Consider the following 114,032-nt stretch of genomic DNA (forward strand, 5'->3'; position numbering starts at 1 on the left):
CACGCGCGCGTGGTGGGGGACGCCGGGTCCACGCTGTTCGGCCCGTCCTGCCGTGTCGCGGTCCTCGAAGGGGCCACCGGGAAGGACCCGTCCGTCTTCGTCGCCCTCGCCTCCCTCACCGCGCAGCAGCACCCGGGGCCGCTGTCCGCCCTGGTCACGCGGGTCCGCGTCGAGGGCCGCACGGTCCGGGTGAGCTGGCGGGACGGGACCACCGCCGCTCTCGTCCTCGACGGCGATCCCGCCTCCGGCCCAGCGGCGACGGACGGCACGGGCCTCACTGCGGGCCGTACTTGCGGCCCGTCCGCGAGGTGACCCCGCCCAGCAGGCCGCGCGGGGCCAGCTTCACCACACCCATCAGCGCCTTGTAGCGCGGGTCGGGGATCGACAGCGTCTTCCCGCGCGCGAGGTCGGAGAGCGCCGTCGCCACCAGCTTGTCGGCATCCAGCCACATCCAGCCGGGGATGTTGTCCGTGCCCATCCCGGCCCGCTGGTGGAACTCCGTCCGTACGAAGCCGGGGCACAGCGCCATCAGCCGCACGCCCGACCCGGCCAGGTCGCGCGCCGCGCCCTGGGTGAACTGCACGACCCACGCCTTGGACGCGCCATAGGTGCCGCGCGGCACGAACGCGGCGACCGAGGCGACGTTGACGACCCCGCCGCGCCCGCGCTCGCGCATGCCCTCGGTCGCGGCCGACGTCAGCCGCAGCACCGCCTCGATGTGCACCTTCAGCATCTTGAGCTCATCGCCCATGGACACGTCCAGGTAACGGCCCTTGTTGCCGAACCCGGCGTTGTTCACCAGCAGGTCGACCGGCTTGCGGCGCTCGGCGAGCCGGGCCTCGACGGACGCGATGCCGTCCTCCGTGGACAGGTCGGCGGCCAGCACCTCGACCTCCACGCCGTGCCGGTCGTGCAGCTCGGTGGCCTGCTCGCGCAGCCGCTTGTCGTCGCGGGCCACCACGACCAGGTCGTGCCCGTCCCTGGCCAGCCGCCGCGCGAACGCGGCCCCGATCCCCGCCGTGGCTCCCGTAATCAGTGCAGTCGTCATAGGCGCACGGTAACGCCCCGCACGTGTCGGCCGTGTGACGGCCCGTGCGCTCAGGAGACCGGCCGGACGGCCTGCCGCTCCAGGTACTTGCGTACGGTCTCGTGGGCCTCCTCGGGCATCGCCCCGCCTGCCGCCAGCGTGCGCGGCAGCAGCTCCCGCTCGGTGGTGAACGCCCGGAACCAGAACGCCACCGACACCTCGTGTCCGGGCCGGTGGACGACCTCGATCGCGTCGCCCGCGCGTATCTCGCCCTCCTCGACCACCCGCAGATACGCGCCGGGGACGCCCGCCCGCGTGAACCGCCTGACCCAGCCCTGCTCACCCAGGGTGCCCGCGAACGTACGGCAGGGGATGCGCGCGCCGGCGACCTCCAGGACCACGTCCGGCCCTATCCGCCAGCGCTCGCCGATCCGGGCACCGCTGACGTCCAGGCCGCTGGTGGTGAGGTTCTCGCCGAAGGTCCCGCCGGGCAGCTCGCGGCCCAGCTCCTTCTCCCAGGCGTCGAGATCCTCGCGCGCGTAGGCGTAGACCGCCTGGTGCTCACCCCCGTGGTGGCGCTTGTCGCACACGTCGTCGCCCACGACCCCGCTGGCGCCCACGCCCTTCGGTCCCGGCCGGAAGATCCCCACGGCGCCCTCCACCGGACGCTTGCCGATGCCCGTGAGGCCGCCCTCGGCATCGGTGTACTCCACGACCGTGGCACGGCCCGCGTTGACAGACAGAAGCTTCATGGCGCGCACGCTAACCCGAGCTGTCTCAAAGCAGCCACTCGATATCCAGCACGCTCCCCAAGCACCCCTTATGCTCAAGGAGTGATCGAGGCCCGCCATCTCCGCGTCCTGCGCGCCGTCGCCGCCACCGGCTCCTTCTCGGCCGCCGCGCGCGAGCTCGGCTGCACCCAGCCCGCCGTCAGTCAGCAGATGAAGGCCCTCGAGGCGTCCGCCGGTACCCCGCTGCTGATCCGCACCGGCCGGGAGACCCGGCTGACCCAGGCCGGCGCGGTCCTGGTGCGCCACGCCGCCGGCATCCTCGCGGGCCTGACCGCCGCCGAGGAAGAGGTCGCGGCCATCGCGGGGCTGCGCGCGGGCCGGGTCCGGCTCGTCTCCTTCCCCAGCGGTTCCTCCACCCTGGTGCCCAGCGCCCTGGCCGCACTGCGCGCCGCCCACCCCGGCACCCGTGTCTCCCTGGTCGAGGCCGAGCCGCCGCGCTCGGTGGAGATGCTGCGCGAGGGGGACTGCGATGTCGCCCTGGCCTTCCGGTACGGGGCGGCCATCGCGGAGGAGTGGGACGACCTGGTCGTACGGCCGCTGTTGATCGACCGCCTGGTCGGACTGGTCCCCGAAGGCCACCGCCTGGCGGGCAGCGGCACGGTCGACATCCGCGACCTCGCCGACGAGCCGTGGATCGCGGGCTGCCCGCGCTGCCGGCGTCAGCTGGTCGAGGTCTGCGAGGAGTCCGGCTTCACCCCCCGCATCGACTTCGCCACGGACGACTACCCGGCGGTGATCGGCCTGGTCGGGGCGGGTCTCGGGGTCGCGGTCCTGCCGGAGCTGGCCATTGCCTCGGTACGCCCCAAGGGCGCCCGTACGGTCACGGTGGAGCCCGCCGTCGAGCGCGAGATCGTCGCGCTCACCCTGCCCGACCTCGCCCGGGTCCCGGCCGTCGCCGCCACCCTGGACCAGCTGGCCGGAGCCGCCGCCCGCGCGTGAGTTTCCCGGCGCCCGAGGCACGGCAGCACAGCAGGAACGTTTCTGCGCAATCCGTTGGCGGCCCGGCGCTAGCCGTGTCCCCGGTCGCCCGCCGCTCCCGCGCCCGCCGCCGTCACCAGCCGGTTGCGCGCCCTGCCCATCAGCTCCTCGCGCTCGTCCTCGGTGAGTCCGCCCCACACCCCGTAGGGCTCGCGGACCGCCAGCGCGTGCGCCGCGCACTGGGCGCGTACCGGGCAGCGCATGCACACCTCTTTCGCCGAGTTCTCGCGCGCGCTCCGGGCCGCGCCGCGTTCGCCCTCCGGGTGGAAGAAGAGGGAGCTGTCGACCCCGCGGCATGCGGCGAGGAGCTGCCAGTCCCACAGATCGGCGTTCGGTCCGGGAAGGCGGGAGAAATCTGCCATTGCTCATGTCCCCTTGAAGCCGTGCCTGAGGTGGATGGGCCGGGTACCCCGCATCACTGGGGTGTACCGACGAACGTACATCTACGGTGTTAGTAGATGTAAATATGACTCATTGCGAATCTAGCCACAGACACCAGAAAAAGGGAAGAAAAGCCGCTAAATGGGGCATACCTCCAAGCGAACGGCGGGTGACCCGCGATGCGCGCCCGGCGCACACGGTTCCTCACGTAGAGTGCCGAAGGCGCCCGTCCGACCCGTAACTCTTTCGAGTGACCATCGTTGAGAGTGCGGAGCGGTTGAGAGAACAAGCGCTCGGGCAGGTGTCCGAGAGCGTCAATCGCACAGGTGACGATACGTAACCAGCCTGGAGGCTCAAGGTGACGCGCATCAGCTGCGGAGGGCGGCCATGACATCCGTCCTCGTCTGCGACGACTCCCCGCTTGCCCGAGAGGCGCTTCGCCGCGCGGTGGCCACCGTGCCCGGCGTCGAGCGCGTGACGACGGCGGCCAACGGCGAGGAAGTCCTCCGCCGCTGGGGCGCCGACCGCTCGGACCTCATTCTGATGGACGTACGCATGCCCGGTCTGGGCGGCGTGGAGACGGTCCGGCGGCTGCTGTCGGCGGACCCCGGCGCCCGGATCATCATGCTGACGGTCGCCGAGGACCTCGACGGCGTGGCGCTCGCCGTCGCCGCCGGCGCCCGCGGCTATCTGCACAAGGACGCCTCGCGCGCGGAGCTGCGCGCGACCGTCACCCAGGCGCTCGCCGACCCGACCTGGCGGCTGGCGCCGCGCAGACTGCGTTCGGCCGAGATGGGCGCGGCGCCCACGCTCACCGCGCGTGAGATCCAGGTGCTCGAAGGCATGAGCCACGGCCGGTCCAACGCCGAGATCGGGCGCGAGCTCTTCCTCTCGGAGGACACGGTGAAGACGCACGCCAGGCGGCTGTTCAAGAAGCTCGGCGCCTCGGACCGGGCGCACGCGGTGGCGCTCGGTTTCCGCTGGGGCCTGGTGCGCTGACCGGCCCACGGCGTGGTCGGCCGGATCCCCGTCCGTCGTCGGCGGGCGGGTCCGTCCCCCCACTCCGTGGAGCGGCGTGTGACGCTTCGCGCGCGATGCCGCATCCTTGAAGGTGTGGAGTTCCTCGGGGACGAGTCGGTCGAGCGGGAGGGGAGGGCGCAGGAGATGACTTCCGGCGCACCTGCTCATAACGCTTCAGTGCACAACTACGGGCGCGGTGCCACGGATTCTGCGACGCCGGGGCACCATGGACCGATGCGCGACGACGAGCCAACGGTGATCGGTGCACTCGTTCACCGTGCCGTCGACGGCGACGAACAGGCCACGCATGATCTTCTGGCCCGTGTTCACCCGCTCGCCCTGCGCTACTGCCGCACCCGGCTGAACCGCCTGCCGGGTGATGCTCGCCACTTCGTGGAAGACCTCGCGCAGGAGGTCTGCGTCGCCGTTCTCATGGCGCTCCCGCGCTACCGGGACACCGGGCGGCCCTTCGAGGCCTTCGTGTTCGCCATCGCCTCCCACAAGGTCGCCGACCTCCAGCGGGCGGCGATGCGCCACCCCGGCTCCACGGCGGTGCCCTCCGACGAGATGCCCGAGCGGCCCGACGACTCCCTGGGCCCCGAGGAGCGCGCGCTGCTCAGCAGTGACGCGGAGTGGGCCAAGAAGCTCCTCGCCAACCTGCCGGAGAACCAGCGCGAGCTGCTGGTGCTGCGGGTCGCCGTCGGCCTGACCGCCGAGGAGACCGGCCAGATGCTCGGGATGTCCCCGGGCGCCGTCCGGGTCGCCCAGCACCGCGCGCTCAGCCGCCTGCGGGCGCTTGCCGAGCAGTAGTCCGCCGTTCCCCTCACCCGCACGGCCGTACGGGCGGCCACGCGCGCGTCTGACGTCGAGTCGCTCCCCGCGCGCGTAGCCGCAGCCTTCTGTACGTGTGAACGTACAAAGAATGGGGTTGATCTTGTTCATGGAATGAGACACCGCGCCAGCCCGTTAGCATGGACATCCGCACCGATCAAGGCCATGGGGAAGGTGTCATGACTGCAAACGTCGACGGAGTGCCCGAGAAGTTCGCGATGCTCGGGCTGACATACGACGACGTGCTGCTGCTGCCGGGCGCGTCCGACATGGCGCCCGACCAGATCGACACCTCCTCGTACCTCTCGAAGAACGTGAAGGTGAACGTCCCGCTGCTGTCGGCGGCGATGGACAAGGTCACCGAGGCGCGCATGGCCATCGCGATGGCCCGCCAGGGCGGCGCCGGTGTTCTGCACCGCAACCTCTCGATCGAGGACCAGGCCAACCAGGTCGACCTGGTCAAGCGCTCCGAGTCCGGCATGGTGACCGACCCGATCACGGTCCACCCGGACGCGACGCTGCGCGAGGCCGACGAGCTGTGCGCCAAGTTCCGCATCAGCGGCGTCCCGGTCACCGACGCGGCCGGCAAGCTGCTCGGCATCGTCACCAACCGCGACATGGCCTTCGAGTCCGACCGCTCGCGCCAGGTGCGCGAGGTCATGACCCCGATGCCGCTGGTCACCGGCAAGGTCGGCATCTCCGGTGTGGACGCGATGGAGCTGCTGCGCCGCCACAAGATCGAGAAGCTGCCGCTGGTCGACGACGCCGGCATCCTCAAGGGCCTGATCACGGTCAAGGACTTCGTGAAGGCCGAGAAGTACCCGAACGCGGCCAAGGACAAGGACGGCCGGCTGATCGTCGGCGCCGCGGTCGGTGTGGCGGGCGACGCCTACGAGCGCGCCCAGGCGCTGATCGAGGTGGGCGTCGACTTCATCGTCGTCGACACCGCCCACGGCCACTCCCGGCTGGTCGGCGACATGGTCGCCAAGATCAAGTCGAACGCGGGAGGCGCCGACGTCATCGGCGGCAACGTCGCCACCCGCGACGGCGCCCAGGCGCTGATCGACGCGGGCGTCGACGGCATCAAGGTCGGCGTCGGCCCCGGCTCCATCTGCACCACCCGCGTCGTCGCCGGCATCGGCGTCCCGCAGGTCACCGCGATCTACGAGGCCTCGCTCGCCGCCAAGGCCGCGGGCGTCCCGGTCATCGGCGACGGCGGCCTGCAGTACTCGGGCGACATCGCCAAGGCCCTGGTCGCGGGCGCCGACACGGTGATGCTGGGCTCGCTCCTCGCGGGCTGCGAGGAGTCCCCGGGCGAGCTGCTGTTCATCAACGGCAAGCAGTTCAAGTCGTACCGCGGCATGGGTTCGCTCGGTGCGATGCAGTCCCGCGGCGACCGCAAGTCCTTCTCCAAGGACCGCTACTTCCAGGAGGGCGTCGCCTCCGACGAGAAGCTGGTCCCCGAGGGCATCGAGGGCCAGGTGCCCTACCGCGGCCCGCTCTCCGCGGTCGTCCACCAGCTGGTCGGCGGCCTGCGCCAGTCGATGTTCTACGTCGGCGGCCGGACCGTCCCCGAGCTCCAGACGAACGGCCGGTTCGTCCGGATCACCTCGGCGGGCCTCAAGGAGAGCCACCCGCACGACATCCAGATGACGGTCGAGGCACCGAACTACACCAAGCGCTGACCACGCCCGCGCGCGCGTGGACCGAGTGAGGGGCGGCCCCGGATTTCCCGGGTCCGCCCCTCGCCCGTATGTCGGTGACACACATGTCGGGGATACTGGTCCGGCAGACGTAGAGGGAAAGGCCCACACAACGTGACTGAGATCGAGATCGGGCGCGGCAAGCGCGGCCGCAGGGCGTACGCGTTCGACGACATCGCCATCGTCCCGAGCCGGCGCACCCGGGACCCGAAGGAGGTCTCGATCGCCTGGCAGATCGACGCCTACCGGTTCGAGCTGCCCTTCCTGGCCGCCCCGATGGACTCCGTCGTGTCGCCGCAGACCGCGATCCGCATCGGTGAGCTCGGCGGTCTGGGCGTGCTGAACCTCGAGGGCCTGTGGACCCGGTACGAGGACCCGCAGCCGCTGCTCGACGAGATCGACCAGATGGACGAGGACGCCGCCACCCGCCGCCTCCAGGAGATCTACGCGGCCCCGATCAAGGAAGAGCTGATCGGGCAGCGCATCAAGGAGGTGCGCGACTCCGGTGTGGTCACCGCGGCCGCCCTCTCGCCGCAGCGCACGGCCCAGTTCTCCAAGGCCGTGGTGGACGCGGGTGTCGACATCTTCGTCATCCGCGGCACGACCGTCTCGGCGGAGCACGTCTCGGGCGCGGCCGAGCCGCTCAACCTCAAGCAGTTCATCTACGAGCTGGACGTCCCGGTGATCGTCGGCGGTTGCGCCACGTACACCGCGGCCCTGCACCTGATGCGCACCGGCGCGGCCGGCGTCCTGGTGGGCTTCGGCGGCGGCGCCGCGCACACCACGCGCAACGTGCTGGGCATCCAGGTCCCGATGGCCACCGCCGTCGCCGACGTGGCCGCGGCCCGCCGCGACTACATGGACGAGTCCGGCGGCCGGTACGTGCACGTGATCGCGGACGGCGGCGTCGGCTGGTCCGGCGACCTGCCCAAGGCGATCGCCTGCGGCGCGGACGCGGTGATGATCGGCTCCCCGCTGGCCCGCGCCACGGACGCGCCCGGCAAGGGCCACCACTGGGGCATGGAGGCCGTCCACGAGGACGTGCCGCGCGGCAAGCTGGTCGACCTGGGCATCGTGGGCACCACCGAGGAGATCCTCACCGGCCCCTCGCACATCCCGGACGGCTCGATGAACTTCTTCGGTGCCCTGCGCCGCTCGATGGCCACCACCGGCTACAGCGAGCTCAAGGAGTTCCAGCGCGTCGAGGTGACGGTCGCGGACGCGCAGCACAAGCGCTGACATCCGCCACGCGCGCGTGGGCCCCGGCCCCGCGTACGTCCTACGGATGCGTGAGGGCCCGGACCGTTCGACGGTCCGGGCCCTCACCCGTGTGCGCGTCTTACGCGCCGGCCTTCTTGGAGCCGGAGAACGCGGCGAAGGCGGCGATCGCGAAGAACAGGAATGTCATCGGGTCGGCGTCGGCCTTCCAGGCGTCGTTCACCAGGCCGAGGTGCTGGAACAGCAGCTCCGAGGTGCTGACCGGCAGCTGCTTGGAGCCGAGGACGGCCTCGCCGACCAGCTGGCCCGCGTAGACCGCGCCGAGGGCGAGGACCGCGCTGAGCACCGGCAGGGCGGGGTTGCGTCCGCCGACCTTGCCCGAGGCCCAGCCGATGAGGAAGCCGACACCGACGGCCGCGTAGCCGATCTCGTGCTCGGTGGCGCCGATCAGCGCGCCGTAGACGCCCGCGGCGACGACGGCGACGACGACCGCCGTGACGAGGCCCCCGGCGAGGTTGTCGCGGACCGGGGCGGGCGGCGGGGCCGGGACGAAGCCCGGGAACTCCGGCTGGGGCTGCTGCGGCGGTGGAAAGGACTGACTCATCTTCGGATCCCCCCGAGGTAAGTGAAGGCACGAGCCCGGGAATGCGCACGGCTGTGCGATCGGGCGACCCGAAGAGTAGCAATGGCCCGGGACCGCGGGGATCACATTTCAGAGTCGGTGGGCGGCGCCCCCGGGAGTGACACCGCGCGTGTCGAGCAGCAGCTGCGCCTTGACCGAGAGCCCTTGCAGGTCGTACGTGCGGTGGTGCTGGAGCAGCACGGTGAGGTCGGCGTTGGCCGCCGCTTCGTAGAGGGAGTCGGCGCGCGGCACGGGCTGGTCGCGCACCCGCCAGTCCGGGACGTACGGGTCGTGGTAGCTCACCGCCGCGCCGAGGTCGATGAGCCGCCCCGCGATCTCGGCGGCCGGGGAGCCCTCCAGGTCGGCGAGATCGGGCTTGTACGTGACGCCGAGCAGCAGCACGCGCGCGCCGCGGGCGGACTTGCCGTGCTCGTTCAGGAGCTTGGTGGAGCGCTGGATGACGTATTGCGGCATATGGGCGTTGATCTCCCGGGCCAGCCCCACCATCCGCAGGCCTGTGTACGGCGGCGGGGTCGGGTCCAGCGGCACGCCGTGGCCGCCGACGCCGGGGCCGGGGCGGAACGGCTGGAAGCCGAACGGCTTGGTCTCGGCGCACCGGATCACGTCCCACAGGTCCACGCCCATGTCGTGGCAGAGCACGGCCATCTCGTTGACGAGCGCGATGTTGACCTGGCGGTAGTTGGTCTCCAGGAGCTTGGCCATCTCGGCCTCGCGGGTGCCGCGCGCCCGCACGACCTTGTCGGTCAGTCGGCCGTAGAACGCGGCGGCGGACTCGGTGCAGGCGGGGGTGAGACCGCCGATGACCTTGGGGGTGGTGGCGAAGGTGTGGGTGCGGTTGCCGGGGTCGAGGCGGCTGGGGGAGTAGGCGAGGTGGAAGTCGCGCCCGGCCCGCAGCCCCGAGCCCTCTTCGAGCAGCGGGCGCAGGAAGTCCTCGGTGGTGCCGGGGTAGGCGGCGGACTCCAGGATCACGGTGGTGTGCGGGCGCAGCCGGGCCGCCAGTGTGCGGGCCGCGTCGGCGACGGCGCCGAGGTCCGGGGTGCGGTCGGCGCCGGGCGGGGTGGGGGCGCAGATCACGGCGGTACGGACCCGGCCGAGCTCGGCCGGATCGCCGGCGGCCCGGAAGCCCCCCGAGAGCATCCGGCGCAGCTCGGCGGCAGTCAGGGAGCCGTCGACCGGAGGGCGCCCGGCGCGGAGCTCGGCGAGCACATGGGGGTCGGTGTCATGGCCGACGGTCTCGATGCCCGCGGCGGCGGCGGCCTGGGCGAGGGGCAGGCCGAGGTGGCCGAGTCCGATGACGGCGAGGTCTGCGGGCATGCGGGTGACCGTCCTTCCCATAACCGGAGGGGACATGGCGCGCAAGCCCTGTGGACAGAATGAGCGTTACGCAATGTCAGACTAAGAGTAAATATGACCGTTATGCCGTATTGCCGGGCCCGGTTCGTCCGAGTGTTGTCCACAGGCGGTGGCCGATGTCGGTGGTCGCGTCCAGAATCGGGTGTGTGAGCCAGACCACCCCGATCAACGGGAGGCATCCGTGAAGACAGCGACACTGGGACCGGTGCAGCGCGCCGAGGCGCTCGCCGCCATGGCCGAGCGCGAGCTCGACGTGCTGGTCGTCGGCGGCGGGGTGGTCGGCGCGGGCACCGCGCTGGACGCCGTGACCCGAGGGCTCTCGACCGGCCTCGTCGAGGCGCGGGACTGGGCCTCGGGCACCTCCAGCCGGTCGAGCAAGCTGATCCACGGCGGGCTGCGCTATCTGGAGATGCTGGACTTCACGCTGGTGCGTGAGGCGCTGAAGGAGCGCGGGCTGCTCCTGGGGCGCCTCGCCCCGCACCTGGTGAAACCGGTGCCGTTCCTCTACCCCCTCCAGCACAAGGGCTGGGAGCGGTGGTACGCGGGCTCGGGCGTGGCGTTGTACGACGCGATGTCGGTGTCGTCCGGCCACGGCCGGGGCCTGCCGGTCCACCGCCACCTCTCCCGCCGCAGCGCCCTGCGGGTCGCGCCCTGCCTGAAGCGGGAAGCGCTGGTCGGTGCCCTTCAGTACTACGACGCGCAGATGGACGACGCGCGCTTCGTGGCCACCCTGGTGCGCACCGCGGCGAGCTACGGGGCGCACACCGCCAACCGGGCGCGGGTGACCGGGTTCCTGCGCGAGGGCGAGCGGGTGGTCGGGGCACGCGTGCGCGACGTGGAGGGCGGCGGGGAGTACGAGGTCCGCGCCAAACAGATCGTGAACGCCACGGGGGTGTGGACGGACGACACCCAGGCGATGGTCGGCGAGCGCGGGCAGTTCCACGTCCGGGCCTCCAAGGGCATCCATCTGGTGGTGCCCAAGGACCGCATCCACTCCACGACCGGCCTCATCCTGCGGACCGAGAAGTCGGTGCTCTTCGTGATCCCCTGGGGGCGCCACTGGATCGTGGGCACCACCGACACCGACTGGGACCTGGACAAGGCCCACCCCGCGGCCTCCAGCGCGGACATCGACTACCTCCTGGAACACGTCAACTCCGTCCTCGCGGTGCCCCTGACCCGGGACGACGTCCAGGGGGTCTACGCGGGCCTGCGCCCCCTGCTCGCCGGGGAGTCGGACGCCACCAGCAAGCTCTCCCGCGAGCACACGGTGGCGCACCCGGTGCCGGGGCTGGTGGTCATCGCCGGCGGCAAGTACACGACGTACCGGGTGATGGCGAAGGACGCCGTCGACGAGGCGGTGCACGGCCTGGACCAGCGGGTCGCGGCCTGCGTCACCGAGGACGTGCCCCTGCTCGGCGCTGAGGGCTACCAGGCGCTGTGGAACGCCCGCGCGAGGACCGCCGCGCGCACCGGCCTGCACGTGGTCCGCGTGGAGCACCTGCTGAACCGGTACGGATCACTGGCCGAGGACCTCATCGAGCTGATCGTCGCCGACCCGTCGCTGGGCGAGCCGCTCGCCGCGGCGGAGGACTATCTGCGCGCCGAGATCGTCTACGCCGCGTCCCACGAGGGCGCCCGCCATCTCGACGACGTACTGACCCGGCGCACCCGGATCTCCATCGAGACCTTCGACCGGGGTACGCGGTCGGCCCGGGAGTGCGCGGAGCTGATGGCGCCGGTCCTCGGCTGGGACAGCAAGCAGATCGACAAGGAGGTGGAGCACTACGAGAAGCGGGTGGAGGCGGAGCGCGAGTCGCAGCGCCAGCCGGACGACCTGACGGCGGACGCGGCACGGCTGGGCGCGCCGGAGATCGTGCCGCTCTAGGGCGGGCCCGCCGGGCAGAACTCGGAGTCGAGCAGGGACAGTTCGAGGGAGGGGCTGAGAGTGGTGTCCGTATTGATACGGAAAACGGCGGTGTGGCGGCCGTCGGCGGTGGCCGCCGCGCGGACCGAACTGCCGGATATATGCCCGTTGTGGCCCCAGACGGTCAGGCCACAGGAGAGCCGCTCGGGGTAGACGCCGAGGCCGTAGACGCCGTGGGTGGCGGTGGTGTCGAGCAGTTCGCGCTGCTGGGGCGCGGGCAGCAGGGCACCGCCGAGCAGGGCCGCGTAGAAGCGGCTCAGATCGGCGAGCGTCGATATGAGTTCACCGGCGGCCCCGGCCGGGCGCGGGTCGAGATCGGTGACGTCGTGGCCGCCGGGGGAGTACGCGCGGCTGTGCGGAGAGGGGAGCGTGGTGCGGGCGCCCGGGAACGAGGTGCCGGTGAGACGGAGGGGGGTGATGATGCGGCGCTCGGCCTCGGCGGCGTAGGTACGGCCGGTGACCTGCTGAACGACCATGCCGAGAACGACGTAGTTGGTGTTGGAGTAGGCGTAAATGCCCAGCGGGCCGGGGAAGTGCGTGAGCGCGATGTGAACGGCTTGTGAGGGGGTGAGGGGAACCGGAGCGGCGCCATCGGCCGTGTAGGGGAACAGACCGCTGGTGTGGGAGAGCAAGGAGCGCAGGGTGAGGTGGCGGCCGTCGTTTCCATGGCCGCGTATCAGGCCCGGCAGATGCTGTTCCACCGTGTCGTCGAGGCGCAGCCTGCCCTCGGCGGCCAGCTGGAGCACCACCGTGGCCACGAAGGACTTGGTGACGCTGCCCGCCCGGAAGCGGTCGTCGCGGCCGAGTCCGGAGCCGGCCGTGGTGAACCGGGAGCGGTCGCCGTCGTCGGTGAGGAGGGCCGCCGCCGGGGTACCCGTTTCGGCGACCAGCCGTGCCAGCGCCGCGGCCTGCGGGTCTTTCAGACCGGTACGGTCCGGTTCGGCCGGTCGGTCGGTCATGCCCAGGCCACAGAGCACCATGGCCAGGGGCATGGCGAGCAGCGCCCGGAGTCTTGGCACGGTGGTGGTCCCCCTTCCCCGGACATCTTGGCGGACGGCGGACCCGGGACAATCATTGGTCCCGACGTGAGAGACAATGGACGCTCTGCCAGGGCGGGTGCCGCTCCCCCGGGGGCCAACCCCCGGACCCCCGGCAGCAGAAGCAGGTCGGAGCGGTGAACCGGGCCGCCTCACGAGGCAAGTTGCGGGGAGCCGTCGGCCGGGACGCGGTCGGTGCGGGCGCGGATCAGGGATCGCAGAGGGGACGCATGTCGGAGGCGGAGCAGTCGCGGGAGCCCCAGCGGGACGGGCGGAAGGAGTCCGGCGCCAAAGCCGAGGGCGGCCGGCTCCTGGCCGAGCGGTACCGGCTCGGGGATGTGCTCGGCCGTGGCGGCATGGGCACGGTCTGGCGGGCCGTCGACGAGACGCTCGGCCGTACCGTCGCCGTCAAGGAGCTGCGCTTTCCCAGCAGCATCGACGAGGAGGAGAAGCGCCGGCTGATCACGCGCACCCTGCGTGAGGCCAAGGCGATCGCCCGGATCCGCAACACCAGCGCGGTGACGGTCTACGACGTCGTGGACGAGGACGACCGGCCGTGGATCGTCATGGAGCTCGTCGAGGGCAAGTCGCTCGCCGAAGCGGTGCGCGAGGACGGGGTGCTGACGCCCCGCCGGGCCGCCGAGGTGGGGCTCGCCATCCTCGACGTGCTGCGCTCCGCGCACCGCCAGGGCATCCTGCACCGCGACGTGAAGCCGTCCAACGTGCTGATCGCCGAGGACGGCCGGGTCGTGCTCACCGACTTCGGCATCGCCCAGGTCGAGGGCGACCCGTCCATCACCTCGACGGGCATGCTCGTCGGCGCGCCCTCGTACATCTCGCCGGAGCGCGCCCGCGGCCACAAGCCCGGCCCGGCCGCCGACCTGTGGTCGCTGGGCGGCCTGCTCTACGCGTGCGTGGAGGGCGTCCCGCCGTACGACAAGGGCTCAGCCATCGCCACGCTGACCGCGGTGATGACCGAGCCGGTGGACCCGCCGGTGAACGCCGGGCCGCTCCTGGAGAAGGTCATCTACGGCCTGCTCGCCAAGGATCCCGAGCAGCGGCTCGACAACGAGGCGGCGCGCGCGCTGCTCACCGAGGTGCTGCACGCGCCCGAGCAGGCAGCGCGGGCGCCGGAACCGGTCTCGTCCGAGGTGACCCGGGTCGTCGCGCTGCCCCCCGTGCCCGGCGAGCCCAAGGGCGACGCGGGCGCCAAGGCAAAGGAGGTGGCCGACGCGGCCGCCGACCGGATGCGCGGCGCCTTCAAGTCCGTACGGAACGCGGCGGTGGCGGCGCAGACCACGGCCAAGGAGAAGGCGAAGGACCGGGCGGCGGCCAGGCCGGCCGCCCAGCCGGTCGCGGCCGGGTCGGTGCCGGTGGCTCCGGCCGGGCCGCCCGCGCCGGTGCGGGCCCCGCTCACCGACGTCGTCCCGCGCCGCACCCTGGTGATCATCGCGGTGGTCGCGGCGCTGGCCGTCCTCGGCACGGTGCTGGCGATCGCGCTCAGCGGCGGCGGTGACGACAAGGACAGCGGCAAGAGCGGCAACAAGGCTTCCAGCGGGGCCACCGCGGGAAGCGGTGGCAGCGGCAAGACCGGCGACGCCCAGGGCACCGGCCAGGGCAGCGGCCAGCAGGGGCAGGGCCAGACCCAGACGCAGGGACAGACCCAAGGCCAGACACAGGGCCAGGGGCAGGGGCAGAGCGGCGGCAAGTCGCCCGCGGCCTCGCAGTCCCCCGGTTCCGGCGGCAACGGCAGCGGCGCGGGCGCCGGGCTGCCCAGCGGCTACACCATGGTCACCGACGCCGACTTCCACTTCTCCATGGCCATGCCCGCCGGGTTCCACCGCGTCGGCATAGCCGGGGACAACTCCGGCGGGATATATGCGGCGGGCGGCGGCTTCCCGCGCGTCCAGGTCGACTTCAACGCGAAGCCGACCGACGACGCCCGCCGGGCCTGGCTGGAGCTCGCCGGCGCGGTCGCCGGGAGCAGCAGCAACTACCACCTGCTCGGCATCCAGAAGGTTGACTACAAGGGATATCCGACGGTCGCCGACTGGCAGTTCGAGCGGGACCAGAGCGGCGAGCGGGTACGGATACTCAACCGCGGCTTCAAGGTCGACGGGTCGCACGGCTACGCGATCATGGTGACCTGCAAGTCGGCCGAGTGGGACGGCGACGCGTGCGTGACGCTGCGGAAGACGGCGTTCGAGACGTTCAGCCCCAAGGACTGAGCAGGCCACGTATCGTGAGAGCCCGCGAACCGTACGCAGCCACAATGGGCCGGTAAACGACCGGAATTGACGGGTTCCGGGGGAGCAGCACGCTGTGGGGAGGCGATGTGGACGACTACGCGGGTCGGGTGCTCGCCGACCGCTATCGGCTGCCGCTGCCCTCCTCCGACGCGTACGAGCCGGTGGAGACCCGGGCGTTCGACACCTACAGCGGGCAGGAAGTGCTGGTGCGGCAGGTGCCGTTGCCGGAGGTCGTGGACGTCGAGGTGCAGGGCGCGGACGGCCGGTACGGGGACGGGTACGGCGCCGGAGCGGCGCGGCGGCCCGCCAACCCCGCGCTGCGGCGGGCGATCGAGGCGGCCCAGGCGGCCGCGCAGATCCCCGACCACCCCCGGCTCGACCAGGTCTTCGACGTCTTCGCGGAGGACGGCTCGCTGTGGATCGTCAGTGAGTTCGTCACGGCCCGGCCGCTGGCCGCGCTCCTCGCCGAGCAGCCGATGGCGCCGTACCGGGCCGCGGAGGTCGCCTCCGATGTGCTGACGGCGCTGCGTGTGCTGCACGCGCACGGCTGGACGCACCGCAACATCACCGAGCGCACCGTGCTGATATGCGACGACGGCCGCGTGATGCTGACCGGGCTTGCGGTCGGCGCGGCGGAGGAAGCGCTGTGCGGCTATGTGGTGGTGCCGCCGCCGCTCGGTGAGGAGAGCGACGGTTTCGGCATGCCGGGGGCGTCCGAATCGGCGGACGCGGTGTGGGGGGACGCGCAGGGCTCTCCGGACGACGGGGACCAGCGGGACGACCCGCACTCCCCGTACCCCGTGGACACTTCGAGTCCCCGGCACTACGCGAGCACCCCGGGCTCCCCGCACCCCGCAGGCGCCACCCACTCCTCGTACCCCGCGACCGAGACGGACTTCGGCGGGTCCGACGCGTCCGGGGAGACCGACCCCTACGGCGATCCCTACAGCGATCCTTACGGCGACCCCTACGGCGACCTGGACCCCGAGTCCCCCCTGCCTCCCCGGACAGCCCGGGAGGTCCCCCCGGCGCCCCACCCCGCCCCCCTGCCCTCCACCCGGGCCCCGGCGCTTCCCGCCGGGTGGTCCCCGGCAGGGGCCGACGGGGACGAGGACGGCCGGAGCCAGGGCGGGCGGCCGGGGCGGGACGAGGGGGCCGCGCCCCGTTCCGGCGGGGGTTCCGGGAGTGCGCGGGCCGGGGCCGTGGCGGCGTACCGGGCCGGGGCGCGGGCCACCGCGCGCGTGGGCGACGACGGTGCCGCGCTGCCGGTGCCGCGCTCCGAGCCGACCCGGGCCGAGCTCACCCACTCCGAGCTCACCGGCTCCGAGCGCAGCACCTCCGAGCGCACCGGCTCCGGGCCCAGCCGGGCCGACCTCACCCGTGCCGAACCGGACGGCGCGTGGCGCGACACCGCGGACCAGGGTGTGTACGACCCGGTGAGCGGGATGCGGGTGCCGCGTACGTCCGCGTCGGGAGCGTCGTCGGCCGCCAGCCCGTACGCCGCGGAGGAGGGCCCGGACTCGGGGCGCACCCGGCGGGCGTACGACCCGGTGACCGGGCGCTGGGTCCCGCGCCCCGCGCAGCCCGGCACGGCGGACGCGCCCCCCGAAGCCTCCGGGCGCCCCACCCCGCCCCACGCCCCCGCCCGCCCCACGGACCCGCACGCCGAGACCCCGCACGCCGAGACCCCGCACACCGACACCCCGCACCCCCAGCTCCCACGCCTGGAAGTCCCGCACGCCCAGACCGGCGAGTCCCACCGCCCCGGGGCGCCCCGGAGCGCCGAGCCCCAGCGTCCCGCCCGCCCCGGCGCGTCCCGGACCGGCGCCCCGCCCCAGCCCCAGTCCGGGCCTCCCGCCACCACCGGCCCCCGGCCCTCCACCGGCCCCCTCCCCGCGCTGCCGCACGCCGTCGGGGCCGGGGCCGAGGCGCTGCGGGCCGATGCCCAGCGGCAGACGCACATCAGCGCGTCCGTGCCGGCCCGGCAGGGCGGCGGCTGGGAGACGGCCGTCCCGCAGCGCCACGGCCCCGGTTACCGGGGCCCCGCCACCCGGCTCGACGCCGAGCGGGCGCGGCAGACGCGGATCGCCCTCGTCGGGGCCGTCACCGAGCGGTGGGCGCCCGAGCAGGCCGGACCCGTGCACGAGAACTGGCGCCTCGCCCCGCCGATCGGCCCCGCCACCGACCTGTGGGCCCTGGGCGCGCTGCTCTTCCGGGCCGTGCAGGGGCACGCGCCGTATCCGGAGGAGAGCGCAGTCGAGCTGGTGCAGATGGTGTGCGGCGAGCCACCCGCGTTCGCGGAGGAGTGCGGCCCACTGCGGCCGGTCGTGGAGTCGCTGCTGCGCCAGGACCCCACCGAGCGGCCCGACTTCGAAGAGCTGCGCGGCTGGATGCGCTCGATCGTGCGGTCGGCGCCCGAGCCGGACGCGGGCACCCAGGTCGTCCCGCTGCCCCCGGCCGACGCGACCCGGCTGCCGATCGTGCGCCGCCGCGGCGAGCTCGTCCGGCGCCGCCGGGGGGCCTTCGGCGAGCACGGCCGCCACCGTCAGCAGCCCCGCAGGGCCGAGCGGCGCCTCGCCGCGGAGGTCCTGGAGGAGCAGCGCCCGCCCCGGTCCCGTACGCCCAAGTCGCGCCCCGACGCGTCCCGTACGCGCGCGCCCCGTTCGCTCGGCCGGACCCTCGTCCTGCTCATCCTGCTGCTCCTGGCGGCGGCACTCGCGTACGCCGTGTTCTTCATGCCCGAGTCCGGGGCGAAGGGCGAGACCGACAACACCGGCGCCCCGCCCGCCCGTACGGGCACGAGCGCGTCCCCGGGCACCCCCGCGCCCAGCGACCCTCCCCGCAGCGGTACGCCCTCCACGCCGAGGACGCAGACCACCGAGCCCGGTGGACAGCCGCCCGCCAAGGGCTATGTGCTGCGCACCGACCCCGAGGGGTTCCGCACGGCCGTCGATCCCTCCTTCCAGCGACGGCCCATCAACGACGCCGGACAAGTCCGGTATGTCGGAGGCGACTTCACGCTGCTCGTCGTGCCGGGCCGGGACGCGGTCAAGGACGCGGGCTCGGATCCGCTGGCGTACCAGCGCGACAAGGAGCGCGAACTCCAGCCGTTCCGGGACTCCGCCTGGGCCACCGCCACGGGACTGCGCCGGGTGGACATCGGTCAGAAGGTCACCGCGGAGGGGCAGTTCACCTGGCGCGACAGCACGGGCCGTACGGTTTACGTCCGCAACCAAGTGATGATCATCAATGGCCGGTATCACCTGGTCGTGGTCGTCGGCCCGGAGCCGCAGCGGGACAAGGTGAGCGAGATCTACACGCAGGCCACGGCCGCCTACAGCGCCACTCGTTGAGGCTTCACCAGTTGCCTCAGACACATACCCCCTGGTAGGTCGCTCACAAGGTGCCCCCGAGGTTCCCTGGCCGGAATCCGCTCCGTATCCTGGCCCCTTAGGAACCGGCCGGGCGGGGGACGTGGAACAGAACCAGAGCAAGAGCGGCAAGGGCGCGGAAGCGGTGGCGAAAGGGCTGCTGCTGGCCGGGCGCTACCGCCTGGGCGACACCATCGGCCGCGGCGGCATGGGCAAGGTCTGGCGCGCCCACGACGAGGTCCTGCACCGCACGGTGGCCGTCAAGGAGCTGACCGCCGCGCTGTATGTGGCGGAGGCGGACCGTGTCGTGCTGCACGCGCGTACGCAGAAGGAGGCGCGGGCCGCCGCCCGGATCACCCACCCCGGCGTGGTCACCGTCCACGACGTGCTCGACCACGACAACCGCCCCTGGATCGTGATGCAGTACGTCGACGGGCCCTCGCTCGCCGACGCGGTCAAGGCGTCCGAGACCGGGCGGATCGAGGCGCGCGAGGCCGCCCGCATCGGACTGCACGTCCTGGGCGCCCTGCGCGCCGCGCACGCCGCGGGCGTGCTGCACCGCGACGTCAAGCCCGGCAACGTCCTGCTCGCCCGCGACTCGCGGGTCCTGCTCACCGACTTCGGCATCGCCGCCATCGAAGGCGACTCCACGATCACCCGGACCGGTGAACTGGTCGGCTCCATCGACTATCTGGCGCCCGAACGGGTACGAGGAGGGCAGCCCGGCCCCGCCTCCGACCTGTGGTCCCTCGGCGCCACGCTCTACGCGGCGGTCCAGGGCGGCTCGCCCTTCCGCCGCTCCTCGCCCATCTCCACCATGCAGGCGGTGGTGAACGAGGAGCCGGAGCCCGCCACCCACGCCGGCGCGCTCGCACCGGTGATCACGGCCCTGCTGCGCAAGGACCCCGACGACCGCCCCTCGGCCGAGGAGGCCGAGCGGATGTTCCTGGAGGCGATGGAGGGCCGCGAGCCCAAGGCCGCGCACGAGTACGTGCCGACCCGTCAGGTGTCCGAGTCGGAGCTGCGGGCGGCCACCGCCCCGGCGGGCACCTCCGGCACGGTCCGCGCGCCCGTCCCCGAGGCGATCGCGCCCCTGCCCGCGCCCGTCCGCCCCGCCCGCAGGCGTGGACGGACGGTCGCCCTGGTGGTCGTCCTCGCGGCCGTCCTCGGTGGCGCGGCGGGGCTCGCCGCCCTGAAGTACCGCGACGGCGGGGACGATTCGGCGACCACCACCAGCGAGCCGTCCGGCACCAAGCCGGGCCGGGCCGGCAAGGCCGACGCGTCCGTGCCGGAGGGCTGGAAGCGGGTGAAGGACCCGGCCGGGTTCGCCCTGTTCGTGCCCGAGGGCTGGCGGCGCCGGATGGACGGCAAGGAAGTCGACTACACGCCGGACAACGGCCGTCATTACATACGCGTCAGCGTCGGCAAGCCCGACTTCGAGAACCCGTACATGCACCAGTTGAACCTGGAGAAGGCGCTGGAGAAGCGGCTGCCCAAGTACCAGCGGGTGACGCTGCACTCCAACACCTTCCGGGACCAGGTGAACTCCTCGCTCTGGGAGTTCACGTACGTGGAGAAGAAGGGCTTCCCCGGCAAGCGGCACGCCATCGACCAGATGTACTTCGCCGAGGGCGGCGCCGCCGAGTACGCCATCTACATGTCGGGCCCGGAGTCCGACTGGGCGACCACCCGCGAGCAGTTCGACACGGTGCTGCGCGGCTGGCAGCCGCCGCCGCTGAACTGAGGCGCTGGACCTAGCCGCTGGGCTGGGCCGTTGCGCTGGGCCGCTGGGCCGAGGTGCCGCGCGCTCTCGCGCGCGCCCCCGCACACCCCGTCTCGCGCCCGGTCGATCCCGTCTCGTGACCTCGCGCCCCACGTCGGCGCGGCCCCGTGCGGCATGATGGCCACAGGACCAGGGGAACGAGGGGAAGCGGTGCCCGCACCAGCCAGTGAACCGCGTGGCGGCGCGGCCGAGGACCGCCTCATCGCCGGACGCTACCGGCCGACGGCCCGGCTCGGCCGGGGCGGCATGGGCACCGTCTGGCGCGCCACCGACGAGCTCCTGGGCCGCCAGGTCGCCGTCAAGGAACTGCACCCCGACGGCGGCGCCCCCGCGACCGCCGCGCTGCGCGAGGCGCGCGCCGTGGCGCAGTTCAAGCATCCGCACGTCATCGGCGTCCACGACGTCGTCGAGCAGGACGGCCGCTCGTACATCGTGATGGAGCTGGTCGAGGGCGGCTCGCTCGCCGACCGGCTGCGCGGCAGCGGTCCCGTCGACGCCCCCGAGGCGGCCCGGATCGGCATCGCGCTGCTCGGCGCGCTGAGCGCCGCGCACCGCCAGGGCGTGCTCCATCGCGATCTCAAGCCCGCCAACGTCCTGTTGGAGGAGGGCACCGGCCGGGTCGTGCTCACCGACTTCGGCATCGCGCAGCTGCCGGGCTCCACCACGATCAGTGAGGACGGGGCCTTCGTCGGCTCGCCCGAGTACACCTCGCCGGAGCGGATGCAGGGCGCCGCCGCCGGACCCGAGTCCGACCTGTGGTCGCTGGGCGCACTGCTGTGCGCCGCCCTGAGCGGCGCCTCCCCCTTCCACCGCGACTCCCTGGGCGGGGTGCTGCACGCGGTGGTCACCGACGAGATCCGGCCGCCCCTGGCCGCCGGCCCGCTCCTGCCGGTCGTGCGCGGCCTCCTGGAGCGCGACCCGGCGCGCAGGCTCACGGCCGACGAGGCGCACGGGATGCTGCGCGCGTACGTGTCGAGCGGCGCCACCCCCGTCGCGCCCCGGCAGTACACGCCGACCGAGCGGGTCGCCCTGGTGAAGCCGGCGGGCCGGTCCCGGACCAGGGCCGCGCTGATCGCGGCGGCCGCGGTCGTGGTGCTCGGCGGCGCGGGCGCGGGCGCCGCCGCGCTGATGAGCGGCGGCGACGAGGGCGGCGCGCGGGCCGGGGCGGCGGCGGGCGGAACGGCGACGGGCGGGCCCTCGGCGGTCACCGCGCCCGCCTCCGCCCCGGTCGAACCCCGCCCGCCAGGCCCCACGGTGACGGTCACGCGCGTGGGGAGGCCGTCCCCGCTCGGGACCGCGCCTCCTGGCTACCGCCACGTCCGCGACCCGGACGGCTTCGCCCTGACGGTCCCGGCGGGGTACGTCCGTACCACCGACGACCGGCGCGTCTTCTACGTGTCGCCGGACGGGGCCTTCCGGCTGGGCGTCCGCCTCCAGCAGTCCGTCTCCGGCGGCCCTCTCGGCGTGATGCGCCACGCCCACGCCGGCGGACCGGACACCAACCCCGGTTACCGGGGCGGCAAGGTCGTCTCCACCACCCACCAGGGCCATGACGCGGCGCTGTGGGAGTTCAGCTGGAACGGCTTCAGCGCGGCCGAGGGGCCCCGGCACACCTACGACGAGTGCTGGGACGAGAACGGGACGATGTACGACGTGTGGGTCTCGGCCCCCGTCGCCCGCCTCGACGAGGCCAAGCGGCACTTCGACACGGCGCTCGACTCCTTCACGCCCTCGGCCTGAGCGTCCGTCCGGCGGACCCGCCGACGCCGCAAAAGGCCGGGGCGGAGCGGCCTTTGGAAGGCGGCCATACGGACACAACGCGCTGATCAGCGCTTATGTCGCCAGTGGTCGCTGGCGCGGTGGTGGGGGCTTGCGAAAACTGTTACCGGCGGGTACCCAAACCGCCGTGCCCGGCATACGCTCCCCCCATGACGGACTCGCAGGCCACGCCCACCAGCACCCGTACGAACCCGGTCGCCGCCGCCCCGGCGGGCGCCCGCACCGCCGCCGATGTGGTCACCCCGGAGGTGGTCGCCAAGCTCGTCCGGGGAGTGGCCGGCTCCGGCCGGACGGCCAACCACACGCCGTTCACCGGCGAGAAACTGGCGGATCTGCCCGAGTCCACACCGGACGACGTGGCCGGAGCCTTCGCCCGGGCCCGCGCCGCCCAGCCCGCCTGGGCCGCGACCCCGGCCCGGGAGCGCGCCGCCGTCCTGCTGCGCTTCCACGACCTGGTCCTCGCCCGCCAGGCCGAGGTCCTCGACCTCATCCAGCTGGAGACCGGCAAGGCCCGCCTCCACGCGCACGAGGAGGTGCAGGCCGTCGCCGTGGCCGCGCGCCACTACGGCCGCAAGGCGCCCGCGTATCTGCGTCCCCGGCGCCACACCGGTGTGGTGCCGACCCTCACCAAGGTCACCGAACTGCGCCAGCCGCGCGGGGTGGTGGGGCAGATAGCGCCCTGGAACTACCCGTTCGAGCTGTCCGTCGGTGACGCGCTGCCCGCCTTCGTCTCCGGTAACGCCGTGGTGATGAAGCCCGACACCGAGACCGCGCTCACCGCCCTGTGGGCCCGTGACCTGCTGATCGAGGCGGGGCTTCCCGCCGAGGTGTTCCAGGTGGTCCTCGGCGAGGGCCCGGTCGTCGGCCCCGAGGTCGTCCGCCACGCCGACTACGTCTCCTTCACCGGCTCCACCCGCACCGGCCGCGAGGTCGCCCAGGGCGCCGCGGCCCGGCTGGTGGGCGTCTCCCTGGAGCTGGGCGGCAAGAACGCGATGCTGGTGCTGCGCGACGCCGATGTGGAGAAGGCGGCGGCGGGCGCCGTCCGCGCCTGCTTCTCCTCCGCGGGCCAGCTCTGCATCTCCATCGAGCGCCTGTACGTCCACGAGTCGGTCGCGGACGCCTTCGTCGAGCGGTTCGCCGCCCGGACCAGGGCGATGCGGCTCGGCAACTCCCTGGCGTACGGCGCCGACATGGGCTCCCTCGTCGGCGAGCGCCAGCTGGAGACGGTGACCCGGCACGTGGAGGAGGCCGTCGCCAAGGGCGCGCGAATCGTCGCGGGTGGCGTCGCCCGCCCCGACATCGGCCCGCTCTTCTACGAGCCGACCATCCTCGAAGGCGTCGAGGCCCCGATGGCGGTCTGCACCGAGGAGACCTTCGGCCCGGTCGTCTCCGTCTACCGGTTCACCGACGAGGACGAGGTGATCGAGACCGCGAACGCGACCCCGTACGGCCTCAACTCCTCGGTCTGGACGAAGGACTCCCGGCGCGGCCACGCGGTCGCCGCCCGGCTGCGCACCGGCACGGTCAACATCAACGAGGGCTATGCCCCGGCCTACGGCAGCGTCCAGGCCCCGATGGGCGGCATGAAGGACTCCGGCCTCGGGCGGCGCCACGGCTCCGAGGGCATCCTCAAGTACACCGAGGCCCAGACCGTCGCCCAGCAGCGCCTCCTGCCGCTCGCGCCGTCCTTCGGGATGGACGACGAGAAGTACGCCGCGTTCATGACCCGCAGCCTGAAGGCGATGAAGGCCCTGCGCCTGCGCTGACCCGCCGCCCCGCCCGCCCCCGCCCTTTCTGTTTCGTACGAGGAGAGCCGATGCCCCAGGAGACGCGCGCCCGGAACCAGGAACTGCCGCCGGAGGGGGAGGGGGCGTACGACTACGACGTCCTGGTCGTCGGCTCCGGCTTCGGCGGCTCGGTGACGGCCCTGCGGCTGACCGAGAAGGGCTACCGGGTGGGCGTCCTGGAGGCGGGACGCCGGTTCACGCCCGGCACGCTCCCCAAGAACTCCTGGGACATCAAGAACTACCTGTGGGCGCCGAAGCTCGGGATGTACGGCATCCAGCGCATCCATCTGCTCGGCAACGTGATGGTGCTGGCCGGCGCGGGCGTCGGCGGCGGGTCGCTCAACTACGCCAACACCCTCTACGTACCGCCGAAGCAGTTCTTCGACGACCCGCAGTGGAAGGACATCACCGACTGGCAGGAGGAGCTGACCCCGTACTACGAGCAGGCCAAGCGGATGCTGGGGGTCCGGCTCAACCCGACGATGACCCCCTCGGACGTCCACCTCAAGGCGGCGGCGCAGCGGATGGGGGTGGGCGACACCTTCCACATGGCGCCGGTCGGGGTCTTCTTCGGCGACGGGCAGGACGCGGAAGGCGCCGCCAAGGCGCGGCCGGGGGAGCAGGTCGCCGACCCGTACTTCGGCGGGGCGGGCCCGGCGCGCAGGGCCTGCGTCGAGTGCGGCGAGTGCATGACGGGCTGCCGCCACGGCGCCAAGAACACCCTCAACGAGAACTACCTCCACCTCGCCGAGAAGGCGGGCGCGGTCGTCCACCCCATGACGACGGTCGTCTCGGTCACCGACGACTCGCAGGGCGGCTACGCGGTCGCCACGCTGCCCACGGACGACCGCAGGAAGGGGCGGGGCCGCCTCTTCACGGCGCGGCGCGTGGTGATCGCGGCGGGCACCTACGGCACCCAGACCCTGCTGCACCGCATGCGCGCGGGCGGCCAGCTGCCGTACCTCTCCCGGCGGCTCGGCGAGCTGACCCGTACCAACTCCGAGGCGCTGGTCGGGGCGCAGACGGACAACCGCCGCTACCGCAAGGCGCACGGCGCCGCCCGCGCCGACTTCACCCGAGGCGTCGCCATCACCTCCTCCATCCACCCCGACGAGAACACCCACATCGAGCCGGTCCGCTACGGCCGGGGCTCGAACGCGATGGGCGGGATGTCCATCCTCCAGGTGCCGTACGCGGAGGGTTCCTCGCGTGCGCTGGGCTGGCTGGCGAACGCGGTGAAGCACCCCACGCTCCTCGCCCGCTCGCTGAGCAACCGCCGCTGGTCGGAGCGGACCATCATCGGCCTCGTCATGCAGTCCCTGGACAACTCGCTCACCACGTATCTGAAGCCGGACGGGGTCGGCAAGGGCCTGCTCACGGCCCGCCAGGGGCACGGCGCGCCGAACCCCAAGCAGATCAGGGCGGCCTCCGAGGCGGCCGACGCGATCGCCGCCGAGATCAACGGCTTCGCCGGCTCGAACGTCGGGGAGCTGATGGGCACCCCCCTGACCGCGCACTTCCTGGGCGGCTGCCCGATCGGGGCGTCGGCCGAGGAGGGCGTGATCGACCCGTACCACCGGCTCTACGGGCACCCGGGCATCTCGGTGGTGGACGGCGCCGCGGTCTCGGCGAACCTGGGCGTCAACCCGTCGCTGACGATCACGGCGCAGGCCGAGCGGGCGATGTCGCTGTGGCCGAACAAGGGCGAGGCCGATCCGCGCCCGGCGCAGGGGCGGCCGTACGTACGGGTCGCGCCGGTGGCGCCCAGGGATCCGGCGGTCCCGCAGGACGCGTTCGGCGCGCTGCGGCTGCCGTTCCTGGGGATGCCGACGGTCCCGGCGAAGGCGGAATCCGCGGCGGACCGGGGGGTCTGAGCGACGGGGCGGAGTCCTGCGAAAAAACGAGGAGCGCTGCACCCCCCTCCGAGTGCAGCGCTCCCCGCTCGTCCGTGGGCCGCTCGCCGGGCAAGCAGGCGGGGCCGTTGGTTCCGCATGAATGACCCGCCAATCCCGTCAATGGTTGTCCCAGGACTCACAGAATTCTTATGTGCTCCCTGTCACACCGCCGTCACAGGCGTCGCAGTCGTCCGCCGGCCGTCGCAAGGGCGGGGAGCCGGGTACAGCGCGCCGGGCAGAGCGAAGGGCCCCGCACCGGGCCGTCCGTCCTGGGGATGGCTGCGCGGGGCCCTCGTCCGTCGGCACCGGCGTCAGGGCAGCGTCGGTACCGCGGGGACGGCGCCGGGGGGCAGCGCCGCTGGGGGACGTGATCTGGGAGCGTGCGGGAGGGGCTGCGGGCCGCCGCAACCGTTCGGACCGGATGCGGCCGGCCCCGGGCGTCCCCGGAGCCGACCGCTTTTGAAGGGGTGACCGGGCTGCTGTCCCCTGCCGACCGGTCACGCGCGCTGGGGCGAGGTCCCACGACGTGCCGACGGCACGTCACACGCCCCAGCGGAGCCACGCGTGGTTTCTTCGGGCCCGCCCCTGGCTGGCACGGACACCCTGACCAACGAAGCGGGGCACCGGCCGGTCACGGCGCCGGACGGGTGAGGCTGCGCCGGCCCCGGACCCCGACCGACAGAGAGACGGACAGAGGGCCGGGCCCGGATACGTACCGGCCTCAGATACGGCCCCGGCACAGCTCCAGCATCGTCATCGCCAGCGCGGTGCCGGGCCTGCCCAGGGCGTCGCGGTAGTGGGCGAGGACCTCCATCTCGCGGTTCAGGTTCACCCGGCGGCCGCCCGAGGCGATCCGGGACTCCTGGATGACGGCCGAGACCGCCATGCGTTCCTGGATCAGACCGATGATGCGGTCGTCGAGCGCGTCGATGCGCTCACGGGCGCCGGTGATCACGGTGGCGGCCTCGTCGGTGCGGGCGCCTGTCTTCTCGGCGGGGGTGACGGACACGGGGGCTCCTCGGTGGGTTCGGGTGCCCCGGGGCGACACGGCCCGCGAACGCCAGAGCGCCCCGGGCCTTGTCGGCCCGGGGCGCTCTGGGAAGTGTCTGGTCGGTTGCTCAAGCAGCAGAACCGACGAACCCACAGCAGCCGGACGGGCCGGTGCCATAGGTAAAGACGAAGGTCTGGTGCTCGCGCATGGCGACAGTATGGACCGACGGTCCCGGGCCGGGCCAATCCCGGTTCGGATGGTGAGACGAAAGGTCCCGCGCCGCTGCCCGGTAGAATCGAATACAGACCCCCTCCCACCGCCGGAAGGCCGCCAGTGTCATCAGCGTCCCCAGCTGCCGCGCCCGCATCCAACCCGGACGTAGTCCTCGTTGTCGACTTCGGCGCCCAGTACGCCCAGCTCATCGCCCGCCGCGTCCGTGAGGCCCGGGTCTACAGCGAGATCGTGCCCAGCACGATGCCCGTCGCCGAGATGCTGGCCAAGAACCCGAAGGCGATCATCCTCTCGGGCGGCCCGTCCTCCGTCTACGCGGAAGGCGCCCCCGTCCTGGAGCGCGAGATCTTCGAGGCCGGGATCCCGGTCTTCGGCATGTGCTACGGCTTCCAGCTGATGGCGACGACGCTCGGCGGCACGGTCGACGACAACGGCGCGCGCGAGTACGGCCGCACGCCCCTGCACGTCACCCAGGCCGGCTCGACGCTCTTCGAGGGCACGCCCACGGAGCAGCCGGTGTGGATGTCGCACGGCGACGCCTGCTCGGCCGCGCCCGAGGGCTTCACCGTCACCGCGTCCACGGACGTCGTGCCGGTCGCCGCCTTCGAGAACGACGAGAAGAAGCTGTACGGCGTGCAGTACCACCCCGAGGTGATGCACTCCACGTACGGCCAGCAGGTCCTGGAGCACTTCCTCTACCGGGGCGCGGGCATCGAGCCCACCTGGACCACGCACAACGTCGTGGAGGAGCAGGTCGCTCTCATCCGCGAGCAGGTCGGCACCAAGCGCGCCATCTGCGGCCTGTCCGGCGGCGTGGACTCCGCGGTCGCCGCGGCTCTCGTCCAGAAGGCCATCGGCTCCCAGCTGACCTGCGTGTACGTCGACCACGGCCTGATGCGCAAGGGCGAGACCGAGCAGGTCGAGAAGGACTTCGTGGCCGCCACCGGCGTCCAGCTGAAGGTCGTCGACGCGCAGGAGCGGTTCCTCACCGCACTGGCCGGAGTCTCCGACCCGGAGACCAAGCGGAAGATCATCGGCCGCGAGTTCATCCGCGTCTTCGAGCAGGCCCAGGCCGAGATCGTGGCCGAGGGCGCGGCCGACGGCGAAGAGGTCGCCTTCCTCGTGCAGGGCACCCTCTACCCGGACGTGGTCGAGTCCGGCGGCGGCACCGGCACCGCCAACATCAAGTCGCACCACAACGTGGGCGGGCTCCCGGAGGACCTGGAGTTCCAGCTCGTCGAGCCGCTGCGCAAGCTGTTCAAGGACGAGGTCCGGATGGTCGGCCAGGAGCTCGGCCTGCCGGAGGAGATCGTCCAGCGCCAGCCCTTCCCGGGCCCGGGCCTGGGCATCCGCATCGTCGGCGAGGTCACCAAGGACCGCCTCGACCTGCTGCGCGAGGCCGACGCCATCGCCCGCGAGGAGCTGACGGCGGCCGGTCTCGACCGCGAGATCTGGCAGTGCCCGGTCGTGCTGCTCGCGGACGTCCGCAGCGTCGGCGTCCAGGGCGACGGCCGCACCTACGGCCACCCGATCGTGCTGCGCCCGGTCTCCTCCGAGGACGCCATGACGGCGGATTGGACGCGGATGCCGTACGACGTGCTGGCGAAGATCTCGACGCGTATCACCAACGAGGTGGCCGACGTCAACCGCGTCGTCCTCGATGTGACGAGCAAGCCGCCGGGCACGATCGAGTGGGAGTGAGTCCAGCGGGTGCCCCGTCTCCGCCGTCGCGGAGGTGAAGCCCCGCCGGACACCCTCGCGGGGGAGCAGGACTCCTCGCAGTCGTACGCCGCCGTCCCGGATCCCGGGGCGGCGGCGCCGTCGTATCCGGTCCCGCGCGGCTCTGTTCACCTGCGAGAACGCGCGGTAACTTCCGGCCATGACCGACTACCCGCGGCGGCCCGCCCCCGCCCCCGTGCCCGTGGACCGGCTCCACTTCACCCTCCCGGCCGCCCACCCCACCGCCGCCGAGGAACGCCGGCACCGCAAGGAGCGGCTCGCCGGGGCCCTGCGGGTCCTTGGCCGGGCCGGCTGCGAGGAGGGCGTCTCGGGGCACATATCGGCACGCGACCCGGAGTTCGAGGACTGCTACTGGGTGAACCCCTTCGGAGTGCCGTTCGCCCGGGTCACCGCGGGTGAGCTGGTGCTGGTCAACGGGGAGGGCCAGGTCGTCGAGGGAGGCCACCACGTCAACCAGGCGGCCTTCGCGGTCCACGCCCAGGTGCACCGGGCCCGGCCCGACGTGGTGGCGGTGGCCCACACCCATTCGGTGCACGGGCGCGCGCTGGCGGCGCTGGGCGAGCTGATCGAGCCCTACACCCAGGAGGCGTGCGCCTTCTTCGAGGACCACGCGCTCTTCGACGCCTGTACGGGAGTGGTCGTCGACGCCGAGGAGGGGCGCCGGATCGCGGCGGCGCTCGGCGCGTACAAGGCGGTGATCCTGCGCAACCACGGGCTGCTGACCGTGGGGGATTCGGTCGACGCGGCGGCCTGGTGGTTCCTTTCGATGGAGCGGTGCGCCCAGGTGCAGCTGGTGGCGCGGGCGGCCGGCAAGCCCGTGCCCATCGCGCGCCGGGACGCCGTCGCCACCCGCGACCAGCTGGGCAGCGACCTGGTCGCGTGGATCAACTACCAGCCGCTGTGGCGCCAGATCAGTGAGTCGGAGCCCGAACTGCTGTCGTAGTCCGTCAATTTGATGGTGCGTCAATCACTCCCCCTATGTGCCTCCGCCGCCCGGAGGATGGTTTTCGTACGGCACAATTCCCTGACAGTCGGCAGCACTTGAGGGAAGGGCGAGATTTCCGTGGCGGTGCAGGAGGCTCGGCAATGCGGTGGTGACTGCGGTCCCGGAGCGCGGGACGGCCACCGGCGCGCGGTGGCGGCGTTCCTGGCCAAGCGCGACGGCCTCGCCGCCGGGGAAGGGCTGCCCGCCGCCGTCGCGCACTCCGCCGGGGCGTCCCGCCAGTGGGTGTCGGACGAGCTCACCCAGTCCGCCCGGGTGCTCGCCGAACGGGGCCGGGAGGCGGGGCAGGCCTGGCCGGCCGCGGTCTGGCGGGCCACGCTGGCACTGGTGTGGGCGGGCGTCGCCGTGCTGGCCCTGGTGGAGGCGTTCACCGCGATCGGCGCGGGCTGGAACCACGCCAGGACCGCCGGTCTGGTCGCCGCCCTGGTGGCGGCGGTGGTGCTGAGCGGGGCCGGGTGGCTGCACCGGGCGCGCGGCGGAGTGCTCGCGCCGGTCGTCGGCGAGGACAACCGGCTCTCCACCTCGCGCGCGGTGGCCGCCGCCTGGGTGCTGCTCGTGGCCTTCGCGGTGCTGCTCCTCGCCGTACGGCTGGCGGGGGCGTCGGGCGCGAAGGAGCGCGAGGCGCTGATCCACGGCCTCGGACTCTCCCGTGGCGCGGGCCTGCTGGCGGTGGTCGCGCTGGTCAGCGCGGTGAGCGTGGTGGTGCGCCGGGTGGTGGCCGTCCGTATCGCGGGGCAGCGGCTGCAGAAGGTGCGCGCGGAGCGGCCGCGCGCCGCCGATCTGCTCACCGACGACGCCGGGCGCGGCAGCTTCGCGGACGTCCAGTACGTCCTGGTCTCCGCGGTCGCCCTGCTGTTCGCCGCCGTGCACCTGGCCCGGCGTCCCGACCAGCTGCCCGATCTGCCGTGGGCGCCGGCCGTCCTGGTGGCCGTGTCCGCGCTGACGTACTTCGCGGGGAAGTACGCCGAAGGCGGTCGTCCCGTCGTGCTCTCGGTGGTCCGGGCGCGCGAGGCGGGCGATCTGGACGCGCCGATCCGTACCGGAGACGACATCGAGATCCGCGGCGTCGGATTCGTACCGCCCGGAGCGGGCACCCCCGACCGCCTCGCCCGGATGGTCGTGCGGATCGGCGCCGTCCATGTCCATGTGCCGCTGGTCCCGGTCGCGGGCGGCTTCGCCAACCCCAGCGACACCGTGCTGACCGTGCCGGTCCCGGTGGACGTCGAGCCGGGGCGGGTGGAGGTACGGGTGATCACGGCCGCGGGGCTGGAGACGAACCGGGTGACGATCGACGTCACCGACTGAGCCGGCGCCGCCACCGGGGGAAACCGGTTGAGAGGTGAACCGGTTGAGCCGGCCGCCGCTTCCGTACGTATGGTCAGGTGACAGGGGTTACGGAAGGCGGGAACGGCGATGGCACACGGAAACCTCCCCCGGAGACGCGGCGGGACGGCCACCGGCGGGGGCCTGCGGGGGCTGAAGGAGACGGCCGGCGGATACGCGCTGCTGCCGCTGCGCGTCTTCCTCGGTGTCACGTTCGTCTACGCCGGGTTCGACAAGATGACCGGCGGCACCACCACCCTCAAGGCGAGCGGCAGCGGCTCGATCGGGGAGCTGATGCACTCGGTGCGCGACAGCTCCGCGATCCCCGCCCTCGTCGACCTCGCCCTCAAGAGCCCGGTCGGCTTCGGATACGCCATCGCCATCGGCGAGGTGGCCGTGGGCGTGGGCATCCTGATCGGTCTGTTCGGGCGGCTCGCGGCCCTCGGCGGCGCGCTGATCTCGCTGAGCCTGTGGCTGACCGTGAGCTGGGCGACCACGCCCTACTACTACGGCAACGACCTGGCCTATCTGATGGCCTGGCTGCCGCTGGTGCTCGCCGGGACACCGCTGCTGTCCGCCGACGCCTGGCTGGCGTCGCGGCGCCGTCTGCGCACCGAGTAGCCCGCCCAGCTGGCGAGCCCGGCGAGGCTGAGCCCGCCGCAGACCACCGGGATCACCTCGTACCAGGGAACCTGCCACGCGTCGGCCGCGTCGCCCCCGAACAGGGCGGCGGTGGCCAGCATCACCACTCCCGCGACCAGCCGGCCCGGCCGGAACTCATGACGCGGCACGGTCCACCTCCGCCTGGCCGATGGAGACGTGCAGATCGAGCTCCAGGGTCCCGGCCGGCTTCGCCCCGGCGGGCGGCGGCAGGGTCACGGTCTTCTTCTGGTCGGGCTGGATGTCGACGTCCTCCGGCTTCTCGGTGGGCAGCTGGACGTCGCCGACGCCCACCACGATGTGCGCCTTCACGGTCGCGCCCAGGGGCACGACGACCTTCAGCCGTCCGGCGCCGACCTCCGCGCGCGTCCTCACGCTCTGCCCGGCCGGCACCACGACCCTGCTCAGGTCGAGGGTGCCCTCGCCCGATCCCAGCGCGTACGACGGCTGTACGTCGGCTGCGGCGGCCGGGGTCCAGTCGGTCCTGGTCCACTGGGTGGTGATGGTCTTCGGCAGCGCCGAGGCACCGGCCAGCAGGGCGGCCGTGAGGACCGCCAGGAAGAGCGTGCCGAACCCGGTGCGCCCCACGAACGCGCTGATCACCAGGCCGAGGCCGAAGACCACGAGAGCCGCCGCCAGCCCGATCTGGAGGGCGGTGCCCAGCGGCTGGTGGCTCCACGCGCCCGCGGTGCCGGCGCCCGCCGCGAGCAGGGCGAGCAGGAAGACGAACCCGCCGATGGCACGCGGGCCGCGGGTGGCCCGGTCGGCCGCCTTCCCGGCCCGGTCCGCCTTCGTGGCGCGCGCCCCGGCACCCGCGAGGCCGACGGCGGGGTCGGCGTCGTCGGCGCCCCACAGATAGCCCGTGCCGACCGGGCCCGTGGTGCCGTCCTTGACGATCGGGTCGCGCCACCAGGAGGGCGAGGCGGGGGTGGGCGGCGCCTTGGTCTCGGGCGGGGCCGCGCCGGGGCCGAAGGCGGGGGAGGCGGCCCCGGGCGCCACCGGGGCGCCCACTGCCGCGTCCGGCGGGGCCTCCGTGGGCGTGAGCGAGCGTCGCTGGGACCAGACGCCGACGCCCGCGACGGCCAGCGTCAGCAGCCACGCGAAGCTCATCACCGAGCCGTTGTTGAGCATGGACAGGAAGATCCCGCAGCCCGCCAGCGCCATCAGCACGGCGGCCAGCGCCTGGCCCTCCACCCGGCCGGACAGCAGCCGTCGCGCCTCGTTCTCCTCCTCGTCGTCCTGCGGGAGCAGCAGCCAGCCGAACCCGTAGAAGAGCAGGCCGAGGCCGCCGGTGACGGTGAGCACGCCCAGCGCGACCCGGAAGATCACCGGGTCGATGTCGCAGTACCGCCCGAGGCCGCCGCAGACGCCGCCGATCACCTTGTTGTGACCGCTGCGGCGCAGATGCGGCGCGGCGGGCGCCGGGCCCGGTTCCGGGTCCGGCGGCGCGACGGGGGTATCGGTCGGCTGCGTCATGGCTCCATGGTGACGGGCCGTAGGAGCCTCCGGCACCCGCCCCGACCCTGGCCTCTCCCTGAGATTGCCCCTGATGCGGAGCCGGGGCCTCCCCCCGGCGGGGGAGAACGGCTCCCCCGGACGGGGCCTTCTTGCTCCCCCGGACGGGGAACCCGGCTCCCTCCCACGGGGAACGGGGATCAGGGGCGTTCTGGGGGCCAACCCTGATGCCCGCACCCGCGCGGACGTGTGACGATCGGTCCATGCCAGTCGCCGCTCCCCGAACCGCGCCCCCCGAGGCCGCCGAACCCCCCGTGCGCAAGCTCTACCGCTCGGCCGAGGGCCGGATGCTCGGTGGGGTGGCGCGGGGTCTCGCCGGTCATCTGGGGCTGCCGGTCGTGTGGGTGCGGATCGTCTTCCTCGGCCTGTTCATGATCGACGGCCTGGGGGCGCTGCTGTACGCGGTGTTCTGGTTCGTGGTGCCGCTGGGCCTGGGAGGCACGGCCGAGCCGCGCTCGGCGTTCGAGGTGAGCCCCGACGGCCGCCGACGGCTGCGCAAGCCCGACAAGGGTCAGGTGGTCGCCCTGATCGCGCTCTGCGTCGGCGCGGTGATCTTCGCGGGCAATGTGAACGTGGGCGGCTGGGCGAGCCCCTACATCTGGCCCACGCTCCTGGTCGGCGCCGGTGTGATCCTGGTGTGGCGCCAGGCGGACAACGCCCGGCGGGCGCGCTGGACCGAGGGCGCCCGGCGCAGTCGGCTGCTGCCGCTGGCCCGGGGGCTGGCCGGGGTGGCGCTGGTCGGCGCGGGGTTCACCGGGTTCGTGGTGGTGCGCGGCTCGGCCGCCCAGCTCGGCAACGTCCTGACGGCCGCGCTCGCGGTCATCGCGGGCATAGCGCTCCTGGCGGGCCCCTATCTCGTCCGGATGACCCAGGACCTCTCCGAGGAGCGCCTGATGCGCATCCGCGCCCAGGAGCGCGCCGAAGTCGCCGCCCACGTGCACGACTCGGTGCTGCACACCCTCACCCTGATCCAGCGCAACGCGGAGAACGTGGGGGAGGTGCGGCGCCTGGCACGCGCCCAGGAGCGGGAGCTGCGGGCCTGGCTCTACCGGCCGGAGGGCACCGGCAAGGACGAGTCGGAGGAGCCGGAGACCCTGGCCGAGGCGGTGAAGAAGGCCGCCGCCGAGGTCGAGGACAAGCACGGGGTGCCGCTGGAGGTCGTGGTCGTGGGCGACTGCCCGCTCGACGAACGGCTGTCCGCGCAGATGCAGGCCGCGCGCGAGGCGATGGTGAACGCCGCCAAGTACGGTGGCGAGGGCGGCGCCGTCCAGGTCTTCGCGGAGGTCGAGGGCCGCACGGTCTTCGTGTCCGTACGGGACCGCGGCCCCGGCTTCGACCTGGACGCGGTCCCCGACGACCGCATGGGCGTACGAGAATCGATCATCGGCCGGATGCAGCGCAACGGCGGAACGGCACGGCTGCGGGCGGTGCCCGGCGGGGGCACCGAGGTCGAGCTGGAGATGGAGAGGGCGGACGGATGACGACGGAGCAGTCCCAGCAGGGCCAGGGCGGTGCCGAGCGGCGGGTGCGGGTCGTCCTGGTCGACGACCACCGTATGTTCCGCACGGGAGTCCAGGCGGAGATCGGCCGGACCGAGGAGACGGGCGTCGAGGTCGTCGGGGAGGCGGCCGACGTGGACCAGGCGGTCACCGTGATCACGGCGACCCGGCCGGAGGTCGTGCTGCTCGACGTCCATCTGCCGGGCGGCGGCGGTGTGGAAGTCCTGCGCCGTTCGGCCCCGTTGATGGCGGACCCGGAGAATCCGGTGCGCTTCCTGGCGCTGTCGGTCTCGGACGCGGCGGAGGACGTGATCGGGGTGATCCGGGGCGGCGCCCGTGGCTACGTCACCAAGACGATCACGGGGACGGACCTGATCGACTCGATCTTCCGCGTCCAGGAGGGCGACGCGGTGTTCTCGCCGCGCCTGGCGGGCTTCGTCCTGGACGCCTTCGCGTCGACGGACGCGCCGCCGGTCGACGAGGACCTGGACCGCCTCACCCAGCGCGAGCGGGAGGTGCTGCGGCTGATCGCGCGGGGTTACGCGTACAAGGAGATCGCCAAGCAGCTGTTCATCTCGGTGAAGACGGTCGAGTCCCACGTCTCGGCGGTCCTGCGCAAGCTCCAGCTGTCCAACCGCCACGAGCTGACGCGGTGGGCCACGGCGCGACGGCTGGTCTGAGGGGCCGGGCAGGGGGCGGGGCCGGCGCGCTGCCAGGGCTGAGCCGGCGGGACGCGGGGCGGCGGACCGGGGGCCGGCTCGGCGGGGACGTCGCGGGACCGGCGGACCCCGAGGCGGGCGCCGGAAGAGTAAAGGACTCGCAAAGCGGGGCAACTCCCGCCAGGTCGAGCGGCTCTTCCCGTCCGTGATGAGCCTGACCGGTACCCCCTTCCTGCTGACCGCCGTCCTCGTGGCGGTGGCGGCCCTGCTGCTGCCCCTGTTCCTGTGGAGCAGGATCGGCGGCCCGGCCGTGGTGCGAGGGGCCTCGCGGCTGCTCATGCTGGTGTTCGCCCAGTTCACCGCCGTCCTCGTGGTCTTCGTGATGGTCAACAACGCCAACGGGCTCTACGACAACTGGGACGACCTGCTCGGCACCGGCAACCACGTCAACGCGGCCCCCGACCTCGGCCCCGACGGCACCGGCGGCCAGAAGGCGGCGGCCGCGCCCAAGGTCAAGCAGGTCTTCAAGGAGTACAAGGGCAAGGTCGGCAACGGGGTCATGAAGACCACCCTCAAGGGCGCGATCTCCGGCGTCGAGGGCGATGTGGCGGTCTGGCTGCCGCCGCAGTACAACGACCCCGCGTACAAGGACAGGACGTTCCCCGTCGTCGAGCTGCTGCCCGGCTACCCGGGCTCCATCGGCGCCTGGTTCGGCTCGCTGCACACCCAGCGCCAGCTCACGCCGATGATGCGGCGCGGCGAGGTCGCGCCCTTCATCCTCGTCTCGCCGCGCACCACGCTCCTGGATGGACGCGACACCGGCTGCGCCAATGTGCCCGGCACCGTCAACGCCGACACCTGGATCAGCGTGGACGTACGGAAGATGATCACCGACAACTTCCGGGCGGCCACCGGACCCGAGGGCTGGGCCGTGGCGGGGTACTCGGCGGGCGGCCACTGCGCCGCCAGGCTCGCGCTCGCGCACCCGGACCGTTACCGCGCCGGCGTCGACCTCTCCGGCTACAACGACCCGGCCGCCGAGGGCGCCTCGATCACCGCGCGCGACCCGAAGCTGCGCCGCGAGTCCAACCCGCTGTGGATCCTCAAGAACGCCAAGACCCCGCCGCACACCTCGCTGTTCGTCTCCGGCGACCTCGGCGACGGCTACGACGACGGGCTGGCCCTGAAGAAGGCCGCCAAGGCGCCCACCACCGTCCACGTCGTCCGCCTCAACGGCGGCGGCCACCGCAGCAGCGTGTGGGAGCGCCAAGTGCCCGACGTCTTCCGCTGGCTGACCCGGGAGCTCGGTCAGGCCGGCCGGGTCGCCCCCGCGAACGGCATCTGATCGATCGGCGCGAGCCGCACCGGTGCCCCCGGGTGCGGCGCGTGGATCATCTGGCCGCCGCCGACGTAGAGCCCGACGTGGCTGATACCCGAGTAGAAGAAGACCAGGTCACCGGGGGCGAGGCTGGAACGGGAGACCCGGGCGCCCGAGCTGATCTGGGTGTACGTGGTCCGGGGCAGCGAGACACCCGCCGCGCTCCAGGCCGCCTGGGTCAGCCCCGAGCAGTCGAACGCGGACGGCCCGGTCGCGCCCCACACATAGGGCTTGCCGAGCGCGGTGTAGGCGTACGCGACGGCCGCCGCCGCCCGGCCGCTGGGCGCCGGAAGCCCGCCGGGGGCCGCGACGGGCGCGCCGGAGGTCGAGGAGCGGCTCGCGCGGCCGGGGGCGCCCGCGCCGGTCCGGGCGCCGTCCTCGCTCTCGTACGCCTGGCGCTCCTCGGCGGTGAGTCGCGCGAGCAGCGCCCGCGCCGAGTCGATCTTCGACCTGATGGTCTCCTTCTGGCGCCTGAGCTCGGCCTGCCGGCCACGCAGTTCGGCGAGGCGGCCGTCGGCGGCGGTGTGCAGCCGCTTCAGCTCGGCGAGCTGCCTGCGGACCCCGGCGACGGCGTTCGCCGTCCGGTCCCCGGCCCGCTCCTGGAGGGCCGCGTCGTCGAGGTAGCGCCGAGGGTCGGAGGAGAGCATCAGCTGGAGCGCGGGGGCGACGCCGCCGGTGCGGTACTGGGCGGTGGCGAGCGAGCCCAGCGCGTTGCGCGCGCTGCTAAGCTTCCCGGCCTTGCGGGCGGCCTCGTCCTGGAGCGCGGTGACGGCCCGCTGGGCCTCGTCCGCCTTCTCCTTGGCGCCGTTGTACGCCTCGGTGGCGACCTCGGCCTCCTGGTAGAGCTTGTCGACCTTGGCCTTGACCTGGGCCGGGGTCAGGCGGGGCTCGGCGTGTCCGGAGCCCTCGAAAGCGGTGGCGGTGGCGGCCCCGGCCAGGGCGAGGGTTGCCGCGGTGCGGGCGGCGGGGCCGGTGAGCGGATGCTGCCGGGGCTTTCGATGTGCAGCCACTAGGTGCCTTCACGTCCTTCCGTGCGCACCCGGCGACGGACCGCACAGGGGGAACGGCCCGCCGCCGGATCTCTCGGCCGGCGACCGCCGGCCGCCCCCCGAGGGAGCGGCGATGGGGAGTCGGTCGCCTGGGGGAGGACGCTAAACCTGGGCCACACTGGGGAGTGACGCAAAGCGGCGAAGTGTTCTCTTCCGGCGCTCATCCGACCGGATATGACCGGTACATCATCGGATGGGCCCGCTTCCCGGTGCCGCTGTGACCGAGGAGCCGGAGGGGGCCCACCTGCCCGCAACACCGTGCTACGGGCTGGCTAGGCTCGCGAACCATGGACGTACTCATCAATGTCTTCGTCGCCCTGCACATCATCGGCATCGCCTCCCTCCTGGGCGGTTTCCTGACCCAGATGAAGGCGATGGGCGTCGGGACCGCGCGCTTCGTGCCCGCGATGCTGCACGGCGCGCTGACGATGCTGGTCACGGGCGTGGCGCTGGTGGGCCTCAACCAGGCCGACGACAACTCCGTGAACACCGCCAAGATCGGCCTGAAGCTGGCGGTCCTGGTGGTGATCCTCGGCCTGGTCTATGTGAAGCGCGACGACGAGAAGGTGGAGAAGGCCCTGTTCGGCGCGGTGGGCGGGCTGACCGTGGCCAACATCTTCATCGCGACGCTCTGGACGTGAGCGCGGGCGTGCGCGAGGTGGCGCACCACGTCGCCCCCTACGCGGGGCGCACGCTCCCGTAGATCGGCATGTAGTAGATCGACTCCTCGCGCACGTACGCCCCCGGCTTCGGCGCGTGGATCATCATCCCGTTGCCGATGTACATCCCGACATGGCTGATGTCGTCGTAGAAGAAGACCAGGTCACCGGGGCGCAGATCGTCCGTGGCCACCCGGGTGCCGGTCTTGGCCTGGTCCCAGGTGGTGCGTGGCAGAGCCACCCCGGCGGCCTTCCAGGCGGCCTGGGTGAGCCCGGAGCAGTCGTACGAGGACGGCCCGGTCGCACCCCACACATACGGCTTGCCGATCTGGTCGCGGGCGAACGCGAGCGCCTGGGCGGCCTTGGTGGTCGTGGGGGAGGAGGGCGGCGGAGTACTGGACCCCGAACCCGACCCGGAACCCGCCGCCGAACCCGATCCCGTCCCCGTGCCGGAGCCCGTGCCCGGCGCCGTCGGCGGCTTCTTCGCGGCCTCGGCCGCTTCCGCCGCCTCCGCCGCCTTCCTGGCCGCCGCCTGGCGCGCGGCCAGCTCCGCCGCCTTCTTCCGCGCCTCCTCCCGCTTCTCCGCCTCCAGCTCCGCCAGCCGCGCCTTCTCCCGCGCGGTCAGCGTGCCCAGCAGGGTGCGCGCGGCGGCCAGCTTGGACTGCACGTCCTTCTTGCCCGCCCGCAGCGCCTCCTGCGAGGCGGTCAGCCGCTCCAGGCCACGGGCCGCCTCCGCGCGCCGGGCCGCGACGCCCGCCCGCTGGGTCTCGAAGTCCCGCAGCGCCCGCTCCTCGCGGCCGGTCAGCTGCTTCATCAGGTGGCTGCGGTCGAAGAAGGCCTGCGGGTCGTCCGCGAGCATCAGGGTCGCGGTCGAGGCCATGCCGCCGGTGCGGTACTGCTCGGCGGCGTAGGCGCCCAGGACCCGGCGGGTGTCGTTCAGCCGGGCGGTGCCCCGGGCGACCTGGTCGAGCATGCCGTCGACCTTGGCGCGCTGGACCTCGGTGGCCTCCTTGGCCCGGTTGTACGTCTCCGTGGCCGTGCCCGCCTGCCGGTAGAGGTCGTCGACCTTGCGCTGGACCTCCTCGACCGTCGGGCCCGGGCGGCCGGGCGCCGCGCCCGCGCTCTGGGCCAGCAGGCCCACCGAGGCGAGCGCGGCCGTGGTGATGCCGACGGCGGGTGCGGCCGGACGTACGCGGGTGCGCGGCTTGCGGTGGGAGGGCAAGGCCGACACCTCCTTACGGATCGTGCCGAGCGGGTGCGGTCCCCGGACGGGGGCGTTCCCGGTTGAGGCGGCACGCTAGCCAACTCGTGCGGCCGCTGGGAAGGTTGATGTCCGACAGGCCCGATACATTCCCGTGACCTTTACCCTCCGTAGTCGTTGGTTCGTCTCTGCGGAAGGCGGCAGCGGGGTGTCAGAGCGGGGTCCTAGACTCAAGAGACGATGAGCAGCCTCTTTGACGACAGCTTCCTGGCGGACCTCCACCCCTCCGAGGAGGAGCACCCGCCGCCGCCCGAGGACGGCCCGGTCCGCGAGGAGGTGCCGGACGACCTCTTCCAGGGCCGTTTCGACGCACCCCCGAGCCACGACGCGTACTACCGGGACGGCGCCCCGCGCCCGGTGGTCGACCCGGCGACCCTCCTGGAGGGGCTGAACGAGAACCAGCGCGCGGCCGTGGTCCACGCGGGCTCCCCGCTGCTCATCGTGGCCGGCGCGGGCTCCGGCAAGACCCGGGTGCTCACCCACCGCATCGCCCACCTGCTGGCCACCCGAGGCGTCCACCCCGGCCAGATCCTCGCGATCACCTTCACCAACAAGGCCGCGGGCGAGATGAAGGAGCGCGTCGAGCAGCTCGTCGGCCCGCGGGCGCACGCGATGTGGGTGATGACCTTCCACAGCGCCTGTGTGCGGATCCTGCGCCGCGAGTCCAAGAAGCTCGGCTTCACCTCGTCGTTCTCGATCTACGACGCGGCCGACTCCAAGCGGCTGATGGCGCTGGTCTGCCGCGACCTGGACCTCGATCCCAAGAAGTTCCCGCCGAAGTCCTTCAGCGCCAAGATCTCCAACCTGAAGAACGAGCTGATCGACGAGGAGACCTTCGCCGGCCAGGCCGTCGACGGCTTCGAGAAGACCCTGGCGCAGGCGTACGCGATGTACCAGGCGCGGCTGCGCGAGGCCAACGCGCTGGACTTCGACGACATCATCATGACGACGGTCCACCTGCTCCAGGCGTTCCCGGACGTCGCCGAGCACTACCGCCGCCGCTTCCGCCATGTGATGGTCGACGAGTACCAGGACACCAACCACGCGCAGTACACCCTGGTGCGCGAGCTGGTCGGCCCGGCCGGGAAGGACGAGGCGCCGGCCGAGCTGTGCGTCGTCGGCGACGCCGACCAGTCGATCTACGCCTTCCGCGGCGCCACGATCCGTAACATCCTCCAGTTCGAGGAGGACTATCCGGACGCGACGACGATCATGCTGGAGCAGAACTACCGCTCCACGCAGACGATCCTCTCCGCCGCCAACGCGGTCATCGAGCGCAACGAGAGCCGCCGCCCCAAGAACCTGTGGACGGACGCGGGCGCGGGCGCGCGCATCACCGGCTACGTGGCGGACACCGAGCACGACGAGGCGCAGTTCGTCGCCGACGAGATCGACCGGCTCACCGACGCGGGCGACGCCAAGGCCGGTGACGTGGCGATCTTCTACCGGACCAACGCCCAGTCCCGTGTTTTCGAGGAGATCTTCATCCGCGTCGGCCTGCCGTACAAGGTCGTCGGCGGAGTGCGCTTCTACGAGCGCAAGGAGGTCCGCGACGTCCTCGCCTATCTCCGCGTCCTCGCCAACCCCGAGGACGCGGTCCCGCTGCGCCGCATCCTGAACGTGCCCAAGCGCGGCATCGGGGACCGCGCCGAAGCCATGATCGACGCGCTCTCGCTGCGGGAGAAGATCACCTTCCCGCAGGCGCTGCGCCGCGTCGACGAGGCGTACGGAATGGCGGCCCGTTCCGCCAACGCCGTCAAGCGCTTCAACCAGCTCATGGACGACCTGCGCACGATCGTCGACTCGGGCGCGGGCCCGGCCGTCGTGCTGGAGGCGGTCCTGGAGCAGACCGGCTATCTGGCCGAGCTCCAGGCCTCCACCGACCCGCAGGACGAGACCCGCATCGAGAACCTCCAGGAACTCGCCGCCGTGGCCCTGGAGTTCGAGCAGGCGCGCGGCCAGGCGGAGGGGACCGACGGCGCGGAGGCGCCCACGCCCACCCTCGCCGAGTTCCTGGAGCAGGTCGCCCTCGTCGCCGACTCCGACCAGATCCCCGACGAGGACGAGGAGGGCTCCGGCGTCATCACGCTGATGACCCTGCACACCGCCAAGGGCCTGGAGTTCCCGGTGGTGTTCCTGACCGGCATGGAGGACGGCGTCTTCCCGCACATGCGCGCGCTGGGCCAGGTCAAGGAGCTGGAGGAGGAGCGCCGCCTGGCGTACGTGGGCATCACCCGCGCCCGCGAGCGGCTGTATCTGACGCGCTCCTCGATGCGCAGCGCCTGGGGCCAGCCCTCGTACAACCCGCCGTCCCGGTTCCTGGAGGAGATCCCCGGCCAGCACCTGGAGTGGAAGCGCACCGGACCGATGGCCGCCCCGGCGGGCCCGGTCTCGGGCAAGGGCCTCGGCGGGGGACCCTCCTCCTCGCGGGCGCGCTCGGGCCCCGCGGGCTTCGCGACCCGGCGCACCAGCGACAAGCCGGTGATCGCGCTGACCATCGGCGACCGCGTCACCCACGACCAGTTCGGTCTGGGCACGGTGGTGTCGGTGACCGGGTCCGGTTCGGACGCGCAGGCCACGATCGACTTCGGCGACGAGCGCCCCAAGAAGCTGCTGCTGCGCTACGCACCGGTGGAGAAGCTGTAGGGGCGCGCCCGCGCCCGCGTGGAGTGAGCGGGCTCGGCCTGAGCCTGGGTGGCCGGATGTGCCTAGGTCGGGTCGAGCCCGTGGCTGCGCAGCCACGGCAGCGGGTCCAGCGGTGACCCGCCACCGGGACGCACCTCGAAGTGCAGGTGCGGACCGGTGGAGTTGCCCGAGTTGCCCGAGTACGCGATGACGTCACCGGCCTTGACCGGCCCCGACCGCAGCTTGGTGCTGGACAGGTGGCAGTACCAGGTCTCGGTGCCGTCGGGGGCGGTCACTATGGCCATGTTCCCGTAGGCGCTGTTCCACTGCGTACGGATGGTGCCGTCCGTCGCGGCCATCACCGGTGTGCCGTACGAGACGGGGAAGTCGATGCCGGTGTGGACCGACATCCAGTTGACGCCCGCCTGTCCGTAGTAGGCGCTCAGTCCCCGCTGCTCGACCGGCAGCAGGAACTTGGGGCGCGCGGCCTCCTTGCGGGCGGCCGCCTCGGCCTTGCGCTGCTTCTCCGCGGCCTGGCGGGCCTTGAGGTCGATACGTTCCTGCGTGCGGCTGGCGCGGTCGGCGAAGTCACCCGCCTCCGCGCTGAGGTTGGCGAGCTGCGTGTCCAGCCTGCTGTTGGCGGCGACCGGCTTGACCGAGGACGGGTCGGAGGCGGTGACCGCGGTGTTCGCGTCCTTGCTCTCATCGCCGAGCCCGCTCACCGAGGCGGCCGCGACTCCGGCGACGCCCATCACGCACGCGGACGGCACCGCGACGGTCAGCAGCGCGGACCGCTTGGCCGGGCTGCGCCGGCGGCTGCGGTTGCCCGCGGGACGGCGCCCGGTTCCGGGCGCGGCGACCGCGACGAGCGGATCGGCCGCGTCATCGGCGCCCGGCTCCCCCTCGGCGGACGGCGTTTCGGGGAGGTCGGCGTCCAGGTCGGGCGCGGGGAACCGGTCGAGCGGGTCGGGCGCGGGGAACCGGTCGAGTGGGTCGAGCGCGGGGAACTGGGCGGTGCTCTCGGCCCGCGCCTCGCCCCGCTCGCTCTGGTAACCGCTCTCGTAGCGGCTCCCGTATTCGTCCGCGGAGCCCTGCTCGTGCGCTTGCTCGTGCGCCTGCTCATGCCCGGTGCCGGCCTGCGCGGGCGCGGTGCCGTGCCCGCCCATGCTCTCGACGCCGACGTTCCAGGCGGCCGTGTTGTACGTCCCGGTCTCTTCGTACCCGCCCGCCGCGTACCCCGCGCCGGGCACGGTCCACTGCCCGGTCGTGTCGTAGGCGGCGCCGTACGCGAACGCGGTGGTCTCGAACTGCCCGGTCTGCTGAGCCTGGTTCCAGGCGTTGGCGTCCCACTGCCCCGTGACGTCGGGCCCGGGCGTCTGCCCCGGGATCGTCCACTGGCCGGTGGTGTCGTACGAAGTCTGCTGCTGGTACTGCTGCGCGCCGTAGGCGTTCCACTGGCCCGTGTCGTACGTGCCGGTATGACCTGTGTCGTAACCGCCGGGGAGGGCACCGAAGAGCGGGTCGGTGTCGAGGGCGCCGGTGGCGTCCGCCGTGGAGTGGCCGTCGTACCCGGCGTACCCGGCGTGGGCGTGCTGGTCAGTCACCAACTTCTCTCTCGCCTCGGCAACAGGACCTGGGTCCGGAGGCCCTGGGGAGGGGCTCCCGGTGGGGGAAGCAGTGGCGCGACTGTACCCGGCGGTACGCGACAGCGACAATCTTCCGCAGGTTTTATTGGATGAGGAAACGGGCAATCGGTGCCTTTCGGCGGGCCGTGGGCAGAGGCTTGGTCTTGCGTTCGACGGTTGTTCGAGAATGCGGGGGCGCGGGAGGGGTACGGGACGCCGCCTCGTCGCGCGTGCGTCAGGCGACGGAGAACGCGCCGCGCGAACCCCCGTTGTTGTCGGTCACGGTCACGGGGTTGGTCTTGGTCTGAGGCCGAGTCCGCGTCTGAGTCTCCGTCCACGTCTTCAGCCCCGTTTCCGTTTCCGTCTCTGTTTCTGTCTCCGTTTCCTTCTCGGCCTCGGTCAGTGCCTGGCGTATCCCGGTCGCGACGGCCGGGTGGACCGGCAGCGCCAGATGCCCGATGCCCGACACCCGTACGTTCTGAACGATCAGGTCGGGGTGGTCGATACGGGCGGTCTCCACCGGGACCATCACCGTGTCGAGGTCGCTCCAGAAGCTGACGAACCGCGTCCGGCAGTCGGGCGCGGGCGCGCGCAACTCCTCGACGACATCGGAGCCGGGACACATCTGGCGGACGATCGGGTGCGCGCTGACGATGTGCGCGGAGCGGGTGCCGGAGTGCGGGGTGCCGAGCGTGACGAGCGTACGGACGTGCGCGTCGCCGCCGAGGCGCTGGACGTAGTAGCGGGCGATCAGCCCGCCGAGGCTGTGCCCGACGATGTCCACCTCGGGGTGCCCGGTGCGGGCGCGGATCTCCTCCACATGGCGGCCGAGCAGCTCGGCGGCGGTGCGGATGTCGCAGGTCAGCGGGGAGTAGTTGAGCGATTCGAGGTGGCGCCAGCCGTGCCGGGCCAGGGAGCGGCGCAGCAGGACGAAGACCGAGCGGTTGTCGATGAAGCCGTGCAGCAGCACGACGGGCGGCCGGGCGCGCCCGGCGGTGGGCAGCCGCGCGGCCCCTTCCGGGACCGCCGCCCTGCGCTCGGCCGCCATCCCGGAGGGGTAGAGGAGGAGATGGCCGGCGAGGACGGCGAGGTCGAGTGCGGTGGCGCGCAGCATCGCGGCGGAGACCCGGGCGAGGCATGGAAACAACGGCACGGACGGCCTCCCCAACGGCACGCCGGGAGGACAGCTCCGTCCCCCGTGTGCCCTCATGGGGCGCCCCCGTGAAAACGCGCTCCTCCAGAACGCCATGGGCCGGACCACCGTGCCGTGCGGCTGACGGCACGGCGGTCCGGCGTCTTCAGAGCGGCTCCCCTTGCGCCGGCCGCGACCGGTCACACCGCGGGGCGGCGGACCATCGGGTGCGGCGGCGCAGAACGAACATGTCCCACCGTGTGATTTCCCCCTCCCCGGCGTCCGCGAAACTGCGGGGTGCGCGATGCTGTAGATAACGTTCGTTCACTTCAGGTTGTTCACCTCGTGTGGAGGCAGTGATGGGTGTAACCGGTCCGATCCGCGTGGTGGTGGCCAAGCCGGGGCTCGACGGGCACGACCGGGGCGCCAAGGTCATCGCACGGGCGCTGCGCGACGCGGGCATGGAGGTCATCTACACCGGCCTGCACCAGACGCCCGAGCAGATCGTCGACACGGCGATCCAGGAGGACGCCGACGCGATCGGCCTCTCCATCCTCTCCGGCGCCCACAACACCCTGTTCGCCAAGGTCATCGAACTCCTGAAGGAGCGCGAGGCGGAGGACATCAAGGTCTTCGGCGGCGGGATCATCCCCGAGGCGGACATCGCTCCGCTGAAGTCCCTCGGCGTGGCCGAGATCTTCACGCCCGGGGCTACGACGACGTCGATCGTGGAGTGGGTGCGGGGGAATGTACGGGCGGGGGCCGGGGCGTAGGCGGTTCAGCCCCCACCCCGCCCCTCCCCGAAACCCCTCAGCCGGGGGGCTGGTGTTCCGTAGCGTGTGGGGGCCTTATTGGGGGCCCGGAGTTCGCCTGCGGGGCGGTGGCGGGCTGGTCGCGCGGTTCCCCGCGCCCCTTTCGGGGCGGGACTGCGTCTGCGGGCCGGTGGACGGCCGGCCGCGCAGTTCCCCGCGCGCCCCTGTCGGGTCCGGCCCGGTGTTTGTCTGCGGGGCGGTGGCGGGTTGGTCGCGCAGTTCCCCGCGCCCCTTTCGGGGCGGGACTTCGTCTGCGGGCCGGTGGACGGCCGGTCGCGCCGTTCCCCGCACGCCTTCAGGGCTTGGTGGTCGTCTGCGGGTGGGTCGGTGGGTGCTCGCGCCGTTCCTCGCGGCCCTTCAGGGCTTGGCTTTGACTGCGGGTTCTCTGTGGCTGAGCGCACAGTTCCGCGCGCCCCCAGGTGCTCAGGGGCGCGGGGAACTGCGCGACCAGCCACCCACGGTCCGCAGACGAAAGTGGGCCCGGGTCGCTGGGGGCCGGGGCCGCAGGTCCCGCTCCGGGGCCGGGGCGGGGCCCGGAGGCAGGAGCTGTCGGGGGACGGGGCGGATCAACCCCCCAGCTCCCCCAGCATCACCCCCCGCAACCCCAACGTCCCCACCAACCGCTGAAACGCCTCAGCCCAATACCCCCCCGCCCCCGGCGAAGCCCCCTCCTCCTCCGCCGGTACAGCCGTCAGCCCCTCCAGCCTCCCCGCCTCCGCAGGGTCGAGGCACCGCTCCGCCAGCCCCATCACCCCGCTGAAGCTCCACGGATAGCTGCCCGCGTCCCGCGCGATCTCCAGCGCGTCCACCACGGCCCGTCCCAGCCCCGCCGACCACGGCACCAGACACACCCCCAGCAGCTGGAACGCCTCCGACAGCCCGTGCGCGGCTATGAACGCGGCGACCCACTCCGCCCGTTCCTCCTCCGGCAGCGTCGACAGCAGCTTGGCCCGCTCGGCCAGCGACACCGTCCCCGCGTTCCCGCCCGGCGGGGAGGACGGGGTGCCCAGGAGCGCCCGCGCCCACTCCGCGTCCCCCTGCCGCACCGCCGCCCGGCACCACGCCGCGTGCAGCTCGTCCCCCCAGTCGTCGGCGACCGGCAGCGCCACGATCTCCCGCGCCGAACGCCCCCCGAGCCGCCCCGGCCAGCTCCCCAGCGGCGCGGCCTCCACCAACTGGCCGAGCCACCACGACCGTTCCCCCCGCCCGGTCGGCGGCTTGGGCGCCACCCCGTCCCGCTGCATCGCGGCATCGCACTCGTGCGGCGCCTCCACCGCTATCCGCGCCCCGCCCCCGTCCCCCGACCGGTCGAGCGCGACGCACGACGCCGCCCGCGCCGCCATCCGCCCGGCCAGCGCGGACGCGGGCAGCGCCGACAGCAGCTCGGCGGCCGTGGCCCGGACGTTGCGGCTGCGGTCGGCGAGCGCCTGCTCCAGGAACGGCTCGTCCTCCCCGGACAGCCCCGTCCGCAGCGAGTCGAGGAACATCAGCCGGTCCTCCGCCCGCTCGGCCGCCCATGTCCCGGCGAGCAACTCCCGCGCGGCGCCGGGCTCGTACGCCCGTACCGCCGCCAGCAGCGCCACCCGCTCGGCGAACAGCCCCTCCTCCCAGAGCCGGCGCACCGCCCCGGCGTCCGAGACGTCGGGCAGAGCCGCACTCCCCGGCCCGCCGCGCAGCGCGAACCGCCACTCCGGGTTCAGCCGGGCCAGCCACATCCCGCGCGGCCCGGCGAACGCGAGGGCCTGGGGCCGCAGGTCCGTACGCGCCCGGGCCGCGTCGAGCAGCGCGGGCAGCAGGTCCGGCGGCGCCCGGAACCCCCGCTCGGCCGCCGCGCCCAGCCACTGCGGCAGCAGCTCCGCCAGATCCGGCGCCGCCCCGCGCCGCCCCCCGGAGTGCGCCGACGCCGAACGGTCCGCCAGCAGTTGCCCCAGCCTCCGCCGCGCGGCCCGCGGCAGCGGCGGCCGGTCGTCCCGCGGCGCCTCCCCGGGCCGTACGGACGCAGGCGCGGGCAGCAGGCCCGCCCGGCGGCGGACGGTCTGCCGCGCGGCCTCGTCGAGCAGTGCGGCCGGCTCCCCGGCGGCGGGCCGCCGCTCGGTGCCGAGCAGCGCGGTGGTGACCAGCTCCTCCCAGGAACCGGCCCGCTCCCCGGCAGCAGCGGACATGGTGGCCTCCCCTCCCTGCATACGTGCGCCCTCCCCTCCTCGTACGTGACCTTGGACGTGACCCGGTCCGTGTTCCTGGACATGTTCCTGTCCGTGCCCCTGGGTCTGTCCCTGTACGTGACCCTGTGCGTGCCGCCCGACCGCCCTCACCTCAGCCGCACCGCCTCCGCCTCGCCCGGCGCCCACGCCGCCAGGGGCGCGAAGCCCCGGTGGCCGCACTCGCCGAACACCGTCACCGGGCCGCCGCCCGACAGCGCGACGAGCTTCCACAGCCCCGCCCGGTCGGCCGCCGCCGGAGCGACCGGCAGCGCCGACTCCCCGTCCGCGTCCGCGAGTTGCCACCCGTCGCCGCCCTCGCCCGGCGGCACCGGTATCGCCCCGCTCAGCGTCACCGGCCAGGCGTCCAGCCACGGGTCGTCCCGCAGCGCCCGTCCGTACCGCTCCAGCGCCTCGGCCGTGGTGCCGCCCGGCGGTGGTCCGGCCGCCGGGACCGGCGCCCCGAACCGCTCGCCCAGCGCGGCGCGCACCTGCCCGCCTCCCGGATACGGCGTGAGCTCGGCGTCGATCGCCAGGCCGACCGGCAGGGCGAGCTCGGGAGCCCGGCCCGCCGCGCCGAAGTCGAGCACCATCGCCGCCCGGCCCGACTCCCGGCCGTGCAGCCAGATCCGGCGGGTGGTCAGCTTGGCATCGGCCGTGTCGTACTGCGCCAGGACCTGCCACAGGTCCCGCACCGGCGGCCCCTGCGGCGGCGTCGGCACCCCGACCCGCGCACGGACCGTCGCGGCCAGCGGCTCGGGCAGCGCCTCACGGCCCACCCAGGCGCGGTCGAGCAGATGCAACAGCGCGCACTCCTCCAGGAGCCGCACCGGCCAGCCCGGCCCGGAGCCCGGTATCGCCCCCAACTCCCGCACCCGGCCGGCCAGTCCCGGCGCCTGGGCGTCGACCATACGGGCGGCCGTCTCCTCCCACAGGCCGTACCCCGGCCGCTCGGCGGCCGCCAGGCCGCCGCGCAGCAGGTCCTCAAGGCGCTGCTCCAGCTCGCCCGCCCCGGCCGTGACCCGCTCGGCGCGCTTCTCCGCGCGGCGCCGGGCCGCCTCGGGATCGGCCGTCCTCGCCTCGGCCGGCGCCGCCCCGCTCTCCTTCTTCTCCGCCCGCGCCCGTCTGCCGCGCAGCCACTCCTCGGCCCACCCGGGCACGTCCCCGTCCGCGACGGCCGGCACCGCCCGCTCGTCCGCCGCCCAGAGCAGCAGCAGTCCCAGCGCGTGCTTGCACGGAAACTTCCGGCTGGGGCAACTGCACTTGTATCCGAGCCCGCCCGTGTCGACCACCGTCTGATACGGCCTGCTGCCGCTGCCCTCGCACAGGCCCCATACGCTCACGTCGTCGCAGCCGCTCTCCGACCACGGCCCGGCCGTGCCCAGCCTGCTTCCCGCCTTGCGTGACGCGGCGTCAGGAGCCAGGGCCAGCACCTGATCCGCCGTCCAGCGCACCCCCTGCTGATTCATGGTTTCGAAGGTAGACGCCCCCACTGACAATCACCGCTGCCACCACGTTGACCTGCTCTTTCACTCGCGCCGAGGCCGATTGTCAGTGGCGTGGTGCACGGTGGAGTCACATCGGGTCGACTGATCTGGAGGGGGATCCATGACCGTGTCCGCAACCCATTCCGCGGGAGCCGCGAGCGGTGTCGAGGCGGCAGCCGCCGAGGCCCTGCGGCCGCACGCCGAGCACGCGTTCGCGGCGGAGCTCAAGGCACTGGCGGCCGCCGACGACCGGCCGAGGCCCGCCCGCTGGCAGCTCTCGCCGTGGGCCGTCGCCACCTATCTGCTCGGCGGCACCCTGCCCGACGGCACGGTGATCACGCCGAAGTACGTGGGCCCGCGCCGCATCGTCGAGGTCGCCGTCACCACCCTCGCCACCGACCGCGCGCTGCTGCTGCTCGGCGTCCCCGGCACCGCCAAGACGTGGGTGTCCGAACATCTCGCCGCCGCCGTCAGCGGCGACTCCACGCTGCTGGTGCAGGGCACGGCCGGCACCCCGGAGGAGGCGATCCGGTACGGGTGGAACTACGCGCAACTGCTCGCGCACGGCCCCAGCCGGGACGCCCTGGTGCCCAGCCCCATCATGCGGGCCATGGCCGAGGGGATGACGGCCCGGGTCGAGGAGCTGACCCGTATCCCGGCCGACGTGCAGGACACCCTGATCACGATCCTGTCGGAGAAGACCCTGCCCATCCCGGAGTTGGGCCAGGAGACGCAGGCGGTGCGCGGCTTCAACCTCATCGCCACGGCCAACGACCGGGACCGGGGCGTCAACGAGCTGTCGAGCGCGCTGCGCCGCCGCTTCAACACGGTGGTGCTGCCCCTTCCGGCGACCGCCGAGGAGGAGGTCGACATCGTCTCGCGCCGCGTCGACCAGCTCGGCCGCTCGCTGGACCTGCCCGCCGCCCCCGAGGGCATGGACGAGATCCGCCGTGTCGTCACCGTCTTCCGCGAGCTGCGCGACGGGGTGACGGGTGACGGCCGCACCAAGCTCAAGTCCCCCTCGGGGACGCTCTCCACGGCCGAGGCGATCTCGGTGGTGACCGGCGGGCTCGCGCTGGCCGCGCACTTCGGCGACGGCGTGCTGCGCTCCGGTGACGTGGCGGCGGGCATCCTCGGCGCGGTCGTCCGCGACCCGGCGGCGGACCGCGTCATCTGGCAGGAGTACCTGGAAACGGTGGTGCGCGAGCGCGACGGCTGGAAGGACTTCTACCGCGCCTGCCGGGAGGTGTCGGCATGACCGGCCTGCCCCCGGCGGCGCCCGGCGCGGCACCGCCGCCGGGCCCCTGGCTGCTCGGTGTGCGCCACCACGGCCCCGGCTCGGCGCGAGCGGTCCGGGCGGCCCTTGAGGCGGCGCGGCCCCGGGCCGTGCTGATCGAGGGCCCGCCCGAGGCCGACGGACTGCTCGCGCTCGCCGCCGACCCGGACATGCGGCCACCGGTCGCCCTGCTCGCGCATGTGGTGGACGATCCGCGCCGCGCCGCCTTCTGGCCGATGGCCGCGTTCTCACCGGAGTGGGTGGCCCTGCGCTGGGCCCTGGAGGAGGGCGCGGAGGTCCGCTTCATCGACCTCCCGGCGTCCCACTCGCTGGCCCTGGGCGAGACGGGCCCGGAGACGGAACCGCTCGACGCGACCGGCAGCGGGCCCGGGGCGGACGCGGGTCCGGAAGACGCCCCCGCCGAGCCCGCCCTGCGGATCGACCCGATCGGTGTGCTCGCCGGAACCGCCGGATACGACGACCCGGAAGCCTGGTGGGAGGACGTCGTGGAGCACCGCGACGGCACCCGGGCAGCCGACCCGTACGGCCCGTTCGCCGTTCTGGGCGAGGCGATGACGGCGCTGCGCGAGGCGTACGGGGACGGCGGTCACGCGCGCGACCTGGTGCGCGAGGCGTATATGCGTCAGCGACTGCGCGCCGCGCGGCGCGAGTTCGGCGACGAGGTCGCGGTGGTGTGCGGCGCCTGGCACGTGCCCGCGCTCGCCGCCCGCACCACCGTCGCCGCCGACCGGGCGCTGCTCAAGGGCCTGCCGAAGGTGAAGGCCGAGCTGACCTGGGTGCCCTGGACCCACCGCCGCCTCGCCCGGCACAGCGGCTACGGCGCGGGCATCGACTCGCCCGGCTGGTACGGGCATCTGTTCTCGGCCCCCGACCGGCCCGTAGAGCGCTGGATGACCAAGGTCGCCGGGCTGTTGCGCGAGGAGGACCGGCAGGTCTCGTCCGCGCACGTCATCGAGGCGGTGCGGCTCGCCGGGACCCTGGCCGCGATGCGCGGGCGCCCGCTGCCGGGCCTGACCGAGACGACCGACGCGGTGCGGGCGGTGATGTGCGAGGGCTCCGACGTGCCGCTCGCCCTCGTCCAGGACCGCCTCGTCGTCGGCGATGTGCTCGGCGAGGTCCCGGACGCCGCCCCGGCCGTTCCGCTCCAGCGCGACCTCACCCGCGCCCAGCGCACCCTGCGGCTCAAGCCGGAGGCGCTGGAGCGGGAGCTTGAGCTGGACCTGCGCAAGGAGACCGACGCCGCGCGCAGCCGGCTGCTGCACCGGCTGGGCCTCCTCGGCATCGGCTGGGGCGAGCAGTCGGTGTCCCGGGGCAGTACCGGCACGTTCCGGGAGAGCTGGCGGCTGCGCTGGGAGCCCGAGCTGTCGGTGCGGGTGGCCGAGGCCGGGGTGTGGGGCACCACGGTCCTGGCCGCCGCCACCGCCCGGGCCGAGGCGGAGGCCGCCGGGGCGACGGCGCTGGGGGAGATCACCGCGCTGGCCGAGCGGTGTCTGCTCGCCGAGCTCTCCGACGCGCTCCCGGTGGTGATGCGCGCGCTCGCCGACCGGGCCGCGCTGGACACCGACGTCGCCCACCTCGCCCAGGCGCTGCCCGCCCTGGCCCGGACACTGCGGTACGGAGACGTCCGGGGCACCGGGACGGCCGGGCTCGGGGAGGTCGCAGCCGGGCTCGCCGAGCGGATCTGCGTCGGACTGCCGCCCGCCTGCACCGGCCTGGACGCGGACGCCGCCACCGAGATGCGCCGCCGGATCGACGACGTCCACACCGCCATGGCCCTCCTCCCGCAGGCCCCCGGCGGGCCGGTCACGCTGCGGGACCGCTGGGCGTCGGTCCTGGCCCGGCTGGCCGGGCGCGACCCGGTGGCGGGGGAGATCCGGGGCCGCGCCGTGCGGCTGCTCCTGGACGACGGACGGCTTCAGGACACCGAGGTGGAGCGCCACATGGGCCTGGCGCTCTCCGTGGGGACCCCGCCCGGCGAGGCCGCCGCCTGGATCGAGGGATTCGTCGGGGGCGCGTCGGGCGGCGGAATGCTCCTCGTCCACGACGAGCGGCTGCTCGCCCTGGTCGACACCTGGCTGACCGGCGTCCCGGCCGACGCCTTCACGGACGTGCTGCCGCTGCTGCGCCGCACCTTCTCGGCGTACGAACCGGGCGTGCGCCGCACCCTCGGCGAGCTCGTCCGGCGCGGCCCCGGCGCCCCCGGCCCGGCAGCCGGTGCCACGGTCCCCGGCTTCGGGCCCGGGCTCGACCAGGAGCGCGCCGACGCCGTGGAGCCGCTGCTGCGGCTGCTCCTCGGCGGCGCCCACGCCCCCGGCACACACCCGCGGCAGTCCGACCGGGACCAGATGGCAGGAGCGGCGACGTGAGCACAGGCCGGGCGACAGACACCGCACACCCCGACACGGCCTCCGGCGAGCGGCTGCGCCGCTGGCGGATGGTGCTCGGCGGGGAGCAGGGTGCCGAGGGGACGGGCCACGCGCTCGCCGGGCGCGACGCCGCGATGGACGGCGCCCTCTCCGCGCTCTACGGCGCCTCCGGAGGCCAGGGCGCCTCCAAGGACCGGGGCGCGGGGCTCGGTGCCTCCGCCCCGAGCGTGGCCCGCTGGCTGGGCGACATCCGTACGTACTTCCCCAGCTCCGTCGTCCAGGTCATGCAGCGCGACGCCATCGACCGGCTCGGGCTCTCCGCGCTGCTCCTGGAGCCGGAGATGCTCCAGGCCGTCGAGGCGGACGTGCACCTGGTGGGCACGCTGCTCTCGCTCAACAAGGCGATGCCGGAGACCACCAGGGAGACGGCCCGCACGGTCGTCCGCAAGGTCGTCGAGGACCTGGAGAAGCGGCTCGCGACGCGGACGCGGGCGACGCTGACGGGCGCCCTGGACCGTTCGGCACGGATCAGCCGCCCCCGCCACCGGGACATCGACTGGGACCGCACCATCCGGGCGAACCTGAAGAACTACCTGCCCGAGTACGGCACGGTCGTCCCGGACCGCCTGATCGGTTACGGACGGGCCGCCCAGTCCGTCAAGAAGGACGTCATCCTCTGCATCGACCAGTCCGGCTCGATGGCCGCCTCCGTCGTCTACGCCTCGGTCTTCGGCGCCGTCCTCGCCTCCATGCGCGCGCTCGCCACCCGCCTCGTCGTCTTCGACACGGCCGTCGTCGACCTCACCGACCAGCTCGACGACCCGGTGGACGTGCTGTTCGGCACCCGGCTGGGCGGCGGCACCGACATCAACCGGGCCCTCGCCTACTGCCAGTCGCGGATCACCCGTCCCGCGGACACCGTCGTCGTACTGATCAGTGATCTTTACGAGGGAGGGATCCGCGACGAGATGCTCAAGCGGGTGGCCGCGATGAAGGCGTCCGGAGTGCAGTTCGTGGCCCTGCTCGCGCTCTCCGACGAAGGAGCCCCGGCCTACGACCACGAGCACGCGGCGGCCCTGGCGGCCCTGGGCGCGCCCGCCTTCGCCTGCACCCCCGACCTCTTCCCGGAGATCATGGCGGCGGCCGTCGAGAAGCGGGCCCTGCCGATACCTGACACGCTGTGAGCAGGTGATCTGTGACAGGTATCACCGCTCCGGTGTGATCTGCGATTTAGGGAGCTCGCTCTGGCGGGGATAACCTGCGAGACGGACATGCCGCGTACCCGGCCACCGTGTACGCCTCCCTCAGTGACAGCGCCGTCACGTTGCCCTTCGCGGCACGCCCACGCAGAAAACGAACCGCGAGACCACTGAAAAGGGACGGACGCGCGTGGACCTGTTCGAGTACCAGGCGAGGGACCTCTTCGCCAAGCACGGTGTACCGGTGCTGGCCGGTGAAGTGATCGACACGCCTGAGGCAGCCCGCGAGGCGACCGAGCGGCTGGGCGGCAAGTCCGTCGTCAAGGCGCAGGTGAAGGTGGGTGGCCGTGGCAAGGCCGGCGGCGTGAAGCTGGCGGCGACCCCGGACGAGGCCGTCGCCCGTGCGACGGACATCCTCGGCATGGACATCAAGGGCCACACGGTCCACAAGGTGATGATCGCCGAGACCGCTCCCGAGATCCTTGAGGAGTACTACGTCTCGTACCTCCTCGACCGCACCAACCGGACCTTCCTGGCCATGGCCTCGGTCCAGGGCGGCATGGACATCGAGGAGGTCGCGGAGAAGACCCCCGAGGCCCTCGCGAAGGTCCCGGTCGACTCCAACGAGGGTGTGACCATCGAGAAGGCCCGCGAGATCGTCGCCCAGGCGAAGTTCCCGGCCGAGGTCGCCGAGAAGGTCGCCGAGGTCATGGTGACCCTGTGGGAGACCTTCGTCGCCGAGGACGCGCTCCTCGTCGAGGTCAACCCGCTGGCCAAGGTCGCCTCCGGTGACATCCTCGCCCTCGACGGCAAGGTGTCCCTGGACGAGAACGCCGAGTTCCGCCAGCCGGAGCACGAGGCGCTGGAGGACAAGGCCGCGGCCAACCCCCTCGAGGCCGCTGCCAAGGCCAAGGGCCTCAACTACGTCAAGCTCGACGGCGAGGTCGGCATCATCGGCAACGGCGCCGGGCTCGTCATGAGCACCCTGGACGTCGTCGCGTACGCCGGTGAGAACCACGGCGGCGTGAAGCCGGCCAACTTCCTCGACATCGGCGGCGGCGCGTCCGCCCAGGTGATGGCGAATGGCCTGGAGATCATCCTCGGCGACGCGGACGTCAAGTCCGTGTTCGTCAACGTCTTCGGTGGCATCACCGCCTGCGACGAGGTCGCCAACGGCATCGTCCAGGCGCTGAAGCTCCTCGCCGACAAGGGCGAAGAGGTCACCAAGCCGCTGGTCGTGCGTCTCGACGGCAACAACGCGGAGCTGGGTCGCAAGATCCTGTCGGACGCGAACCACCCGCTGGTCCAGCGTGTGGACACCATGGACGGCGCGGCCGACAAGGCCGCCGAGCTCGCGGCCGCGAAGTAAGGGACGAGGGAAACCACAGCCATGGCTATCTTCCTCAACAAGGACAGCAAGGTCATCGTCCAGGGCATGACCGGTGCCACGGGCATGAAGCACACCAAGCTCATGCTCGCGGACGGCACCAACATCGTCGGCGGTGTGAACCCGCGCAAGGCCGGTACGTCCGTCGACATCGACGGCAACGAGATCCCGGTCTTCGGCACGGTCGCCGAGGCGATGGAGAAGACCGGCGCCAACGTGTCCGTCCTCTTCGTGCCGCCGGCGTTCGCCAAGGCCGCCGTGGTCGAGGCGATCGACGCCGAGATCCCGCTCGCCGTGGTGATCACCGAGGGCATCGCGGTCCACGACTCCGCCGCCTTCTGGGCGTACGCGAAGGCCAAGGGCAACAAGACCCGCATCATCGGCCCGAACTGCCCCGGTCTGATCACGCCGGGCCAGTCCAACGCCGGCATCATCCCGGGCGACATCACCAAGCCGGGCCGTATCGGCTTGGTGTCGAAGTCCGGCACGCTGACGTACCAGATGATGTACGAGCTCCGTGACATCGGCTTCTCGTCCGCCGTCGGCATCGGTGGCGACCCGGTCATCGGTACGACGCACATCGACGCGCTCGCCGCGTTCGAGGCCGACCCCGACACCGATCTGATCGTCATGATCGGTGAGATCGGCGGCGACGCCGAGGAGCGCGCGGCCGACTTCATCAAGGCCAACGTGACCAAGCCGGTCGTCGGCTACGTCGCGGGCTTCACCGCGCCCGAGGGCAAGACCATGGGCCACGCCGGCGCCATCGTCTCCGGCTCCTCCGGCACGGCCGCCGCCAAGAAGGAGGCCCTGGAGGCCGCGGGCGTCAAGGTCGGCAAGACGCCGACCGAGACGGCCAAGCTGGCGCGCGAGATCCTCGCCGGCTGACCTCCCGGTCACCCGTACGGCTGGTCCGTACGTCTGCACGCGCGTGGGCCCGTACCCCCTCGGAAATCACCGACAGGGGGTGCGGGCCCACGCGCGTTCGACGTCGCACGCGGGTTCAGTGCGCCGCGCGCGGGTCCGGTGCGTCGCGCGCCGGTCAGCGGACCTCCGGGACCAGCCGTTCGGGGCCGTGCACGGGCTCGTCGAGCAGCTTGCGGTGGAGCTCCACGTCCTCCTCGCCCTGCCGCTGCGGGCCGCTGTTGAGCGGTACGTTGCTGATGCGCTGGCCCGGGGAGACCGGCGGGATGTAGCGGGTGGGCGCGGTGGAGAGCGTGAAGGCGGTCGCGCCCACGATGACGGCGGTCAGGCTGACGGCGGCGCGCGTCCAGACCCGGATGCGGCGCTCACCACCCGTGCGTACGCGCCGGGGCCCGGGCAGCTTCACGACGCCGTGCGTCTGAGCGTGGACCAGGTCGCCGAGGCGCTGGCGCAGCAGCGCGGACAGTGCCTCTGGGGTCGCGGCCGCGGCGAGCTCCGGCACGCGGAAGGCGACGGCCTCGCGGGCGTGCAGCAGCCGGTTCGCGGCGGCCGGGGTGCTGGCCTGGGTCTCGGCGGCGGTCTCGGGCAGATCGAGGCCGAGGCCGTCGTAGAGCAGGAGGGTGCGGCGGTAGGCGGGCGGCAGTTCGAGGAACGAGCGCAGCAGCCTGCGGAGCCCGCGGTCGGCCGGGGGCCGGTCGGGGCGGCGGTGCGAGGGGCGGAACCGGTGCCAGGGGGAGAGAGCGTACTCGTGTGCGGCGGCCCGTACCCAGCCGCCCGGGTCCGGGTCGGTCGCGACCTCGGGCCAGTGCTGCCAGGCGAGGTGGAAGGCACGCTCGACGGCCTCCTTGGCCAGCCGCCGACGCCCGGTGAGCAGGTACGTCTGGTGGGCGAGCGGGGTGGCGAGGGCGGCATAGAGGGCGTCGAAGGCTTCGCCGGCGGTGTCGAAGAAGGGGTGGGGGTGGCCGGGGGGGCCGGGATCGGGGTCGGCGTCGGCGTCGGCGTCCGGGCCCGGGTCGGGGTCCGTCCCGATGTCCGCGCCAGGATCCGCGACTACGTCCGCGCCGGGACCCGCGACGACGTCCGTGCCGGGGCCCGCGCCTGCATCCGTCACACCCGTGCCGGGGCGGGGAGCCACGTCTGCGTTCGCGCCGACGTCCGTGCTGGTGCCGGGACCGACGCCCGCGCCGACACCCGTGCCGGGGCCGGGGCCGACGTCCGTGCCGGGGCCGCCGAGGCCGGGGGCCGCAGCCGCCGCCGTGCCGGAAGGGGCGGCCGGGGCTGCGGAGGCCGGGGCTCCCTTGAGCCGGCCTTCGGGGGCCGGGCCCTTGGACAGCGTGACCCGGGGCTTCCCGCCCGCGCGTTCGGCGGGGAGCGGGGCCTCGCCGGCCGGTGAGGGGAACGGCGCCGGGGCGGGGCCATGGGAATGGGCCGGATCGTGGGCCGGATCGTGGCGGACCGGGATCGGGGCCGAGGCCGGGGGCTTGGCGGCGCGCTTCGCGGCGGCACGGGGACGGCGGGTGCTGTGGCGTTTGAGGGACACCCCGGCTTTCCCCCGGACGGCCGGGGCGCCCGGCCCCGTACCGGTATCGGCACCGGGGTCGGCGCCACCCTGCGCGCCCTCACCCCGTGAGGAGGCGTCGGCGTGCGGCGCCGGGGCCCCGCCGGAGCCCGTGGCGGACCGTTCCTCCGGGGTCGGCAGGGGCGGCGACGACATGGCGGCACCGGTGTCGGACGTGCGCTCTGTCATGAAGGGCTCCCTGGACTCCCCGCGAAGGCCGAGACGGCCGTACCGCCCGCAGCCTTACCCCGAGCGGAAAAGTACATAAACGTATATTGGGCGACACGGCGGGCATTTTCCCGTTACGCGGATAAAGCGCGTGTCGTTGGCAGCATGGCGGCGTGACACAAGTGACCGATCGCGGCCTGATGGTGCCGACGGCCCAGGGCCGCTCGTCCGTGCTGGCCACCTGCGTGCTGCGCGGGGTGATGGCGGCGGGGCTGGGCCTGGGCGCGCTCTCCGTGCTGGTGACGGTGGTGTGGATCAGCTCGCCGTACCCCGACAGCGGGCCCGGCGGCGCGTTGCGCGCGGCCGCCTCGCTGTGGCTGCTCGCCCATGGGGCACAGCTCGTCAGACCGGACACGCTCAGCGGGGTGCCCGCGCCGGTGGGGATCGTGCCGCTGCTGCTGGTCGGGCTGCCGGTGTGGTTGGCGCACCGGGCGGCGCGGGACGTGCCGGCGTACGGGGACGAACAGGAGTACGCAGACGGGGCGGAGGAGGGCGACGAGTCGGTGGTGCTGCCGCCGCCCTGGACCGCCTTCGCGGCGGTGACCGGCGGATATCTGCTGGTGGGCGGGGCGGCGCTGCTGTACGCGTCCGACGGCCCGCTGCCCGCCGCGCCCTTCAGCGCCGTACTGCATCTGCTGCTGGTGGTGTCGGGGGCGGTGGCGGCCGGACTCTGGACCGCGTACGGCCGTCCGCGCGTTTCGCTGCCGCGCCGGGTGCCAGACGCGGTGGGGCGGGTGCTGGTGGGTCGTCATGTGCATACGGCTGTACGAGCCGGGTCGGCCGGGACCGCTGTGCTGCTGGCGGGCGGGGCGCTGCTCGCGGGGACGGCGCTGGTGTGGCACATCGGTACGGCCCAGGACACGTTCCTGCGGCTGGCGGAGGACTGGCCGGGGCGGCTGGCGGTGGTGCTGCTGGCGCTGGCGCTGCTGCCGAACGCGGCGGTGTGGGGGGCGGCGTACGGGCTGGGGCCTGGGTTCCTGCTCGGGGCGGGCGCGGTGGTGACACCGTTCGGGGTGACGGGGACACCGGCGGTGCCGCACTTCCCCCTGCTGAGCGCCCTGCCCGAGGAGCCGCGCGGCAGCTGGCTGACGTGGTCGGCGGCGGCGCTGCCGGTGCTGGGCGGGGTGGCGGTCGGCTGGTGGACGGCGCGGCGGGCGACGGGTGGGGAGGAGGCGTGGCGGCGCGGGGAGACGGCGCTGGCCGCGCTGTACGGGGCGGTGGTGTGCGGGGCTGCGTTCGCGCTCCTGTCCGCGCTCTCGGGTGGCCCGCTCGGTACGGCGCGGCTGGCGGTGCTGGGGCCGGTGTGGTGGCGCGCGGGCGGGGCGGCACTCGGGTGGACGGCGGGGGTGGGGGTGCCTGCGGCGCTGGTGATGCGGTGGTGGTGGGGAAGGGTGCCGGCGGAGCCGGAGGTGCCGGAGGCGGTGCCGTCCGCCGTTCCGGACGGGCTGCCCGTGCGGGCCGGGGTGTCGGGGGCGCGTGTTCCTGCGGAGCGGGACCGGGGGAGGGCGTGGTCGCGGGTCTTCCGGTGGCGGCGGTCTGCGGGCGGGGTGCGGTGGTGGGCGCGGCTGGTGTGGTGGCGGCGTCCGGGGGCCGGGGTCCGGGTCGGGGGCGAGGTGCTGGATCGCGGTGAGTACGAGCCGTACGACTTCCTGCCGACGGGGGCGGCGGGGTCGGGGGCGTGGCACGAGAGCGGGGCGCGGGAGGCGCGGTGGGCGGCGTTGCGGGAGGCGTCCGGGGGGTTGATGCCGGAGATCGCGGCGGGGGCGGTTGGGGGTGCGGGGGTGGCCCGGGCCGGGGGTGCGGGGGTGGCTGAGCCGGGTGTGGAGGCGGGTCCGGCCGGGGGTGCGGGTGTGGCTGAGCCGGATGTGGGTGCGGCCCCGGCCGGGGGTGCGGGGTGGGAGCCGCAGGGGGATGGAGGCTCGGGGGAGGGGTCCGGGCCGCACTAGCCACCCCCGGCCCCGCCCACCCGCCCGCCCGTTCGGCGGGGTTGGTGCGCCCGGGCCTCTGGAGGTGGCCTATTCGTCGTCGGCGTCTGCGGCCCGGTGGTCGCGGTACCCGTCCCGCCCGCCCGCCCGTTCAGCCGGCGTCGGCGTCTGCGGCCCAGCTGTCGCGGCACCGGTTCCACTCGCCCGTCCGTTCGCGCGGTCGGGTTGGGGCGGCCCGGGCCTCTCGTCGTGGCTTGCCCCCGTAGGCCGGCTTGGACCTACCCGCGCACCCCGGCAACGGCGTCGGGGTGCCCCACCCCCCCGTCATCACCCGACCGCCGTCGGCGCCCCCGCCCGCCCAAGGGGCCGCCCTACTCCTCGACCCCGAACACCGGCCGCAGCGGCTTCGGCAGCATGTCGTTGCACGACAAAGAGCCCGTCTTCGTCAGGGCGTCGTCCACGCACGTGTAGTAGTCGCGGTACACGATCTGCATGGTGAACGTCGCCGCCACGATCGACAGGGACAGGATCGCCGTCACCAGGCCCGTCACCGCCGCCGTCGTCTGCGGCTTCGCGGGGGGCGCGGGCGGAGTCGGAGTCGAGGCGGGGGTCTCGGGCGGCTTCGGCTTGGCACGCAGGGAGCTGATCGCCCAGTACAGCGCCAGCGAGCCCAGCAGCAGTGCGATCTCGGGCATGTCGAACAGGGCGAAGAAGAACGCCCACATGCCCGAGAGCAGCGCGTAGCGCGCACGGCGCTGGGCCGGATCCGTGGGGTCCCAGCGCAGGGCGGGGCCCGGCGGCGGATTCTGGCCGGGGCCCGAGCCGCGCTCCGGGTCCTCCGGCCGGTTGCCGAAACCTCCCTGGCCCGGACCCGGCTGGCGGCTGCTCCACTGGCTGCCCCAGGGCGAGCCGCCTTCTGCCGGACGGCGCGGCCGCCACGGCTGGTCGGGGCGGCCCTCCGGCGGCGGTGCGAACGGGTTGTCGTCGGACGGCGCCCGGTCCCGGCCGCCGTCCTCCGGCGCCCGCCCCGGGCCCCCGCCCGTACCTGTACCCGGGCCTGTGCCGGTACCGGGGTCCGTACCTGTACCTGTACCTGTACCAGCGTCCTTACCTGCGCCCGGGTCCGTACCTGCACCACCCTCCGTACCCGTACCCCGATCGGCACCCGCCCCCGGGTCGGCACCCGCCCCCGCCCTCTCGGCTCCCCCCTCCCGCGACCGCGTCGCGGATTCCGTCGACCCCGACGAATCGGGTCCCGACGAATCGGGTCCCGATGAATCGAATCCCGACGAATCCGTCGTCGCGGGGGACTGGCGTTCTGCGAACGGCTGGTCGCGTCGGTCCGGCATCTGGTGAACGTCTTCCCCTCGGACCCCTCGCCAAGGGGGTCGCATTCGTCGAGCATTCAGGTGGAGTCGCGTCGCGTGTCCGGCCGGGCCGCCCGCCCGTGCGGGGGTCCGGCCGGACACGCGACGCGACTCCGGCCCGTGCTCATGTCCGTGCTCATGTCGTCGTCGTGGCGCGGTCCGCGGACCGCGCCTCCCCAGACGCTACCTGCCGGGCCTGCCCCCGTCCCGTGGGGGCGGTTCGGTGTGCCGGTATCGTTGCTGACGGTCGGCGCATTCGTAGGGTTCCCCGTATCGAGGGGGACGACTCGTTCGTACGACCGTACAAAGGTGCGTCGCGGGCGGAGTCCGACCGGGCGCCCGGCCCCGTCCGGCGGGGCGGACCGCACGCACCGGCACAGACCCGCCCACCACGCCTCACCCCGCACCCCGCACGCGAGAAAGGGCCCAGCCGTGGCCTCCCCGCCCCCCTCCGCCGCGCCCGCGCGCCTCGTCGTGCTGGTCTCCGGATCCGGTACGAACCTCCAAGCGCTGCTCGACGCCATCGCCGCCGACCCCGAGGGGTACGGGGCGCGGATCGTCGCGGTCGGGGCCGACCGGGGCGGCATCGTGGGGCTGGAGCGGGCCGAGAAGGCCGGTCTGCCCACTTTTGTCTGCCGGGTGAAGGACTACCCGACCCGCGACGGCTGGGACCTGGCGCTCGCCGAGGCCATCGCGGCGTACGAGCCGGACCTCGTCGTCTCCGCGGGGTTCATGAAGATCGTGGGGAAGCACTTCCTCGCCCGGTTCGGCGGGCGGACCGTCAACACCCACCCCGCCCTGCTGCCCAGTTTTCCCGGCGCCCACGGCGTCCGTGACGCTCTCGCGTACGGCGCCAAGGTCACCGGATGCACCGTCCACTTCGTCGACGACGGCGTCGACACCGGCCCGATCATCGCCCAGGGTGTGGTCGAGGTCCGGGGGGACGACACGGAGGACGCGCTCCACGAGCGCATCAAGGAAGTCGAGCGAAGGCTGCTCGTCGACGTCGTGGGGCGGCTGGCCCGCGACGGCTATCGCATTGAGGGACGAAAGGTTCTGTTGCCGTGAGTAGCAAGCGGGAGATCCGTCGCGCGCTGGTCAGCGTCTATGACAAGAGTGGGCTGGAGGAGCTGGCGCGGGGTCTGCACGCGGCCGGGGTCGAGCTCGTCTCCACCGGCTCGACGGCCGGGCGCATCGCGGCCGCCGGGGTGCCGGTCACCAAGGTGGAGGAGCTGACCGGCTTCCCCGAGTGCCTGGACGGCCGGGTCAAGACGCTGCACCCGCGCGTCCACGCCGGCATCCTCGCCGACCTGCGTCTCGACGCGCACCGCGAGCAGCTGGCGGAGCTCGGCGTCGAGCCGTTCCAGCTCGTCGTGGTCAATCTGTACCCGTTCAAGGAGACCGTCGCCTCGGGCGCCTCCGCCGACGAGTGCGTCGAGCAGATCGACATCGGCGGGCCCTCGATGGTCCGCGCCGCCGCCAAGAACCACCCGTCGGTGGCCGTGGTCACCAGCCCCGAGCGGTACGCGGACGTGCTCGCGGCCGTCGAGAGCGGCGGCTTCGACCTGGAGGCCCGCAAGCACCTGGCCGCCGAGGCGTTCCAGCACACCGCCGCGTACGACGTGGCCGTGGCCTCCTGGATGACCAATGTGTACGCGCCCGAGGAGGGCGCGGCGCTGCCCGGCTTCCTCGGCGGCACCTGGGAGCGCAAGGCCGCCCTGCGCTACGGCGAGAACCCGCACCAGGCCGCCGCGCTCTACACCGACGGGCAGCCGGGCGGCATCGCCAACGCCGAGCAGCTGCACGGCAAGGAGATGTCCTTCAACAACTACGTGGACACCGAGGCCGCCCGCCGGGCCGCCTACGACCACGACGAGCCCTGCGTCGCGATCATCAAGCACGCCAACCCGTGCGGCATCGCGGTCGACGCCGATCTGGCCACCGCCCACCGCAAGGCCCACGAGTGCGACCCGCTGTCCGCCTTCGGCGGTGTCATCGCGGTCAACCGCCCGGTGACGGTCGCCATGGCCGAGCAGGTCGCGGAGATCTTCACCGAGGTCATCGCGGCCCCGGGGTACGAGGAGGGCGCGCTGGAGGTCCTGGCGCGCAAGAAGAACATCCGCGTCCTCAAGGTCGACGGCACCCCGCACCAGCCCGGCGACCTCAAGCCGGTCTCGGGCGGCGCCGTGCTCCAGCAGACGGACGTGTTCCAGGCCGAGGGCGACGACCCGGCGAACTGGACGCTGGCCACCGGTGAGGCGCTCTCCGCGGAGGAGCTCAAGGAGCTCGCGTTCGCCTGGAAGGCGTGCCGGGCCGTGAAGTCCAACGCAATCCTGCTCGCGAAGGACGGGGCCTCGGTGGGTGTCGGGATGGGCCAGGTCAACCGGGTCGACTCCGCAAAGCTCGCGGTGGAACGGGCGGGCCAGGAGCGGGCGCGGGGCTCCTACGCCGCCTCCGACGCGTTCTTCCCGTTCCCGGACGGGCTGGAGATCCTGACCGCCGCGGGCGTGAAGGCGGTCGTGCAGCCGGGCGGTTCGGTGCGGGACGAGCTCGTCGTGGAGGCCGCGAAGAAGGCGGGCGTCACGATGTACTTCACCGGTACGCGGCACTTCTTCCACTGAGTGGCGCCGTCCCCGAGCGGCCCGAGGGCGCACATGCCGAGGGCCGCACCCCGTATGCGGAGTGCGGCCCTCGGTGCGCGTGCGTCAGTAACGCGGGCGGTTGAACCAGGCCGCGCCGTCGCGGGTCATCATGGCCGCCGCCATGATGCCGCCGAAGGCCAGCCACAGCAGGGCGATGACCAGCGCGCTGGAGCTGCCGGCGTCGGCCGCGGTGGCCAGGATGAGGATGCCGACCAGGGCGCCCAGGATGCCGTAGACCATCGTCGTGATGCGGACGCCCTGGCGACCGCGCGAGAGCCGTGCGCCGAGCGTGATCGACAGGGCGGCCAGGCCGAGGGCGACCAGGGCGATGAGGACCATGACGCCTGCGGCGGCGTGGCCGAAGTCCGAGGCGAAGTTGTCGCCGAAGGTGTCGTCCGTCTTGTCCGACGCGTCGTCCGCCACCGCGGCGAAGAACAGCCACGCCAGGCCGCTGAGCACCTGGACCGCGCCCACGATGAACAAGAGGACGCGGGCGGTCTGCATCAGGCCCGGCATCTGCGGGGGCATCACCATGCCGCCGGGGTAACCCGGGTACGCGGGCTGCTGCGGGTAGCCGTACGGCTGCTGCTGCGGAGGGCCCTGCGGGGCGGCCGGGTAGCCGTAGCCCGGCGGGCTCTGCGGCGGCGGGGGCGGCTGGCCGTAGGGGTTGTTCGGGTCGCCGAAGCTCATGGCGGGGTTCCTCCGTTGTTCCGTGCGGGGACGACGCGGCCCGAGCGGAGGAAAGATGATGTGTGAGCGGTTCGCCCCCCGGCACTGCCCGCGGTACTGCACGGATCATCGTTCTCAACGAGGCATATGTTTGTCCAGCCGGAAGCTGGATGTGTTGTGCAAGTGCAACTTGGGCGATCATCGGTCGCCCTGGAAGAATGGGAAACATGACCGCCCAGATTCTCGATGGCAAGGCCACCGCCGCAGCGATCAAGTCCGATCTGGCCGTCCGCGTGGCGGCCCTGAAGGAGAAGGGGATCCACCCCGGTCTCGGCACCGTCCTGGTCGGTGAGGACGCCGCCAGCCAGAAGTACGTGGCGGGCAAGCACCGCGACTGCGCCCAGGTGGGCATCGCCTCCATCCAGCGCGAACTGCCCGCCACCGCCACGCAGGAGGAGATCGAGGCGGTCGTCCGGGAGCTGAACGAGGACCCGGAGTGCACCGGCTACATCGTCCAACTCCCGCTGCCCAAGGGCATCGACGAGAACCGCATCCTGACGCTGATGGACCCGGCGAAGGACGCGGACGGACTGCACCCCACCAACCTCGGCCGTCTGGTGCTCAACGAGCCGGGCCCGCTGCCCTGCACGCCGTACGGGATCATCCAGCTGCTGCGCGAGCACGGCGTGGAGATCAACGGCGCCGAGGTCGTGGTGGTCGGCCGCGGGGTCACCATCGGGCGCCCGATGCCGCTGCTGCTGACCCGCCGCTCGGAGAACGCGACGGTGACGCAGTGCCACACCGGCACCCGTGACCTCGCCGCCCATCTGCGCCGCGCCGACATCATCGTGGCCGCCGCCGGGGTGCCGCACCTGGTCAAGCCCGAGGACGTCAAGCCGGGCGCGGCCGTCCTCGACGTCGGCGTCAGCCGTGACGAGAACGGCAGGATCCTGGGCGACGTGCACCCCGGCGTCGCCGAGGTGGCGGGCTGGATCTCGCCCAACCCGGGCGGCGTCGGCCCGATGACCCGCGCCCAGCTGCTGGTCAACGTCGTCGAGGCGGCGGAGCGCGGCGCGTCCGCGAGCTGACCGGAACCGGAAAGGGACCGAGGCATGGACGCCGACACGAGTACGGCAGACGGCGGCGCCGGCGGGAACGACCCCGCCGGGCCGCCGGTGAGCGGCGCCCAGCCGTCCCCCGACGGGGTGGTGGCCGCCCCCGCCCCCCGCAAACCCTCCCGGCGGTTCCCCTCGGTCACGCGGTACACCGCGCGGCCCGAGGGCGGTGGGCGGGCGGCCTCCGGGGCCTCGCCCGCGCCCGCGCGCCAGTGGCCGCTGCTGAGCGTGCTGGGGTCCACGGGGCTCGGGCTGCTGCTCGTCTCGCTCGACCTCTTCCGGGCCGGGCTGATCATCATCGGCTGTGCTCTGCTGGCGGGCGCGGCGCTGCGCTGGCTGCTGCCGTCGGTGGGGATGCTGGCGGTGCGTTCGCGCTTCACCGACATCGCCACGTACGGCTCGCTGGGCGTCCTGATCGTGCTGCTCGCCCTGGTGGCGCAGCCCAGGCCCTGGCTGGAGATCCCGTTCCTGGAGGACGCGGTCCGCTTCACCGTGCGCTGACCCGCCCGGAACGTCCCGTAAGCAGACGGAACCTCCCGTAACCAGACGGGACACCCGGTAAAACAGAACGGCGCCCGTCCTCTCCCCCGTGGGACGACGGGCGCCGTCTGTCCCCCGTGGATGTAAGAGTCATGGACGCGCCAAGGCGGCTACAAGGGAAGCCGGAGGCCTGTGGCGCGGAGGTGACCGTTCCGCAACTGTGTGCGCGTCGGGCAACAGCCTTCCCGGGCGGTGGGGGCCTTGGTGACGGCACCCTCCGCCGATGGGAGGATGGGGGCGGAACAGGGCCAAGGGTGTGCCGGGGGCGGCATCGGGCCTCGGGGGCACATCGGGCACACATGGGGGGACAAGGGGGAAGCACATGCCTCGCTGGAAGGCGCTGCCGGAGGAACTCGACCCGCAGGTGAGGGAGTTCGCCGGCCAGCTGCGCAGACTGGTCGACCGCAGCGGACTGAGCCTGGCGGCGGTCGCCGACCGCACCGGCTACAGCAAGACCTCCTGGGAGCGGTATCTGGGCGGACGGCTGCTCGCGCCCAAGGGCGCCGTCGTCGCGCTCGCCGAGGCCACCGGGGCAGATCCCCTCCATCTGACCACCATGTGGGAGCTCGCGGAGCGCGCCTGGAGCCGCGCCGAGATGCGCCACGACATGACGATGGAGCAGATCCGGATATCCCAGGCGCGTGCGGCTCTCGGTGAGTTCGGGCCGCCGCCCGGCGGCGGACCGCAGACCCCGGCCCTCCAGCGCACCGCCGAGCCGCTGCCCACCACGCCCCGCCCCTTTGGCCCCGGCGCCCCGGGGGCCGGTCCGGGCGCGGGCCCGGGCGTGCCGCCGCAGGGCCCCGGGCGGGCCCCGGGCGGAGGGGACGGGCCAGGACCGGGCCGGCGGCGGCCCGCCCTGATCGCGGCCGGTGTCGTGGGCGTCCTGCTCGTCATTGCCGCGGTCGTCCTGCTCACCGGAGTGGGGAGCGGCGGCGAGGACAAGGCCTCCCCGGCCCCCTCGGCCACCCCCACCACCGCGGCGCCCTCCCTGCCCGCGGGAGTGAAGTGCGTCCGCGACAGCTGCACCGGACAGGACCCGGAAGCGATGGGGTGCGGCGGCGCGTTCGCGAAGACGGTGGCGTCCACGAAGGTCGGCACCGCCCTGGTCCAGGTCCGCTACAGCCCGGCCTGCCAGGCCGCCTGGGCCCGTATCCAGCAGGCCGCGCCCGGCGACGAGGTGCGGATCGGTTCGGGCGCAACGGTCGGCGGGACCGGGACGGTGGACGCGGACAAGGAGGCGTACACCCCGATGCTCGCGGCCGACGGCCCCGGATCGGCCCAGGCGTGCGCGACCCTCGCCTCGGGCCGCAAGGGCTGCACCGCCGCACGGTGAACGTGCCCCGGCGGCCCGGACGGGCCACCGGGTGAGGCGTCCCACAGGGGGGCGGGGGTTCGGGAGGGCCGGGGTCGGATAGCCTGACCGCTGGATGTCTCTTCACGTCAAGATTCAGTTCGGGAGACCCGCGGGACGAGCCGCTCCCCGAGCCGGGCCTTGACGTGAGGAGACAGCCGGAACTAGGGGGCACAACCCCCACCACCTGCTGTTCTAAACGGAGATCGCCATGACCCGCACTCCCGTGAATGTCACCGTCACCGGCGCGGCCGGACAGATCGGCTACGCGCTGCTCTTCCGTATCGCCTCCGGTCACCTGCTCGGCGCGGACGTGCCGGTCAACCTCCGTCTGCTGGAGATCCCGCAGGGCCTGAAGGCCGCCGAGGGCACCGCCATGGAGCTCGACGACTGCGCCTTCCCGCTGCTGCGCGGCATCGAGATCACCGACGACCCGAACGTCGCGTTCGACGGCGCCAACGTGGCGCTGCTCGTCGGCGCCCGCCCGCGCACCAAGGGCATGGAGCGCGGTGACCTGCTCTCCGCCAACGGCGGCATCTTCAAGCCGCAGGGCAAGGCCATCAACGACAACGCCGCGGACGACATCAAGGTCCTCGTCGTCGGCAACCCGGCCAACACCAACGCCCTGATCGCCCAGGCGGCGGCCCCGGACGTCCCGGCCGAGCGCTTCACCGCGATGACCCGTCTGGACCACAACCGGGCCATCTCGCAGCTCGCGAAGAAGACCGGCGCGGCCGTCTCGGACATCAAGCGCCTGACCATCTGGGGCAACCACTCGGCCACCCAGTACCCGGACGTCTTCCACGCCGAGATCGCCGGCAAGAACGCCGCCGAGCTGGTGAACGACGAGGCGTGGCTGGCCGACACCTTCATCCCGACCGTCGCCAAGCGCGGCGCCGCGATCATCGAGGCCCGTGGCGCCTCCTCGGCCGCCTCCGCCGCCAACGCCGCCATCGACCACGTGTACACGTGGGTCAACGGCACCGCCGAGGGCGACTGGACCTCCATGGGCATCCCGTCGGACGGCTCCTACGGCGTCCCCGAGGGCCTCATCTCGTCCTTCCCGGTCACCGTGAAGAACGGCACGTACGAGATCGTCCAGGGCCTGGAGATCAACGACTTCTCGCGCGCCCGCATCGACGCCTCGATGCAGGAGCTCAAGGAAGAGCGCGACGCCGTGCGCGAGCTCGGCCTCATCTAGCACCACCCGAGCCCCGGCTCACCCACCACCCCCGTCGGCCCCACCGAGCCGGCGGGGGTGGTCTTTTTGGCGTACGACACGGACGGCGCCCCTCCTCTACGCTGTGGCCTTCCGCAGCGGGCAACTCGCCCGCGAGCGCGGGGAGTTCGCTCGCCGGGGGGAGTGTTGACGCAGACCGACCCGACGCGGCTGCCGGGCCGTCCGGGGCCCGGTGGTCCGCCCCGCCCGAGGGCGCCCGGCGCCAGCGAGGCGACCCGGCTGCTGTGCGCGGGCGCGTATCTGGACGGTTCCTTCCGGGACGCCGTCATCGACGAGCTGTACGTCCATGAGGAGCGCATCGCCGCGCCCTCGCTCGGCATCGACGCGGCGCGCGTGCTGGCGCACGCCCTGCGCGCCCGGCGCCTGGAACTCGGCTGGTCCGCCGCGATCGTGCTGCTGTGGATCGTGGCCGTCCCGCTCACCCAGTGGCTGATCCTCGCCTACCTCCCGGCATTCGCGCTGTTCACGCTGGCCGGCTGGATCCGGGGGCCGCTGGAGCGGCCGCCCCTGGTCCGCCGGATCGTCGCCTGGTACGTGCGCTGGGGTGGCTGGGGGTTCTACGGGTGGGCGCTGGCACTCCTGCTGGAACCCGCCGTCGAGGGCGGGGCGGCGGAGCTGCCCGGGCCCCTGGGCGCGGCGGGGCTGCCCGGGCCCCTGGGCGGGGGGCCCGCCGGCGACGCGCGCATCCAGGCGTGGTGCGCGCTGGTGCTGCCGCTGCTGCTGGCGTGGGCGGTCGCCATGCAGCGCGGGCAGTTCGCCAAGTCGCTCACCGAGGAGCTGTCCCGATCCCGCTTCCCGGCCCTCGCCGCCGACCCGGCCGAGGCCGCCGAGGGCGCCCGCTTCCAGCGCCTGTCCCGCCGTATCCGCGCCGAGCAGCACGCGCCGCTGGTCCTGTACCGCGTCGCCAACCCGTTCTGCGGCGCGGGGAGGCCGTACGAGCCGTGGTCCCTCTCCGTCGAACTGCGCCCGCGCGAGGACCGCGAGCCCGAGCCGCTCGACAACAGCGCCATCCTGCGCCGGATCGTCCCGCTCCTCGAAGCGCTGCGCGTTCCCTCCCCGCACGGCTCGCCGGAGCTCGCCGACGCGGTCCGCGACCGGCTGCGGGAGCTGGAGCTCGACGAGATCGTGTTCCTGCCGGTCGTCGGGCTGCCGGCCCGCGCCGACGCCCCGTACACCCCCGGCGCCTTCGAGGAGCACCGCGCGCACGCGATCGAGGAGGGCGGCGAGACCCGGCGGCACTTCCTGCGGATCCGGGTCGGCGGCTGGGGCGAGGAGATCGTCACCACGGTCTTCGTCCGGGTCCACACCCAGGGCGGGATGCTGATGCTGGAGGTCGCCCCCCATGTGCTGCGCCCGGTCAGGCGGCTGTACCAGGACGCCGACCGGGCCGCTCACCGCTACCGGCACAACAACCGCTTCGGCAAGGCCGCCTGGGCGGTGGGACACACTCCGGCCGCCGCCGGGCACGCGCTGCTCACGCTGTGGCGCGGAGCCGTCTCGCTGTGGCGGCTGGCCACCGGCGGGCACGGCGGGGCGCTGCCGGAGGGGCCGGTGCGGGCGGTGCGCGAACTCGGCTCCGACGACGACGCCTCGCTCTTCCAGGAGATGGACGTCAGCCGCTATCTGAAGTCCATCCAGGACCGGGTGGCCAACGGGGTGCGGCTCGCGCTCCAGGAGGCGGGCTGGGAGACGGACGAGTTCGTCCAGAAGATCGTGAACGTCGCCGAGGGGGCGACGTTCATCGAGACCGCGAAGGGTGCCATCGCGATCGGCGACCGCAACACGGTGATCAGCCGGACGGGCAGACGGAGAACAGGCAGAGGGAGAACGGGAGACGGCCGTGGCGACGGATGACGGGCAGGACAGGACGCGGGGCGGGATCAGCATCGGCAGTGTGGTGGGCGCGATGGCCATCGGTGACCACAACACCGTCACGCACCAGCAGGGCGGCGCGCCGGTGGACCCCGCCCAGACGGAACTGCTGCAAGCGATAAGGGAGTTGCGCGCCGACCTCGCGCGCGTGGTCGCGGGCGAGCGCGTCCGGGTGCTCGACGGCGCGGCGGCCGACGCGGAGGCCGAGATCGCCGCGGCGGGCGCCGCGGGTCCGGGGCGCCTGGCCCGGCTGCGCGGGGCGCTCGACGGCGCGGAGGGCCTCACCGGCGTCCTCGCCTCGGCCGCCGCCGTCGGCCGGGCGCTCGCCTCGCTCCTGGGCGGCTGAGCGATGAGCGCGCGGGGCGGCGGGGGCGCCTGGTGGAACGCCGAGACGCAGAGCTGGGAGCAGGGCGCGCCACCGCCCGGCCGCGACGCCACGGCCGCTCGGCCCCCGGACCCGCCCGCCTTCGGTCCGCCGTACGGGGCGCCGCCGCCCCTGCCGCCCGGTCCGCCGTACGGGGCCCCGCCGCCCCTGCCGCCCGGCCCGCCGCCCTCCGCGCCGGTCCGGCCGGTGCCGTACCACGAGGCGGAGACCGAGCGGGCGTACGAGCTGCCGCGCGATCCGGCGCACCCGCCCGCGTACGCGCCGGTGGCCCCGGGGCGTCGGCGGCAGCGGGCGGTCGTCGCCGCCGTGGCCGCCGCCGTCCTCGCGGGCGGGGCGGCCGGAGGCTGGCTGCTGTGGGGCAGGGACGGGGGCTCCGGGAGCGGGGGAGTGGCGGGATCCTCGGCCTCGGCGCCGGTGGGGGAGCCGGCGAACAGCCCGGGCGACGACCCGACGGGCACCCCCACGGACCCGCCCTCGGACGCCCCCACGACCACCCCCACCGACGGCCCGTCCGGCACGCCGGCGCCGGGATCCACGGACACCGCCACGCCCGACACCGGAACCGCGACCGGAGCGGCCGCCGCTCCCGAGGGCTACCGCCACGTGGACGACCCGCTCGGCTGGAGCGTCGCCGTCCCGGCCACCTGGACCCGTACCGAGGAGCGCGGCAGCGCCCTCTACCGCTCGCCCGACGAGCGGTATGTGCTCCAGCTGTTCCGGCTGACGGAACCCGGCATCACTCCGTACGAGGCGCTCCGCATCACCTCGGACAACCTCGGCAACCACCGCGGCTACGAGGAGATCTCGCTGCGCCGCACGACCGAGGTGACCGCCACGGACGCGGCCGAGCTGGTCTACGCGTACAACCGCACCGTCCAGACCGACCGTGTCCAGGGCATCGCCCGCTCCTTCGTCGCCGGGAACGGGGTGCCGTACACGCTGCTGGTGTACGGCCCCGACGAGGACTGGCCCGCCCAGCGCGGGGTCCTCACCACGGTGCTCGGCACGTTCGCGCCGGAGTGAGGGCGGGCCCGCGTGCCCCTTCTCCGGCTCAGCCGGCGCGCAGGTGGTCCGCGGCCTCCCGTACCGCCTTCATCGCGCGGCGGTGGAGGAGCGGGCCGAACGTGACGCGGGCGGCGCCCAGTTCGCCCAGGCGGCGCGGGGTCGGGCCGTCCGCGAGCGCCACCTGGTTGACCGGGACCGGCACGGCGGCGGCGATCTTCGGCAGATGGTCGGCGGGGGCGCCGTACGGATAGACGCAGTCGGCGCCCGCCGCCACGTAGGCGCGCGCCCGCGCGATGGTGGCGTCCAGGTCGTTCACGCCCTCGATGTAGGTGTCCACGCGCGCGTTGACGAAGAGCCCGTCCCCGGCCGCCTCGCGCACCTCCGCCAGCCAGTCGGCGTGGCGGGCCGGGTCCTTGAGGGCGCCGTCGGCGGAGTCCTCCAGGTTGCAGCCGACCGCGCCGGTCTCCAGAAGGCGCTCCACCAGCTCCTTGGGGGCGAGGCCGTAGCCGCCCTCGACGTCCGCCGAGACGGGCACGGAGACGGCCCGCACGATCCGGGCGACCGCCGCGAACATCTCGTCCCCGGGCGTGGCGCCGTCCGCGTAGCCGAGCGAGGCGGCGACCCCCGCGCTCGGCGTGGCGAGCGCCGGGAAGCCCGCCTCCTCGAAGACGCGGGCGCTGGCCGCGTCCCAGGGGCCGGGCAGGATCAGGGGGTCGCCCGTGGCGCGCCCGTGGTGCAGGGCGCGGAAGGCGGCGACGGGGGTCAGCTGTGCCATTCGGTCTCTCCGGGTGCGGTGCGCCGCGCCACCATCAGCCGGTTCCAGCTGTTGATGGCGGTGATCGCGGCGATGAGGTGGGCCAGTTCGGTCTCGTCGAAGTGCTTGGAGGCGCGTGCGTAGAGCTCGTCGGGAACGAATCCGTCGGTCAGGACCGTTATGCCTTCGGTGAGGGCGAGGGCCGCACGCTCGCGCTCGCTGAAGCGGTCGCCCGCCTCGTGCCAGGCCGCGACGAGATCGAGCCGTCCCTCGGTCTCGCCGTGCTCGCGCGCGAGGTCGAGATGCATGTCGAGGCAGAAGGCGCAGTGGTTCAGCTGCGAGGCACGGACCATGACCAGCTCCGTCAGGGTCGGGTCGAGCGCCTTCTTGGCGGCCGCGCTCACCGCCGCCAGGGCCCGGTAGACCTCCTGCGGGACCTGCCAGGCCCGGGCGGTCACTTGTACATCCCGGGGGTGTAGTGGCCCGGCACCATCCGGGTGGTGACGCCGAAGCGGTTCCAGGCGTTGATCACCGTGATCGCGGCGATCAGATGGCCCAGCTCCGTCGCGTCGAACTGCGCGGCCGCCCTCGCGTACACCTCGTCCGGCACGAACCCGTCGGTGAGGACCGTGATCGCCTCGGTCAGCTCGATCGCCGCGAGCTCCCTGGCGGTGTAGAAGTGCTGGGACTCCTCCCAGGCGCTGAGCTGCACGATCCGCTCGACCGACTCGCCCGCCGCGAGGGCGTCCTTGGTGTGCATGTCGAGGCAGAAGGCGCAGTGGTTGAGCTGCGAGGCGCGGATCTTCACCAGTTCGTGGATCACCGGGTCCACCCCGCGCCCGGCCGCCGCGTCCAGCTTCACCATGGCCTTGTAGACCTCGGGGGCGGCCTTCGCCCAGTGCAGCCGGGGAGTGTGCTCGGCGGCGTAGGAGCCGCTCTCGCCCTGGTCGTTCCCGCTCACGCCGTCCCCCGTGATTCCCGTGTTCTCGTCCGTCGCCGTCATACGGATGACGGTACGCGGCACATGTCACACGGGTATGGTCCATTTTCATGGCGGAATCCTGGGCCACTTCCTCCGGAACTCTGGCCGAAGTCTTCGGTGTCGACTTCCATGTGGAGGTGGGCGCGGGCGGGTTGCGCGCCGGGCTCATGGACGCGCTGCGCGAGGCGGTGCGCGGCGGCAGGCTCGCGCCCGGCGCCCGGCTGCCCTCGTCGCGCTCCCTCGCGGCGGACCTGGGCATCGCACGCAACACGGTGGCCGACGCGTACGCCGAACTCGTCGCCGAGGGCTGGCTCACCGCACGCCAGGGCTCGGGGACCCGGGTCGCCCAGCGGACCGCGCCGCGCCGCCCGCAGCCGTCCGGGCCGCGCCACCCGGCGCGCCGCAGCCCCGCGTACAGCCTGATCGCCGGCAGCCCCGACCTGGCGTCCTTCCCGCGCGCCGAGTGGCTGAAGGCCTCCCGGCGGGCGCTGACGGCCGCGCCGCACGAAGCCTTCGGCTACGGCGACCCGCGCGGGCGCATCGAGCTGCGCACGGTCCTCGCCGAGTATCTGGCGCGGGCGCGCGGCGTCCACGCGGCCCCCGAGCGGATCGTCGTCTGCGCGGGCTTCGTGCACGGTCTGATGCTGCTGGGCCGGGTGCTGCGGGCGCGCCGGGTCCGTGAGATCGGCGTCGAGTCGTACGGGCTCGATGTCCACCGGGACCTGCTGGCGCGGGCGGGCCTGCGCACCCCGCCGCTGCCCTTCGACGAACACGGCACGCTGACGCAGGAGTTGGGAGCGGGGAGGGGGCTGGGGGCGGTGCTGCTGACGCCCGCGCACCAGTTCCCGGTCGGGGTCGCGCTCCCACCGGACCGGCGCGCCGCGGTCGTCGACTGGGCGCGGGCGGTGGACGGGCTGATCCTGGAGGACGACTACGACGGCGAGTTCCGCTACGACCGCCAGCCCGTCGGGGCGTTGCAGGGCCTCGACCCCGACCACGTCGTCTACCTGGGCACGGCCAGCAAGTCGCTCGCGCCCGGGCTGCGGCTGGCCTGGATGGTGCTGCCGGAGCGGCTGGCGGGGGAGGTGGCGGAGGCGAAGGGGGACGTGGACTGGTCGTGCGGCGCGCTCGACCAGCTGACGCTGGCGGAGTTCATCGCGTCCGGGGCGTACGACCGCCATGTGCGGGGGATGCGGCTGCGCTACCGGCGCCGGCGCGACCAGCTGGTGGCCGCGCTGGCGGCGCGGGCGCCGGAGGTGCGGGTGAGCGGGATCGCTGCGGGGCTGCACGCGGTGCTGGAGCTGCCGCCCGGCACCGAGCGCGCGGTGATCCAGGCCGCGGCCTGGCAGGGCCTGGCCCTCCAGGGCCTCTCGGCCTTCCGCCACCCGGCGACGCCGCCGTCACGGGACGCGCTGGTGGTGGGGTATGGGGCGCCGCCGGACTGGGGGTGGGCGGGGGCGCTGGACGCGCTGTGCAGGGTGTTGCCGTAGGGGCGGTGCTGGTGCGCGGCCCGTCTGTGCCGTGTCGCGCGGTTCCCCCGCGCCCCTGCTGGGCCGAGGGTTCGTCTGCGGGCCGTCTGTGGCTGGTCGCGCAGTTCCCCGCCCCCCTTGGGGGCCCGGTGTTTGTCTGCGGGCCGGTGGTGGGTTGCTCGCGCAGTTCCCCGCGCCCCTCGGGTACTTCGGGATGTCGCAGCTTCAGTTCCTCGGGCGGGAGGGGTCCGGGCCGTAGGCCCAGCCTTTCAGGGGCGCGGGGAACCGCGCGAGCAACCGCGCGAGCAGCCCCCACCCACCCGCACGTCGACGTGAAACCCTGCTGCGCGCGGCCGGGGGGCGGGGCACAGCCCCGAGAAGCCGCCTACACCTCACCCCGAGACGCCCCCGGCGCCTCCCCGAACCGCCCCAGCACCAGCGCCCCCGCAACCCCCACCCCAAACCCCACCACCGCCAACCACCCCAACCCCGCCCGCGTACGATCCCCCAGCCACCCCACCCCCACCAGCGCCGGCCCGACCGTCTCGCCCAGGACCATCCCCGCTGTCGCCGTCGTCACCGAACCCCGCTGGAGCGCCGACGTCAGCAGCAGGAACGCCGCGCCCCCGCCCAGCAGCAGCGCGTACAGCGCGGGTTCGGCGAGGTCGAAGGAGTCGATGAGCCGGACCGCCACCTCCACCACCCCGAACCCGAAGCCCGCCCCGAGCCCCAGCACCAGCGCCCGGGCCCGTCCGGGCAGGCGCCCGGCGACCGCCCCGGCCAGCAGGATCGCGACCGCGACCGCGAGCAGCGCCCAGGGCAGCGCGGCGGGTCCGCGCTCATGGCCCTCCTCGCCGGACGCGAGCCCCAGCATCGCCAGCCCGGCGCAGACGACCCCGACCGCAGCCCACTCCGTCCCGGACAGCCGCACCGCAAGCACCCGCGCCGCGACCACCGCCGTCACCGCCAGCGACGCGGCCAGCGCCGCCCCGACCGCGTAGATCGGGACGGCCCGCAGTGCCACGATCTGGAGGACGAAGCCGAGCCCGTCCAGCGCGAGCCCGGCCAGGTAGCGCCACTGCCGCACGGCCCGCAGCAGCAGCGCGGGATCGACCCCCGTCCCCCCGGAACCGGCCCCGGACCCCGCGCCCGGCCCCGACGCCGCCCGCGCCGCGACGGCCTGCAGAACGGTCGCGGTGCCGTAGCAGACCGCCGATCCCAGCGCACAGATCATCCCAAAGAGCACAGACGGACTGTAATGGAAGGGAGTTCAGGGGGCAGGAGCCAACGGATTCCTCGTCCCGGATCACCGGGAACTAGGGTGTGGCCGGTTCACGTCCAAGACATCGGTTCATGTCCCAGACAGTCCAAGACATGGGTTCGTGTCCCAGAGATACGTACGGTTCGCGAGGGGGAGGTCCGCACATGCGCAGATTCCGGTCCACGACGGTGGTGCTCGGCGGCATGGGAGTGCTCGCCGCCACGCTGGCGGCGTGCTCCCACGAGCCTGACCGCCGCTGCGTCGACCCCGTCACGCACAAGGAACTCCCCAAGTACGAGTGCAAGAGTGGCGGCCACGGCTCGTACTACTACGGCGGCCACGTCCGCAACGGCACGGTCTATGGCGGCTCCTTCCGCTCAAAGTCGGACTCCTCCGGCTCCTCCGGTTCCTCGGGATCCTCCACGGCCGGCTCCTCCGGCGGTGTCGACCGGGGCGGGATAGGCGGCCACTCCGGCACGGGCGGCGGCTGACGGATGCAGCGGCACCGCATCGACCCGCGCCCCGGCTGGCAGCAGACCGTCGAGGCCCAGGGGCTGATCTACCCCCTCACCCGCCACCCGGACGGCTCGCTCCGCCCGTACTGGGACGAGAGCGCGTACTACTCCTTCACCCTCCCCGAGGTCGAGGCGCTGGAGGAGGTCGTCGAGGAGCTGCACGCCATGTGCCTGGCGGCGGCCGCGCACATCGTCGAGCAGAATCGTTTCTCCGATCTTGGGATCACCCACCCGCCGCTCGTCGCCCGGGTCGCCGAGTCCTGGCACCGCCGCGCCGAACTGCCCTCGGTCTACGGCCGTTTCGACCTGCGTTACGACGGCACGGGCCCGGCGAAGATGCTGGAGTACAACGCCGACACCCCCACCTCGCTCGTCGAGGCCGCGAGCCCGCAGTGGTTCTGGATGGAGGAGCGCTTCCCCGGCGCCGACCAGTGGAACTCGCTCCACGAACGGCTGGTCGCCGCCTGGAAGCGGCAGGCCCCGCTCCTTCCGCCCGGCCCGCTCCACTTCGCCCACTCGGACGACGACGAGCTCGGCGAGGACCTGATGACCGTGGCGTATCTGCGCGAGACCGCCGAACAGGCGGGCATCGAGACGCGGGCGCTGTCGGTGGAGCGGATCGGCTGGGACAGCCTGACCGGCCGTTTCGTCGACGAGAGCCTCCGCTTCATCCGCAGCTGCTTCAAGCTCTACCCGTGGGAGTGGCTGACGACGGACCGGTTCGCCCCGCACGTCCTCGAGACCCTGGACAACGGCGGCGGCACCGGCAGCACCTGCTGGATCGAGCCCGCCTGGAAGATGCTGCTCTCCAACAAGGCGCTGCTCGCGATCCTGTGGGAGCTCTACCCCGGCCACCCGAACCTGCTCCCCGCCTATCTGGACGGGCCGCGCGAGCTGGCCCGCACCGGCGGTTACGTCTCCAAGCCGCTGCTCGGCCGGGAGGGCGCCGGGGTCGAGATCCACCACCCCGGCGCGCCACCCGTCGCGCGCGCCGAACCCGTCTGCTACCAGGCCCTCGCCCCGCTCCCCGACTTCGACGGCAACCGGGTCGTCCTGGGCGCCTGGGTCGTCGAGGACGAGGCGGCGGGCCTGGGCATCCGCGAGTCGGCGGGCCCGGTCACGGACGAGTACGCGCGGTTCGTCCCGCATCTGATCCGCTAGCGGGTCCGGCGGGTCCGGCGGGTCCGGCGTGTCCGGCGGGTCCGGGGCGGCTCCGGGTCTGTCCGGGCCCGGACCGCCGCCCCGCCCCGCCCGCCCCGCCCCGGCGGGGCCGCCGCGCGTCCGCCCGCCCCTACTCCTGTCCCAGCACCGCCCTGAGCTGGTCGAGCCCCCAGTCCAGGTCCTCCTTGCTGATCACCAGCGGCGGGGCGATCCGGATCGTCGAGCCGTGGGTGTCCTTGACCAGGACGCCCCGGTCCATCAGCCGCTCCGAGATCTGCCGGCCCGTCCCGAACTCCGGGTCGATGTCGACCCCCGCCCACAGGCCGCGCCCGCGCACCGCCCGGACGGCGCCGGTGCCCGCCAGCAGGCCCAGCTCGTGGTGGAGATGCTCACCGAGTTCGGTGGCCCGCTGCTGGTACTCGCCGGTCCGCAGCATCGCGATGACCTCCAGGCCGACCGCGCACGCCAGCGGGTTGCCGCCGAAGGTCGAGCCGTGCTCGCCGGGCCGGAACACGCCGAGCACCTCCGCCGAGCCCACCACCGCCGAGACCGGAACCACCCCGCCGCCGAGCGCCTTGCCCAGCACGTACAGATCGGGCACCACGTCCTCGTGCTCGCACGCGAACGTCCGCCCGGTCCGGCCGAGACCCGACTGGATCTCGTCCGCGATGAACAGCACGTTCCGCTCGGCCGTCAACTTCCGTACGCCCGGCAGATATCCGGCCGGGGGCACCAGCACCCCGGCCTCGCCCTGGATCGGTTCGAGCAGCACCGCCACGGTGTTCTCCGTGACGGCCGCCGACAGCGCGGTCAGGTCCCCGTACGGCACGATCTCGAAGCCGGGGGTGTAGGGCCCGTAGTCCGCGCGGGCCTCGTGGTCCGTGGAGAAGCTGACGATCGTCGTCGTACGCCCGTGGAAGTTGTTGGACGCGACGACGATCTTCGCCGTCCCGTCCGGCACCCCCTTGACCCGGTACCCCCACTTCCGGGCGGTCTTCACGGCCGTCTCCACGGCCTCCGCCCCGGTGTTCATGGGCAGGACCATCTCCTTGCCGCACAACTGCGCCAGCTGCCCGCAGAACTCGGCGAACCGGTCGTGGTGGAACGCCCTCGACGTGAGCGTCACCCTCTCCAGCTGCGCCTTCGCCGCGTCGATCAGTCTGCGGTTGCCGTGTCCGAAGTTCAGCGCCGAGTAACCGGCGAGCATGTCGAGGAAGCGGCGCCCCTCGACATCGGTCATCCACGCGCCCTCGGCCGAGGCGACGACGACGGGCAGCGGATGGTAGTTGTGCGCACTGTGGGCCTCGGCAGAGCGGATGGCGTCCGATGTAGTCGACACGGGGTCTCCGTTTCATCGTGCGGCGTGGGACGGGGTAGGGCCCAGTTTCTCTCGTCGTTCGGATGCTGGACGGGGAAACCTTGATTCCCGGTGTGCCCGTTAGGGTGGATGGCACGTACGGCGACTGGCGCACGGGGAAGCGACCTCGGGGAAGCCGTGCGTGCCACGCGCACGAGGTGCCGCCCGCCTGGGCACCCCGGGACCACCACGGACCCCGGAGGACGCCATGAGCCTGCCCCTTTCCCACCCCGCCCCTTCCCATCCGGCCCTTTCCGCCGCCGACCCCGAACTCGCCGCCCTCGTCGCGGCCGAGGAGCGGTTGCAGTCGGACACCCTGCGGCTGATCCCCAGCGAGAACTACGTCTCGCGGGCCGTCCTCGAAGCCTCCGGCACGGTGCTGCAGAACAAGTACAGCGAGGGCTACGCGGGCCGCCGGTACTACGAGGGCCAGCAGAACATCGATTTGGTCGAGACGCTCGCGGTGGAGCGCGCCAAGGCGCTCTTCGGTGTCGAGCACGCCAACGTCCAGCCCTACTCCGGCTCACCCGCCAACCTCGCCGTCTACCTCGCCTTCGCCGAGCCCGGTGACACCGTGATGGGCATGGCCCTGCCGATGGGCGGCCACCTCACCCACGGCTGGGGCGTCTCCGCGACCGGGAAGTGGTTCCGGGGTGTGCAGTACGGCGTACGCCACGACACCGGCCTGATCGACTTCGACGAGGTGCGCGAACTCGCCCTCAAGGAGCGGCCGAAGATCATTTTCTGCGGCGGCACCGCCCTGCCCCGCACCATCGACTTCGCGGCCTTCGCTCAGATCGCCCGGGAGGCGGGCTCCGTGCTGGTCGCCGACGTCGCCCACATCGCGGGTCTGATCGCGGGCGGCGCCCACCCGTCCCCGGTCCCGTACGCGGACGTGATCTCCACGACCACCCACAAGACCCTGCGCGGCCCGCGCGGCGCCATGCTCATGTCCCGCGAGCAGCACGCCAAGGCCATCGACAAGGCCGTCTTCCCCGGTCTCCAGGGCGGCCCGCACAACCAGACCACCGCCGCGATCGCCGTCGCCCTGCACGAGGCGGCCCAGCCCTCGTTCCGCGACTACGCCCACGCCGTCGTCGCCAACGCCCGGGCCCTCGCCGAGCAGCTCCTCGCGCGCGGCTTCGACCTGGTCTCCGGCGGCACCGACAACCATCTGATCCTGATGGACCTCACCCCCAAGGACGTCCCCGGAAAGGTCGCCGCCAAGGCCCTCGACCGGGCCGGGATCGTCGTCAACTACAACACCGTCCCCTACGACCCCAGGAAGCCGTTCGACCCCTCCGGCATCCGGATCGGCACCGCCTCCCTCACCTCGCGGGGCCTGGGGACCGAGCACATGGCGGCCGTGGCCGACTGGATCGACCGGGGCGTCGGCGCGGCCCGCGCCGGCGACGAGGACGCCCTCGCGGTGATCCGGGACGAGGTGGCCGAGCTGATGGCCGCGTTCCCGGCGCCGGGGCTGTCCGCGGAGTAGGCGCCACCGCGCCGGGAGCGGGGCCGCGGCGGGCCCGGAGGAGGGACGCGCTGTGTTCCTCCTCACTCCCGGCGCTGCGTAACGCCAGGGTGGAACGGTTCCTGTCCACAGGAATTTCCGAGCTGTCGGCGGTACCTGAGAGAATGATGAGCATGGCCTCTGATCGCCCGCCCGTCGCCCACCACCACCCTCAGGGGAATGGCTCCGCCATGCTGCATCGCCCGCGAGTGCTCTCCGGAATCCAGCCCACCGCAGGCTCGTTCCACCTCGGCAACTACCTCGGCGCGGTCCGCCAGTGGGTGGCGCTCCAGGAGTCCCACGACGCGTTCTACATGGTCGTGGACCTGCACGCGATCACCGTTCCGCAGGACCCGAAGGAGCTGCGGGCCAACACCCGGCTCGCCGCCGCCCAGCTCCTGGCCGCCGGGCTCGACCCGGAGCGCTGCACGCTCTTCGTGCAGAGCCATGTGCCCGAGCACGCCCAGCTCGCCTGGGTCATGAACTGCCTGGCGGGTTTCGGCGAGGCGTCCCGGATGACGCAGTTCAAGGACAAGGCGGCGAAGCAGGGCGCCGACCGCGCCACCGTTGGTCTCTTCACGTACCCGATCCTCCAGGTCGCCGACATCCTGCTCTACCAGGCCAACGAGGTCCCGGTCGGCGAGGACCAGCGCCAGCACGTGGAGCTCACCCGCGACCTGGCCGAGCGCTTCAACGGCCGTTTCGGTGAGACGTTCAAGATCCCCGCGCCGTACATCCTCCGGGAGACCGCGAAGATCTACGACCTCCAGGACCCGTCGATCAAGATGAGCAAGTCGGCGTCCACGCCGAAGGGCCTGATCAACCTGCTCGACGAGCCGAAGACCACGGCGAAGAAGGTCAAGAGCGCGGTCACCGACACGGACACGGTGATCAAGTACGACGCCGAGAACAAGCCGGGCGTCTCCAATCTGCTCACCATCTACTCGACTCTCACCGGCCGGACGATCCCCGAGCTGGAGACGGCGTACGAGGGCAAGATGTACGGGGCGCTGAAGACGGACCTCGCCGAGGTGATGGTGGAGTTCGTCACGCCGTTCCGGGACCGGACCCAGGAATATCTGGACGACCCCGAGACGCTGGACTCTGTCCTGGCCAAGGGTGCGGAGAAGGCGCGCGCGGTCGCCGCCGAGACCCTGGCCACGGCATACGAGCGGGTGGGGTTCCTGCCCGCCAAGCACTGAGCCGCGCCGAGGCGCGCGGTGTGGGGGGCGTGCGGCGTGCGCGCGCGGGCCGTGGGGCGGGGTGCGCTCCGGCCCGGGGGACCGAAGGCCGGGCCGAGGGCTCTGGCCAGAAGGGCCGGGCGCCCGCCACACTGCACACTGACGGACACAGACGTACCCGGACAACGACGGAGGAGAACGACGTGGGGACCGTAACGCTCGGCGTTTCGATCGCGGTCCCGGAGCCGTACGGCAGCCTGCTCCAGGAGCGGCGCGCGGGCTTCGGTGATCCCGCCGCGTACGGGATTCCCACGCATGTCACCCTCCTGCCGCCGACCGAGGTCGACGCGGCGTGCCTGCCGGCGATCCGGACCCATCTGGCCGAGGTCGCGTCGGCGGGGCGGGCGTTTCCGATGCGGCTGGCGGGGACGGGGACGTTCCGGCCGCTGTCGCCGGTGGTGTTCGTGCAGGTCGTCGAGGGTGGGGCGGACTGCGCGTGGCTCCAGCAGCGGGTGCGGGACGAGGCCGGGCCGCTCGTGCGTGACCTGCACTTTCCGTACCACCCGCATGTGACGGTGGCGCACGGGATCTCCGAGGAGGGGATGGACCGGGCGTTCGAGGAGCTGGCGGGGTTCGAGGCGGAGTGGACGTGTGGGGGGTTCGCCCTGTACGAGCAGGGGGTGGACGGGGTGTGGCGGAAGCTGTACGAGTACGGCTTCGGCTTGAGCGGGGTGCCGGCCCAGGGCGGCTCCCGCGACGAGCCGTCGGTCCGAGCCTGAGGGTCGCCCTCCCCGCCCGCACCCTCTCCGGGCTGCGCCCTGGGCTCCTTCTTTCGGCTGCGGGCCGTGCTGGGTTGCTCGCGCAGTTCCCCGCGCCCCTGGGCACCTGGGGGCGCGGGGAACTGCGCGACCAGCCCCCACCGACCCGCAGACAAACACCGGGCCCCAAAGGGGCGCGGGGAACTGCGCGAGCAACCCGCCACCGGCCCGCAGCCGAACGCCCGACCCATCAGGGCCGCGGGGAACTGCGCGCTCAGCCACAGACGGGCCGCAGACGGAATCCCTGGCGGGGGCCGCGCCCCTACACCGGCAGTCGTCGGAAGAGCGGCCTCGGTACGTGTCTCAGGGCCGACATCACCACCCGTAGCGTCCCGGGCACCCACACCACCTCCGCCCTTCTCCTCAAGCCCGATTCGATCGACTCCGCCACGGCCTCGGGGGTGGTCGCCAGGGGGGCCTCCGGGAGGCCCGTGGTCATTTTGGTGCGGACGAAGCCGGGGCGTACCACCATCACGTGGACGCCCGAGCCGTGGAGGGCGTCGCCCAGGCCCTGGGTGAAGGCGTCCAGGCCCGCCTTGCTGGAGCCGTAGATGAAGTTGGCGCGGCGGGCCCGTTCGCCCGCCACCGAGGAGAGCACCACCAGGGAGCCGTGGCCCTGGGTCTGGAGGGCCTTCGCGCAGATCAGGGCGGCGGAGACCGCGCCGGTGTAGTTGGTCTGCGCGACCCGTACCGCCGCCAGCGGCGATCCCTCGTCCCGTACCTGGTCGCCCAGGATGCCGAACGCCAGCAGGACCATGTCGATGTCGCCCCGGGCGAAGACGCGGCCCAGGGCCTGCTCGTGCGACTCGGCGTCCAGCGCGTCGAAGGCGAGCGTGTGCACGTCCGCGCCGAGGTCGCGCAGCTCCGTCGCCGCCGCGTCCAGCGCGGGCGAGGGGCGGGCGGCCAGCCAGACCGTACGGGTGCGGCGGGCCACCAGGCGGCGCGCCGTCGCCAGGCCGATCTCGGAGGTGCCGCCCAGGATCAGCAGGGACTGGGGGGTGCCGAACGCGTCCTTCATCTCGTGACTCCTCGTAACTCCGGGGAAGCGGGCGGTCCTTCAGAGGTGCAGACGGCGGGAGAGGTCCGAGACGAAGACCCCCTCCGGGTCCAGTTCGCGGCGCAGGGCGCGGAACGCGGCCAGGCGCGGGTACATGGACTCCAGGACCTCCGGGCGTACGCGGGAGTCCTTCGCCAGATAGATCCGGCCGCCCGCGCCCGCCACCTCCTCGTCCAGTTCGTCCAGGAACCCGGCCAGGCCCGGCAGTCCCGCCGGGATGTCCAGGGCCAGGGTCCAGCCGGGGAGCGGGAAGGAGAGCCAGCCGGGGTCGGCCTCGCCGAAGCGCTTGAGGACCGCCAGGAAGGACGGGCAGCCCCGGCGCGCGATCCGGCGCACCACCCGGCGCAGGGTCTCCTCCTGGCCGTGGCCGACCACGAACTGGTACTGGACGAAGCCGGCCCTGCCGTAGATCCGGTTCCAGTGCGGGACGCCGTCCAGCGGGTGGAAGAACTTGGCGATCGACTGGAGCTCCCCGGTCCGGTGCCGGGGGGCCCTGCGGTACCAGAGCGCGTTGAAGGCGGAGACCGAGGCGCGGGTCAGCAGGCCCCCCGGGAGGTGGGGCGGGGCGGGCGGGAGCCGGGGCGGGCCGAAGTGCAGCGGCGCCCTGCTCGCGCGTCCGCGCAGCGCCCCGAGCGGCGCGTGGTCGCCCCGGGTCAGGACCGCCCGGCCCGTCCGCGCGCCCCTGGCCAGCAGGTCGATCCAGGCCACCGAGTAGCGGTAGCGGTGGTCGGTCGCGGTCAGCCGGGCCATCAGGTCGTCCAGATCGGCCGCCCGTTCGGTGTCCACCGTCATCAGGGACGTCTCCACCGGGTGCAGGCGCAGCTCGGCGGCGAGGATGAGCCCGGTCAGGCCCATGCCGCCCGCCGTCGCGTGGAACAGCTCGTCCGAGGGGGTGAGCCTGCGGACGGTGCCGTCCGCCGTGAGGAGGTCGAGGGCGCCGACGTGGCGCGAGAAGGCGCCCGAGCCGTGGTGGTTCTTGCCGTGGATGTCCGCGCCGATCGCCCCGCCGACGGTGACGTACCGGGTCCCGGGCGTCACCGGCACGAACCAGCCCAGCGGCAGCAGGACCTCCATCAGGCGGTGCAGGCTCACCCCGGCCTCGCAGACCACCACGCCCGCCTCGGCGTCGATGGTGCGGATGCGGTCGAGGCCGGTCATGTCCAGGACGGCGCCGCCTGCGTTCTGCGCGGCGTCGCCGTAGGCCCGGCCCAGGCCCCGGGCGATGGACCCGCGTGCCCCGCCCGCGAGGACGGCGGCCACCGCCTCCTCGTAGGTGCGCGGGCGGACCAGCCGGGCGGCCGTCGGGGCGGTGCGGCCCCAGCCGGTCACGGGCGTCGGGGCGGTGGCGGCAGGCATGACAGCGACCGTAGCCGGGCTTCTCCGGCGAATGTGGCGTTATGCCCTTTTTAGTGCGGTGCTCACCGAAATGGGTGATTGAGTGAGTGTCAAGCGGCATTGACGCGCATCCGGCGCCGCCGCCGGGGAGAGTCGCGTACGGCCGACGGCCGATCGGCGGGGCTGTCTCACGGGATTGGGGTGGCAGATGCGGTACTCCGACGTGGACCACCGGCTGCTGGCGGCGCTGCGCGACTGCGGCGCCGAGCCACGGGTGGCCGCGGTCGCCCGCGCGTTCTCCTTCGCCGGGGAGCACGCGGCGGTGTGGCTGGCCGGCGGGGCGCTGGCCGCCGCCGTCGACCGGGAGCGGCGTACGGGCTGGCTGCGCGGGGCCGCGCTGGTGGCGGCCGCGCACCTGGGCGGTATGGGCGTGAAGCGGGTGGTGCGGCGGCCCCGGCCCTCGCCGGCCGGACGGGAGCCGCTGGTGCGCACCGCCGGGCGGCACTCCTTCCCGAGCGCGCACGCCACCTCGGCCGCCGCCGCGGCCGTCGCCTACGGCGCGCTGCGGCCCGCCGGGGCGCGCCTGGTGCCCCCGCTCGCCGCCGCGATGTGCGTGTCCCGGCTGGTCGTCGGCGTCCACTACCCCTCGGACGTGCTGGCCGGCGCCCTCCTGGGCGGGGCCACGGCCCGGCTGGGGACCCGGTGGCTGAGCCGTGGCCGCCCACCCGCCCGGCCGCGACACGCGGGAGCCGCCTCATGAGCCGTCCTGTCGCCGTCCTCGAAGAGCACCTCGCCCGGCACCCGGGGCGGCGCGCGCTCGGCGTGCCCGCCGGTGTGCTCAGGACCGCGCGCCCCCGACAGTGGATCAAGAACGTGCTGGTGGCCGCCGCGCCCGCCGCCGCCGGACAGCTCGGCTCGCGGGACACCCTGCGCCAACTCGTGGTGGTCTTCGCGCTGTTCACGGCCGCCGCCTCGGCGGTCTACCTCGTCAACGACGCCCGCGACGCCGCCGCCGACCGCGCGCACCCGCACAAACGCCACCGCCCGGTGGCCACCGGGCAGGTGCCGGTGCCCGTCGCGTACGCCACCGGAGGGCTGCTCGCACTGCTCGCCCCGCTCGGCGCGGCCCTCACCTGCAACGCCATGACGGCGGCCCTGCTGACCGGGTACGTGGTGATGCAGCTCGCCTACTGCGTCAAGCTCAAGCACGTCCTCGTCGTCGATCTCGTCGTGGTCACCGCCGGGTTCCTGATGCGGGCCATGATCGGCGGGGTCGCGCTCGCCATCCCGCTCTCGCGCTGGTTCCTGATCACCGCCGGGTTCGGCGCGCTGTTCATGGTCGCGGCCAAGCGGTACTCCGAAGCCGTCCAGATGGAGGGGCGCGGCGGCGCCACCCGCGCGCTCCTGGACGCCTACACCACCGGCTATCTGCGGTTCGTCTGGCAGCTCGCTGCCGGGGTCGCGGTCCTGGCGTACTGCATGTGGGCGCTGGAGAGCGGCGGCATGACCGGCGGCTCGCTGCTGCCGTGGCGGCAGCTGTCGATGGTCCCGTTCATCGGCGGGATCCTGCGGTACGCCGTCTTCGCCGACCGGGGCAGCGCGGGCGCCCCCGAGGACGTGGTGCTGCGCGACCGGGCGCTGGTGGTCATCGCCCTGGTGTGGATCGCGCTGTACGGGCTGGCGGTGTCGGACCTGTGAGGGGCGTGCGCCGGGCCGAGCTGGCGGGCTTCGCGCTGACCGGGATCTGCGCGTACGCCGTCGACCTCGGCCTGTTCGTGTGGCTGCGGTCGTCGCTCGTCTGGGACCCGCTGGCCGCCAAGTGCCTCTCCTTCGTGGCGGGGTGCACGGTCGCCTACCTCGGCAACGCCTTCGGGACCTACCGGGGCAGCCGGGCCGGAGCGCGCGAGTACGCCGTGTTCTTCGCGGTGAACATCGCGGGCGCGCTGGTGCAGCTGCTCTGTCTGGCCGTCAGCCATTACGGCCTCGGCCTCACCTCGCCGCGCGCCGACACGCTCTCGGGTGCCGTGTTCGGCATGGCACTCGCCACCTGCCTGCGCTTCTGGGGGACCCGGACGCTTGTCTTCCGGGGTGAGGAGGGTACTCGCACGTCATGGACTGGCTGAAGAATCTCCCCGTCGTCGGGCCGTGGCTCGCCCGGCTCATGCGGACGCACGCGTGGCGGTCGTACGAGCGGCTCGACCGGGTGCGCTGGTCCCGGCTCGCGGCCGCGATCACCTTCGTCAGCTTCCTCGCGCTCTTCCCGCTGCTCACGGTGGGCGCGGCCGTGGCCGCCGCCGTGCTGACCCCGGGCCGGGTGCGGAAGCTCCAGAACACCCTCGCCGAGCAGGTCCCCGGCATCTCCGACCAGCTCGACCTGGAGGACCTGACCCGCAACGCGGGCACGGTCGGGGTCGTCGCGGGCGCGCTGCTGCTGTTCACCGGCATCGGCTGGATCGGCCAGATGCGCGGCTGCCTGCGGGTGGTGTGGGACCGGGACGACGAGGAGGAGAACCCGTTCCTGCGCAAGCTCAAGGACGGCGGCGTGCTGGTCGGCCTCGGCGGCGCGGGGCTCGCCTCGTTCGGCGCGTCCTCGATCGGCTCGACGGCCGTGGGCTGGGCCGCCGCCCAGCTGGGGCTCGAGCACAACGGCGTCGGCCGGGTGTTCGTGGGGATCGTGGCGATCGCGGTGGCGGCCGCCGCCGACTTCCTGGTCCTGATGTACGTCCTGACCCTGCTGCCCGGGGTCTCCCCGCCGCGCCGCCACCTGCTGACCGCCGGGGCGATCGGCGCGGTGGGGTTCGAACTGCTGAAGGTGCTGCTCGGCGGCTATATGCAGGGGGTCGCGGCCAAGAGCATGTACGGGGCGTTCGGCGTGCCCATCGCCCTGCTGCTGTGGATCAACTTCACCGCGAAGCTGCTGCTGTTCTGCGCCGCCTGGACCGCCACCCCCGCCAAGGAGGACGACCCCGCCCTCACCGCTTGCGACGCACCAGCTCGGGAAGAGGCAAGCGCCGGTTGAGCAGGAACACCCCGGCCGCGACCACGAGGAGGGCGCCCGCCGCGATGCCGAGCGCGGTGGCGACACCACCGGAGCCGGGCCCCTTGCGCGTGGTGACCGCCGCCTTCGCGGGGTCCTGGGCTCCGGTGCTCGAAGGCGGCTGCGAGCCCGGCGGGGTGTTCGCCGGAAGGGCCGACCTGGGGGGTACGAGCTCGCCCACCGGGGTCACCTTGCCGACCGCCGAGAAGCCCCAGTCCAGCAGGCGGGCGGCCTCCTTGTAGACGGCCTGGCCCTCGGAGGAGTCCGGGTTCATCACGGTGACGAGCAGCACCCGGCCGCCCCGCTCGGCGACCCCGGTGAAGGTGGCGCCCGCGTTGGTGGTGTTGCCGTTCTTGACCCCGGCGATGCCCTTGTAGGGGTCCAGGCCCCGCTCGCCGACGAGCAGCCGGTTGGTGTTCTGGATCTCGAAGTAGTCGCGCTCGTGGTTCTTGCCCTCGACGCCGGGGAACTTGGCGGAGGCGGTGGAGCAGTAGTCGCGGAAGTCCTTCTTCTGCAGTCCCGAGCGGGCGAACAGGGTGAGGTCGTAGGCGCTGGAGACCTGGCCCGGGGCGTCGTAGCCGTCGGGCGAGACCACATGGGTGTCGAGCGCCTGGAGGTCCTCGGCGTGCGCCTGCATGTCCTGGACGGTCTTGGGCACGCCGCCGTTCATCGACGACAGCACGTGCACGGCGTCGTTGCCGGAGCGCAGGAAGACGCCGAGCCACAGGTCGTGCACGGTGTACGGCAGGTTCGCGTGGATGGGGACGATGCTGCTGCCCTCGCCGACGCCCTCCAGGTCGGCGGGGGTCACGGTGTGCACGTCGGTCCGGGGGAACTTGGGCAGCACCGTGTCCGCGAAGAGCATCTTCAGGGTGGAGGCGGGAGGCAGCCGCCAGTGCGCGTTGTGCGCGGCCAGCACCTGGCCGTTCTCCGCGTCCGCCACGATCCAGGAGCGGCCCGTGAGGTCCATCGGCAGCACCGGCGCGCCGGGGCCGAGCTTCACCTGGGTGCCGGGCTGGGCGAGCAGCGCGCCGCCGACGGCCGACATCCCGGCGGGCGGCGGGTCGGGGTCCTTGCGGGTCTTGCCGGGCTTGCCGGACTGGCCCTGCGTGCCCGGTTTGTCATCGGTGGGCAGCGCCGACGCGGGCGCGGCCGCGAGCGCGGGCAGCAGCGCGGCGACCGCGATCGCCAGGGCGATCCGGGCAGGCTTCTTCACAGCAGACACGGACGAGAACGTACAGGCCCCAGGTGTCGATCCGAACACCGGAGGGGTGACCCGCCGGGGGCCGCCACCCGCCCGGCTGTGCCCGCTTCGCCCCGGTGATACTGATTCCATGAAGCTCAGCAGCCGCGTCTCCTGGTTCCTGCTCGCGTTCGGAGTGTGGAGCTGGATCATCTGGATCACTTTCGTCAAGAACCTGTGGAAGGACGGCAGCGGGCTGGCCTTCGACGACGGGGGCGACCCGACGGCGTACTTCTGGGTGCACCTCACCCTCGCCGTCGTGTCCTTTCTTCTGGGGACGGGTGTGGGCGTCATCGGGTTCCGTTCCGTACGCCATCTGCGCGCTGGAGCCGCTGGGGCGGCCGGGTCACGGACCGCTAACGACTAGCGGCGCCCCCCTTGTCACGCGCGGCTAACGAGTAGCTGTGTAGTGAAGATTTCCTCTTCCGCATGTGAAACCCGTGTGATTGGGTGAGCGCCATCACAGGGGTGCGCGAGGGGGTTCGGCACGCCCTGAAGGGTGGGGCGTTGCGAGGAGAGCACGGCGATGCGGTCGATCCGTATGCGGATTCTGGCGATTTGCGCGGTACTGGTGGTCGTCGGGGTGGGGGGATGGCAGCTGCTGCCGTCCGACGGCAAGAAGAAGGACCCGATCGCGGTCGGGACGACGGACGCGATCACGTCCCTGGACCCGGCCGGTGCCTATGACGCGGGCTCCTGGGCGCTGTACAGCAACGTCTACCAGACCCTGCTCACCTTCAAGCCCGGCTCCGCGGTGCCGGTGCCGGACGCGGCCCGTGGCTGCCGGTTCATCGGGCTGAAGCTGATGACGTACCAGTGCGAGCTGCGCGAGGGGCTGACCTTCTCGTCGGGGCGGAAGATGACGGCGGCCGACGTCAAGTTCTCCTTCGACCGGGTGATGAAGATCAACAGCGATGTGGGCCCGGCCTCGCTGCTCTCCTCCCTCGGCTCGGTCAAGGCCGACGGCGACACCGTCACCTTCAACCTGAAGACCAAGGACGCGACCTTCCCGTCCAAGCTCGCGACCGGCGCCGGGTCGATCGTCGACAGCGATGCCTACCCGGCGGCCTCGCTGCGCAAGGGCGACGGCGTGGTGGGCTCCGGCCCGTATCTGCTGAAGTCCTTCCAGCGGGGCCGGAGCGCGACGCTGGAGCCCAACCCCGACTACCGCGGGGCGGTCGGCAAGAAGGGGTTGCCGATCCAGGTGCGCTACTACGCCGAGGCCGACCAGCTCAACCAGGCGTGGAAGGGCGGGCAGGTCGAGGTCGCGCACCGGCAGATGCCGCCCAAGGTGCTCGCCAAGCTCTCGCCGGGCGACCCGGACATCCGCATCAGCGAGACGCCCGGCGCCGAGACCCGCAACCTGAACATCAACGTCCGGCCCGGCCATCCGCTGGCCAGGACCAAGGTCCGCCAGGCGCTGGCCGCGCTGATCGACCGCCCGGCGCTGGCCACCTCGGTCTACGACGGCACGGTCGAACCGCTGTTCTCGCTGATCCCGCAGGGCTTCACCGGCCACAGCACGGCCTTCTTCGACGCCTACCCCAAGGTGGACGTCGGGAAGGCGAGGTCACTGCTGAAGTCGGCGGACGTGCGCACCCCCGTGAAGTTCACCCTCGCCTACCGCAAGCTCGCCGCCAACGGCGCCGAGGCGGAGCTGCTCAAGGCGCAGCTGGAGAAGGGCGGCCTCTTCGAGGTCGACCTGCTGGCCGAGGCCGACTGGACGAAGATGCAGAAGAACTACGCGGCCGGAGTCTACGACGCCTACACCGCGGGCTGGGTCGCGGACTTCCCCGACCCGGACAACTTCAGCCAGCCGCTGGTCGGCACGGGGAACAGCCTGCACACCGGGTACTCCGACAAGGACGTCGACGGCATCATCCAGCGCACCCAGCAGTACAGCGACCGGGGGCGCACCGCCGACGACTTCAAGGCGCTCCAGGACAAGGTCGCCGAGGACGTGCCGCTGATCCCGCTGTGGCAGGGCAAGGACTACGTGGTCAGCAGCCGCAGCGTGGGCGGCCTGCAGTACCTGTCGGACGGGACCGGTGTGTGGCGGCTGTGGGAGCTGGGCTGGATCTGAGCCCGGCTCAGGGCTTCTTGCGGGCCGTCGCCGCCTGGGCCATCCCCGGCAGGAAGTCCGTGAACAGTTCGTGGACCTCGTGGACGAGGGGGCGCAGCACCCGGAAGCGGGCGAGCGCGACACCGCGCGTGGTCAGCCTGGCGCCGCGCGCGGCGAGCCGGTAGCTGCGCTCGCTGCCCTCGGAGCGGTCGAACACCCAGTACAGCACCAGGCCCATCTGGGACAGCCACATCAACTCGGGCAGCACGTCGGCGAGTTCGGCGGGGACCTTGGACCTGGCCCCCGCCAGCACCTCGCGGTGCACGTCGATCGCGGCCTCGCGGGCGTGCTCGGACTCCGGTGAGAACGGGCTGAGCGGACTGTCCGGGTCCGCCGCGTTCTTGAAGAACTGCGCGGCGAACTCGTGGTACGGGGCGGCGATGTCCAGCCAGGCGCTCAGCACCCCGGCGAGCCGCGCCTGAAGATCGGTCTCGCGGTCCAGCACGTCCCTTACCGCCGCCTGGTGTTCGGCGGCGATCCGGTCGTAGAACCCCTGGATCAGGTGCTCCTTGCCGGCGAAGTAGTAGTACGCGTTGCCGACGGAGACCCCGGCCTCCTTGGCGATGGCCCGCATCGTGGTCCTGTCGTACCCGAGCTCCTGGAACAGCCGCATGGCTGTCTCCAGGATCAGGGTGCGGGTCTGCTCGCCCCTGGCGGGCTCGGACCTGCTCGGGGGGAGCTCGGACTCTGCGGGCACACGCGCGTTCTCTGCTGGCACGGCACGAGCCTAATCGGCCACGGGAGAGCCGCTGTCGCAGGTCGGCCGGTCCGGTGCGGGCACGGCCGGGGCGGGGCGCCCGAACCGGCGCACCCCGGGCACCGCCGCCGTCGCCAGACAGGCCCCGCCCACCACCACGGCCGCCACCAGCAGCGGCGCCCCGGTGCCCCAGGCGTCGGCGGCCAGGGGAGCGAGGGCGTACCCCAGCGGCATCGCCGCGAGCGAGAGCAGCCAGTCGTAGGAGGTGACCCGGGCCAGGGCGTGGGCCGGGACGGCCGACTGCACCGCCGTCTCCCAGACCGGCGACAGGAAGCCGAGGCCCGCCTGGGCGAGGCCGTACGCGGCGATGACGAGCGGCGCCGGGGCGGAGAGCGCGAGCAGGGTGAGCGGGAGGGCGTAGGTGGCCAGGCCCAGGTTGGCCACGAGGACGGGCCGCCTCGGGCGGGCGCGTCCGGCCGCCAGCGAGCCGAGCAGCAGGCCCACCGCGCCGGTCTGGAGGAAGGCCAGCCAGAACGTCCTGCCGTCGAACTCCTCGAAGGCGATGGCGGGTCCCAGGGTCATCAGGACGGCGGCGGCGCCGTTCCACGCGGAGTGGGCGAACAGGCTGGTCCAGTACCAGTCCCGCGAGCGCACCTCGCTCCAGCCCTCCTTGAGGTCGGCGGCCAGCGAACTGCGGGGGAGGGGCACGTGCCGCACCCGGAGCGCGCTCAGCAGGGCGGCGCTGACGGCGAAGGACGCCGCGTCCAGGACGAAGGCCCAGCCGGGGCCGACGGTGAGGATGAGTGCGCCCGCGAGCGCCGGACCGCCCACCCGGGTGGCGCTGGAGACCACCCCCAGCAGCGCGTTGGCGCGGCCCCGGTTCTCCTCCTCGACCGTCCCGGTGATCAGCGGCGCCTGGACGGGCATCGCGAAGGCGGAGGCGGCGCCGCCGATCGCCTCGGCGAGCGCGATCTGCCACAGCCGGGGGTCGCCGCCGAGCAGTTCCACGCCCACGAAGAGCTGGGTGGCGCAGCGCAGGAGGTCGGTGGCGAGGGCGACGGTCCGGGCGTTCAGCCGGTCGCCGATCACCCCGCCGACCGGCAGGAGCAGCAGTCTGGGGACCATCGAGCAGCCGAGCACGAGGGCGAGATCGGCGGTGGAGCCGGTCGCCAGGAAGACGGCGAGGGCGAGCGACGCCGGGATCACGGCGTCGCCGAGCAGGGAGAGGGAGCGGCCGATGAAGAGCAGCCGGAAGGCGCGCGTGCGCAGGGGGTGGGCCGGCGGGTGCGGCGGCTGGGGCAGGGGCATGCCGAGAATCTATTTCGGAAGCGAATAATTCGTCAACGAAATATCCGGAACCGAAGGAGTGCGGGTCCGGCCGCGTACGTACGATCGGGGCATGGAGCACGCAGACGAGGGGGCCCCGGCAGAGCGGGACTGGACCGACGGGCACGTGGAGCGCTGGCTGCCGGTGCTGCCGGGACTGGACCCGGTCGTCGAGGGCGCGGTGACCCGGATGAAGATGCTCTCCGGCCACCTGCGCCGGGTGCGGGAGCGGTCCCTGGCCGACTTCGCGCTCGACCGGCCGGAGTTCGACACGCTCCACAAGCTGGCGGGGCGTGGCGGGACGGCGACGCCCTCGCAGCTCGCCATGGACCTCGACCTCGCGCCCGCGTCCGTCACCGGGCGCCTGGACGTGCTGGAGCGGCGCGGCTTCGTGCGCCGTACGCCCTCCACGACGGACCGGCGGCGGGTCCACGTCGAGCTGACCGAGTCCGGCCGCGCGGTGTGGCGGGGCGCGATGGACATGTTGGGGGACGAGGAGTCCCGGGTGCTGGGGGCGCTGTCGCCCGACGAGCGGGAGCTGCTCAACGACATGCTGCGGCGGATCATGGTGGTCGCCGAGGGGCGCTGAGCCCGGCGCCCGGCACGGCCGAGGCCCCGCCTCCCGGAACGGGAAGCGGGGCCTCGGTCGCGTACTGCCCGGGTGATCAGAAGCGACGCGTGATCAGCGCGCGCTTGACCTCCTGGATCGCCTTCGTGACCTCGATGCCGCGCGGGCACGCGTCCGTGCAGTTGAACGTGGTGCGGCAGCGCCACACGCCGTCCTTGTCGTTCAGGATCTCCAGGCGCTGCTCACCGGCCTCGTCACGCGAGTCGAAGATGAAGCGGTGCGCGTTGACGATCGCCGCCGGGCCGAAGTACTGGCCGTCGTTCCAGAACACCGGGCACGAGGACGTGCACGCGGCGCACAGGATGCACTTCGTCGTGTCGTCGAAGCGCTCGCGGTCCTCGGCCGACTGAAGGCGCTCGCGCGTCGGCTCGTTGGTGTCCTTCGTGATGAGGAAGGGCATCACGTCGCGGTACGCCTGGAAGAACGGGTCCATGTCCACGACCAGGTCCTTCAGGACCGTCAGGCCCTTGATGGGCTCGACCGTGATCGGCTTCTGCGGGTTGATGTCCTTGATCAGCGTCTTGCACGCGAGGCGGTTCTTGCCGTTGATCCGCATCGCGTCGGAGCCGCAGATGCCGTGGGCGCAGGAGCGGCGGAAGGTGAGCGAGCCGTCCAGGTCCCACTTGATCTTGTGGAGACCGTCGAGCACGCGCTCCTTCGGGTCGATCTCCAGCTGGAAGTCCTGCCACGTCGCCTCGGCCGAGACCTCCGGGTTGAACCGGCGGACCCGGAAGGTGACCGTGATGTACGGCGAGTCGGCGAAGCCGGGCTCCGGCGCGCCGGCCTTGTCGTCCTTGCTGAGGGTGGGGGTTGCCATCAGTACTTACGCTCCATCGGCTGGTAGCGGGTCTGGACGACGGGCTTGTAGTCGAGTCGGATCGAGTCCTTGCCGCCGTCCGCGACCTCGCGGTACGCCATGGTGTGGCGCATGAAGTTGACGTCGTCGCGGTTGGGGTAGTCCTCGCGGTAGTGACCGCCGCGGGACTCCTTGCGCGCCAGGGCGGAGACGGCCATGACCTCGGCCAGGTCGAGCAGGTTGCCCAGCTCGATGGCCTCCAGGAGGTCGGTGTTGAACCGCTTGCCCTTGTCCTGGACCGAGACGTTCTTGTAGCGCTCGCGGAGCTCCGCGATCTTCTCCACGGCCGTCTTGATCGTCTGCTCGGTGCGGAAGACCATGACGTTGGCGTCCATGGTCTCCTGGAGCTCCTTGCGGATCACCGACACCCGCTCGGTGCCGGTCGACGACAGCAGGTTCTCGACCTGCGTCTGGACCAGCTCCGCCGGGTTGGCCGGCAGCTCGACGAAGTCGGCCTTCGCCGAGTACTCCGCCGCCGCGATGCCCGCGCGCTTGCCGAAGACGTTGATGTCCAGGAGCGAGTTGGTGCCCAGGCGGTTGGCGCCGTGCACCGACACGCAGGCGACCTCGCCGGCCGCGTACAGGCCCGGGACGACGGTGGTGTTGTCCGCCAGGACCTCACCCTCGACGTTGGTCGGGATGCCGCCCATGGCGTAGTGCGCGGTGGGCTGGATCGGGATCGGGTCCGTGTAGGGCTCGATACCGAGGTACGTCCGGGCGAACTCCGTGATGTCGGGCAGCTTGGCGTCCAGCTGCTCCGGCGGGAGGTGCGTGAGGTCGAGGTAGACGTGGTCGCCCTCGGGACCGCAGCCGCGGCCCTCGCGGATCTCGGTGTAGATGGAGCGCGAGACGACGTCACGGGACGCGAGGTCCTTCATGACCGGCGCGTACTTCTCCATGAAGCGCTCGCCGTCCTTGTTGCGGAGGATGCCGCCCTCACCGCGGGCGCCCTCCGTCAGCAGGATGCCCATGCGCCAGATGCCCGTCGGGTGGAACTGGAAGAACTCCATGTCCTCCAGCGGGATGCCCCGGCGGTAGCAGGCGGCCTGGCCGTCACCGGTCAGGGTGTGCGCGTTGGAGGTCACCTTGAAGAACTTGCCGGTGCCGCCGGAGGCGTAGATCACGGACTTCGCCTGGAAGACGTGGATCTCGCCGGTCGCGAGCTCGTACGCCACCACACCGGCGGACGTCTTGACGCCGTCGACCTCGGTGATGAGCTGGTCGAGCACGTAGAACTCGTTGAAGAACTCCACGCCCTCCTTGACGCAGTTCTGGTACAGCGTCTGGAGGATCATGTGGCCGGTGCGGTCCGCGGCGTAGCAGGACCGGCGCACCGGGGCCTCGCCGTGGTTGCGCGAGTGGCCGCCGAAGCGGCGCTGGTCGATGGTGCCGTCCGGGGTGCGGTTGAACGGCAGGCCCATCTTCTCCAGGTCGAGGACGGCGTCGATGGCCTCCTTCGCCAGGATCTCGGCGGCGTCCTGGTCGACCAGGTAGTCACCGCCCTTGACCGTGTCGAAGGTGTGCCACTCCCAGTTGTCCTCCTCCACGTTGGCGAGCGCGGCGGCCATGCCGCCCTGCGCCGCGCCCGTGTGGGAGCGGGTGGGGTAGAGCTTGGTGAGCACCGCGGTGCGGCTGCGCTTCGTCGCCTCGATGGCGGCGCGCATACCGGCGCCGCCGGCGCCGACGATGACGGTGTCGTACTTGTGGATCTTCATCAGAAATTCCTCAGTCCCTCAGCCCGTGGCCTAGCGGATGTTCGGGTCGAAGGTGAAGATCACCAGCGTGCCCAGCAGGACGGTGAACACCGTGGCGGTGTAGAGCAGCATCTTCAGCCAGAAGCGGGTGTTGTCCCGCTGCGCGTAGTCGTTGATGACCGTGCGCAGGCCGTTGGCGCCGTGCAGCATCGCCAGCCACAGCATGGCCAGGTCCCAGACCTGCCAGAACGGGTTGGCCCAGCGGCCCGCCACGAAGGCGAAGCCGATCTTGGAGACGCCGCCGTCGAGCACCAGCTGGATGCACAGGTGGGTGACGACGAGGACCACCAGGACGACACCGGACAGCCGCATGAACAGCCAGCCGTACAGCTCGAAGTTGGTACGGGTCGACTTCGGCGTCTTCTTGGTCCGCTTGCGCGGGGCCTCGATGAGCGGCGCGGGGTTGTCGGCGTCGTACAGGCCGGTGGCCTCGACGTCGCCGATCGCGGAAGTGGTTTCGGCAGACATGTCAGTCCTCAGCTCCCGAACAGTTCGCGGGCGGCGTGGCCGAGCACGGGGTACAGCGCGCCGACCATCAGAACGAGCCAGATGATCACCACGGACCACAGCATCTGCTTCTGGTAGCGGGGGCCCTTGGCCCAGAAGTCGACCGCGATGATGCGGAGACCGTTGAGCGCGTGGAAGAGGATGGCGGCGACGAGGCCGTACTCCAGAAGCGCCACGATGGGCGTCTTGTAGGTAGCGACGACCTTGTCGTAGTCCTCGGGGGAGACACGCACGAGAGCGGTGTCGAGGACATGGACGAACAGGAAGAAGAAAATGAGGACACCGGTGACTCGATGAGCCACCCACGACCACATACCTTCCCGGCCGCGGTACAGCGTTCCAGCCGGCACGGAAAAACCCTCCGGGAGCGGGGACTAGGGCCGGCCGGCTTGACTGTCGGTCTGACCCGGCCGGGTACGGTCCACCGGCCCCGGTCATCGTAGCGACGAGATGTCGGTTCGTTCGCGCGGGGTCCTCAGGTGTGATCAAACAGGCAATCAATCAGCCACGGACGGGCTAGGGGCGGCCCGGACGGGGCGCCGAGGCGCCGGTGGTGGGGACGGGTCCACCGGGCGCGTCCGTCGTGTCCGCTTCCGGGTGGTTGGCCGGGAGATGGGTGATCCGGGCACGGGCGAGTCGGCGGGGCGCCCCGCCGTCCGGCCCGTACGGGTCCGGAATGAGGGGGTTGGCGGGGAGCTGGCCCGGTATCGCCGGGCGGCCCGGGGCGCGGGGAGTGTGATGGAGTGGCGGCGGTCGCCTCCGGGCGCGGGCGGGGGCCTCGCCGGACGGCGTTCCGGCTCCTCCAGGCGGACGGCGAACGCGGCCGGCCGGGGCTTCGGGGCGCGCCGGTGAGAGACGGCAGAACCACGGACAGACGCGCAAGCGGGGAGGTGGGAGGTGAAGGAGGGGTGCGAGTGCCGCCACGCTGTCGGCGCGGGGTGGAGGGTGCCCACCGGTCGCGCGCATTTCACCCGGACGTGAGGGGTGGAACGCGCATAGTGGACGACTCCCGGGTTTCCCGCCTCGCTTTCGCCGTGGTTGTTCCCGTATGGGAGGATTCTGAGTGATGTCGCAGTCCAGGAGTGCCGGCGGCGCCGACGGCGCCCGGGGTGAGCGGACGGCCCGGATCAGCCGGGGCGCCCTGATGGCGCGTGTCGCCGTGGCGGCGGTGGCCGCCCTCGTGCTCACCGTGCTGGTCTGGCCGGAGGACGACACCCACGGCGGCCACGGCGGCCGGGTCGACCCCAAGCCCGGCGCCACCCCCTCGCCCGCCCAGATCTACCCGATCTCCTCGCCGCCCCGCACCATCCCCTCCGTACGCCAGCACGAGCCCGCCCGGGGCCCCGGCTTCCGGCCCGTCGCCGCCACCCGGATCGTCGTGCCCGCGGGCAGCGAGACCCTGGCCGACGAGGCGCAGCTGCTCGCGGAGGAGCTCGACCGGCAGTACGTGCAGGGGGCCGCGCCCCGGGCCGGGGACATCGAGCTGGCGCTCGACCCCAGGGCCAAGGCCACCCCCGAGTCGTACGCGCTGACCGTGCGCGAGCGGACCGTGCGCATCACCGGTCCCGACGAGGCCGGGGTCTTCTACGGCACCCGCACCCTCAAGCAGGCGCTGCGCGACGGCGGGGTGATGCCCGAGGGCGTCGTCGAGGACTGGCCCGACCGGCCGCAGCGCGGCCTCAACCTCGACATCGCGCGCAAGCCGTTCACGGCGGGCTGGATCGAGAACCGGCTGCGCGAGATGGCCGACCTGAAGCTCAACCAGCTCGGTCTGCACTTCTCCGACGACCAGGGCTTCCGCATCGAGTCCTCCTCCCACCCCGAGGTCGTCTCGCGCGACCACCTCAGCAAGCGCGAGGTCGAGCGGATCGTCGCGCTCGCCCGCCGACTGCACATCGAGGTGGTCCCGGAGATCGACTCGCCGGGCCACCTGGGCGCGGTGATCAAGGCGCACCCGGCGCTCGCGCTGCGCGGCGCGAGCGGGCGCACGGTCCAGGGCGCGGTCGACATAGCCAACCCGGACGCGGCGCGGATCGTCGACGACCTGCTGCGCGAGTACGCGGACCTGTTCCCCGGCGCGTACTGGCACCTCGGCGGCGACGAGTACCTGGCGCTGACGGCCAAGGACCCGGCGGCCTCCTACCCGGGGCTCGCCGAGGCCGCGCGCGCCAAGTACGGCCCCAAGGCCGGCATAGCGGACCTGGCGACCGGCTGGCTCAACGACCGGGCAGCGGCGCTGCGCCCGTACGGCAAGAAGTTCAAGGCCTGGAACGACGGCTACTTCAAGGACACCTCCGTCGCCCCCGACCCGGCCCGCGAGGTCGAGTACTGGACCGGCAAGGAGCTCGGCGCCCGCGCGCCGGAGGAGTACCTGGCCGAGGGCCGCAGGACGGTCAACCTCAACGACGAGTACCTGTACTACGTCCTGGGCGAGCCCAACGCCTTCAAGTACCCCACCGGCCGGCGCATCTACCAGGAGTGGACGCCGCTGGTGCTGCGCGGCACCGAGCCCGTCCCCGACCGCTACTCCGGCCAGGTCCTCGGCGCCCGGTTCGCCGTCTGGTGCGACCGCGCCGACGCCCAGACCCAGGACCAGGTGGCCCGGGGCATCCGGATGCCGCTGCGGGCCATGGCCCAGAAGCTGTGGGACCCGCGCACCCCGGCCCTGGAGTGGGAGGACTTCAAGGAGCTCGCCGACAAGCTCGGGTGAGCCTCCGCCCGGCCCGGCCGTCCCGGCTGTGACACTTCCGGCCGTCCGCGCGCAGAACAGACCATGGGGGGCGGGGGCCGGCGCCGTGGCCGGACACGGAGCGACGACGCGGAGCTCGGGGCGGCCGTCGCCGGTGCCCAGGGCGGCGACGAGCGGGCCTTCGCCGTCGTCTACCGCCTGGTCCACCCCGCCCTGCTCGCCCAGACGCGGTCGCTGGTGGGCACCGAGGCCGAGGACGTGGCCTCCGACGCATGGCTGGAGATCGCCCGTGATCTGGGGCGGTTCCACGGCGACGGGGCGGGCTTCCGCGGCTGGGCCGCGACCATCGCGCGCCACCGCGCCCTGGACCATCTGCGCCGCCAGAAGCGAAGGCCGAGGACGGTCGGGCTCGACCAGGAGGCGCTGGAGCTGCCGGGCGGGCAGGACACGGCCGAGGCGGCCCTGGAGTTCCTCGCCACCCGCCGGACGCTCCAGCTGATCGCGACCCTGCCGCGCGAACAGGCCGAGGCGGTGCTGCTGCGGGTGGTGGCCGGACTCGACGGGGTGGCGGCCGGGCGGGTCCTCGGCAAGCGCCCCGGGTCCGTGCGCACCTCGGCGCACCGGGGGCTGCGGCGGCTCGCGCAGGGCATGGAGGCCGAGCGGGACCGGTCGTCGTGACGGGCGCGCGTCCGCGCGGGACGGGCGGCACCCGCGCGGAAGGACGACCGGGGCCGCCACCCCCCACAGGAGAGGCCCCGGCCGTCTTCCGTCGGGGCCGTGTGGCGACCCCGTACTCCTCTCAGCGCCATGACTGCGTTTTCTGTCACACCGCGCTCCGTCAGCGAATTGTTGCGAGTTGTACGAGTAATGGACTTAACCGCCGCCGAGGCCGTAGCGTGCTCCTTCGCGCCGCTCGGCGCGGCAGCCAGACCAGCTGCGACACCAGGGCAAGGTGCGGGGAGTGCAGGGGGAAGACGCGGAGCTGACCGCCGCGATACTCGCGGCACAGGGCGGCGACGAGAGCGCGTTCCGTGCCGTGTACCGCGCGGTGCACCCGCGGCTGCTCGGCTACACCCGCTCGCTCGTCGGCGAGTTCGACGCGGAGGACGTGACGTCCGAGGCGTGGCTCCAGATAGCGCGGGACATCGACCGCTTCAGTGGCGACGCCGACCGCTTCCGCGGCTGGGCCGCCACCATCGCCCGCAACCGCGCCCTCGACCACATCCGCATGCGCGGCAGGCGCCCCGCCGTGGGCGGCGACGAGACCGAGCTGACCGGCCGCCCCGCCGACTCCGACACCGCGGGCGAGGCGATGGAAGCGCTCGACACCGGACGTACGATGGCGCTCATCGCCCAGCTCCCGCAGGACCAGGCCGAGGCCGTGGTGCTGCGGGTGGTCGTCGGGCTCGACGCCAAGAGCGCGGCCGCGACCCTGGGCAAGCGGCCCGGCGCGGTACGCACGGCCGCCCACCGCGGCCTCAAGCGGCTGGCCGAACTGCTGGGTACGGAGAACGGCCCGGCGGACCTCGGCGGGGTGCCGCCGCAACGGAATCGGTCGTGCGGTGTGACGCAATCGGGCGCGCCGACGCAGAAGGACATGTGATGGCCGACGAGCGCCACGAATGGCTGGACGAGGACGCCGCGGAGCGGTTGCTGCGCGGCGAGAGCGTCGTTCCCGCCGACGACCGCGCCCGCGAGCAGGCCGAACGGCTCTCCGCCGTACTGCGCGCGCTGGCCGGCCCGGACGTACGCCAGGCCATGGACGCCCCGGGCGCCCGGGAGCTGCCGGGCGAGGCGGCCGCGCTGGCCGCGTTCCGCCACGCCCGCGCCGAGGGCGGCGCCCCCATGGGCGCCCCGGCCGACACCGTCGTACGGGTGGGGCGCGAGCCGCGCTCCCCCCGCGCACCCCGCCGCACGCTGCGCCCGGTCCGCTTCGGCCTGGCCGCGGCGATCGCCGGATGCGCCCTGGGCGGGGTGGCCATGGCCGCCGGGACCGGAGTGCTGCCCGGCCTGGGCACCGCCGACCCCGAGCCGGTGTCGTCCGTGTCGGCCGCCGCGACCCCGTCCCCGATCTCCTCCGGCTCGCCGTCCGGGCGCACCGGCACACCCGCCGGTCCGCGGTCGCCCGCTCCCGGCCGGACCGCGCCGGGGCAGTCCGCCACCCCGGGCGCGAGCGTGCCCGGGACCACCCCGGCCCCGAGGACGACGCCGGACCCGGCGCCCGCGGACGGGGGCGGGCAGGACGACTGGGCCGCCAAGAAGGTCGAGTACTGCCGCGACTACCGCTCCGGGCGCCTGGACCAGACGCGCCGCCACCGGCTGGAAATCGCCGCTCTGGGCGCCGACCAGGTGAAGCAGTTCTGCGACAGCGTGATCGAGCAGGCCGAGCGGGGCGGCAAGGGCGGCTCCGACGGCAGGGGCGGCAGGGGCGGCAAAGGCGGGTCGGGCGGCAAGGGCGGCTCCGGCGACAAGGGCGACAAGGACGGCAAGGGGGACGGCCACGGCGGTCACGGCGGGGTCCTCGGCGGCCTGGGCGGCCGTGACGGCTCCGTCCTGAAGCTGCCCACCGTGAGCTGGGCCACGCCGCCCGCGAACGGCTCACCCGCGCTTCCCGGGCTGCCGGCCCTCCCCGTCATGAGCGCCCCGGCCCTGCCGCCCGCCACACCGTCCGTTCCGCCGGCCTCCCGCGCGCACGCGGCGCAGCGCCCGCCCGCGCCCGTGGACACGGCCCTCCAGAGCGCCGGGCGGGCGCTCGCACACCGGGTCGAACGACAGGTGTGACACTTTTGGGCCGGGCGGCGCAGTAGGAAGTGAGCCGACTGGTCATCGGCGGCGCACAGAGCCCGGGTTCCCCCCGTACCCAGGGCTCGGCGCGAACGGCGCGGGCGGGACACGTTCCCCCGGTCCCGCCCGCGCCCTCCCTCTTCCGCCCGGACAGCGGTCGGCCCGGACAGCGGTCGGCCCGGTGGCCGGATCACGAGGACCCGGCCACCGGGCCGGACCGCCCGCCCATCGGCGGACGGCGCTCACCGCCGGACGGCGCTCACCAGTAGACGACGACCTTGTCGTTCACCTTCACCTGGTCGAAGAGCCTGGCGAGCTTCGCCTTGTCGCGCACGTTCACACACCCGTGCGAGGCACCCGCGTAACCGCGCTTGGCGAAGTCCGAGGAGTAGTGCACGGCCTGGCCGCCGCTGAAGAACATCGCGTACGGCATGGGCGTGTGGTAGATCGACGAGACGTGGTTCCTGCTCTTCAGGAAGACCTTGAAGGAGCCCTCGCGGGTCGGCGTGTACTGCGAGCCGAACCGGACGTCCATCGAGGACTGCACCTTGCCGTTGACGACCCAGTTGAGCGTGCGGGTGGTCTTGCTGATGCACAGCACGCGGCCGGTCATACAGCGCTTGTCCAGCTTGGTCTTCGGCTTGTTGACGGCCTTCCCGTCGAGCTCCTGGCGGGTCGGCTTGGTCGTCATGACGGCCAGCCGCTGCCAGGTGGCGGTGTCGGCCGAGCCGGTGGCGGGCAGGCCGCGCTTGCCCTGGAAGCCCTTGACGGCGGCGGTGGTGACGCTGCCGTACGTCCCCGTCGGCGTGTCGTCGAACCAGCCGACCTGGGCGAGCCGGGCCTGGAGCTCCTTGACCTGCGCGCCCCGCGAACCGGCCGCCATCAGGACCTTCGGCTGGGCCCTCGCGGCGGTCGTGGCCGTGTGCGATGCGGCGACCGCCGCCTCGGCACGGCCCGCGGTCTCGGGCTGGTGGTCGTTGGCGGTGTCCGCCGCGGACGCCGAGGAGGGCGCCTGCGCGGTGGGCTTGTGGTCGGCGGTGGTCCCCGACCTGTGGTCGGCGGTGGTCCCCGACGCCCTGTCGGTCTGGGCACCGCACGCGGCGGTGACGGTCAGGACCGTGGCCGCGGCGAGCGTTCTGGCTATGACAGTGGTGAGATGGTTCCGGCGCATCGTCGCCCCCCTGATATTCCCTCTGGTGATCCCAGAGACTGTTTTCCGGGCAGAACGGTTGCAAGAAGCCGTCGAGGAAGCGAGGCGGAGCCCATGGCGCGCGAGCCGGACGGTGCCCGGCGCACCGAGAGCGGTCTGCCTCTCGACCCGGTCTACGGGCCGCGGGCCCTCGACGGGTGGGACCCGGTCCGGCAGCTGGGTGAGCCGGGCGGGTATCCGTTCACCCGGGGTGTCTACCCGACGATGTACACGGCACGCCCCTGGACCATGCGCCAGTACGCCGGCTTCGGCACGGCCGCCGAGTCCAACGCCCGCTACCGGCAGCTCATCGCCCACGGCACCACCGGCCTGTCGGTCGCCTTCGACCTGCCCACCCAGATGGGACACGACAGCGACGCGCCGCTCGCGCACGGCGAGGTCGGCAGGGTCGGGGTGGCCGTCGACTCCGTCGAGGACATGCGGGTCCTGTTCGACGGCATCCCGCTGGGCGAGGTCTCGACCTCCATGACGATCAACGCGCCCGCCGCGCTGCTGCTGCTGATGTACCAGCTGGTCGCCGAGGAGCAGGGCGTGCCCGCGGACCGGCTGACCGGCACGGTCCAGAACGACATCCTCAAGGAGTACATCGCCCGCGGCACCTACATCTTCCCGCCGGGGCCGTCGCTGCGGCTGGTCGCGGACGTCTTCCGGTACTGCCGGGCCGAGATGCCGAGGTGGAACACGATCTCGATCTCCGGTTACCACATGGCCGAGGCGGGGGCCTCGCCCGCGCAGGAGATCGCGTTCACGCTGGCCGACGGCGTCGAGTACGTCCGTACGGCGGTCGCGGCCGGGATGGACGTGGACGACTTCGCCCCGCGCCTGTCGTTCTTCTTCGTCGCGCGCACCACGCTTTTGGAGGAGGTCGCCAAGTTCCGCGCGGCGCGCCGGATCTGGGCGCGGGTGATGCGGGAGGACTTCGGCGCGAAGAACCCCAAGTCGTGGATGCTGCGCTTCCACACCCAGACCGCCGGGGTGCAGCTGACCGCCCAGCAGCCCGAGGTGAACCTGGTCCGGGTCGCCGTGCAGGGCCTGGCGGCGGTGCTGGGCGGCACCCAGTCGCTGCACACCAACTCCTTCGACGAAGCGATCGCGCTCCCCACGGACAAGAGCGCGCGCCTGGCCCTGCGTACGCAGCAGGTCCTCGCGTACGAGACGGACGTGACGGCGACCGTCGACCCGTTCGCCGGTTCGTACGTCATCGAGTCGATGACCAACGACGTGGAGGCGGCGGCGCTGGGGCTGATGGAGCGGGTGGAGGACCTGGGCGGGGCGGTGAGCGCGATCGAGCAGGGCTTCCAGAAGGGCGAGATCGAGCGCTCGGCGTACCGGATCGCGCGGGAGACGGACGCCGGGGAGCGGGTGGTGGTCGGGGTGAACCGCTTCCGCCTCGACGAGGAGGAGCCGTACGAGCCGCTGCGGGTGGACCCGGCGATCGAGGCGCGCCAGACGTCCCGCCTGGCCTCGCTGCGCGCGGGCCGCGACGGGGCGGCGGTGGCCGCGGCCCTGGAGGAGCTGCGCCGGGTGGCCGGAGGCTCGGAGAACGTCCTGTACCCGATGAAGAGGGCCCTGGCGGCGAGGGCGACGGTGGGGGAGGTGTGCGGAGCCCTCCGGGAGGTGTGGGGCACGCACGAACCCCGCGAGGCGTTCTGAGGGGGCCTGCTTGTTGCCCGGGCTTCGTCTGCGGGCCGGTGGGCCGGGTGTTTGTGTGCGGCCCGGTGGTGGGTTGCGCGCGCAGTTCCCCGCGCCCCTGTCGGGCCGGGCGTTTGTCTGCGGGCCGGTGGTGGCTTGCTCGCGCAGTTCCCCGCGCCCCTGGGCAACCAGGGGCGCGGCCAGCTCTCGCCGACCCGCCGGCGAAGGCCGGGCTTTCAGGGGCGCGGGGAACGGCGCGAGAAGCGAATACGGCCCACAGACGACCGCTGGTTTGAGGGGCGCGGGGAACTGCGCGACCAGCCCACCACCGGCCGACAGTCGAAGTCCGGGCCTTGAAGGGGCGCGGGGAACTGCGCGAGCAACCCACCACCGGGCCGCAGACGAACTTCCGCCCCATAAGGGGCGCGGGGAACTGCGCGACCAGCCCACCACCGGCCGACAGTCGAAGTCCGGGCCTTGCAGGGGCGCGGGGAACTGCGCGAGCAACCCACCACCGGGCCGCAGACGAACTTCCGCCCCATAAGGGGCGCGGGGAACTGCGCGAGCAACCCACCACCGGGCCGCACGCAAACACCCGCCCCCAGGGGCGCGGGGAACTGCGCGAGCAACTCACCCCCGGCCCGCACACAAAGACCCGGCCCCCAGCAACGCGAGGAACCCCGCGATCGGCCACCCGCCCCGCCCCGCAGGGGACCCGCGCGCTCAGCCCGGCCCCGCCGCACCCCCATACACCCCCTCGATCCCCGCGATCACCACCCGCAACCCCGCCTCGAACCTCTCCCCGTACCCCTCGAAGAGATCCCCCCCGACCGCCGCCGCCAGCGGGTACTCCGACAGCCGGGCCGCCCGCGCCCCCACGTCGAACGGCTCGGCCCCCATCCCCTGCTCCTCCGCCACGAATCCCATCGTGTACGCGTACGCCGTCGTCCCGGCCAGCGCCGCCTCGCTCGGGCCGATGCCCGCCGCGCCCATCGCGGACAGCAGGCCCTCCAGCGCCCCCGCGTGGTCGGTGCCGGTGAAGCGGGCGCCCCCGTACACCTTCGCGCCGTCGCGGTAGCTGAGCAGCATGGCCCGCAACGCCCGGCTGTACCCGGCCAGTTGCTCCTGCCAGGGCGCGTCGGGAGGGACGCCGGGGACGCCGGGCGCGTCCCCCGCCATCCGCCGGTACATCACCGTCGCCATCTCGTCGAGCAGCGCCTGCTTGTTCTTGAAGTGCCAGTAGAGCGCGGGCGCCTGGACCTTCAGCTCCTTGGCGATCGCCCGCAGGGTGAGCCCGTCGAGGCCCACCTCGTTCAGGAGCCGCAGCGCGGTGTCGGCGACCAGCGCCCGGTCGATTCTCGTCGTAGCCACCTTGACAATTTAACACCGTTAAGCACATGCTCCCCGGCATGGAACTTAACAGCGTTAAGGACAGCGTCGAGGGCGCCCCCGTCCCCGCTCCCGCCCCCATCGACGTGGACGTACTCATCTGCGGCGCCGGCCCCACCGGCCTCGTCCTCGCCATCGACCTCGCCCGCCGCGGCGTCCCCGCCCTGCTCGTCGAGAAGGCCGGCCGGCTCTTCCCCGGCTCCCGGGGCAAGGGCCTCCAGCCGCGCACCCAGGAGGTGCTGCACGACCTCGGCCTCCTGGAGACGGTCCGCGCGGCCGGGCGCGAGTACCCCCGGATGCTCGCCTGGGAGGGCCCGGACGGGACCACGCGCGGGCGCGAGTGGGACATGATGGAGCGCTCGGAGCCCACCGAGCAGACCCCATACGCGAACGGTCTGCTCATCGGCCAGGCGCACTTGCAGGAGCTGCTTCACGACCGTCTGCGTGCCCTCGGCGGCGAGGTCGTCCTCGGCGCCGAGCTGACCGGGCTCGACCAGGACGAGCACGCGGTCACGGCCCGTTTCGCGGACGGCCGCGAGGTCCGCGCCCGCCAGCTGGTGGCGGCCGACGGCGGCCGGTCCACCGTGCGCAGACTGCTCGGCGTCGCGATGCACGGCGAGCCGGTCGACCCCAAGCCGATGCTGGTGGCCGACGTGGTCGTCGCGCCGGACGCGTTCGTCGACGAGGACCACTGGCACGTCTGGGCGGGCGGCGACGGCGGCGCCCTGGTGCTCTGCCCGCTGCCGGGCGCCCCCCGGCTGTTCCAGATGGTCGCCCAGTACGACGACGTCGAGACGGCGCCGGACACCAGCCCCGAGGGCGTACGGAAGCTGATCGCCGCCCGTACGCCGGTCACCGCCGACGAGATCACCGAAGTCGTCTGGGCCTCGGACTTCCGGCCCCGGGCCGCGCTGGCCGAGCGGTTCCGGGTGGGCCGGGTCTTCCTCGCCGGGGACGCCGCCCATGTGCACTCCCCGGCCGGTGCCCAGGGCCTCAACACCAGCGTCCAGGACGCCTACAACCTGGGCTGGAAGCTCGGCCAGGTGCTGCGGCACGGCGCTCCCGCCGAGCTGCTCGACACCTATGAGCCGGAGCGGCGGCCGGTCGCCGCGGGCGTCCTCGGCATCAGCACCCGGCTGCACCGCCAGGCCCTGCTGGGCGGGGACAGTCAGCGCGGCAACGTGGTCAAGCAGCTCGGCATCGGCTACCGGGGCGGCCCGCTCTCGGCGGGCCGGGCCGGGACCCTGGAGGCCGGGGACCGCGCGCCCGACGGCGTCCTGCCCGAGGGCCGCCTCTTCGACCTGTTCAGCGGCCCGCACTTCACCCTCCTCGCCATCGGCACCGAGCCCCCGGCGGTGGACAGCGAGCTGGTCCACGTCCACACCCTGGACGCGTACGAGCCGTACGGACGCGGGCTCTTCCTCGTCCGCCCGGACGGCTACGTGGGGTGGGCGGGCGAGACGGCCCAGGGGCTCGCCGGGTACCTGGCGCGGGTCGGAGCGGCCCTCAGCGCGTCCGTCGCCTGACGGCCCGCGCCCGCCGCGCCAGTCTCCGTACCGCCGCGTTGCGCGGGATGAAGGCGAGCTGGGCGGGGACGGCGCCCGGCAGGCCCAGGGTGGTCAGGCGGCGGCGCTTGAAGTAGCGCCAGGTGTACGGGGTGAGGTGGTGGGCGAGGTAGTGCTCGGCGGCGGGGCGCAGGTCGGGGCGGATCTCGGACTGCATCGCGTAGCCGACCGCCGCCAGCAGCGCCGCCGGGTCGTGCGGCGGCCGCGGCGTCCCGCCCTCCAGCGGCGGCAGCAGCGCGTCCACCAGCGTCACCGGCACCCGGTTGCTGTTCTGGTACGGGGTGAGGCGGTCCAGGAGCAGTTCCGTGCCGGTGCGGGCGACCGGGAGGCCATAGAACGCGGACGCGGTCAGCAGGGCGGTGGAGAAGCAGCCGACCACCAGCGCGGGGGCGAGGTGCTCGTACAGCACCTCCGCCGGCAGCGGGTACTCCAGGACCGTCAGCTCCACCCCCAGCGCCACGGCCTCGGCGCGCAGCGCCTCGGTCCAGGCGGGCGGCGCCGAGGGGTGCGGCTTGAAGACGAGCCGGTGGTGGCCGCGCGCGGCGGCGCCCCGCACCATGGCGAGGTGCAGCGCCTCCTCCTCGGCCTCGGTGAGGATCGAGAGCGCGGCCAGGTACTGGCCGAGCAGCAGGGCCGCGCCCTCGGGCACGTCGAGGCCGGCGCCCTCGGCGGACAGCTCGCCCACCACCTTGGTGAAGGCCGCCGTCGGGATCACCTCCGCGCCCACCCCGAACTCGCCCAGCAGCAGCGGCTCCAGGCCCGGCACCAGGTCCAGGTGGAGCACCCGCCGCACCCGCGAACCCACCAGCGGGTCCAGCTTGTTGCGGGTGGGGCCGTAGCTCATCAGCCCGTCCGCGTACACGTGCAGGGGCGCGTCCGGGAAGAGCTGGGCGACCGCGCCCGCCGGGTTGACCTGGATGGACTCCACGGCCAGCTCGATCCGGTCGTCGCCGAGGTCCCAGGCGCGCCGCAACTGCCGCTCCCACAGCGGCACGTCGTCCGCGCGCGGCGACCAGCCGGCCGGGTGCATCGGCGCGATGGTGTCGTTCCACGACAGCACCCCGTCGAAGCGCCCGCGCAGGGACGCGAAGCCCGGCAGGGTGTCGAGGGCGGGCGAAGTCTCCGGTACGGGCGCGTTGTTGCTGATCAGGAGCAGGCGCCGGTCGGCGGGGCCGAAGCAGCCGCTGTCGATCGCGGCGGCCAGCGTCGCCGTCCCGTACACCGTCGTGGCCAGGAATATCTGCGTCGTACGCATCAGGCCGCGGCCCCCGCCGAGGTGCGGGAGGGGGTCCGGCCGCGCAGCCGCCGCAGCCGGGAGGCGCGGCCCGAGTCCATCGAGTCCAGCGCCTCCTTGAGGACGTCCTGCGGCATTCTCCTCAGCGCCCGCGCGCTCCTGTTCCGCAGTTCGCGAGCCACGGCCGGTTCGAACCTTTCCCTGTTTCCCAGGTGGTGGGAGATGATGGCGCAGTACGTCCGTACCGCCTTCGGCAGCAGTTCCCCGGCGCGGGGATCGCGGGCCGTTTCCTCGATCACCTGGTCGAATGCCCGGAGGAAATCCAGCTGGCGCACGTCTCCTATCTGCGTGAGCGACGTCGCCACTCCGCGCCGGTAGTGGACACCGAGCAGACCCAGCACCGCGAAGGACTCCGCCTCCCGGTGCAGCCGCCAGATCCACGGCCGGTCCTCGGCCGTGCGCAGCCCGTCCGTGAAGTGCAGCAGACCCCGCTCCACCAGCCGCCGGTGGTAGATCCCGGCCCAGGCGAACGCGTAGTCCACCGAGGTGGAGCGGGTGGCCGGCAGGATCGCCGCGCGCGGGTCCAGTACTTCGCCGCGCCGTCCGTGCGGCACCCGCTGCACCGAGCGCCGGGTGCCGGTGCACTGGACGTGGTCGGTGCGCAGGAAGTCGCAGCCCAACTCCTCGATGGCGGCGACGAGTTGGCTGTAGTAGCCCGGCGCCAGCCAGTCGTCCCCGTCGAGGAAGGTGACGTACTCGCCGCGGGCCGCGTCGATGCCGGTGTTGCGCGCGGTGGCGAGACCGCCGTTCTTCTCGTGCGTGAGGACCACCGCACCGGGCAGCTCGCGCCCGGCGCGGGCCAGCAGCGCGGCCGTACCGTCCGAGGAGCAGTCGTCGACCAGCAGGAACTCGAAGTCCTCGCGCGCGTTGTCGCGCAGACTTCTCAGGGTGTCGGGGGCATAGGCGCGCACGTTGTAGAACGGCACGACCACGGAGAGCTTGACCACCCGGGTGACGCTAAAGCGGCGCCGCGTCATACGCGCTGTCCGGGCGAGGGATGGTGGGTGAACAGTGGACGACCGGGCTGTTAACCGGTGCGCTCCCCGGGCTCTTCCCCCTTTCGTAGACGCGCTGTTAACCATCTGTTGCGGCCCAGTTGGGCCGCCAAACGGAATGGATTCCTAGCTTCTTCGACGTGCCGTCCGTTACGAATCCCACCGACACCGCGCCCCGGATCGCCGTTCTCGCCGATTCCGACACCCGGTGGAAATGGGGTGCCCTCACCGCCCGCCGCATCGCCGGGAGCCCGCCCCGGCTCAGCGGCTTCCTGCTGCGCGGCCGGGCCACCCCCACCCCGCGCCAGCTCGCCGAGGTCGGCGTCGACGCCGACGCGCTGCGCGAGGTGACGATGGCCGCGTTCCTGCGCGCCGTCGAGCGCGAGCCGTACGACGTGGTGGTCCTCGCGCTGGTCGGCGGCGCCGCCCAGGCCGCTTTGCACGGCCTCGCCCGGCTCTGGCCGGCCGGGACCCGCAGGCCCGTCCTGGTCACCGGCTACGTCGGCGTCGTCTACGAGAAGCTCACCGACGGCCTGCTGCTGCGCCACGGCGCCGACGTGGTCCTCGCCAACTCGGCCCATGACGCCGAGCGGTTCCGCGCGGTGTACGCGGGCGTGGGCGCCGACGCCTCGGCGGTCACCGAGGCCGCCCTGCCCTTCCTCGGCGGCGCGCCCCACCGCCCCGAACCGGGCCGCGACACGCTCGTCTTCGCCGCCCAGCCCTCGGTGCCCGAGAGCCGCGCCGACCGGCTCTACCTGCTGCGGCGCCTGATCGGCCACGCCCGCCGCCACCCCGGCCGCGAGGTGCTGCTGAAGCTGCGCTCCAAGCCCGGCGAGCACACCACGCACATCGAGGAGCAGCCCTACCAGAAGCTCGCCCGCTCCCTCGAAACGCCGCCCAACTTCCGTCTGGTGTACGGGAACATGGGCGAGGTCCTGGACCGCACCGACCTGCTCGTCACCGTCTCCTCGACGGCGGCCCTGGAGTCCCTGCACCGCTCGGTGCCCACCGCCGTCCTCACCGACCTCGGGGTGCGCGAGAGCCTGGGCAACCACCACTTCGTCGGCTCCGGCTGCCTCGCCTCCTGGGACGAGCTGGACGCGGGCCACCGCCCGGTCGCCGACCCCGGCTGGCTCGCCGCGCAGGGCGTCGCGCCCGGCGAGGCGTACGCCACCGCCTTCGACGCGGCCCGCGCGCGCATCACGGACCTGCTGGCCCGCCCCGGCCTGCCGCCCGTGCGCCCCTACTACACGCCCGCCACCGCGCCCGGCTATCTGCCCGGCATCCTCGCCCGCCACCACCTCGCCCCCGACGGCACCCCGCTGCCGGGCGCCGCGCCCGAGACGGAGGCCACCGGCGTACGACGCCTGGTGCGCGACGCCGTACGGGACGCGGCCCGCGGGGCCTACCGCCACGGAGTGCAGCGCGTGGCCCCGGTCATCCGCCGGATGGGAGAACTCTGATGAACGCGCAGCCCGTGACGACCGCCCGGCCCAGGAAGGTCCTGGCCGTGATCCCGGCCCGGGGCGGCTCCAAGGGCGTCCCCGGCAAGAACCTCGCGGCGGTCGGCGGCGTCCCGCTGGTCGTCCGGGCGGTACGGGCCTGCCTCGCCGCGCGCCACGTCACCGATGTCGCCGTCTCCACGGACGACCCGGCGATCGCGTCCGCCGCCGCCGCGGCCGGCGCCCACGTCGTCGTACGCCCCGCCGCCATCGCCGGGGACACCGCGACGAGCGAGGCCGCCGTGCTGCACGCCCTCGAAGGGCACACGGACACCGACGTGGTGCTGCTCGTGCAGTGCACCAGCCCGTTCCTGAGCCACCAGGACGTCGAGGGCGTCGCCGAGGCGGTCGTCGTGGACGGCGCCGACACGGCCGTCACCGTCGCCCCCTTCCACGGCTTCCTCTGGCGCGAGTCGCCCGACGGCGGCGAGGGCCTGGGCCACGACACGTCCTTCCGGCCGCGCCGCCAGGACCGCCCCCAGGACTTCCTGGAGACCGGCGCCGCCTACGCCATGGAAGCCGAGGGCTTCCGCACCCACCGGCACCGCTTCTTCGGCCGCACCGCGCTGGTGCGCACCGACCCGGCCCGGGTCCTGGAGATCGACGACCCGCACGACCTGGAGCGCGCCCGCGCGCTCGCGCCGCTGCTCGACCCGGCGCGCACCCCGGCCCGCGAGGAGGTGGACGCGGTCGTCCTCGACTTCGACGG

The 114,032-nt window shown here is 73.3% G+C and carries 95 protein-coding genes and 1 riboswitch (2 of these 96 running past the window's edge); of the genes, 59 read left to right on the forward strand and 36 right to left on the reverse strand.

Annotation, left to right across the window (positions count from 1 at the left end; translation table 11 throughout):
* On the forward strand, positions 1-312 hold the end of the coding sequence (locus ACZ4MU_RS22965; protein ID WP_467879533.1) for a DUF2264 domain-containing protein. It extends 1,659 nt beyond the left edge of the window; 312 of the gene's 1,971 nt are visible here — the last part of the coding sequence; its start codon lies beyond the left edge, outside the window; its stop codon occupies positions 310-312.
* Here ACZ4MU_RS22965 and ACZ4MU_RS22970 read toward each other — a convergent pair.
* Both ACZ4MU_RS22970 and ACZ4MU_RS22975 read right to left on the reverse strand, forming a co-directional pair.
* Positions 275-1,048: an SDR family NAD(P)-dependent oxidoreductase gene (locus ACZ4MU_RS22970; protein WP_365105630.1), complete on the reverse strand. Its 774-nt coding sequence runs from the start codon at positions 1,046-1,048 to the stop codon at positions 275-277. The two genes, ACZ4MU_RS22965 and ACZ4MU_RS22970, sit on opposite strands and share 38 nt — an antisense overlap.
* Positions 1,049-1,098: 50 nt before the next feature.
* Complete coding sequence (locus ACZ4MU_RS22975) at positions 1,099-1,779, reverse strand: MOSC domain-containing protein (RefSeq protein WP_467879537.1); 681 nt, start codon at positions 1,777-1,779, stop codon at positions 1,099-1,101.
* An 81-nt stretch (positions 1,780-1,860) separates the two neighbouring features.
* Between ACZ4MU_RS22975 and ACZ4MU_RS22980 the strand changes: the two genes are divergently transcribed.
* On the forward strand, positions 1,861-2,757 hold the full coding sequence (locus ACZ4MU_RS22980) for a LysR family transcriptional regulator (RefSeq protein ID WP_467879540.1): 897 nt from the start codon (positions 1,861-1,863) through the stop codon (positions 2,755-2,757).
* Positions 2,758-2,825: 68 nt separating this feature from the next.
* Here ACZ4MU_RS22980 and ACZ4MU_RS22985 read toward each other — a convergent pair whose 3' ends face one another.
* Entirely contained in the window at positions 2,826-3,158 is a 333-nt protein-coding gene (locus tag ACZ4MU_RS22985; protein ID WP_358833558.1) for a WhiB family transcriptional regulator, read from the reverse strand.
* Positions 3,159-3,564: 406 nt separating this feature from the next.
* Between ACZ4MU_RS22985 and ACZ4MU_RS22990 the strand changes: the two genes are divergently transcribed.
* From ACZ4MU_RS22990 to ACZ4MU_RS23005, 4 genes are all read left to right on the forward strand, one after another.
* On the forward strand, positions 3,565-4,176 hold the full coding sequence (locus ACZ4MU_RS22990) for a response regulator transcription factor (protein WP_003948568.1): 612 nt from the start codon (positions 3,565-3,567) through the stop codon (positions 4,174-4,176).
* 255 nt (positions 4,177-4,431) lie between these two features.
* The gene (locus tag ACZ4MU_RS22995) at positions 4,432-5,007 is read left to right on the forward strand and encodes a sigma-70 family RNA polymerase sigma factor (RefSeq protein ID WP_467879543.1); all 576 of its coding nucleotides are present in this window, start codon (positions 4,432-4,434) and stop codon (positions 5,005-5,007) included.
* 200 nt (positions 5,008-5,207) lie between these two features.
* Positions 5,208-6,713 (forward strand): IMP dehydrogenase, encoded by a 1,506-nt coding sequence (gene guaB / locus ACZ4MU_RS23000; protein ID WP_467879546.1) that lies wholly within the window; start codon positions 5,208-5,210, stop codon positions 6,711-6,713.
* Between the two features lie 132 nt (positions 6,714-6,845).
* Positions 6,846-7,970, forward strand: a complete 1,125-nt coding sequence (locus ACZ4MU_RS23005; protein WP_361390302.1) for a GuaB3 family IMP dehydrogenase-related protein — start codon at positions 6,846-6,848, stop codon at positions 7,968-7,970.
* A 100-nt stretch (positions 7,971-8,070) separates the two neighbouring features.
* Here the strand turns inward: ACZ4MU_RS23005 and ACZ4MU_RS23010 are convergent, their stop codons facing one another.
* Both ACZ4MU_RS23010 and ACZ4MU_RS23015 read right to left on the reverse strand, forming a co-directional pair.
* Entirely contained in the window at positions 8,071-8,553 is a 483-nt protein-coding gene (locus tag ACZ4MU_RS23010; RefSeq protein ID WP_467879548.1) for a hypothetical protein, read from the reverse strand.
* A gap of 108 nt (positions 8,554-8,661) precedes the next feature.
* The gene (locus tag ACZ4MU_RS23015) at positions 8,662-9,906 is read right to left on the reverse strand and encodes a nucleotide sugar dehydrogenase (protein ID WP_467879551.1); all 1,245 of its coding nucleotides are present in this window, start codon (positions 9,904-9,906) and stop codon (positions 8,662-8,664) included.
* A gap of 220 nt (positions 9,907-10,126) precedes the next feature.
* Between ACZ4MU_RS23015 and ACZ4MU_RS23020 the strand changes: the two genes are divergently transcribed.
* Complete coding sequence (locus ACZ4MU_RS23020; RefSeq protein ID WP_467879554.1) at positions 10,127-11,833, forward strand: glycerol-3-phosphate dehydrogenase/oxidase; 1,707 nt, start codon at positions 10,127-10,129, stop codon at positions 11,831-11,833.
* Here ACZ4MU_RS23020 and ACZ4MU_RS23025 read toward each other — a convergent pair.
* Positions 11,830-12,891 carry a serine hydrolase domain-containing protein gene (locus ACZ4MU_RS23025; RefSeq protein WP_467879557.1) on the reverse strand — a complete coding sequence of 354 codons (1,062 nt, stop codon included), beginning with the start codon at positions 12,889-12,891 and terminating at the stop codon, positions 11,830-11,832. The two genes, ACZ4MU_RS23020 and ACZ4MU_RS23025, sit on opposite strands and share 4 nt — an antisense overlap.
* Positions 12,892-13,139: 248 nt before the next feature.
* Between ACZ4MU_RS23025 and ACZ4MU_RS23030 the strand changes: the two genes are divergently transcribed.
* The 6 genes from ACZ4MU_RS23030 to ACZ4MU_RS23055 all read left to right on the forward strand — a co-directional run bounded on the left by ACZ4MU_RS23030 (position 13,140) and on the right by ACZ4MU_RS23055 (position 25,752).
* Positions 13,140-15,137 (forward strand): serine/threonine-protein kinase, encoded by a 1,998-nt coding sequence (locus ACZ4MU_RS23030; RefSeq protein ID WP_467879559.1) that lies wholly within the window; start codon positions 13,140-13,142, stop codon positions 15,135-15,137.
* A gap of 107 nt (positions 15,138-15,244) precedes the next feature.
* Complete coding sequence (locus tag ACZ4MU_RS23035; RefSeq protein WP_467879562.1) at positions 15,245-18,511, forward strand: protein kinase; 3,267 nt, start codon at positions 15,245-15,247, stop codon at positions 18,509-18,511.
* A 178-nt stretch (positions 18,512-18,689) separates the two neighbouring features.
* Positions 18,690-20,273, forward strand: coding sequence for a serine/threonine-protein kinase (locus ACZ4MU_RS23040; RefSeq protein ID WP_467879844.1), 1,584 nt, complete (start codon positions 18,690-18,692; stop codon positions 20,271-20,273).
* 285 nt (positions 20,274-20,558) lie between these two features.
* Positions 20,559-22,052, forward strand: coding sequence for a serine/threonine-protein kinase (locus ACZ4MU_RS23045; RefSeq protein ID WP_467879847.1), 1,494 nt, complete (start codon positions 20,559-20,561; stop codon positions 22,050-22,052).
* A 188-nt stretch (positions 22,053-22,240) separates the two neighbouring features.
* Entirely contained in the window at positions 22,241-23,857 is a 1,617-nt protein-coding gene (locus tag ACZ4MU_RS23050; protein ID WP_467879565.1) for a succinic semialdehyde dehydrogenase, read from the forward strand.
* 50 nt (positions 23,858-23,907) lie between these two features.
* Positions 23,908-25,752, forward strand: coding sequence for a GMC oxidoreductase (locus tag ACZ4MU_RS23055; RefSeq protein WP_467879568.1), 1,845 nt, complete (start codon positions 23,908-23,910; stop codon positions 25,750-25,752).
* Between the two features lie 742 nt (positions 25,753-26,494).
* On the opposite strand, the gene ACZ4MU_RS23060 is transcribed toward ACZ4MU_RS23055, so the two are convergent.
* The gene (locus ACZ4MU_RS23060) at positions 26,495-26,782 is read right to left on the reverse strand and encodes a chorismate mutase (RefSeq protein WP_406554280.1); all 288 of its coding nucleotides are present in this window, start codon (positions 26,780-26,782) and stop codon (positions 26,495-26,497) included.
* A 315-nt stretch (positions 26,783-27,097) separates the two neighbouring features.
* Here ACZ4MU_RS23060 and guaA point away from each other — a divergent pair, with 315 nt between their 5' ends.
* The 4 genes from guaA to ACZ4MU_RS23080 all read left to right on the forward strand — a co-directional run bounded on the left by guaA (position 27,098) and on the right by ACZ4MU_RS23080 (position 31,682).
* A complete protein-coding gene (gene guaA / locus ACZ4MU_RS23065) occupies positions 27,098-28,696 on the forward strand; it encodes a glutamine-hydrolyzing GMP synthase (RefSeq protein WP_467879571.1) in 1,599 nt (532 codons plus the stop codon).
* Between the two features lie 178 nt (positions 28,697-28,874).
* On the forward strand, positions 28,875-29,678 hold the full coding sequence (locus tag ACZ4MU_RS23070; RefSeq protein WP_467879573.1) for a class II aldolase/adducin family protein: 804 nt from the start codon (positions 28,875-28,877) through the stop codon (positions 29,676-29,678).
* 120 nt (positions 29,679-29,798) lie between these two features.
* Entirely contained in the window at positions 29,799-31,043 is a 1,245-nt protein-coding gene (locus tag ACZ4MU_RS23075) for a hypothetical protein (protein WP_467879575.1), read from the forward strand.
* A gap of 108 nt (positions 31,044-31,151) precedes the next feature.
* Positions 31,152-31,682 (forward strand): DoxX family protein, encoded by a 531-nt coding sequence (locus tag ACZ4MU_RS23080; protein WP_467879578.1) that lies wholly within the window; start codon positions 31,152-31,154, stop codon positions 31,680-31,682.
* Here ACZ4MU_RS23080 and ACZ4MU_RS23085 read toward each other — a convergent pair.
* Entirely contained in the window at positions 31,586-31,852 is a 267-nt protein-coding gene (locus tag ACZ4MU_RS23085; RefSeq protein WP_467879581.1) for a hypothetical protein, read from the reverse strand. The genes ACZ4MU_RS23080 and ACZ4MU_RS23085 overlap by 97 nt on opposite strands.
* Positions 31,839-33,197 carry a PspC domain-containing protein gene (locus tag ACZ4MU_RS23090; protein WP_467879584.1) on the reverse strand — a complete coding sequence of 453 codons (1,359 nt, stop codon included), beginning with the start codon at positions 33,195-33,197 and terminating at the stop codon, positions 31,839-31,841. Before ACZ4MU_RS23090 ends, ACZ4MU_RS23085 begins: the two co-directional genes overlap by 14 nt.
* 242 nt (positions 33,198-33,439) lie before the next feature.
* Between ACZ4MU_RS23090 and ACZ4MU_RS23095 the strand changes: the two genes are divergently transcribed.
* The 3 genes from ACZ4MU_RS23095 to ACZ4MU_RS23105 all read left to right on the forward strand — a co-directional run bounded on the left by ACZ4MU_RS23095 (position 33,440) and on the right by ACZ4MU_RS23105 (position 36,739).
* Entirely contained in the window at positions 33,440-34,717 is a 1,278-nt protein-coding gene (locus ACZ4MU_RS23095; protein WP_467879586.1) for a PspC domain-containing protein, read from the forward strand.
* Positions 34,714-35,415, forward strand: coding sequence for a response regulator transcription factor (locus ACZ4MU_RS23100; protein WP_365103751.1), 702 nt, complete (start codon positions 34,714-34,716; stop codon positions 35,413-35,415). The genes ACZ4MU_RS23095 and ACZ4MU_RS23100 overlap by 4 nt, the downstream gene beginning before the upstream one ends.
* Before the next feature lie 187 nt (positions 35,416-35,602).
* Positions 35,603-36,739 carry an alpha/beta hydrolase gene (locus tag ACZ4MU_RS23105; protein ID WP_467879590.1) on the forward strand — a complete coding sequence of 379 codons (1,137 nt, stop codon included), beginning with the start codon at positions 35,603-35,605 and terminating at the stop codon, positions 36,737-36,739.
* Here the strand turns inward: ACZ4MU_RS23105 and ACZ4MU_RS23110 are convergent.
* Positions 36,703-37,782, reverse strand: a complete 1,080-nt coding sequence (locus ACZ4MU_RS23110; RefSeq protein ID WP_467879592.1) for a C40 family peptidase — start codon at positions 37,780-37,782, stop codon at positions 36,703-36,705. The genes ACZ4MU_RS23105 and ACZ4MU_RS23110 overlap by 37 nt on opposite strands.
* A 326-nt stretch (positions 37,783-38,108) precedes the next feature.
* Here ACZ4MU_RS23110 and ACZ4MU_RS23115 point away from each other — a divergent pair, with 326 nt between their 5' ends.
* Positions 38,109-38,462, forward strand: a complete 354-nt coding sequence (locus tag ACZ4MU_RS23115) for a hypothetical protein (RefSeq protein WP_467879595.1) — start codon at positions 38,109-38,111, stop codon at positions 38,460-38,462.
* A 37-nt stretch (positions 38,463-38,499) separates the two neighbouring features.
* Here the strand turns inward: ACZ4MU_RS23115 and ACZ4MU_RS23120 are convergent, their stop codons facing one another.
* On the reverse strand, positions 38,500-39,702 hold the full coding sequence (locus ACZ4MU_RS23120; protein ID WP_467879597.1) for a C40 family peptidase: 1,203 nt from the start codon (positions 39,700-39,702) through the stop codon (positions 38,500-38,502).
* Between the two features lie 219 nt (positions 39,703-39,921).
* Between ACZ4MU_RS23120 and pcrA the strand changes: the two genes are divergently transcribed.
* Positions 39,922-42,387 carry a DNA helicase PcrA gene (gene pcrA, locus ACZ4MU_RS23125; protein ID WP_467879600.1) on the forward strand — a complete coding sequence of 822 codons (2,466 nt, stop codon included), beginning with the start codon at positions 39,922-39,924 and terminating at the stop codon, positions 42,385-42,387.
* Positions 42,388-42,449: 62 nt separating this feature from the next.
* Here pcrA and ACZ4MU_RS23130 read toward each other — a convergent pair whose 3' ends face one another.
* Both ACZ4MU_RS23130 and ACZ4MU_RS23135 read right to left on the reverse strand, forming a co-directional pair.
* Positions 42,450-43,970: a M23 family metallopeptidase gene (locus ACZ4MU_RS23130; protein WP_467879603.1), complete on the reverse strand. Its 1,521-nt coding sequence runs from the start codon at positions 43,968-43,970 to the stop codon at positions 42,450-42,452.
* Positions 43,971-44,226: 256 nt separating this feature from the next.
* Positions 44,227-45,201, reverse strand: a complete 975-nt coding sequence (locus ACZ4MU_RS23135) for an alpha/beta hydrolase (protein ID WP_467879606.1) — start codon at positions 45,199-45,201, stop codon at positions 44,227-44,229.
* A 281-nt stretch (positions 45,202-45,482) separates the two neighbouring features.
* Here ACZ4MU_RS23135 and ACZ4MU_RS23140 point away from each other — a divergent pair, with 281 nt between their 5' ends.
* Positions 45,483-45,896 carry a cobalamin B12-binding domain-containing protein gene (locus ACZ4MU_RS23140; protein WP_467879608.1) on the forward strand — a complete coding sequence of 138 codons (414 nt, stop codon included), beginning with the start codon at positions 45,483-45,485 and terminating at the stop codon, positions 45,894-45,896.
* Between the two features lie 605 nt (positions 45,897-46,501).
* Here the strand turns inward: ACZ4MU_RS23140 and ACZ4MU_RS23145 are convergent.
* Positions 46,502-48,118 (reverse strand): DUF5691 domain-containing protein, encoded by a 1,617-nt coding sequence (locus ACZ4MU_RS23145; protein WP_467879611.1) that lies wholly within the window; start codon positions 48,116-48,118, stop codon positions 46,502-46,504.
* Positions 48,119-48,243: 125 nt separating this feature from the next.
* Complete coding sequence (locus ACZ4MU_RS23150; protein ID WP_467879613.1) at positions 48,244-49,602, reverse strand: SWIM zinc finger family protein; 1,359 nt, start codon at positions 49,600-49,602, stop codon at positions 48,244-48,246.
* 139 nt (positions 49,603-49,741) lie between these two features.
* Between ACZ4MU_RS23150 and ACZ4MU_RS23155 the strand changes: the two genes are divergently transcribed.
* From ACZ4MU_RS23155 to sucD, 5 genes are all read left to right on the forward strand, one after another.
* Positions 49,742-50,878: an ATP-binding protein gene (locus ACZ4MU_RS23155; RefSeq protein WP_467879615.1), complete on the forward strand. Its 1,137-nt coding sequence runs from the start codon at positions 49,742-49,744 to the stop codon at positions 50,876-50,878.
* On the forward strand, positions 50,875-53,283 hold the full coding sequence (locus tag ACZ4MU_RS23160; RefSeq protein WP_467879617.1) for a DUF5682 family protein: 2,409 nt from the start codon (positions 50,875-50,877) through the stop codon (positions 53,281-53,283). Before ACZ4MU_RS23155 ends, ACZ4MU_RS23160 begins: the two co-directional genes overlap by 4 nt.
* A gap of 68 nt (positions 53,284-53,351) precedes the next feature.
* Complete coding sequence (locus ACZ4MU_RS23165) at positions 53,352-54,467, forward strand: VWA domain-containing protein (RefSeq protein WP_467879849.1); 1,116 nt, start codon at positions 53,352-53,354, stop codon at positions 54,465-54,467.
* Between the two features lie 205 nt (positions 54,468-54,672).
* Positions 54,673-55,851, forward strand: a complete 1,179-nt coding sequence (sucC, locus tag ACZ4MU_RS23170) for an ADP-forming succinate--CoA ligase subunit beta (RefSeq protein ID WP_467879620.1) — start codon at positions 54,673-54,675, stop codon at positions 55,849-55,851.
* A 21-nt stretch (positions 55,852-55,872) separates the two neighbouring features.
* Entirely contained in the window at positions 55,873-56,757 is an 885-nt protein-coding gene (gene sucD, locus ACZ4MU_RS23175) for a succinate--CoA ligase subunit alpha (RefSeq protein WP_382793164.1), read from the forward strand.
* A gap of 154 nt (positions 56,758-56,911) precedes the next feature.
* Here the strand turns inward: sucD and ACZ4MU_RS23180 are convergent, their stop codons facing one another.
* Complete coding sequence (locus ACZ4MU_RS23180) at positions 56,912-58,540, reverse strand: SigE family RNA polymerase sigma factor (RefSeq protein ID WP_467879623.1); 1,629 nt, start codon at positions 58,538-58,540, stop codon at positions 56,912-56,914.
* 152 nt (positions 58,541-58,692) lie between these two features.
* Between ACZ4MU_RS23180 and ACZ4MU_RS23185 the strand changes: the two genes are divergently transcribed.
* The gene (locus tag ACZ4MU_RS23185; RefSeq protein WP_467879626.1) at positions 58,693-60,525 is read left to right on the forward strand and encodes a cell division protein PerM; all 1,833 of its coding nucleotides are present in this window, start codon (positions 58,693-58,695) and stop codon (positions 60,523-60,525) included.
* A 350-nt stretch (positions 60,526-60,875) separates the two neighbouring features.
* Here the strand turns inward: ACZ4MU_RS23185 and ACZ4MU_RS23190 are convergent, their stop codons facing one another.
* Positions 60,876-61,229: a hypothetical protein gene (locus ACZ4MU_RS23190; protein ID WP_467879629.1), complete on the reverse strand. Its 354-nt coding sequence runs from the start codon at positions 61,227-61,229 to the stop codon at positions 60,876-60,878.
* Positions 61,230-62,303: 1,074 nt separating this feature from the next.
* Here ACZ4MU_RS23190 and purN point away from each other — a divergent pair.
* Positions 62,304-62,939 (forward strand): phosphoribosylglycinamide formyltransferase, encoded by a 636-nt coding sequence (purN, locus tag ACZ4MU_RS23195; RefSeq protein ID WP_467879631.1) that lies wholly within the window; start codon positions 62,304-62,306, stop codon positions 62,937-62,939.
* Positions 62,936-64,492, forward strand: coding sequence for a bifunctional phosphoribosylaminoimidazolecarboxamide formyltransferase/IMP cyclohydrolase (gene purH / locus ACZ4MU_RS23200; protein ID WP_467879634.1), 1,557 nt, complete (start codon positions 62,936-62,938; stop codon positions 64,490-64,492). Before purN ends, purH begins: the two co-directional genes overlap by 4 nt.
* A gap of 84 nt (positions 64,493-64,576) precedes the next feature.
* Here purH and ACZ4MU_RS23205 read toward each other — a convergent pair whose 3' ends face one another.
* Positions 64,577-65,203: a hypothetical protein gene (locus tag ACZ4MU_RS23205; protein ID WP_467879636.1), complete on the reverse strand. Its 627-nt coding sequence runs from the start codon at positions 65,201-65,203 to the stop codon at positions 64,577-64,579.
* Between the two features lie 206 nt (positions 65,204-65,409).
* Between ACZ4MU_RS23205 and ACZ4MU_RS23210 the strand changes: the two genes are divergently transcribed.
* The 7 genes from ACZ4MU_RS23210 to ACZ4MU_RS23240 all read left to right on the forward strand — a co-directional run bounded on the left by ACZ4MU_RS23210 (position 65,410) and on the right by ACZ4MU_RS23240 (position 72,708).
* Positions 65,410-66,270 carry a bifunctional methylenetetrahydrofolate dehydrogenase/methenyltetrahydrofolate cyclohydrolase gene (locus ACZ4MU_RS23210; protein ID WP_467879639.1) on the forward strand — a complete coding sequence of 287 codons (861 nt, stop codon included), beginning with the start codon at positions 65,410-65,412 and terminating at the stop codon, positions 66,268-66,270.
* 24 nt (positions 66,271-66,294) lie between these two features.
* Complete coding sequence (locus ACZ4MU_RS23215) at positions 66,295-66,798, forward strand: DUF3017 domain-containing protein (protein ID WP_467879641.1); 504 nt, start codon at positions 66,295-66,297, stop codon at positions 66,796-66,798.
* A gap of 361 nt (positions 66,799-67,159) precedes the next feature.
* Positions 67,160-68,170: a helix-turn-helix domain-containing protein gene (locus ACZ4MU_RS23220; protein WP_467879643.1), complete on the forward strand. Its 1,011-nt coding sequence runs from the start codon at positions 67,160-67,162 to the stop codon at positions 68,168-68,170.
* Between the two features lie 229 nt (positions 68,171-68,399).
* A complete protein-coding gene (locus ACZ4MU_RS23225) occupies positions 68,400-69,389 on the forward strand; it encodes a malate dehydrogenase (RefSeq protein WP_467879645.1) in 990 nt (329 codons plus the stop codon).
* A gap of 165 nt (positions 69,390-69,554) precedes the next feature.
* Entirely contained in the window at positions 69,555-71,282 is a 1,728-nt protein-coding gene (locus tag ACZ4MU_RS23230) for a hypothetical protein (RefSeq protein WP_467879648.1), read from the forward strand.
* Complete coding sequence (locus ACZ4MU_RS23235; protein ID WP_467879651.1) at positions 71,269-71,646, forward strand: hypothetical protein; 378 nt, start codon at positions 71,269-71,271, stop codon at positions 71,644-71,646. Before ACZ4MU_RS23230 ends, ACZ4MU_RS23235 begins: the two co-directional genes overlap by 14 nt.
* 3 nt (positions 71,647-71,649) lie before the next feature.
* Complete coding sequence (locus ACZ4MU_RS23240) at positions 71,650-72,708, forward strand: hypothetical protein (protein WP_467879654.1); 1,059 nt, start codon at positions 71,650-71,652, stop codon at positions 72,706-72,708.
* 28 nt (positions 72,709-72,736) lie between these two features.
* On the opposite strand, the gene ACZ4MU_RS23245 is transcribed toward ACZ4MU_RS23240, so the two are convergent.
* Genes ACZ4MU_RS23245 through ACZ4MU_RS23255 form a run of 3 tightly spaced genes read right to left on the reverse strand, consistent with a single transcriptional unit; the run spans position 72,737 to position 74,447 of the window.
* A complete protein-coding gene (locus ACZ4MU_RS23245) occupies positions 72,737-73,456 on the reverse strand; it encodes an isocitrate lyase/PEP mutase family protein (RefSeq protein ID WP_467879851.1) in 720 nt (239 codons plus the stop codon).
* A complete protein-coding gene (locus ACZ4MU_RS23250) occupies positions 73,453-73,902 on the reverse strand; it encodes a carboxymuconolactone decarboxylase family protein (RefSeq protein ID WP_467879657.1) in 450 nt (149 codons plus the stop codon). Before ACZ4MU_RS23250 ends, ACZ4MU_RS23245 begins: the two co-directional genes overlap by 4 nt.
* Positions 73,899-74,447 carry a carboxymuconolactone decarboxylase family protein gene (locus ACZ4MU_RS23255; protein ID WP_467879661.1) on the reverse strand — a complete coding sequence of 183 codons (549 nt, stop codon included), beginning with the start codon at positions 74,445-74,447 and terminating at the stop codon, positions 73,899-73,901. The genes ACZ4MU_RS23250 and ACZ4MU_RS23255 overlap by 4 nt, the downstream gene beginning before the upstream one ends.
* A gap of 47 nt (positions 74,448-74,494) precedes the next feature.
* Here ACZ4MU_RS23255 and pdxR point away from each other — a divergent pair, with 47 nt between their 5' ends.
* Entirely contained in the window at positions 74,495-75,916 is a 1,422-nt protein-coding gene (gene pdxR / locus ACZ4MU_RS23260) for a MocR-like pyridoxine biosynthesis transcription factor PdxR (protein WP_467879664.1), read from the forward strand.
* Between the two features lie 364 nt (positions 75,917-76,280).
* On the opposite strand, the gene ACZ4MU_RS23265 is transcribed toward pdxR, so the two are convergent.
* The gene (locus ACZ4MU_RS23265; protein ID WP_467879854.1) at positions 76,281-77,129 is read right to left on the reverse strand and encodes a hypothetical protein; all 849 of its coding nucleotides are present in this window, start codon (positions 77,127-77,129) and stop codon (positions 76,281-76,283) included.
* Positions 77,130-77,320: 191 nt separating this feature from the next.
* Here ACZ4MU_RS23265 and ACZ4MU_RS23270 point away from each other — a divergent pair, with 191 nt between their 5' ends.
* Both ACZ4MU_RS23270 and ACZ4MU_RS23275 read left to right on the forward strand, forming a co-directional pair.
* The gene (locus tag ACZ4MU_RS23270; RefSeq protein WP_467879667.1) at positions 77,321-77,647 is read left to right on the forward strand and encodes a hypothetical protein; all 327 of its coding nucleotides are present in this window, start codon (positions 77,321-77,323) and stop codon (positions 77,645-77,647) included.
* 3 nt (positions 77,648-77,650) lie between these two features.
* On the forward strand, positions 77,651-78,832 hold the full coding sequence (locus ACZ4MU_RS23275; protein ID WP_467879668.1) for a glutathionylspermidine synthase family protein: 1,182 nt from the start codon (positions 77,651-77,653) through the stop codon (positions 78,830-78,832).
* Positions 78,833-78,962: 130 nt separating this feature from the next.
* On the opposite strand, the gene rocD is transcribed toward ACZ4MU_RS23275, so the two are convergent.
* The gene (gene rocD, locus ACZ4MU_RS23280; RefSeq protein WP_467879670.1) at positions 78,963-80,171 is read right to left on the reverse strand and encodes an ornithine--oxo-acid transaminase; all 1,209 of its coding nucleotides are present in this window, start codon (positions 80,169-80,171) and stop codon (positions 78,963-78,965) included.
* A gap of 110 nt (positions 80,172-80,281) precedes the next feature.
* Positions 80,282-80,371: riboswitch (ZMP/ZTP riboswitch) on the forward strand.
* A 26-nt stretch (positions 80,372-80,397) separates the two neighbouring features.
* Here rocD and ACZ4MU_RS23285 point away from each other — a divergent pair.
* The 3 genes from ACZ4MU_RS23285 to ACZ4MU_RS23295 all read left to right on the forward strand — a co-directional run bounded on the left by ACZ4MU_RS23285 (position 80,398) and on the right by ACZ4MU_RS23295 (position 83,662).
* Positions 80,398-81,684, forward strand: coding sequence for a serine hydroxymethyltransferase (locus ACZ4MU_RS23285; protein WP_467879673.1), 1,287 nt, complete (start codon positions 80,398-80,400; stop codon positions 81,682-81,684).
* Between the two features lie 209 nt (positions 81,685-81,893).
* The gene (trpS, locus tag ACZ4MU_RS23290) at positions 81,894-82,904 is read left to right on the forward strand and encodes a tryptophan--tRNA ligase (protein ID WP_467879676.1); all 1,011 of its coding nucleotides are present in this window, start codon (positions 81,894-81,896) and stop codon (positions 82,902-82,904) included.
* A gap of 182 nt (positions 82,905-83,086) precedes the next feature.
* The gene (locus ACZ4MU_RS23295; protein ID WP_467879678.1) at positions 83,087-83,662 is read left to right on the forward strand and encodes a 2'-5' RNA ligase family protein; all 576 of its coding nucleotides are present in this window, start codon (positions 83,087-83,089) and stop codon (positions 83,660-83,662) included.
* Positions 83,663-83,963: 301 nt separating this feature from the next.
* Here the strand turns inward: ACZ4MU_RS23295 and ACZ4MU_RS23300 are convergent, their stop codons facing one another.
* A complete protein-coding gene (locus tag ACZ4MU_RS23300) occupies positions 83,964-84,719 on the reverse strand; it encodes a decaprenylphospho-beta-D-erythro-pentofuranosid-2-ulose 2-reductase (RefSeq protein ID WP_467879680.1) in 756 nt (251 codons plus the stop codon).
* Between the two features lie 39 nt (positions 84,720-84,758).
* Positions 84,759-86,114 (reverse strand): FAD-binding protein, encoded by a 1,356-nt coding sequence (locus tag ACZ4MU_RS23305; RefSeq protein ID WP_467879683.1) that lies wholly within the window; start codon positions 86,112-86,114, stop codon positions 84,759-84,761.
* A gap of 187 nt (positions 86,115-86,301) precedes the next feature.
* On the opposite strand from ACZ4MU_RS23305, the gene ACZ4MU_RS23310 reads away from it, so the two are divergent.
* Genes ACZ4MU_RS23310 through ACZ4MU_RS23325 form a run of 4 tightly spaced genes read left to right on the forward strand, consistent with a single transcriptional unit; the run spans position 86,302 to position 89,112 of the window.
* Complete coding sequence (locus tag ACZ4MU_RS23310; RefSeq protein WP_467879685.1) at positions 86,302-86,853, forward strand: phosphatase PAP2 family protein; 552 nt, start codon at positions 86,302-86,304, stop codon at positions 86,851-86,853.
* Entirely contained in the window at positions 86,850-87,791 is a 942-nt protein-coding gene (locus tag ACZ4MU_RS23315; protein WP_467879688.1) for a decaprenyl-phosphate phosphoribosyltransferase, read from the forward strand. Before ACZ4MU_RS23310 ends, ACZ4MU_RS23315 begins: the two co-directional genes overlap by 4 nt.
* Positions 87,788-88,216, forward strand: coding sequence for a GtrA family protein (locus ACZ4MU_RS23320; RefSeq protein WP_467879690.1), 429 nt, complete (start codon positions 87,788-87,790; stop codon positions 88,214-88,216). Before ACZ4MU_RS23315 ends, ACZ4MU_RS23320 begins: the two co-directional genes overlap by 4 nt.
* Positions 88,204-89,112, forward strand: a complete 909-nt coding sequence (locus tag ACZ4MU_RS23325) for a YihY/virulence factor BrkB family protein (RefSeq protein WP_467879693.1) — start codon at positions 88,204-88,206, stop codon at positions 89,110-89,112. Before ACZ4MU_RS23320 ends, ACZ4MU_RS23325 begins: the two co-directional genes overlap by 13 nt.
* Here the strand turns inward: ACZ4MU_RS23325 and ACZ4MU_RS23330 are convergent.
* Positions 89,066-90,355, reverse strand: a complete 1,290-nt coding sequence (locus ACZ4MU_RS23330) for a D-alanyl-D-alanine carboxypeptidase family protein (protein ID WP_467879696.1) — start codon at positions 90,353-90,355, stop codon at positions 89,066-89,068. The genes ACZ4MU_RS23325 and ACZ4MU_RS23330 overlap by 47 nt on opposite strands.
* 109 nt (positions 90,356-90,464) lie before the next feature.
* Between ACZ4MU_RS23330 and ACZ4MU_RS23335 the strand changes: the two genes are divergently transcribed.
* Complete coding sequence (locus tag ACZ4MU_RS23335; protein WP_467879699.1) at positions 90,465-90,740, forward strand: SCO4848 family membrane protein; 276 nt, start codon at positions 90,465-90,467, stop codon at positions 90,738-90,740.
* Positions 90,741-90,899: 159 nt separating this feature from the next.
* On the forward strand, positions 90,900-92,456 hold the full coding sequence (locus tag ACZ4MU_RS23340; protein WP_467879701.1) for an ABC transporter substrate-binding protein: 1,557 nt from the start codon (positions 90,900-90,902) through the stop codon (positions 92,454-92,456).
* Positions 92,457-92,463: 7 nt separating this feature from the next.
* Here ACZ4MU_RS23340 and ACZ4MU_RS23345 read toward each other — a convergent pair whose 3' ends face one another.
* Together ACZ4MU_RS23345 and ACZ4MU_RS23350 are read right to left on the reverse strand one after the other, a co-directional pair.
* Positions 92,464-93,192 carry a TetR/AcrR family transcriptional regulator gene (locus ACZ4MU_RS23345; RefSeq protein WP_467879857.1) on the reverse strand — a complete coding sequence of 243 codons (729 nt, stop codon included), beginning with the start codon at positions 93,190-93,192 and terminating at the stop codon, positions 92,464-92,466.
* Between the two features lie 30 nt (positions 93,193-93,222).
* Positions 93,223-94,500: an MFS transporter gene (locus tag ACZ4MU_RS23350; protein WP_467879704.1), complete on the reverse strand. Its 1,278-nt coding sequence runs from the start codon at positions 94,498-94,500 to the stop codon at positions 93,223-93,225.
* 91 nt (positions 94,501-94,591) lie between these two features.
* On the opposite strand from ACZ4MU_RS23350, the gene ACZ4MU_RS23355 reads away from it, so the two are divergent.
* On the forward strand, positions 94,592-95,107 hold the full coding sequence (locus ACZ4MU_RS23355; protein ID WP_467879706.1) for a MarR family winged helix-turn-helix transcriptional regulator: 516 nt from the start codon (positions 94,592-94,594) through the stop codon (positions 95,105-95,107).
* A gap of 76 nt (positions 95,108-95,183) precedes the next feature.
* On the opposite strand, the gene ACZ4MU_RS23360 is transcribed toward ACZ4MU_RS23355, so the two are convergent.
* From ACZ4MU_RS23360 to sdhC, 4 genes are read right to left on the reverse strand one after another with little or no spacing between them, the layout of a single operon-like run.
* On the reverse strand, positions 95,184-95,963 hold the full coding sequence (locus tag ACZ4MU_RS23360) for a succinate dehydrogenase iron-sulfur subunit (RefSeq protein ID WP_467879709.1): 780 nt from the start codon (positions 95,961-95,963) through the stop codon (positions 95,184-95,186).
* The gene (gene sdhA, locus ACZ4MU_RS23365; protein WP_467879711.1) at positions 95,963-97,717 is read right to left on the reverse strand and encodes a succinate dehydrogenase flavoprotein subunit; all 1,755 of its coding nucleotides are present in this window, start codon (positions 97,715-97,717) and stop codon (positions 95,963-95,965) included. The genes ACZ4MU_RS23360 and sdhA overlap by 1 nt, the downstream gene beginning before the upstream one ends.
* A 30-nt stretch (positions 97,718-97,747) precedes the next feature.
* Positions 97,748-98,224: a succinate dehydrogenase hydrophobic membrane anchor subunit gene (locus ACZ4MU_RS23370; protein ID WP_467879713.1), complete on the reverse strand. Its 477-nt coding sequence runs from the start codon at positions 98,222-98,224 to the stop codon at positions 97,748-97,750.
* Positions 98,225-98,232: 8 nt separating this feature from the next.
* A complete protein-coding gene (gene sdhC, locus ACZ4MU_RS23375) occupies positions 98,233-98,613 on the reverse strand; it encodes a succinate dehydrogenase, cytochrome b556 subunit (protein ID WP_467879715.1) in 381 nt (126 codons plus the stop codon).
* Positions 98,614-99,407: 794 nt separating this feature from the next.
* On the opposite strand from sdhC, the gene ACZ4MU_RS23380 reads away from it, so the two are divergent.
* The 4 genes from ACZ4MU_RS23380 (at position 99,408) to ACZ4MU_RS23395 (ending at position 103,733) form a co-directional block, all read left to right on the forward strand.
* Entirely contained in the window at positions 99,408-100,973 is a 1,566-nt protein-coding gene (locus ACZ4MU_RS23380) for a family 20 glycosylhydrolase (RefSeq protein ID WP_467879860.1), read from the forward strand.
* Positions 100,974-101,036: 63 nt separating this feature from the next.
* On the forward strand, positions 101,037-101,630 hold the full coding sequence (locus ACZ4MU_RS23385; RefSeq protein ID WP_467879718.1) for an RNA polymerase sigma factor: 594 nt from the start codon (positions 101,037-101,039) through the stop codon (positions 101,628-101,630).
* Between the two features lie 283 nt (positions 101,631-101,913).
* Positions 101,914-102,555: an RNA polymerase sigma factor gene (locus ACZ4MU_RS23390; protein WP_467879720.1), complete on the forward strand. Its 642-nt coding sequence runs from the start codon at positions 101,914-101,916 to the stop codon at positions 102,553-102,555.
* Positions 102,555-103,733 carry a hypothetical protein gene (locus ACZ4MU_RS23395; RefSeq protein ID WP_467879723.1) on the forward strand — a complete coding sequence of 393 codons (1,179 nt, stop codon included), beginning with the start codon at positions 102,555-102,557 and terminating at the stop codon, positions 103,731-103,733. The genes ACZ4MU_RS23390 and ACZ4MU_RS23395 overlap by 1 nt, the downstream gene beginning before the upstream one ends.
* 262 nt (positions 103,734-103,995) lie before the next feature.
* On the opposite strand, the gene ACZ4MU_RS23400 is transcribed toward ACZ4MU_RS23395, so the two are convergent.
* Positions 103,996-104,907 carry a L,D-transpeptidase family protein gene (locus ACZ4MU_RS23400; protein WP_467879725.1) on the reverse strand — a complete coding sequence of 304 codons (912 nt, stop codon included), beginning with the start codon at positions 104,905-104,907 and terminating at the stop codon, positions 103,996-103,998.
* Positions 104,908-105,000: 93 nt separating this feature from the next.
* Here ACZ4MU_RS23400 and ACZ4MU_RS23405 point away from each other — a divergent pair, with 93 nt between their 5' ends.
* Positions 105,001-106,599, forward strand: coding sequence for an acyl-CoA mutase large subunit family protein (locus ACZ4MU_RS23405; RefSeq protein WP_467879728.1), 1,599 nt, complete (start codon positions 105,001-105,003; stop codon positions 106,597-106,599).
* 702 nt (positions 106,600-107,301) lie between these two features.
* Here ACZ4MU_RS23405 and ACZ4MU_RS23410 read toward each other — a convergent pair.
* The gene (locus ACZ4MU_RS23410; RefSeq protein ID WP_467879730.1) at positions 107,302-107,949 is read right to left on the reverse strand and encodes a TetR/AcrR family transcriptional regulator C-terminal domain-containing protein; all 648 of its coding nucleotides are present in this window, start codon (positions 107,947-107,949) and stop codon (positions 107,302-107,304) included.
* A gap of 38 nt (positions 107,950-107,987) precedes the next feature.
* Here ACZ4MU_RS23410 and ACZ4MU_RS23415 point away from each other — a divergent pair, with 38 nt between their 5' ends.
* Positions 107,988-109,493: an FAD-dependent monooxygenase gene (locus ACZ4MU_RS23415; RefSeq protein ID WP_467879733.1), complete on the forward strand. Its 1,506-nt coding sequence runs from the start codon at positions 107,988-107,990 to the stop codon at positions 109,491-109,493.
* Here the strand turns inward: ACZ4MU_RS23415 and ACZ4MU_RS23420 are convergent.
* Entirely contained in the window at positions 109,474-110,787 is a 1,314-nt protein-coding gene (locus ACZ4MU_RS23420) for an alpha-2,8-polysialyltransferase family protein (RefSeq protein ID WP_467879735.1), read from the reverse strand. The genes ACZ4MU_RS23415 and ACZ4MU_RS23420 overlap by 20 nt on opposite strands.
* Entirely contained in the window at positions 110,787-111,773 is a 987-nt protein-coding gene (locus tag ACZ4MU_RS23425) for a glycosyltransferase family 2 protein (RefSeq protein ID WP_467879737.1), read from the reverse strand. Before ACZ4MU_RS23425 ends, ACZ4MU_RS23420 begins: the two co-directional genes overlap by 1 nt.
* 227 nt (positions 111,774-112,000) lie before the next feature.
* Here ACZ4MU_RS23425 and ACZ4MU_RS23430 point away from each other — a divergent pair, with 227 nt between their 5' ends.
* Both ACZ4MU_RS23430 and ACZ4MU_RS23435 read left to right on the forward strand, forming a co-directional pair.
* Positions 112,001-113,284 (forward strand): DUF6716 putative glycosyltransferase, encoded by a 1,284-nt coding sequence (locus ACZ4MU_RS23430; RefSeq protein WP_467879862.1) that lies wholly within the window; start codon positions 112,001-112,003, stop codon positions 113,282-113,284.
* Positions 113,284-114,032, forward strand: the 5' portion of a protein-coding gene (locus tag ACZ4MU_RS23435; protein WP_467879740.1) for a cytidylyltransferase domain-containing protein. The gene runs 478 nt beyond the window's last position; the window shows 749 of its 1,227 coding nt (coding positions 1-749); the start codon lies at positions 113,284-113,286; its stop codon lies off the right edge, out of view. The genes ACZ4MU_RS23430 and ACZ4MU_RS23435 overlap by 1 nt, the downstream gene beginning before the upstream one ends.

The sequence above is a fragment of the Streptomyces sp. NPDC026377 genome (genome assembly GCF_055567715.1).

Bases quoted from the DNA above. Each gene is read 5' to 3' on its own strand.
- ACZ4MU_RS22970 (WP_365105630.1), bottom strand. From the start codon at position 1,048: ATGACGACTGCACTGATTACGGGAGCCACGGCGGGGATCGGGGCCGCG.
- ACZ4MU_RS22975 (WP_467879537.1), bottom strand. From the start codon at position 1,779: ATGAAGCTTCTGTCTGTCAACGCGGGCCGTGCCACGGTCGTGGAGTAC.
- ACZ4MU_RS22985 (WP_358833558.1), bottom strand. From the start codon at position 3,158: ATGGCAGATTTCTCCCGCCTTCCCGGACCGAACGCCGATCTGTGGGAC.
- ACZ4MU_RS22990 (WP_003948568.1), top strand. From the start codon at position 3,565: ATGACATCCGTCCTCGTCTGCGACGACTCCCCGCTTGCCCGAGAGGCG.
- ACZ4MU_RS22995 (WP_467879543.1), top strand. From the start codon at position 4,432: ATGCGCGACGACGAGCCAACGGTGATCGGTGCACTCGTTCACCGTGCC.
- guaB (WP_467879546.1), top strand. From the start codon at position 5,208: ATGACTGCAAACGTCGACGGAGTGCCCGAGAAGTTCGCGATGCTCGGG.
- ACZ4MU_RS23010 (WP_467879548.1), bottom strand. From the start codon at position 8,553: ATGAGTCAGTCCTTTCCACCGCCGCAGCAGCCCCAGCCGGAGTTCCCG.
- ACZ4MU_RS23015 (WP_467879551.1), bottom strand. From the start codon at position 9,906: ATGCCCGCAGACCTCGCCGTCATCGGACTCGGCCACCTCGGCCTGCCC.
- ACZ4MU_RS23030 (WP_467879559.1), top strand. From the start codon at position 13,140: ATGTCGGAGGCGGAGCAGTCGCGGGAGCCCCAGCGGGACGGGCGGAAG.
- ACZ4MU_RS23045 (WP_467879847.1), top strand. From the start codon at position 20,559: ATGGGCACCGTCTGGCGCGCCACCGACGAGCTCCTGGGCCGCCAGGTC.
- ACZ4MU_RS23050 (WP_467879565.1), top strand. From the start codon at position 22,241: ATGACGGACTCGCAGGCCACGCCCACCAGCACCCGTACGAACCCGGTC.
- ACZ4MU_RS23055 (WP_467879568.1), top strand. From the start codon at position 23,908: ATGCCCCAGGAGACGCGCGCCCGGAACCAGGAACTGCCGCCGGAGGGG.
- ACZ4MU_RS23070 (WP_467879573.1), top strand. From the start codon at position 28,875: ATGACCGACTACCCGCGGCGGCCCGCCCCCGCCCCCGTGCCCGTGGAC.
- ACZ4MU_RS23080 (WP_467879578.1), top strand. From the start codon at position 31,152: ATGGCACACGGAAACCTCCCCCGGAGACGCGGCGGGACGGCCACCGGC.
- ACZ4MU_RS23090 (WP_467879584.1), bottom strand. From the start codon at position 33,197: ATGACGCAGCCGACCGATACCCCCGTCGCGCCGCCGGACCCGGAACCG.
- ACZ4MU_RS23095 (WP_467879586.1), top strand. From the start codon at position 33,440: ATGCCAGTCGCCGCTCCCCGAACCGCGCCCCCCGAGGCCGCCGAACCC.
- ACZ4MU_RS23100 (WP_365103751.1), top strand. From the start codon at position 34,714: ATGACGACGGAGCAGTCCCAGCAGGGCCAGGGCGGTGCCGAGCGGCGG.
- ACZ4MU_RS23105 (WP_467879590.1), top strand. From the start codon at position 35,603: ATGAGCCTGACCGGTACCCCCTTCCTGCTGACCGCCGTCCTCGTGGCG.
- ACZ4MU_RS23115 (WP_467879595.1), top strand. From the start codon at position 38,109: ATGGACGTACTCATCAATGTCTTCGTCGCCCTGCACATCATCGGCATC.
- pcrA (WP_467879600.1), top strand. From the start codon at position 39,922: ATGAGCAGCCTCTTTGACGACAGCTTCCTGGCGGACCTCCACCCCTCC.
- ACZ4MU_RS23135 (WP_467879606.1), bottom strand. From the start codon at position 45,201: ATGAGGGCACACGGGGGACGGAGCTGTCCTCCCGGCGTGCCGTTGGGG.
- ACZ4MU_RS23140 (WP_467879608.1), top strand. From the start codon at position 45,483: ATGGGTGTAACCGGTCCGATCCGCGTGGTGGTGGCCAAGCCGGGGCTC.
- ACZ4MU_RS23145 (WP_467879611.1), bottom strand. From the start codon at position 48,118: ATGCAGGGAGGGGAGGCCACCATGTCCGCTGCTGCCGGGGAGCGGGCC.
- ACZ4MU_RS23150 (WP_467879613.1), bottom strand. From the start codon at position 49,602: ATGAATCAGCAGGGGGTGCGCTGGACGGCGGATCAGGTGCTGGCCCTG.
- ACZ4MU_RS23155 (WP_467879615.1), top strand. From the start codon at position 49,742: ATGACCGTGTCCGCAACCCATTCCGCGGGAGCCGCGAGCGGTGTCGAG.
- ACZ4MU_RS23160 (WP_467879617.1), top strand. From the start codon at position 50,875: ATGACCGGCCTGCCCCCGGCGGCGCCCGGCGCGGCACCGCCGCCGGGC.
- ACZ4MU_RS23165 (WP_467879849.1), top strand. From the start codon at position 53,352: ATGGTGCTCGGCGGGGAGCAGGGTGCCGAGGGGACGGGCCACGCGCTC.
- sucD (WP_382793164.1), top strand. From the start codon at position 55,873: ATGGCTATCTTCCTCAACAAGGACAGCAAGGTCATCGTCCAGGGCATG.
- ACZ4MU_RS23180 (WP_467879623.1), bottom strand. From the start codon at position 58,540: ATGACAGAGCGCACGTCCGACACCGGTGCCGCCATGTCGTCGCCGCCC.
- ACZ4MU_RS23190 (WP_467879629.1), bottom strand. From the start codon at position 61,229: ATGTGGGCGTTCTTCTTCGCCCTGTTCGACATGCCCGAGATCGCACTG.
- ACZ4MU_RS23205 (WP_467879636.1), bottom strand. From the start codon at position 65,203: ATGAGCTTCGGCGACCCGAACAACCCCTACGGCCAGCCGCCCCCGCCG.
- ACZ4MU_RS23210 (WP_467879639.1), top strand. From the start codon at position 65,410: ATGACCGCCCAGATTCTCGATGGCAAGGCCACCGCCGCAGCGATCAAG.
- ACZ4MU_RS23215 (WP_467879641.1), top strand. From the start codon at position 66,295: ATGGACGCCGACACGAGTACGGCAGACGGCGGCGCCGGCGGGAACGAC.
- ACZ4MU_RS23220 (WP_467879643.1), top strand. From the start codon at position 67,160: ATGCCTCGCTGGAAGGCGCTGCCGGAGGAACTCGACCCGCAGGTGAGG.
- ACZ4MU_RS23225 (WP_467879645.1), top strand. From the start codon at position 68,400: ATGACCCGCACTCCCGTGAATGTCACCGTCACCGGCGCGGCCGGACAG.
- ACZ4MU_RS23240 (WP_467879654.1), top strand. From the start codon at position 71,650: ATGAGCGCGCGGGGCGGCGGGGGCGCCTGGTGGAACGCCGAGACGCAG.
- ACZ4MU_RS23255 (WP_467879661.1), bottom strand. From the start codon at position 74,447: ATGACGGCGACGGACGAGAACACGGGAATCACGGGGGACGGCGTGAGC.
- pdxR (WP_467879664.1), top strand. From the start codon at position 74,495: ATGGCGGAATCCTGGGCCACTTCCTCCGGAACTCTGGCCGAAGTCTTC.
- ACZ4MU_RS23265 (WP_467879854.1), bottom strand. From the start codon at position 77,129: ATGATCTGTGCGCTGGGATCGGCGGTCTGCTACGGCACCGCGACCGTT.
- ACZ4MU_RS23270 (WP_467879667.1), top strand. From the start codon at position 77,321: ATGCGCAGATTCCGGTCCACGACGGTGGTGCTCGGCGGCATGGGAGTG.
- ACZ4MU_RS23275 (WP_467879668.1), top strand. From the start codon at position 77,651: ATGCAGCGGCACCGCATCGACCCGCGCCCCGGCTGGCAGCAGACCGTC.
- ACZ4MU_RS23285 (WP_467879673.1), top strand. From the start codon at position 80,398: ATGAGCCTGCCCCTTTCCCACCCCGCCCCTTCCCATCCGGCCCTTTCC.
- trpS (WP_467879676.1), top strand. From the start codon at position 81,894: ATGCTGCATCGCCCGCGAGTGCTCTCCGGAATCCAGCCCACCGCAGGC.
- ACZ4MU_RS23300 (WP_467879680.1), bottom strand. From the start codon at position 84,719: ATGAAGGACGCGTTCGGCACCCCCCAGTCCCTGCTGATCCTGGGCGGC.
- ACZ4MU_RS23305 (WP_467879683.1), bottom strand. From the start codon at position 86,114: ATGCCTGCCGCCACCGCCCCGACGCCCGTGACCGGCTGGGGCCGCACC.
- ACZ4MU_RS23310 (WP_467879685.1), top strand. From the start codon at position 86,302: ATGCGGTACTCCGACGTGGACCACCGGCTGCTGGCGGCGCTGCGCGAC.
- ACZ4MU_RS23315 (WP_467879688.1), top strand. From the start codon at position 86,850: ATGAGCCGTCCTGTCGCCGTCCTCGAAGAGCACCTCGCCCGGCACCCG.
- ACZ4MU_RS23325 (WP_467879693.1), top strand. From the start codon at position 88,204: ATGGACTGGCTGAAGAATCTCCCCGTCGTCGGGCCGTGGCTCGCCCGG.
- ACZ4MU_RS23335 (WP_467879699.1), top strand. From the start codon at position 90,465: ATGAAGCTCAGCAGCCGCGTCTCCTGGTTCCTGCTCGCGTTCGGAGTG.
- ACZ4MU_RS23340 (WP_467879701.1), top strand. From the start codon at position 90,900: ATGCGGTCGATCCGTATGCGGATTCTGGCGATTTGCGCGGTACTGGTG.
- ACZ4MU_RS23350 (WP_467879704.1), bottom strand. From the start codon at position 94,500: ATGCCCCTGCCCCAGCCGCCGCACCCGCCGGCCCACCCCCTGCGCACG.
- ACZ4MU_RS23355 (WP_467879706.1), top strand. From the start codon at position 94,592: ATGGAGCACGCAGACGAGGGGGCCCCGGCAGAGCGGGACTGGACCGAC.
- ACZ4MU_RS23360 (WP_467879709.1), bottom strand. From the start codon at position 95,963: ATGGCAACCCCCACCCTCAGCAAGGACGACAAGGCCGGCGCGCCGGAG.
- sdhA (WP_467879711.1), bottom strand. From the start codon at position 97,717: ATGAAGATCCACAAGTACGACACCGTCATCGTCGGCGCCGGCGGCGCC.
- ACZ4MU_RS23370 (WP_467879713.1), bottom strand. From the start codon at position 98,224: ATGTCTGCCGAAACCACTTCCGCGATCGGCGACGTCGAGGCCACCGGC.
- ACZ4MU_RS23380 (WP_467879860.1), top strand. From the start codon at position 99,408: ATGGCGCGTGTCGCCGTGGCGGCGGTGGCCGCCCTCGTGCTCACCGTG.
- ACZ4MU_RS23385 (WP_467879718.1), top strand. From the start codon at position 101,037: ATGGGGGGCGGGGGCCGGCGCCGTGGCCGGACACGGAGCGACGACGCG.
- ACZ4MU_RS23395 (WP_467879723.1), top strand. From the start codon at position 102,555: ATGGCCGACGAGCGCCACGAATGGCTGGACGAGGACGCCGCGGAGCGG.
- ACZ4MU_RS23400 (WP_467879725.1), bottom strand. From the start codon at position 104,907: ATGCGCCGGAACCATCTCACCACTGTCATAGCCAGAACGCTCGCCGCG.
- ACZ4MU_RS23405 (WP_467879728.1), top strand. From the start codon at position 105,001: ATGGCGCGCGAGCCGGACGGTGCCCGGCGCACCGAGAGCGGTCTGCCT.
- ACZ4MU_RS23415 (WP_467879733.1), top strand. From the start codon at position 107,988: ATGGAACTTAACAGCGTTAAGGACAGCGTCGAGGGCGCCCCCGTCCCC.
- ACZ4MU_RS23420 (WP_467879735.1), bottom strand. From the start codon at position 110,787: ATGCGTACGACGCAGATATTCCTGGCCACGACGGTGTACGGGACGGCG.